The 113,455-nt window shown below is 71.6% G+C and carries 99 protein-coding genes and 4 pseudogenes (1 of these 103 only partly in view); 49 read left to right on the top strand and 54 right to left on the bottom strand.

All coding sequences use genetic code 11. The annotated features are described in order from the left end of the window. On the top strand, nucleotides 1-273 hold the final stretch of the coding sequence (locus IPT68_RS10800) for an aldo/keto reductase (RefSeq protein ID WP_189696864.1). It extends 714 nt beyond the left edge of the window; 273 of the gene's 987 nt are visible here — the last part of the coding sequence; its start codon lies off the left edge, out of view; the stop codon is at nucleotides 271-273. Nucleotides 274-542: 269 nt separating this feature from the next. On the opposite strand, the gene IPT68_RS10795 is transcribed toward IPT68_RS10800, so the two are convergent. Continuing rightward, a complete protein-coding gene (locus IPT68_RS10795; RefSeq protein WP_189697071.1) occupies nucleotides 543-1,298 on the bottom strand; it encodes an SDR family oxidoreductase in 756 nt (251 codons plus the stop codon). Nucleotides 1,299-1,468: 170 nt separating this feature from the next. Between IPT68_RS10795 and IPT68_RS10790 the strand changes: the two genes are divergently transcribed. Further along, nucleotides 1,469-3,109 carry an alkaline phosphatase D family protein gene (locus IPT68_RS10790; RefSeq protein ID WP_189696865.1) on the top strand — a complete coding sequence of 547 codons (1,641 nt, stop codon included), beginning with the start codon at nucleotides 1,469-1,471 and terminating at the stop codon, nucleotides 3,107-3,109. Here the strand turns inward: IPT68_RS10790 and IPT68_RS10785 are convergent. Further along, on the bottom strand, nucleotides 3,096-4,133 hold the full coding sequence (locus tag IPT68_RS10785) for a Gfo/Idh/MocA family protein (protein ID WP_189696866.1): 1,038 nt from the start codon (nucleotides 4,131-4,133) through the stop codon (nucleotides 3,096-3,098). The two genes, IPT68_RS10790 and IPT68_RS10785, sit on opposite strands and share 14 nt — an antisense overlap. Nucleotides 4,134-4,244: 111 nt before the next feature. On the opposite strand from IPT68_RS10785, the gene IPT68_RS10780 reads away from it, so the two are divergent. From IPT68_RS10780 to IPT68_RS10770, 3 genes and pseudogenes are all read left to right on the top strand, one after another. Beyond that, nucleotides 4,245-5,576 carry a multidrug effflux MFS transporter gene (locus IPT68_RS10780; protein WP_189696867.1) on the top strand — a complete coding sequence of 444 codons (1,332 nt, stop codon included), beginning with the start codon at nucleotides 4,245-4,247 and terminating at the stop codon, nucleotides 5,574-5,576. Next, on the top strand, nucleotides 5,489-6,703 hold the full coding sequence (locus tag IPT68_RS10775; RefSeq protein ID WP_373300509.1) for a serine hydrolase domain-containing protein: 1,215 nt from the start codon (nucleotides 5,489-5,491) through the stop codon (nucleotides 6,701-6,703). Before IPT68_RS10780 ends, IPT68_RS10775 begins: the two co-directional genes overlap by 88 nt. Before the next feature lie 29 nt (nucleotides 6,704-6,732). Next, nucleotides 6,733-7,739: pseudogene (locus tag IPT68_RS10770) on the top strand (small ribosomal subunit Rsm22 family protein). Here the strand turns inward: IPT68_RS10770 and IPT68_RS10765 are convergent. Continuing rightward, nucleotides 7,709-7,894 carry a DUF6243 family protein gene (locus tag IPT68_RS10765; RefSeq protein ID WP_407699464.1) on the bottom strand — a complete coding sequence of 62 codons (186 nt, stop codon included), beginning with the start codon at nucleotides 7,892-7,894 and terminating at the stop codon, nucleotides 7,709-7,711. The pseudogene IPT68_RS10770 and the gene IPT68_RS10765 sit on opposite strands and share 31 nt — an antisense overlap. A 173-nt stretch (nucleotides 7,895-8,067) precedes the next feature. Here IPT68_RS10765 and IPT68_RS10760 point away from each other — a divergent pair, with 173 nt between their 5' ends. Continuing rightward, nucleotides 8,068-8,733: a TetR/AcrR family transcriptional regulator gene (locus tag IPT68_RS10760; protein ID WP_189696870.1), complete on the top strand. Its 666-nt coding sequence runs from the start codon at nucleotides 8,068-8,070 to the stop codon at nucleotides 8,731-8,733. Nucleotides 8,734-8,883: 150 nt separating this feature from the next. After that, complete coding sequence (locus IPT68_RS10755) at nucleotides 8,884-9,621, top strand: bifunctional DNA primase/polymerase (RefSeq protein WP_189696871.1); 738 nt, start codon at nucleotides 8,884-8,886, stop codon at nucleotides 9,619-9,621. Between the two features lie 18 nt (nucleotides 9,622-9,639). On the opposite strand, the gene IPT68_RS10750 is transcribed toward IPT68_RS10755, so the two are convergent. Together IPT68_RS10750 and IPT68_RS10745 are read right to left on the bottom strand one after the other, a co-directional pair. Continuing rightward, a complete protein-coding gene (locus IPT68_RS10750; protein WP_189696872.1) occupies nucleotides 9,640-10,641 on the bottom strand; it encodes a hypothetical protein in 1,002 nt (333 codons plus the stop codon). Between the two features lie 100 nt (nucleotides 10,642-10,741). After that, nucleotides 10,742-10,963 (bottom strand): annotated as a pseudogene (locus IPT68_RS10745) (ATP-binding cassette domain-containing protein); the annotation flags it as partial. A 371-nt stretch (nucleotides 10,964-11,334) separates the two neighbouring features. On the opposite strand from IPT68_RS10745, the gene IPT68_RS10740 reads away from it, so the two are divergent. Both IPT68_RS10740 and IPT68_RS10735 read left to right on the top strand, forming a co-directional pair. After that, entirely contained in the window at nucleotides 11,335-12,006 is a 672-nt protein-coding gene (locus tag IPT68_RS10740) for a PhzF family phenazine biosynthesis protein (protein ID WP_189696873.1), read from the top strand. Between the two features lie 97 nt (nucleotides 12,007-12,103). Continuing rightward, nucleotides 12,104-12,316, top strand: a complete 213-nt coding sequence (locus tag IPT68_RS10735; protein WP_189696874.1) for a hypothetical protein — start codon at nucleotides 12,104-12,106, stop codon at nucleotides 12,314-12,316. Nucleotides 12,317-12,404: 88 nt separating this feature from the next. On the opposite strand, the gene IPT68_RS10730 is transcribed toward IPT68_RS10735, so the two are convergent. Both IPT68_RS10730 and map read right to left on the bottom strand, forming a co-directional pair. After that, nucleotides 12,405-13,052, bottom strand: coding sequence for a biliverdin-producing heme oxygenase (locus IPT68_RS10730; RefSeq protein ID WP_189696875.1), 648 nt, complete (start codon nucleotides 13,050-13,052; stop codon nucleotides 12,405-12,407). A 209-nt stretch (nucleotides 13,053-13,261) separates the two neighbouring features. Beyond that, complete coding sequence (map, locus tag IPT68_RS10725) at nucleotides 13,262-14,119, bottom strand: type I methionyl aminopeptidase (protein WP_189696876.1); 858 nt, start codon at nucleotides 14,117-14,119, stop codon at nucleotides 13,262-13,264. 59 nt (nucleotides 14,120-14,178) lie between these two features. Here map and IPT68_RS10720 point away from each other — a divergent pair, with 59 nt between their 5' ends. Next, on the top strand, nucleotides 14,179-14,412 hold the full coding sequence (locus IPT68_RS10720) for a hypothetical protein (RefSeq protein WP_189696877.1): 234 nt from the start codon (nucleotides 14,179-14,181) through the stop codon (nucleotides 14,410-14,412). A 205-nt stretch (nucleotides 14,413-14,617) separates the two neighbouring features. Here the strand turns inward: IPT68_RS10720 and IPT68_RS10715 are convergent, their stop codons facing one another. Both IPT68_RS10715 and IPT68_RS10710 read right to left on the bottom strand, forming a co-directional pair. Continuing rightward, the gene (locus IPT68_RS10715; RefSeq protein WP_189696878.1) at nucleotides 14,618-15,925 is read right to left on the bottom strand and encodes an MFS transporter; all 1,308 of its coding nucleotides are present in this window, start codon (nucleotides 15,923-15,925) and stop codon (nucleotides 14,618-14,620) included. Between the two features lie 438 nt (nucleotides 15,926-16,363). Beyond that, nucleotides 16,364-16,966, bottom strand: a complete 603-nt coding sequence (locus tag IPT68_RS10710; protein WP_189696879.1) for a hypothetical protein — start codon at nucleotides 16,964-16,966, stop codon at nucleotides 16,364-16,366. Nucleotides 16,967-17,264: 298 nt separating this feature from the next. Here IPT68_RS10710 and IPT68_RS10705 point away from each other — a divergent pair, with 298 nt between their 5' ends. From IPT68_RS10705 to IPT68_RS10695, 3 genes are read left to right on the top strand one after another with little or no spacing between them, the layout of a single operon-like run. Further along, a complete protein-coding gene (locus tag IPT68_RS10705) occupies nucleotides 17,265-18,338 on the top strand; it encodes a sialidase family protein (protein ID WP_189696880.1) in 1,074 nt (357 codons plus the stop codon). Between the two features lie 38 nt (nucleotides 18,339-18,376). Beyond that, entirely contained in the window at nucleotides 18,377-19,096 is a 720-nt protein-coding gene (npdG, locus tag IPT68_RS10700; protein WP_189696881.1) for an NADPH-dependent F420 reductase, read from the top strand. Between the two features lie 55 nt (nucleotides 19,097-19,151). Further along, on the top strand, nucleotides 19,152-19,364 hold the full coding sequence (locus IPT68_RS10695; RefSeq protein ID WP_189696882.1) for a hypothetical protein: 213 nt from the start codon (nucleotides 19,152-19,154) through the stop codon (nucleotides 19,362-19,364). Here the strand turns inward: IPT68_RS10695 and IPT68_RS10690 are convergent. Next, nucleotides 19,354-20,154, bottom strand: coding sequence for a site-2 protease family protein (locus IPT68_RS10690; protein ID WP_189696883.1), 801 nt, complete (start codon nucleotides 20,152-20,154; stop codon nucleotides 19,354-19,356). The genes IPT68_RS10695 and IPT68_RS10690 overlap by 11 nt on opposite strands. Nucleotides 20,155-20,317: 163 nt before the next feature. On the opposite strand from IPT68_RS10690, the gene IPT68_RS10685 reads away from it, so the two are divergent. Then, entirely contained in the window at nucleotides 20,318-23,575 is a 3,258-nt protein-coding gene (locus tag IPT68_RS10685; RefSeq protein ID WP_189697073.1) for a BTAD domain-containing putative transcriptional regulator, read from the top strand. Between the two features lie 7 nt (nucleotides 23,576-23,582). Here the strand turns inward: IPT68_RS10685 and IPT68_RS10680 are convergent, their stop codons facing one another. The 3 genes from IPT68_RS10680 to panB all read right to left on the bottom strand — a co-directional run bounded on the left by IPT68_RS10680 (nucleotide 23,583) and on the right by panB (nucleotide 26,409). After that, on the bottom strand, nucleotides 23,583-24,395 hold the full coding sequence (locus IPT68_RS10680; RefSeq protein WP_189696884.1) for an ABC transporter permease: 813 nt from the start codon (nucleotides 24,393-24,395) through the stop codon (nucleotides 23,583-23,585). Then, nucleotides 24,392-25,411: an ATP-binding cassette domain-containing protein gene (locus IPT68_RS10675; RefSeq protein ID WP_189696885.1), complete on the bottom strand. Its 1,020-nt coding sequence runs from the start codon at nucleotides 25,409-25,411 to the stop codon at nucleotides 24,392-24,394. Before IPT68_RS10675 ends, IPT68_RS10680 begins: the two co-directional genes overlap by 4 nt. 122 nt (nucleotides 25,412-25,533) lie before the next feature. Further along, nucleotides 25,534-26,409 (bottom strand): 3-methyl-2-oxobutanoate hydroxymethyltransferase, encoded by an 876-nt coding sequence (gene panB, locus IPT68_RS10670; RefSeq protein ID WP_189696886.1) that lies wholly within the window; start codon nucleotides 26,407-26,409, stop codon nucleotides 25,534-25,536. Between the two features lie 122 nt (nucleotides 26,410-26,531). Here panB and IPT68_RS10665 point away from each other — a divergent pair. From IPT68_RS10665 to IPT68_RS10655, 3 genes and pseudogenes are all read left to right on the top strand, one after another. Next, nucleotides 26,532-26,921: pseudogene (locus IPT68_RS10665) on the top strand (TetR-like C-terminal domain-containing protein); the annotation flags it as partial. A gap of 183 nt (nucleotides 26,922-27,104) precedes the next feature. Continuing rightward, nucleotides 27,105-28,157: an endonuclease/exonuclease/phosphatase family protein gene (locus tag IPT68_RS10660; RefSeq protein ID WP_189696888.1), complete on the top strand. Its 1,053-nt coding sequence runs from the start codon at nucleotides 27,105-27,107 to the stop codon at nucleotides 28,155-28,157. Between the two features lie 132 nt (nucleotides 28,158-28,289). After that, nucleotides 28,290-29,504, top strand: coding sequence for an MFS transporter (locus IPT68_RS10655; RefSeq protein WP_189696889.1), 1,215 nt, complete (start codon nucleotides 28,290-28,292; stop codon nucleotides 29,502-29,504). A 148-nt stretch (nucleotides 29,505-29,652) separates the two neighbouring features. Here IPT68_RS10655 and IPT68_RS10650 read toward each other — a convergent pair whose 3' ends face one another. From IPT68_RS10650 to IPT68_RS10640, 3 genes are all read right to left on the bottom strand, one after another. Next, nucleotides 29,653-31,407, bottom strand: a complete 1,755-nt coding sequence (locus IPT68_RS10650; RefSeq protein ID WP_189696890.1) for an NAD+ synthase — start codon at nucleotides 31,405-31,407, stop codon at nucleotides 29,653-29,655. An 89-nt stretch (nucleotides 31,408-31,496) separates the two neighbouring features. Next, complete coding sequence (locus tag IPT68_RS10645) at nucleotides 31,497-32,123, bottom strand: DUF305 domain-containing protein (protein WP_189696891.1); 627 nt, start codon at nucleotides 32,121-32,123, stop codon at nucleotides 31,497-31,499. Between the two features lie 19 nt (nucleotides 32,124-32,142). Next, a complete protein-coding gene (locus IPT68_RS10640) occupies nucleotides 32,143-32,805 on the bottom strand; it encodes a DUF3105 domain-containing protein (RefSeq protein ID WP_189696892.1) in 663 nt (220 codons plus the stop codon). Nucleotides 32,806-32,977: 172 nt separating this feature from the next. Here IPT68_RS10640 and IPT68_RS10635 point away from each other — a divergent pair, with 172 nt between their 5' ends. After that, nucleotides 32,978-33,430 carry an RrF2 family transcriptional regulator gene (locus IPT68_RS10635; protein WP_189696893.1) on the top strand — a complete coding sequence of 151 codons (453 nt, stop codon included), beginning with the start codon at nucleotides 32,978-32,980 and terminating at the stop codon, nucleotides 33,428-33,430. A gap of 225 nt (nucleotides 33,431-33,655) precedes the next feature. Here the strand turns inward: IPT68_RS10635 and IPT68_RS10630 are convergent, their stop codons facing one another. Continuing rightward, a complete protein-coding gene (locus IPT68_RS10630; RefSeq protein ID WP_189696894.1) occupies nucleotides 33,656-34,852 on the bottom strand; it encodes a globin domain-containing protein in 1,197 nt (398 codons plus the stop codon). A gap of 317 nt (nucleotides 34,853-35,169) precedes the next feature. Between IPT68_RS10630 and IPT68_RS10625 the strand changes: the two genes are divergently transcribed. Beyond that, the gene (locus IPT68_RS10625) at nucleotides 35,170-36,531 is read left to right on the top strand and encodes a glutamine synthetase family protein (protein WP_189696895.1); all 1,362 of its coding nucleotides are present in this window, start codon (nucleotides 35,170-35,172) and stop codon (nucleotides 36,529-36,531) included. A gap of 1,055 nt (nucleotides 36,532-37,586) precedes the next feature. After that, nucleotides 37,587-38,795, top strand: coding sequence for an epoxide hydrolase family protein (locus tag IPT68_RS10620; protein WP_189696896.1), 1,209 nt, complete (start codon nucleotides 37,587-37,589; stop codon nucleotides 38,793-38,795). Nucleotides 38,796-39,328: 533 nt separating this feature from the next. Here IPT68_RS10620 and IPT68_RS10615 read toward each other — a convergent pair. The 3 genes from IPT68_RS10615 to IPT68_RS10605 all read right to left on the bottom strand — a co-directional run bounded on the left by IPT68_RS10615 (nucleotide 39,329) and on the right by IPT68_RS10605 (nucleotide 42,200). After that, the gene (locus tag IPT68_RS10615) at nucleotides 39,329-39,904 is read right to left on the bottom strand and encodes a hypothetical protein (protein ID WP_228040364.1); all 576 of its coding nucleotides are present in this window, start codon (nucleotides 39,902-39,904) and stop codon (nucleotides 39,329-39,331) included. Between the two features lie 11 nt (nucleotides 39,905-39,915). Further along, nucleotides 39,916-41,343, bottom strand: a complete 1,428-nt coding sequence (locus tag IPT68_RS10610) for a sensor histidine kinase (protein ID WP_189696898.1) — start codon at nucleotides 41,341-41,343, stop codon at nucleotides 39,916-39,918. 167 nt (nucleotides 41,344-41,510) lie between these two features. Continuing rightward, entirely contained in the window at nucleotides 41,511-42,200 is a 690-nt protein-coding gene (locus IPT68_RS10605; protein WP_189696899.1) for a response regulator transcription factor, read from the bottom strand. 184 nt (nucleotides 42,201-42,384) lie between these two features. Between IPT68_RS10605 and IPT68_RS10600 the strand changes: the two genes are divergently transcribed. The 5 genes from IPT68_RS10600 (at nucleotide 42,385) to IPT68_RS10580 (ending at nucleotide 48,016) form a co-directional block, all read left to right on the top strand. Continuing rightward, nucleotides 42,385-43,293 (top strand): DUF3152 domain-containing protein, encoded by a 909-nt coding sequence (locus IPT68_RS10600; RefSeq protein ID WP_322734597.1) that lies wholly within the window; start codon nucleotides 42,385-42,387, stop codon nucleotides 43,291-43,293. A 346-nt stretch (nucleotides 43,294-43,639) separates the two neighbouring features. Next, nucleotides 43,640-44,536 carry a hypothetical protein gene (locus IPT68_RS10595; protein WP_228040360.1) on the top strand — a complete coding sequence of 299 codons (897 nt, stop codon included), beginning with the start codon at nucleotides 43,640-43,642 and terminating at the stop codon, nucleotides 44,534-44,536. Continuing rightward, nucleotides 44,533-45,936, top strand: coding sequence for a peptidoglycan-binding protein (locus IPT68_RS10590; protein ID WP_228040358.1), 1,404 nt, complete (start codon nucleotides 44,533-44,535; stop codon nucleotides 45,934-45,936). Before IPT68_RS10595 ends, IPT68_RS10590 begins: the two co-directional genes overlap by 4 nt. Next, nucleotides 45,933-46,673 carry an ABC transporter ATP-binding protein gene (locus IPT68_RS10585; RefSeq protein WP_189696902.1) on the top strand — a complete coding sequence of 247 codons (741 nt, stop codon included), beginning with the start codon at nucleotides 45,933-45,935 and terminating at the stop codon, nucleotides 46,671-46,673. The genes IPT68_RS10590 and IPT68_RS10585 overlap by 4 nt, the downstream gene beginning before the upstream one ends. A 146-nt stretch (nucleotides 46,674-46,819) precedes the next feature. After that, nucleotides 46,820-48,016 carry an ABC transporter permease gene (locus IPT68_RS10580; RefSeq protein ID WP_189696903.1) on the top strand — a complete coding sequence of 399 codons (1,197 nt, stop codon included), beginning with the start codon at nucleotides 46,820-46,822 and terminating at the stop codon, nucleotides 48,014-48,016. A gap of 249 nt (nucleotides 48,017-48,265) precedes the next feature. On the opposite strand, the gene IPT68_RS10575 is transcribed toward IPT68_RS10580, so the two are convergent. Both IPT68_RS10575 and IPT68_RS10570 read right to left on the bottom strand, forming a co-directional pair. Beyond that, on the bottom strand, nucleotides 48,266-48,715 hold the full coding sequence (locus IPT68_RS10575; RefSeq protein WP_189696904.1) for a VOC family protein: 450 nt from the start codon (nucleotides 48,713-48,715) through the stop codon (nucleotides 48,266-48,268). Further along, nucleotides 48,715-49,242, bottom strand: a complete 528-nt coding sequence (locus tag IPT68_RS10570) for a pyridoxamine 5'-phosphate oxidase family protein (protein WP_189696905.1) — start codon at nucleotides 49,240-49,242, stop codon at nucleotides 48,715-48,717. Before IPT68_RS10570 ends, IPT68_RS10575 begins: the two co-directional genes overlap by 1 nt. 401 nt (nucleotides 49,243-49,643) lie before the next feature. On the opposite strand from IPT68_RS10570, the gene IPT68_RS10565 reads away from it, so the two are divergent. Continuing rightward, complete coding sequence (locus tag IPT68_RS10565; RefSeq protein WP_189696906.1) at nucleotides 49,644-52,637, top strand: bifunctional [glutamine synthetase] adenylyltransferase/[glutamine synthetase]-adenylyl-L-tyrosine phosphorylase; 2,994 nt, start codon at nucleotides 49,644-49,646, stop codon at nucleotides 52,635-52,637. 185 nt (nucleotides 52,638-52,822) lie between these two features. Here IPT68_RS10565 and IPT68_RS10560 read toward each other — a convergent pair whose 3' ends face one another. Then, the gene (locus IPT68_RS10560) at nucleotides 52,823-53,674 is read right to left on the bottom strand and encodes a phosphatase PAP2 family protein (protein WP_189696907.1); all 852 of its coding nucleotides are present in this window, start codon (nucleotides 53,672-53,674) and stop codon (nucleotides 52,823-52,825) included. Nucleotides 53,675-53,804: 130 nt separating this feature from the next. Further along, nucleotides 53,805-54,839 (bottom strand): LacI family DNA-binding transcriptional regulator, encoded by a 1,035-nt coding sequence (locus IPT68_RS10555; RefSeq protein WP_189696908.1) that lies wholly within the window; start codon nucleotides 54,837-54,839, stop codon nucleotides 53,805-53,807. Between the two features lie 382 nt (nucleotides 54,840-55,221). On the opposite strand from IPT68_RS10555, the gene IPT68_RS10550 reads away from it, so the two are divergent. The 7 genes from IPT68_RS10550 (at nucleotide 55,222) to IPT68_RS10520 (ending at nucleotide 67,861) form a co-directional block, all read left to right on the top strand. After that, nucleotides 55,222-56,493 (top strand): extracellular solute-binding protein, encoded by a 1,272-nt coding sequence (locus IPT68_RS10550; protein WP_189696909.1) that lies wholly within the window; start codon nucleotides 55,222-55,224, stop codon nucleotides 56,491-56,493. Between the two features lie 107 nt (nucleotides 56,494-56,600). Then, nucleotides 56,601-57,551 carry a carbohydrate ABC transporter permease gene (locus IPT68_RS10545; protein ID WP_228040356.1) on the top strand — a complete coding sequence of 317 codons (951 nt, stop codon included), beginning with the start codon at nucleotides 56,601-56,603 and terminating at the stop codon, nucleotides 57,549-57,551. 13 nt (nucleotides 57,552-57,564) lie between these two features. After that, nucleotides 57,565-58,473, top strand: a complete 909-nt coding sequence (locus IPT68_RS10540) for a sugar ABC transporter permease (protein ID WP_189696910.1) — start codon at nucleotides 57,565-57,567, stop codon at nucleotides 58,471-58,473. A gap of 152 nt (nucleotides 58,474-58,625) precedes the next feature. Next, the gene (locus IPT68_RS10535; protein ID WP_189696911.1) at nucleotides 58,626-60,308 is read left to right on the top strand and encodes a glycoside hydrolase family 13 protein; all 1,683 of its coding nucleotides are present in this window, start codon (nucleotides 58,626-58,628) and stop codon (nucleotides 60,306-60,308) included. A 137-nt stretch (nucleotides 60,309-60,445) separates the two neighbouring features. Continuing rightward, a complete protein-coding gene (locus IPT68_RS10530) occupies nucleotides 60,446-61,831 on the top strand; it encodes an alpha-amylase (protein WP_189696912.1) in 1,386 nt (461 codons plus the stop codon). Between the two features lie 215 nt (nucleotides 61,832-62,046). Continuing rightward, a complete protein-coding gene (gene pulA, locus IPT68_RS10525; protein WP_189696913.1) occupies nucleotides 62,047-67,455 on the top strand; it encodes a pullulanase-type alpha-1,6-glucosidase in 5,409 nt (1,802 codons plus the stop codon). A gap of 49 nt (nucleotides 67,456-67,504) precedes the next feature. Further along, a complete protein-coding gene (locus IPT68_RS10520; RefSeq protein ID WP_189696914.1) occupies nucleotides 67,505-67,861 on the top strand; it encodes a 5-carboxymethyl-2-hydroxymuconate Delta-isomerase in 357 nt (118 codons plus the stop codon). Nucleotides 67,862-67,923: 62 nt separating this feature from the next. Here the strand turns inward: IPT68_RS10520 and IPT68_RS10515 are convergent, their stop codons facing one another. After that, the gene (locus tag IPT68_RS10515; RefSeq protein WP_189696915.1) at nucleotides 67,924-68,613 is read right to left on the bottom strand and encodes a TetR/AcrR family transcriptional regulator; all 690 of its coding nucleotides are present in this window, start codon (nucleotides 68,611-68,613) and stop codon (nucleotides 67,924-67,926) included. A gap of 165 nt (nucleotides 68,614-68,778) precedes the next feature. Beyond that, on the bottom strand, nucleotides 68,779-70,698 hold the full coding sequence (locus IPT68_RS10510) for a hypothetical protein (RefSeq protein WP_189696916.1): 1,920 nt from the start codon (nucleotides 70,696-70,698) through the stop codon (nucleotides 68,779-68,781). Nucleotides 70,699-70,850: 152 nt separating this feature from the next. Between IPT68_RS10510 and IPT68_RS10505 the strand changes: the two genes are divergently transcribed. After that, nucleotides 70,851-71,279, top strand: a complete 429-nt coding sequence (locus IPT68_RS10505; RefSeq protein WP_189696917.1) for a hypothetical protein — start codon at nucleotides 70,851-70,853, stop codon at nucleotides 71,277-71,279. Between the two features lie 67 nt (nucleotides 71,280-71,346). Here IPT68_RS10505 and IPT68_RS10500 read toward each other — a convergent pair whose 3' ends face one another. From IPT68_RS10500 to IPT68_RS10465, 8 genes are all read right to left on the bottom strand, one after another. Next, nucleotides 71,347-72,885, bottom strand: a complete 1,539-nt coding sequence (locus tag IPT68_RS10500) for a DUF1996 domain-containing protein (RefSeq protein WP_189696918.1) — start codon at nucleotides 72,883-72,885, stop codon at nucleotides 71,347-71,349. Nucleotides 72,886-73,088: 203 nt separating this feature from the next. Further along, complete coding sequence (locus IPT68_RS10495; RefSeq protein ID WP_189696919.1) at nucleotides 73,089-73,742, bottom strand: response regulator transcription factor; 654 nt, start codon at nucleotides 73,740-73,742, stop codon at nucleotides 73,089-73,091. Then, on the bottom strand, nucleotides 73,727-74,998 hold the full coding sequence (locus IPT68_RS10490; RefSeq protein WP_189696920.1) for a sensor histidine kinase: 1,272 nt from the start codon (nucleotides 74,996-74,998) through the stop codon (nucleotides 73,727-73,729). The genes IPT68_RS10495 and IPT68_RS10490 overlap by 16 nt, the downstream gene beginning before the upstream one ends. A gap of 236 nt (nucleotides 74,999-75,234) precedes the next feature. Then, nucleotides 75,235-76,266 (bottom strand): NAD-dependent epimerase/dehydratase family protein, encoded by a 1,032-nt coding sequence (locus tag IPT68_RS10485; protein WP_189696921.1) that lies wholly within the window; start codon nucleotides 76,264-76,266, stop codon nucleotides 75,235-75,237. Between the two features lie 123 nt (nucleotides 76,267-76,389). Further along, complete coding sequence (locus tag IPT68_RS10480; RefSeq protein WP_189696922.1) at nucleotides 76,390-77,010, bottom strand: winged helix-turn-helix domain-containing protein; 621 nt, start codon at nucleotides 77,008-77,010, stop codon at nucleotides 76,390-76,392. 344 nt (nucleotides 77,011-77,354) lie between these two features. Further along, the gene (glnII, locus tag IPT68_RS10475) at nucleotides 77,355-78,383 is read right to left on the bottom strand and encodes a glutamine synthetase (RefSeq protein WP_189696923.1); all 1,029 of its coding nucleotides are present in this window, start codon (nucleotides 78,381-78,383) and stop codon (nucleotides 77,355-77,357) included. A 637-nt stretch (nucleotides 78,384-79,020) separates the two neighbouring features. After that, nucleotides 79,021-79,713, bottom strand: a complete 693-nt coding sequence (locus tag IPT68_RS10470) for an RlpA-like double-psi beta-barrel domain-containing protein (RefSeq protein WP_189696924.1) — start codon at nucleotides 79,711-79,713, stop codon at nucleotides 79,021-79,023. A 111-nt stretch (nucleotides 79,714-79,824) separates the two neighbouring features. Beyond that, on the bottom strand, nucleotides 79,825-80,184 hold the full coding sequence (locus tag IPT68_RS10465) for an arsenate reductase family protein (protein ID WP_189696925.1): 360 nt from the start codon (nucleotides 80,182-80,184) through the stop codon (nucleotides 79,825-79,827). A 177-nt stretch (nucleotides 80,185-80,361) separates the two neighbouring features. On the opposite strand from IPT68_RS10465, the gene IPT68_RS10460 reads away from it, so the two are divergent. Beyond that, entirely contained in the window at nucleotides 80,362-80,676 is a 315-nt protein-coding gene (locus IPT68_RS10460) for a hypothetical protein (protein ID WP_189696926.1), read from the top strand. A gap of 201 nt (nucleotides 80,677-80,877) precedes the next feature. On the opposite strand, the pseudogene IPT68_RS10455 reads toward IPT68_RS10460, so the two are convergent. Further along, nucleotides 80,878-81,205: pseudogene (locus IPT68_RS10455) on the bottom strand (DNA glycosylase AlkZ-like family protein); the annotation flags it as partial. Next, complete coding sequence (locus tag IPT68_RS34790) at nucleotides 81,172-81,429, bottom strand: hypothetical protein (RefSeq protein ID WP_189697091.1); 258 nt, start codon at nucleotides 81,427-81,429, stop codon at nucleotides 81,172-81,174. The gene IPT68_RS34790 and the pseudogene IPT68_RS10455, both read right to left, overlap by 34 nt. Nucleotides 81,430-81,574: 145 nt before the next feature. Here IPT68_RS34790 and IPT68_RS10445 point away from each other — a divergent pair, with 145 nt between their 5' ends. Beyond that, complete coding sequence (locus IPT68_RS10445) at nucleotides 81,575-81,850, top strand: hypothetical protein (RefSeq protein ID WP_189696927.1); 276 nt, start codon at nucleotides 81,575-81,577, stop codon at nucleotides 81,848-81,850. A gap of 7 nt (nucleotides 81,851-81,857) precedes the next feature. Here IPT68_RS10445 and pspAB read toward each other — a convergent pair whose 3' ends face one another. The 3 genes from pspAB to IPT68_RS10430 all read right to left on the bottom strand — a co-directional run bounded on the left by pspAB (nucleotide 81,858) and on the right by IPT68_RS10430 (nucleotide 83,998). Then, nucleotides 81,858-82,442 (bottom strand): PspA-associated protein PspAB, encoded by a 585-nt coding sequence (pspAB, locus tag IPT68_RS10440; protein WP_189696928.1) that lies wholly within the window; start codon nucleotides 82,440-82,442, stop codon nucleotides 81,858-81,860. 2 nt (nucleotides 82,443-82,444) lie between these two features. Continuing rightward, on the bottom strand, nucleotides 82,445-83,362 hold the full coding sequence (htpX, locus tag IPT68_RS10435) for a zinc metalloprotease HtpX (protein WP_189697075.1): 918 nt from the start codon (nucleotides 83,360-83,362) through the stop codon (nucleotides 82,445-82,447). A gap of 378 nt (nucleotides 83,363-83,740) precedes the next feature. Beyond that, the gene (locus IPT68_RS10430; protein ID WP_189696929.1) at nucleotides 83,741-83,998 is read right to left on the bottom strand and encodes an SCO2583/SCO2584 N-terminal domain-containing protein; all 258 of its coding nucleotides are present in this window, start codon (nucleotides 83,996-83,998) and stop codon (nucleotides 83,741-83,743) included. 292 nt (nucleotides 83,999-84,290) lie between these two features. Here IPT68_RS10430 and IPT68_RS10425 point away from each other — a divergent pair, with 292 nt between their 5' ends. Beyond that, a complete protein-coding gene (locus IPT68_RS10425; protein ID WP_189696930.1) occupies nucleotides 84,291-84,539 on the top strand; it encodes a hypothetical protein in 249 nt (82 codons plus the stop codon). 129 nt (nucleotides 84,540-84,668) lie between these two features. Here the strand turns inward: IPT68_RS10425 and glnA are convergent, their stop codons facing one another. Then, nucleotides 84,669-86,078, bottom strand: coding sequence for a type I glutamate--ammonia ligase (gene glnA / locus IPT68_RS10420; protein WP_189696931.1), 1,410 nt, complete (start codon nucleotides 86,076-86,078; stop codon nucleotides 84,669-84,671). A gap of 208 nt (nucleotides 86,079-86,286) precedes the next feature. Here glnA and IPT68_RS10415 point away from each other — a divergent pair, with 208 nt between their 5' ends. Continuing rightward, a complete protein-coding gene (locus IPT68_RS10415; RefSeq protein WP_189696932.1) occupies nucleotides 86,287-86,754 on the top strand; it encodes an RDD family protein in 468 nt (155 codons plus the stop codon). Nucleotides 86,755-87,578: 824 nt separating this feature from the next. Here IPT68_RS10415 and IPT68_RS10410 read toward each other — a convergent pair. After that, nucleotides 87,579-89,225: an FAD-dependent oxidoreductase gene (locus IPT68_RS10410; RefSeq protein WP_189696933.1), complete on the bottom strand. Its 1,647-nt coding sequence runs from the start codon at nucleotides 89,223-89,225 to the stop codon at nucleotides 87,579-87,581. 201 nt (nucleotides 89,226-89,426) lie between these two features. Between IPT68_RS10410 and IPT68_RS10405 the strand changes: the two genes are divergently transcribed. From IPT68_RS10405 to IPT68_RS10375, 7 genes are read left to right on the top strand one after another with little or no spacing between them, the layout of a single operon-like run. Further along, complete coding sequence (locus IPT68_RS10405; RefSeq protein ID WP_189696934.1) at nucleotides 89,427-90,506, top strand: SchA/CurD-like domain-containing protein; 1,080 nt, start codon at nucleotides 89,427-89,429, stop codon at nucleotides 90,504-90,506. Between the two features lie 36 nt (nucleotides 90,507-90,542). Then, the gene (locus tag IPT68_RS10400; RefSeq protein WP_228040354.1) at nucleotides 90,543-91,007 is read left to right on the top strand and encodes a cupin domain-containing protein; all 465 of its coding nucleotides are present in this window, start codon (nucleotides 90,543-90,545) and stop codon (nucleotides 91,005-91,007) included. Further along, nucleotides 91,004-92,263, top strand: a complete 1,260-nt coding sequence (locus IPT68_RS10395) for a beta-ketoacyl-[acyl-carrier-protein] synthase family protein (protein WP_189696935.1) — start codon at nucleotides 91,004-91,006, stop codon at nucleotides 92,261-92,263. Before IPT68_RS10400 ends, IPT68_RS10395 begins: the two co-directional genes overlap by 4 nt. A 7-nt stretch (nucleotides 92,264-92,270) precedes the next feature. Next, nucleotides 92,271-93,515 (top strand): ketosynthase chain-length factor, encoded by a 1,245-nt coding sequence (locus tag IPT68_RS10390; RefSeq protein WP_189696936.1) that lies wholly within the window; start codon nucleotides 92,271-92,273, stop codon nucleotides 93,513-93,515. A 22-nt stretch (nucleotides 93,516-93,537) separates the two neighbouring features. Beyond that, a complete protein-coding gene (locus tag IPT68_RS10385) occupies nucleotides 93,538-93,792 on the top strand; it encodes an acyl carrier protein (RefSeq protein ID WP_189696937.1) in 255 nt (84 codons plus the stop codon). A 1-nt stretch (nucleotide 93,793) separates the two neighbouring features. Next, nucleotides 93,794-94,276: an SRPBCC family protein gene (locus tag IPT68_RS10380; RefSeq protein WP_189696938.1), complete on the top strand. Its 483-nt coding sequence runs from the start codon at nucleotides 93,794-93,796 to the stop codon at nucleotides 94,274-94,276. A gap of 21 nt (nucleotides 94,277-94,297) precedes the next feature. Further along, nucleotides 94,298-94,630 carry a TcmI family type II polyketide cyclase gene (locus tag IPT68_RS10375; RefSeq protein ID WP_189696939.1) on the top strand — a complete coding sequence of 111 codons (333 nt, stop codon included), beginning with the start codon at nucleotides 94,298-94,300 and terminating at the stop codon, nucleotides 94,628-94,630. 76 nt (nucleotides 94,631-94,706) lie between these two features. Here IPT68_RS10375 and IPT68_RS10370 read toward each other — a convergent pair whose 3' ends face one another. The 6 genes from IPT68_RS10370 to lipB all read right to left on the bottom strand — a co-directional run bounded on the left by IPT68_RS10370 (nucleotide 94,707) and on the right by lipB (nucleotide 100,223). Continuing rightward, a complete protein-coding gene (locus IPT68_RS10370) occupies nucleotides 94,707-95,702 on the bottom strand; it encodes a methyltransferase (protein ID WP_189697077.1) in 996 nt (331 codons plus the stop codon). Nucleotides 95,703-95,799: 97 nt separating this feature from the next. Further along, nucleotides 95,800-96,882, bottom strand: coding sequence for a right-handed parallel beta-helix repeat-containing protein (locus IPT68_RS10365; protein WP_189696940.1), 1,083 nt, complete (start codon nucleotides 96,880-96,882; stop codon nucleotides 95,800-95,802). Nucleotides 96,883-97,057: 175 nt separating this feature from the next. After that, on the bottom strand, nucleotides 97,058-97,759 hold the full coding sequence (locus tag IPT68_RS10360) for a DUF4191 domain-containing protein (protein ID WP_189696941.1): 702 nt from the start codon (nucleotides 97,757-97,759) through the stop codon (nucleotides 97,058-97,060). A gap of 50 nt (nucleotides 97,760-97,809) precedes the next feature. After that, on the bottom strand, nucleotides 97,810-98,010 hold the full coding sequence (locus tag IPT68_RS10355; protein WP_189696942.1) for an SCO2195 family GlnR-regulated protein: 201 nt from the start codon (nucleotides 98,008-98,010) through the stop codon (nucleotides 97,810-97,812). 278 nt (nucleotides 98,011-98,288) lie between these two features. Further along, a complete protein-coding gene (gene lipA / locus IPT68_RS10350) occupies nucleotides 98,289-99,254 on the bottom strand; it encodes a lipoyl synthase (protein WP_189696943.1) in 966 nt (321 codons plus the stop codon). Between the two features lie 171 nt (nucleotides 99,255-99,425). After that, a complete protein-coding gene (gene lipB / locus IPT68_RS10345; RefSeq protein WP_189696944.1) occupies nucleotides 99,426-100,223 on the bottom strand; it encodes a lipoyl(octanoyl) transferase LipB in 798 nt (265 codons plus the stop codon). Between the two features lie 248 nt (nucleotides 100,224-100,471). Here lipB and IPT68_RS10340 point away from each other — a divergent pair, with 248 nt between their 5' ends. Next, on the top strand, nucleotides 100,472-101,908 hold the full coding sequence (locus IPT68_RS10340) for a regulator (protein ID WP_189696945.1): 1,437 nt from the start codon (nucleotides 100,472-100,474) through the stop codon (nucleotides 101,906-101,908). Nucleotides 101,909-102,218: 310 nt separating this feature from the next. On the opposite strand, the gene IPT68_RS10335 is transcribed toward IPT68_RS10340, so the two are convergent. Further along, a complete protein-coding gene (locus IPT68_RS10335; protein WP_189696946.1) occupies nucleotides 102,219-103,598 on the bottom strand; it encodes an NAD(P)/FAD-dependent oxidoreductase in 1,380 nt (459 codons plus the stop codon). A gap of 227 nt (nucleotides 103,599-103,825) precedes the next feature. Next, on the bottom strand, nucleotides 103,826-104,722 hold the full coding sequence (locus IPT68_RS10330; RefSeq protein WP_189696947.1) for a TIGR01777 family oxidoreductase: 897 nt from the start codon (nucleotides 104,720-104,722) through the stop codon (nucleotides 103,826-103,828). Between the two features lie 71 nt (nucleotides 104,723-104,793). Here IPT68_RS10330 and IPT68_RS10325 point away from each other — a divergent pair, with 71 nt between their 5' ends. Continuing rightward, nucleotides 104,794-105,282 (top strand): GNAT family N-acetyltransferase, encoded by a 489-nt coding sequence (locus IPT68_RS10325; protein WP_189696948.1) that lies wholly within the window; start codon nucleotides 104,794-104,796, stop codon nucleotides 105,280-105,282. Between the two features lie 22 nt (nucleotides 105,283-105,304). Here IPT68_RS10325 and IPT68_RS10320 read toward each other — a convergent pair whose 3' ends face one another. Further along, complete coding sequence (locus IPT68_RS10320; protein ID WP_189696949.1) at nucleotides 105,305-106,486, bottom strand: MarP family serine protease; 1,182 nt, start codon at nucleotides 106,484-106,486, stop codon at nucleotides 105,305-105,307. Nucleotides 106,487-106,708: 222 nt separating this feature from the next. Here IPT68_RS10320 and IPT68_RS10315 point away from each other — a divergent pair, with 222 nt between their 5' ends. Both IPT68_RS10315 and IPT68_RS10310 read left to right on the top strand, forming a co-directional pair. Continuing rightward, nucleotides 106,709-107,539 carry a peptidoglycan recognition protein family protein gene (locus IPT68_RS10315; RefSeq protein ID WP_228040350.1) on the top strand — a complete coding sequence of 277 codons (831 nt, stop codon included), beginning with the start codon at nucleotides 106,709-106,711 and terminating at the stop codon, nucleotides 107,537-107,539. A gap of 89 nt (nucleotides 107,540-107,628) precedes the next feature. Continuing rightward, complete coding sequence (locus IPT68_RS10310) at nucleotides 107,629-107,853, top strand: hypothetical protein (protein WP_189696951.1); 225 nt, start codon at nucleotides 107,629-107,631, stop codon at nucleotides 107,851-107,853. 6 nt (nucleotides 107,854-107,859) lie between these two features. Here IPT68_RS10310 and IPT68_RS10305 read toward each other — a convergent pair whose 3' ends face one another. From IPT68_RS10305 to IPT68_RS10290, 4 genes are all read right to left on the bottom strand, one after another. After that, a complete protein-coding gene (locus IPT68_RS10305) occupies nucleotides 107,860-108,378 on the bottom strand; it encodes a DUF4240 domain-containing protein (protein WP_189697078.1) in 519 nt (172 codons plus the stop codon). Nucleotides 108,379-108,448: 70 nt separating this feature from the next. Further along, nucleotides 108,449-109,429, bottom strand: a complete 981-nt coding sequence (locus IPT68_RS10300) for a helix-turn-helix transcriptional regulator (RefSeq protein ID WP_189696952.1) — start codon at nucleotides 109,427-109,429, stop codon at nucleotides 108,449-108,451. A gap of 68 nt (nucleotides 109,430-109,497) precedes the next feature. After that, nucleotides 109,498-112,200: a pyruvate dehydrogenase (acetyl-transferring), homodimeric type gene (gene aceE, locus IPT68_RS10295; protein ID WP_189696953.1), complete on the bottom strand. Its 2,703-nt coding sequence runs from the start codon at nucleotides 112,198-112,200 to the stop codon at nucleotides 109,498-109,500. A 431-nt stretch (nucleotides 112,201-112,631) separates the two neighbouring features. Further along, nucleotides 112,632-113,255: a GntR family transcriptional regulator gene (locus IPT68_RS10290; RefSeq protein ID WP_189696954.1), complete on the bottom strand. Its 624-nt coding sequence runs from the start codon at nucleotides 113,253-113,255 to the stop codon at nucleotides 112,632-112,634. Between the last annotated feature and the right edge of the window lie 200 nt (nucleotides 113,256-113,455).

Genomic DNA, 113,455 nt, shown 5'->3' with positions numbered 1-113,455 from the left:
GCGCCGCCCGCCTGGCTGCCGGGTTTCGCCGCGGGCACGGGCGCCGACCCGCGGTGGACGCGGCGGGTCGACGCGCTGCGGGACGTCCTGACCTCGGGCGGCCGTACGCTCGCGCAGGGCGCCCTCGCCTGGATCTGGGCGCGCAGTGCCGACACCGTTCCGATCCCCGGCTTCCGTACGGTCGCCCAGGCCGAGGAGAACGCGGGCGCGCTCGCCAAGGGACCGCTGACCGCGGGGCAGATGGCCGATATCGACGCCGTCCTGGTGCGGTGAGCCCGGAAGGGCTGTGAACGCGGCAGCCGTTCCACGGCCGACCGGTCCGTACCTCGCGGTCCCGCGCGCGGTCCCCCCTCCGGTCGCCGTGGAGCGGCTGCCGCCCTCCCCCAGGGTGTGGCCGACGGGAGCTCGACGCTCCAAGTGTGAAGCCCCTGTGTGGAGTTCCTGTGGAGGAGAGTCGAGCATAAGCGCCCCACCGGCGGTGATGGGGCGGACGGTTGAACTCCGCTTGTGCAGGTTGACCGTTCACCCTTTTCGTGGCCGTCTCAGCCGCGCCCGACGTACGGCATCGTCGTCGCCGGCACGGTCGCGAACTGCACGTTCGCCTCCAGCGGCAGCTCCGCCATGTGCCGCACCGTGCGCGCCACGTCCGCGACGTCCATCACCGGCTCCGGCGCCGTCTCGCCGTTCGCCTGCAGGGCGCCGGTCTGCATCGCCCTCGTCATGTCGGTCGCCGCGTTGCCGATGTCGATCTGCCCGACCGCGATCCGGTACGGCCGCCCGTCCAGCGACAGCGACTTGGTCAGGCCGGTCAGCGCGTGCTTGGTGGCGGTGTAGGCGACGGAGTGCGGGCGCGGCGCGTGCGCCGAGATCGATCCGTTGTTGATGATCCGGCCGCCCTGCGGCTTCATCTGCCGGTACGCCGCCCGCGCGCACAGGAACGCCCCGTTGAGGTTGGTGTCCACCACGTGCCGCCAGGCGTCGTAGGCCAGTTCCTCGACCGGCACCCCGCCCGGCCCGAAGGTGCCCGCGTTGTTGAACAGCAGGTCCACCCGCCCGAACCGCTCGACGACCGCCGCGAACAGCGCGCTCACGTCGTGCTCCCGCGACACGTCGGTGCGCACGGCGAGACAGGCGCCCCCGGGCACCAGGGCCGCCGTCTCCTGGAGCGTCTCCACCCGGCGGCCCGCGAGCGCCACCGACCAGCCGGCGCGCAGCAGTTCCACGGCGACCGCGCGGCCGATGCCGGAGCCCGCGCCCGTCACCACCGCGATGTCGGACCGCCGCTCGGAAGTTTCCATGGCATTCATGGCCCAGCAGCGTAGGAGACGGTCCGCCATCCGGAACTCATGAGTGCGCCATGCGAGTGTTGTGTACGCGCCAGCCGTTGGTCGTCCCCGGCAACTCAAATGCCACCTGCATCCAACTGCCGCACATCGGCAGTTCGCCACGAACGCCAAGGGAGACCCGGATGACACCCGCAGCCCGTCAGCCCCAGCACGCCCCCGAACTGCGTGCCGCCGCCCGACACTTCGGCCGGCGCCGCTTCCTCACCGCCACCGGCGCGGCCGCCGCGCTCGCCTTCGCCGTCAACCTGCCCACCGCGGGCGTCGCCGGCGCCGCCGAACTCGACGCCGCGCGGATCGGCGACGACCCCTTCACCCTCGGCGTCGCCTCCGGTGACCCGCAGCCCACCTCGGTGCTGCTGTGGACCCGCCTCACCCCGGCCCCGTTCCAGCCCGACAGCGGACTGCCCGCCGAGCGCGTCACCGTGCACTGGGAGCTGGCCCGCGACGAGGACTTCCGCCGGCCCGTCAGACGCGGCACCGCCACCGCGCACCCCGAGTTCCACCACGCCGTGCACGTCGAGGTGGACCACCTGCAGCCCGGCCGCGTCTACTTCTACCGCTTCCGCGTCGGCCGCTGGATCAGCCCGGCCGGCCGCACCCGCACCGCGCCCGCCCCCTTCGACCAGGTCTCCGGGCTCACCCTGGCCGCCGTCTCCTGCCAGGCCTACCACGACGGCTACTTCACGGCGTACGGCCACCTCGCCCAGGAAGACGTCGACGTGGTCTTCCACCTCGGCGACTACCTGTACGAGTACGCCGTCAACTCCGTCGGCGGCTACCGCAACTACACCGACCGTGTCCTGCCGGCCCTCTTCAACCGCGAGACCGTGACCCTGGAGGACTACCGCCTGCGGTACGCCCTCTACAAGTCCGACCCCGACCTGCGCGCCGCGCACGCCGCGCACCCCTTCGTCGTCACCTGGGACGACCACGAGACCGAGAACAACTACGCGGACGACACCCCCGAGAACTCCGTCCCGCCGGAGGAGTTCCTGCTGCGCCGCGCCTCCGCCTACCGCGCCTACTGGGAGAACCAGCCGCTGCGCCGCCCGCAGCTGCCCGAGGGCCCGGACATGCAGCTCTACCGGCGGCTGCAGTGGGGCCGGCTCGCCCAGTTCGACGTGCTGGACACCCGGCAGTACCGCTCCGACCAGGCGTACGGTGACGGCTCCGACGTGCCCGGCCCCGAGGTCGACGACCCGACGCGCACCATGACCGGCGAGACGCAGGAGCGCTGGCTGCTCGACGGCTGGCGGCGGTCGCGGGCGCTGTGGAACGTCGTACCGCAGCAGGTCACCTTCGCCCAGCGGAAGTTCGACCTGACGGAGCCCTCGCGGGTGTCCATGGACGCCTGGGACGGCTACCGCGCCTCGCGCCGCCGGGTGCTGGACGGCGCGCAGGCGGCCGGCGTCGAGAACCTGATGGTGCTCACCGGTGACGTGCACGTCGGTTACGCCTTCGACATCAAGGACGACTTCGACGACCCGGCGTCGCGCACGCTGGGCACCGAGATCGTCGCCACGTCGATCACCAGCGGCCGGGACGGCTCGGACCGGCCCGCCAACTGGAACACGTACATGACCGCCAACCCGCACATGAAGTTCTACAACGGGCGGCGGGGCTACGTGACGGTCGCCCTGGGCCGGGAGCAGGCCCGCGCCGACTTCCGGACGGTGCCGTACGTGACCACGCCGGGGGCGCCGGTCACGACGGCCGCGTCCTTCGTCACCCAGGTGGGGGAGCAGGGGCTCACGCAGGTGTGAGTTCCGCTGTGGGGTCCTCCTCATGGGCCTCGCCCGGATAGCGGACGCCGACGCGGTCCCGGATCGCGTCGAGCGTCCGCATCACGGCGAGGGTGCCGTCGAGCGGGACCAGCGGGGACTCGGTCTCCCCGGCGCGCAGGGCCCGCATCACCTCGCGGGCCTCGTGCTTGAGGCTGTTGTGCGGGGCGCCGGCGGCCGGGTCGTGGACGAACTCCTCGGGTTCGCGGCCGTCGCGGTGCAGCACGAAACGGTCGGGGTTGAAGAAGCCGTGCGGGATGTCGATCCGGCCCTCGCTGCCGGTGACGGAGGCCACCACGGGCGTACCGCCCACGATGGAGCAGTGCACCGAAGCGAGAGCGCCGCCCTCCCAGGAGAGCAGTGCTCCCGTCTGGAGGTCGACGCCCTCTTCGGAGAGCACCGCTCTCGCGGCGATGTCCGAAGGCTCCCCGAGCAGCAGGTGCGCGAACGACACCGGATACACGCCCAGGTCCAGCAGCGCGCCCCCGCCCTGCAGCGGGTCCCGCAGCCGGTGCGACGGCGGGAACGGCCCCGACAGCCCGAAGTCCGCCTGCACGCTGCGCACCTCACCGACCGCCCCGTCATCGACCAGCGCCTTCAGCCGCCGCATCAGCGGGCTGCAGTACATCCACATCGCCTCCATCAGGAAGCGCCCCCCCTCGCGCGCCAGCGCGACCAGCTCCCCGGCCTCACGCACGTTCAGCGTGAACGGCTTCTCCAGCAGCACGTTGCGCCCCGCCGCCAGGCACAGCCCGGCGGCCGCCCGGTGCGCCACGTGCGGAGTGGCGACGTACACCACGTCCACGTCCTCGTCGTGCGCGAGCGCGTCCCAGTCGCCGTACGCCCGGGGGATGTCGAACCGCTCCGCGAACGCCTTCGCCGAGTCCGGACGCCGCGAGGCCACCGCCACCACGTCCGCGTCCGGCAGATCCACCAGATCCGCCGTGAACGCCGCCGCGATCCCGCCCGTCGCCAGGATTCCCCACCGCACGCTGTCCGCGCCCATTGCCGCCCCGCCCTCTTCTCGTTCGTTCTCGTTCGTTCTCGTTCGATGTCAGCAGGCACCGTGTTCGAACTGAGAGCATAGGTACCGGACTGCTCGGAGAGGGAGGGGCACATGCCCGAAGGGGCGCCGATACCGGATATGTCACAGGCGGCCGCGTCCGACACGCGGCCGCCCGTTCGTGCACAGCGCCGCACCGGCCTGTTCGTCACGCTCGTCCTCGGCGGACTGACCGCCACCCCGCCGCTGGCCATGGACATGTACCTCCCGGCGCTGCCGGAGGTCACCCGGTCGCTGCACGCCCCCGCCCCGACCGTGCAGCTCACCCTCACCGCGTGCCTGGCCGGCATGGCACTCGGCCAGCTGGTGGTCGGCCCGATGAGCGACCGCTGGGGCCGCCGCCGCCCGCTGCTCGCCGGACTCGCCGTGTACGTCGTCGCCACCGCGCTGTGCGCCCTGGCGCCCACCGTTGAGACCCTCGTCGCCTTCCGGCTGGCGCAGGGGCTCGCGGGCGCGGCCGGGATCGTGATCACCCGGGCCGTCGTCCGCGACCTGTACGACGGCATGGCGATGGCCCGCTTCTTCTCCACCCTGATGCTGATCTCCGGCGTCGCCCCGATCGTGGCGCCGCTGATCGGCGGGCAGATCCTGCGCGTGACGGACTGGCGGGGCGTGTTCGTCGTGCTCACCGTGCTCGGCGCGCTGCTCGCGGGCGTCGTGTGGGTCCGGCTCCCGGAGACGCTGCCCGCGAAGGAGCGGCACAGCGGCGGCGTCGGCGAGGCCCTGGGGGCGATGCGCCGCCTGCTGGCCGACCTCCGCTTCACCGGGTACATGCTCGCCGGCGGCTTCGCCTTCGCCGCGCTGTTCGCGTACATCTCGGCGTCGCCGTTCGTCGTGCAGGAGATCTACGGCGCCTCCCCGCAGACGTTCAGCCTGCTGTTCGGCCTGAACTCGATCGGCCTCGTGGTCGCCGGACAGATCAACGGCAAGGTGCTCGTCGGGCGGGTCCGCCTGGACCGTGTCCTGGCCGCCGGCCTGGGCATCGTCGTGCTGGCCGCGACCGCGCTGCTGCTGATGTCGCTCGGCGTCTTCGGCGAGGTCGGGCTCGCGCCCGTGGCCGGCGCGCTGTTCGTGCTGATGAGCGCGATGGGCATCACCCTGCCCAACACCCAGGCGCTCGCGCTGATGCGGGTGAGGCACGCGGCCGGGTCCGCGTCCGCCCTGCTCGGCACGTCGTCCTTCCTCATCGGCGCGATCGCCTCCCCGCTCGTCGGGATCGCCGGGGAACGCACCGCCGTTCCGATGGCCGTCGTCCAACTGGCCGCCGCGCTGGTGGCGACCGCCTGCTTCGTGGGAATGTGCCGTCCTTGGAACACCCGTGCGGGCAGCGAGGGTGGGGGTGCCCGCCGCTTTGGCGCGGCCGAGAGCCTGGGGGAGGAGAGCTGAGCGCGCCCAGACTGCGCACCGGCGCCCCGGAGCGAGCCGGCCTCGACCCCGGCGAGCTCCGCCGGCTGGTCCGCGAGGTCCGGCAGCTCACGACCGGTGAACGTCCGTGGGCGCCGGGCGTCGTCGTGGCCGCGGGCCGGGGCCCGGTGCTCGCGGTGCACGAGGCGGCCGGCCACGCGGTGCGCTACGCGGCCTACGACCCGGAGGCGGACGCGGGCGTGGAGCTGCCCGCCGCCGAACGCGTGCCGGTGACCGTCGACACCCCCTTCGACCTGGCCTCACTCACCAAACTCTTCACGGCCGTCGCCGCGGTGCAGCAGATCGAACGCGGCACGCTGGGCATCGACGGGCAGGTCGGCGCGTACCTCCCCGAGTTCCGGGCCGCCGCCCGGTACGGCATCACGGTCCGCGCCCTGCTCACCCACACGTCGGGCCTGCGCCCCGAACTGCCGCTGTACGACTGCGCGACCGACGCGCATCGCCTGGCCCTGCTGCGCTCGGAGGCCCCGACCGGCCCGCCGGGCGAGTACCGCTACTCGGACCTGAACCTGCTGCTCCTCCAGCACGTCCTCGAACGCGTCACCGGCCGTTCCCTGGACCTGCTGATCCACGACGGCATCACCCGGCCCCTGGGCATGACGTCGACCCGCTTCGGCCCGTGCCCCGACGCGGCCGCGACGGAGGACCAGCGCCGCCCGTGGGCGAAGGCCGACCGGGGCATGGTGCGCGGGGAGGTCCACGACGAGAACGCCTGGGTGCTGGGCGGGGTGGCCGGTCACGCGGGACTGTTCTCGACGGCCCGGGACCTGGCGGTGTTCTGCCGCGCCCTGCTGGCGGGCGGTTCGTACGGCCCGGCGCGCATCCTGGGCCCGGACTTCGTGGACCTGATGCTGACGCCGCCCGGGCTGGGCTTCGCGCTGGACCAGCGGTGGTTCATGGGGGAGCTGGCGGGCAGCGGAGCGGCCGGCCACACGGGCTTCACGGGCACCTCCCTGGTCGTGGACCGGGCGACGGACACCTTCCTGGTCCTGCTGGCGAACACGGTCCACCCCAGGCGCCGCACGCCCGACAGCAGGCCGCGGGCGCAGGCGGCGTCGCGGGTGGCCTGGGCGGTACGGGGCGTATGACCACGCCGGCGACCTGAGAGAATCGCACGGTGAACGCCCTCCTGACCCCCTCCGAGACGCTCCGCGCCGCCCTCGCCGGTCTCCTCGACGGGCTGCCGCCCCGGCAGGCCGCGCAGGCCGTGGAACGGCTGATCGCGAGCTACCGGGGGGCCACTCCGACCGACGCGCCGATCCTGCGGGACCGGGCGGACGTGGTCGCCTACGCCGCGTACCGGATGCCGGCCACCTTCGCGGCGGTCTCGGCGGCGCTGGGCGCGTTCGCGGACGCCGTGCCGGGCTGGGTGCCCGGTGGGCACGTGGACGTCGGGGGCGGCACGGGCGCCGCCACCTGGGCCGTCTCCGCCACCTGGGAAGGGACCCGCCCGGTCACCGTGCTCGACTGGGCCGAGCCCGCGCTGGCGCTGGGCCGGGAGATCGCCGCGGCCAACCCCGCGCTGCGGAACACCCGCTGGCAGCGCTCTCGTATCGGAGCGGCGCTCACCGTCGAGAGCACCGATCTCGTCACGGTGTCGTACGTGCTCAACGAGCTCACCGCCCCGGACCGCGCCGCCCTCGTCGACGCCGCCGCCTCCGCCGGCCAGGCCGTCGTGATCGTCGAACCCGGCACCCCCGACGGCTACGCCCGCGTCATCGAGGCCCGCGACCGCCTCGTCGCCGCCGGGTTCCACGTCGCCGCGCCCTGCCCGCACAGCGGCGCGTGCCCCATCGTCCCCGGCACGGACTGGTGCCACTTCGCGGCCCGGGTCAGCCGTTCCTCGCTGCACCGCCAGGTCAAGGGCGGCTCCCTCGCCTACGAGGACGAGAAGTTCGGCTACGTCGCCGCGACCCGCTTCCGCCCCACCCCGGCCCCTCCCGTGTCGTGCGCAAACCGCAGATCCGCAAGGGCCAGGTCCTGCTGGACCTGTGCGAGTCCGAGCCGCTGCTGCGCCGGACGACCGTCACCAAACGCCACGGCGACCTCTACAAGGCCGCCCGCGACGCCGACTGGGGCGATTCCTGGCCCCCTCAGTCGTTCGGCGGCGGGGCCCCCTCCTGAACCGGTGGCCGCCGTTCGGCGTGCCTCTCCCGGAGCCTGCGCAGCAGCTCCCGCTTCTGCGCCTCGGCGTCGGGGCCGCCGACCCGGCCGCCGCGGGCGCCGCCGCGCAGGGCCTCGCGGCCCAGCTTCCGGCGGGTGCCGCCGACTCCGAGCATGCTGCCTGCTCCGCCTCGGGTCATGGTGTGCCTCCTGACGAGTACGACGAGGTCTCCGCGGTCGGGTTGCCGCGGCACGGATCAGCTACTACACGAGACGTATCGTCTCGTCACAGTCGCCCTGTCAGCGTGCGGCGAGACGCACCGTCTTGTCAACCTGATAGATTCGCCGCATGGTCAAGAAGCCCGCCCCCGACACCACCCGCCGCAGCGAGAGGTCCCGCCGCGCGATCTACGACGCCGCCCTCGCGCTCGTCGGGGAAGTCGGCTACGCCAAGACCACCATCGAGGGCATCGCCGCCCGGGCCGGCGTGGGCAAGCAGACCATCTACCGGTGGTGGCCGTCGAAGGCGGACGTCCTCCTGGAGGCCTTCCTCGACCTCGGCGAGCAGGCCGCCGAACAGGCTGCCGAGGCTGCCGAGCGGGGCGCGGGGCAGGCCGCCGAGCAGGGCGCCCGGCCCGGCGCCGAGTACGGCATCCCCGACACCGGCGACCTCGGCGCCGACCTCAAGTTCGTCCTGCGCGCCACCGTCGACGAACTCCTCGACCCCAAGTTCGAGGCCCCGTCCCGCGCCCTGGCCGCCGAGGGCGTCGTCAACGAGCAACTCGGGCGCGAGTTCGTCGCCAAGCTCCTCGAACCCCAGCTCCAGCTCTACGTCCGGCGGCTGCGCTCGGCGCAGGACGCCGGTCACGTCCGCCCCGACGTCGACCCGCGCATCGCCCTGGAACTGTTCGTCTCCCCGCTCGCCCAGCGCTGGTTGCAGCACACGGGGCCGATCTCCCACGAGTACACCGACACCCTCGTCGACTACGCGCTGCACGGCCTCGCGCCACGATGACGGCATGTGACGCGCCGTCGCTTTGAGTGATCCACGGTGTGGAGTATGTCTCCTGCCCCCGGCCCCGGTTGGGGACTGCGGCCCCCCGGGGCGCAGGATGGTGGGACCATGGGTCATGCTGACCGTTCACCAGGCGAGGCGAGGGGATAGATGAGCGCGGAGTTCGGCGGCCGCTCCGGCCGGCAGGGCAAACTCTCCCAGTGGCTGCGTGGACGCCGCCCGAAGGAGGCCGCCGCCGACGGCGGCGGCAGGGAGGCCCTGCTCCTGGCCACCGCCGCCGCGGGACTGCCCCTGGCGCCCGCCGCGCATCCCGCCCCCGGCTACCGCTGTTCCTGTGACCGCGTCGGCTGTCCCACCCCCGCCCGGCATCCGGTGTCCTTCGCCTGGCAGACGCAGTCCACGACCGACCGCGCGCAGATCGAGCGCTGGGTCCGTCATCAGCCGCAGGCCAACTTCATCACCGCGACCGGCATGGTGCACGACGTGCTCGACGTACCGCTGGAGGCCGGGCGGGAGGCCCTGGACCGGCTGCTCGCCGCCGGCATCGAGGTCGGCCCGGTCGCCGTCAGCGACGACGGCCGGATGCTGTTCTTCACCCTCACCCGCGGCACCCCCGAGGAGGAGGACGAGTGGTGGCCGTGCGAACTCGACTGTCACCCCGAGACGATGGACGAGCATCCGGGCCTGCGCTGGCACTGCCGTGGCTCCTACGTCCTCGTCCCCCCGGCCCGGCTCCCCGGCGACGACCAGAGCGTGCACTGGGTGCGCGGTCCCGAACACCCGCTGCCCGACCCGCTGAGCCTGCTGGAAGTGCTCACGGACGCCTGCGCCCGGCACGCGGGCGCGGAGCCCGACCACGCGAGCGCGGCCTGGCCCCTGCGCCGCTGACGTCCCGCCCCGGCGGGCCTACTCGCCCTTGGCCGACGTCAGCCCCTGAATCCGGCCCAGCACCGTCACCTCCTGGCTGCCGGAGCCCTTCTTCGGGTCCAGTGCCACCTGGTTGGAGACGAACTCCATCGTCAGCGACTGCTTGATCTCGCCGGTCGTCAGCGCTTCCACGTCCGCGTTCGGCGTCGGCACCGACGTCCCCGCCGCGGCGGTCTGCTTCTCGTAGTGGTGTGTGGTGAAGAACACCAGCGCCCCGCCGTCCGCGGTGCGCAGCGCGACCGGGGCGTAGTCGCCGCCGGTCAGTGGCTCGTCGATGTACTGGGTGACCAGACCCGGCCGTTCCTTGTTCTTCTCCCGTTGCTGACGCCACGCGCTGGTGTGCGTGCCGGTCGCGAAACCGTCCCCGCCCTCGGCCAGGTAGGTCACGTAGTTCTTGCTCACATCGGCCACATTCATGGCGAACTCGGCGGATTCGACGGGCAGGGCCTCCGCCCAGCCGTCCTTGTCCTTCTTGAACTGCGGTACCTTTCCGGGCGCGACGAGGGTCAGATAGGACACCTCCCACCTGTCGGCCGACCCGTCCCGGGTGAACACCAGCAGCCAGCGCGCGTCACCGCCCCGGTTGGCCTTGGCGTCCGCGAGGAACCAGCGCGGCCAGCCCGCCTTCTTCGGGATGGTGTAGCGGACGTCGCTGAACTCCAGCGGCGCGTGGTTGGGGTTGCCGCCCGGGTTGTTGACGTGACCCGCCTTCAGCCGCGCCTCGTCGATGGCGGCCAGCGGCCCGGTGACATGGTCGGCGTCGAGCGAACTGTCGTAGGACTTGTCCGCCCTGTTGTACGCGCTCGTGAACTCCGCGAGCGCCTCGGCCGCCTCGTCCTCGGTCGCGCCCGGCAGCACCTCCCGCTCCCCGTGCACCACCACGCACCCGCTCGCCGTCAACGACAAAGCGGTCAACGAAGCGGCCACGAGCGCGCTCCGGTCCAGCCTGCGAAGCCTTCGAGGGCCGCGATCCGTGCTCATCGGGTCCTTTCCCCTTCCCCTTCCGGAGGCGAACCCTACCGGTGGGCCCGGTCGCGCGGACGGCCGGTCCGAGCACAGCGGCCACACCGTGACCCGGACTTCACGGCTCCCGCCGGGGAACGACCAGAACCGCCCCGGTCCGTGGATGGGGCAGCACCTCAACGACGGCGGTCGGTTCGTCGAGCGGCAACAGCGGTGCGCGCTGGGCGAGGACCCGGGCGAGGGCGACACGGGCGCGGTCGGCGCCGCTGAGCGCGGAGAAGGGCCGCAGGGCGAAGCCGGTCACCTCGGTCGCCGCCATGGCCGCGGCCACCGCCGCGTCGCGGGGCCGAGCAGGCCGCGGGCGACGGCGAGTTCACCGTCGCCGCCCCGACCGGCAGCTGCGACACCGGCGCCGGCACCCTCTCCGCCGCCTTCGACGGCGCGGTGAACTTCAGTGGCCCACAAGGAAGGGGACGAGTACGGCCTCGACCTCACCCTCAGCGACACCACCTCGGCGAGACGTCCCAGGACGCCACCCTGGTCGGCCGGGCGGTCTCGCCGCGACCGGCTCCGAGGTCCCCGTGGGCCCGCTGGGCGCGGCTGCCGCCGTGGCCGTCGCGGCGGGCGTGGGCGTGGTGGTGGTGCGCAGGCGGCGTACCGAGGCGTAGTCCGGCGACCGCCGCGCCGCGCCCGTGGTGCTTGAATGCCCGGGTGACTGACTACGACGTGCTGCGTGTCTTCTGCGCGGCCAACGGCGGGTACGGGACCGAACTGGGCGTCGTCCGTGACGGTTCGGTCATGCCCGGGCACGACGAACGGCAGGCGCTCGCGGAGAAGCTCGGCTTCGGCGAGACCGTGTTCGTGGACGACCCCGAGCGCGGCGTCATCGACGTCTACGCGCCGAGCGCGCGCCTGCCGTTCGCGGCGCACTCGTGCGTGGGCGCGGCCTGGCTGCTCGACGTGCCCGAACTGGTCACGCCCGCCGGGGTGGTGGGCGCCCGGCAGGACGGGGAGTTCAGCTGGATCGAGGCGCGGCCGGAGTGGTCCGGGCCGGGCGTCCTGCGCCAGTACGCCACCGCCGCCGAGGTGGACGACCTGCCGGTCCCGCCGCCGGCGGCGCCCGGCGCCTGCTCCGGGCAGCGGGGGAGGGTCTACGCCTGGGCCTGGGAGGACGAGGCGGCCGGGCGGGTACGGGCCCGTGGCTTCCCCGGCCGGGACGACGGCGACGAGGAGGACGAGGCGACCGGCGACGCCGCCCTGCTGCTCACGGCCCGGCTGGGCCGTGCGCTGAACATCGCGCAGGGCGCCGGGGCGCAGATCCTCACCGCTCCGCAGCCCCAGGGGTGGGTGGAGCTCGGCGGGCGGGTGCTGCTGGAGCGCTGACGCGACGAGCGTCCGTAAGGGTGGAACCGCGTGTGCCTGATGTGGGGAGCGGGGACCGATGGGCGTGACCACTCAGCAGCATCGCGAGAGGAGCCCCATGCGCATCCGATCCGCCCTGGCCGCGACCGTTCTGGCCGCCGCCCTGACCGCCACCGGCGCCGCGACGGCCGTCGCCTACGACAGCCACGGCCAGCGGGCCGTGTCCGACGAGCCCATCCCGTGCAGCCCGTACGAGGGCTCCATCGACACGGTGACCGCCGACCTCGAGTGGGCCGGCGCGCTCTGCCACAGGGGAGTCTTCGACTACTGAGCAGGACAAGCCGGCCGGCCGGCCCCGACCTGCCCCGGGTCCCTCTCGTCCGACGCGAGGGGGACCCGTCCCGTCGCCGCCGTCCCACTCACGCCGACAGCGGGAACTCCTCGCCCAGCGCCCGGAACACCGCCGTGTTCAGCGCGAACGCCTTCTTGCACTCCGCGACGATCCGCTGCTGCTCCAGCTCGTCCGCGTCGATGGCGTCCAGCAGCTCGCGGTAACCCCGCTTGAACGCCGCCGGGTTGCCGATGTCCTCGAAGACGTAGAAGCGGACGCCGTCGCCCTTCTTCGCGAAGCCCCATGTCCGCTCGGCCCTGTCGCGGATGATCTGGCCGCCGGAGAGGTCACCGAGGTAGCGGGTGTAGTGGTGGGCGACGTAGCCGGCCGGCCACACGCGCGCGCACTCCGCGACCCGGTCCGCGTACGTCCGGGTGGCCCGGAGGGCGGTGAGGCCCGCCCGCCAGTCCGCGCCGCGCAGGTGCTCCAGGTCCCGCTCCAGGGCGGGCAGCCGGAACAGCTCCGGCCGGACGAAGGGGCCCGCCACGGGGTCCGACGCCAGCCGGTCCGCGCCGGTCTCCAGGGCCTCGTACATGAACCACAGTTGTTCGGTGTAGCGCGCGTACGCCTCAACCCCCAGCCGGCCGCCGAGCAGATCGCTCATGAACGTCGAGGTCTCCGCCTCCATGTGCTGCTCGTGGGAAGCGGTGCGGAGGAGGGTGGAGAAGGAGTCCATGGGCCCAGCTTCTCTGGTTAGGCTAACCTAAGTCAACAGGGTTTCCGACGTGCTGTCGGTATCTTTGTACCCCGCATCCCCGTCCGCCGCACACGCAAGAAGGCCCGCCCTCCGAGGAGAGCGGGCCTTTCACGAGCCAGTGCCCCGGCAGGCAACGTTTGCCCGACGGGGCGAACACTGCCTGTTGGGGCACTGGGGACGAGCGGGGCTCAGGGCAGCGTCAGGATCTCCGCGCCGGTGTCCGTCACCACCAGCGTGTGCTCGAACTGCGCCGTCCGCCGGCGGTCCTTGGTGACGACCGTCCAGCCGTCGTCCCACATGTCGTACTCGTGCGTCCCGAGCGTCAGCATCGGCTCGATGGTGAAGGTCATGCCGGGCTGCATCACGGTGGTGGCGTGCGGGGCGTCGTAGTGCGGGACGATCAGGCCGGAGTGGAACGACGAGTTGATGCCGTGACCGGTGAAGTCACGGACCACGCCGTAGCCGAAACGCTTGGCGTACGACTCGATGACCCGGCCGATCACGTTGATCTGCCGGCCCGGCTTCACCGCCTTGATCGCCCGGTTCAGCGACTCCCGCGTGCGCTCGACCAGCAGCCGGCTCTCCTCGTCCACGTCCCCGACCGGGTAGGTGGCGTTGTTGTCGCCGTGCACCCCGCCGATGTACGCGGTCACGTCAAGGTTGACGATGTCGCCGTCGCGCAGGACCGTCGAGTCGGGGATGCCGTGGCAGATGACCTCGTTGACCGAGGTGCACAGGGACTTCGGAAAGCCCCGGTAGCCGAGCGTGGAAGGATAGGCGCCGTGGTCGCAGAGGAACTCGTGCGCCACCCGGTCCAGCTCGTCCGTCGTCACGCCCGGCGCGATGGCCTTCGCCGCCTCCGCCATCGCCTGCGCGGCGATCCGCCCCGCGATCCGCATCGCCTCGATCGTCTCCGGGGTCTGCACCTCGGGGCCCGTGTACGGGGTCGGCGCGGGCTTGCCGACGTACTCGGGCCGGCGGATGTTTCCGGGCACGGAACGGGTGGGAGACAGCTCCCCTGGTACGAGCAGCGACTGGCCAGACATGTCAGCGAGTCTAACCAGCGGGCATACGAGACCATGTCCCCTGGCGAAAGGAGCCGGTCATGGCCCTGTTCAAGAAGCGCACGGTCGGGAAGCCGGGCGAGTGGTACTACTGCCTGGAGCACAAGAAGGTCGAGGAGGGCCCGGAGTGCCCGGCCAAGGACCGCTTCGGCCCGTACGCCAGCCGCGAGGAGGCCGAACACGCGATGGAGACGGCCCGCGAGCGGAACCTCCAGTGGGAGAACGACCCGCGGTGGCACGACACCGTGGGCCGAGGCGAGCACGAGGACCGCTGATCACTGCGCCCTCCGAAGGACCGGCCCCGCGGGCCCCGACGCCTGACGGCCCGAGGCCCGAAGGAACGACGCCTTGAAGCCCGACGCCTGAAAGCCCGACGCCGACAGCCCGTGCTCGGCGGCTCGGTGCGGGAGGAACTTCCTGGCTGGTGCTCGTGGCCCGCTGCCCGGCGGCTTCGTGCCCGAGGGACCGGTGCGGCCGGTGTCAGGTCGTCGCCGGTGCGGCTGCGCGTTGTTCGCGCAGCCGCACCGCGTGTTCGTTCGTGCGGACGTCGTACGTCATCAGCTTCGGCAGGCACAGCGCCAGCAACCCCACCGCGCCCGCGCACAGCAGCCCGCCGGACCACACCGACGCCCGCACCCCGGCCCACGCGGCCATGCTTCCCGCCCGGACCTGGCCGAGCTGCGGACCGACCGAGTACGACAGCAACTCGATCCCGGCCAGCCGGCCGCGCAGCTCGTCGGGGATCGTCTGGTTCCACATCGCCGCGCGGAAGATCCCGCTGACCATGTCGAACGCGCCGCCCAGGGCGAGGCACAGCAGCACCAGCCACACGTTCGCGGCGACCCCCGCGGCGGCCATGGCCAGACCCCAGCCGGCCGCCGCCAGCACCACCATCCGCCCGTGCCGGTGGACCCGCGACGTCCACCCGCTGGTGAGGCTCACCAGCAGGGAACCCGCCGGGATCGCCGCGTACATCAGCCCCAGCGACCACGCGGCGCCCAGCTCGTCCGCGAGGAACGGCAGCACGGCGAGCGGCATCGCCAGGAACATCGCCGCGAGGTCGATCGCGTAGGTGCCCAGCAGCTCCTTGCGGCTCCACGCGTACCGGGCGCCCTGCGCGATCGACGTCCACGACGGCTTCACCGCCTCGGCGGACGCCGGTGAGGCGGCGAGGCCGAGCGCCAGCGCCACCGAGACGACGAAGGTGGCAAGGTCCAGCGCGTAGGCCCAGCCCAGCCCCGCGTACGCCACCACCACGCCCGCCAGCGCCGGCCCGGCGATACCGCCGACCTGCCAGCGCAGCGCGTTGAGCGAGGCGGCGGCCGGCAGGTGCTCGTGGGCCACGATCCGCGGCGTCAGCGCGTCCAGCGCGGGCCGCTGGACCGCCCCCAGGGCGGAGGACAGGGCGGCGACCATGTACAGCGGCCAGACCGCCGGGGTCGGCAGCAGAGCGTTCACCAGCAGCGCCGCGCACAGCAGCCCGAGGCCGGCCTCCGTCCACACGATCAGCCGCCGCTTGTCCCAGGCGTCGGCGAGGGCACCTCCGTACAGCCCGAACACGACGAGCGGGACCAGCTCCACGGCCCCGATCGCCCCCACGGCCGCGGCGGACCCGGTGAGTTCCTTCACCTGCACCGGTACCGCGACGAAGGTCAGGAAGCTGCCGAAGTTGGTGACCAGTCCCGAGACCCACAGCCGGCGGAAGTCCCGGGAGGCCCGCCAGGGGGCGAGATCGGGGAGGAGGGCGCGGAGGCCGGTGGGGGGCACCGTTCGGGCGTCGTCGGTCACGACAGGCCATGCTCGGCCGGGCCGACGCCCGGGGCAACCGCTTTTCGTGGCAGCCGCCCCGGGTGGTGGGGGCTGTTGTCGGGCGGGGCGGGTACCAGGGAGGGGCTGCCGGCGGGGCGGGTACCCGGAGAGGGCCGGCGGCGGGGCGGCTATCGGCCGGGCGGTGAGCGCTGCCGGCGGAGGCGCCTACCGGCTGGGGCGGTGAGCGCTGCCGGCGGAGGCGCCTACCGGCCGGGGCGGTGAGCGCTGCCGGCGGAGGCGCCTACCGGGGGGGTGAGGGCTGTCGGCGGGGCGGCTACCGGCGGCCGGGGCGGTGCGTGCTGCCGGCGGTCGTACCAGCGGTGTGGGGTTGCCGGCCGGGTCGGGCTACCGGCGGGAAGGCGGTGAGTCCGCTCGTCGGTCGGCCACCAGCGGTGTGGGGCCATCAGCCGTGCGGGGCTACCAGCGGGGAGGCGGTGGGGCCGTCAGTTCGTCCGCCAGGCGGGCCAGGCGGTCCCGGAAGCGGCGGCGGCCCCGTGACGTGGGCAGCGGGTTCTCGCCCGCCGCCGCGCTCACCAGGTGCTGCACGGTGTCCAGGTCCAGCTCCGACTCCGCCCCGACGGCCAGCGCGTCGTGCGCCATCGCCGCGAGCTCCCCCTCGGCGGTGCCCAGCGCCAGCACCGTCGCACCGGCCCGTCGCGCGTCGTGCACCCGCTCCAGCAGCGCGTCGCAGGGCTCCTCCGGCGCCACCGTCAGCAGCGTCTCCCCGCGCCGTGCGGCCTCGATCCGCCCCAGCCCGACCGCGAGGTGCGCCGGGTCCGAGGGGCGCGCGTCATGGCGCACGAGGGTCGGCGCCAGCTCCGGCGTACCCGACCAGGCCGCCTCGTCGACCAGGTGCGCAGCCAGGTGCCACGGCTCGTACTCGCGCGTGCCGACCAGCAGCAGGCCGCCCCCGTGCGACACCACGGACCCGCGCAGCACCCCGGCGAACCTCCGCGTGGCCCCCAACCACTCGGTCCCGGCGAGCACTTCGCGCAGCAACGCGACCCGTACGGCATCCATGCCCCCGCATACTGCCGCAACCGGCCTCCCGGGACCGGGAGTTCCTCGTGAATTCGCCCAAGAGGGGCACAGGGTCGCATGACCGCCGTTCACGGAGATCACCGGCGCGCCGATCGGGGAAGCAGAACGGCGAAGCACGCGTCATCGAGCACGAAGGGCGAAGCACGCATCACCGGCACGAAAGGCGAATCACGAGCACCGAGACCGCAAGCGAACCACGAGCACCGAGCCCGACCCCCCAACCCGACCGCCGAGCGCCACACCGCACCACACGGGTGCAGCATTGAAGGAGCCGCCCATGTCCGCAGCCACCGTCCCCTTCCGCGCCGGCCGCGAAGGGTACGCCAGTTACCGCATCCCGGCCGTCGTCCGCACGCACGAAGGAACTCTCCTCGCCTTCTGCGAGGGCAGGGTCGACTCCGCGAAGGACTGGGGTCACATCGACATCGTGCTGAAGCGCTCCACGGACGGCGGCCGCACCTGGGGCCCGTTGCAGGTCGCCGCCGACAACGGCACCGACCTCGCGGGCAACCCCGCCCCCGTCGTCCTCGACACCGGCCGCATCCTGCTCGTCCACGTCCGCTCCGCCGCGTCCGCCTCCGAGCACCTCATCCTGCGCGGCGAGGTGAGCGAGGCCGACGGCAGAAGGGTGTGGGTGCAGCACAGCGACGACGACGGGCAGAGCTGGTCCGCGCCCCGCGAGATCACCGAGCAGGTCAAGCGGCCCGGCTGGCGCTGGTACGCCACCACGCCCGGCCATGCCATCCAGTTGAAGACCGGCCGGGTCGTCGTGCCCGGCAACCACACCCTCCCGCCCACCGGCTCCGACGTCGGCGACGAGGCGAAGTACAACAGCGGACACTGCCTGCTCAGCGACGACCGCGGCGAGAGCTGGTACCTCGGCTACCTGGACCACAACAGCGACGGCTACATCAACGCCAACGAGACCACCGCCGCCGAACTCGCCGACGGGCGCGTCTACTTCAACACCCGCAACGACTCCCCGTCGCCCGGCAACCGCGCGGACGCCCTCTCCGAGGACGGTGGCGCGACGCTCGTGCAGCCCTTCCGCCCGCAGGCCGGCCTCGCCGGCCCCGTCTGCCAGGCCAGCGTCCTGCACCTCGGCAAGCCCGACGTCCTGCTGTTCTCCGGCCCCGCGTTCCCCACCGGGCGCGGCCTGATGACGCTGCGGGCCTCCACCGACCACGGCACCACCTGGCGCGAGACCCACACCGTCGACGGCCTCCCCGCCGCCTACTCCGACCTGGTCCGCGTCGACGACCGCACGGTCGGGCTGCTGTACGAGACCGGCGACTTCGGGGCGTACGAGCGGATCGCCTTCCGGCGGCTGCCCGTGACGCGCCTCACCTGAGACCGCCGGCCGGCGGGGCCGGCCGTAGAGTCTGGCTCATGACCTCTACGGACAGTGCTGCTGCAGAGAAGCCCGCGAAGGCCCCCGCCAAGGACCCCTGGGACCTGCCCGACGTCTCCGGGCTGGTCGTCGGTGTGCTCGGCGGGACCGGGCCGCAGGGCAAGGGCCTCGCCTACCGGCTCGCGCGGGCCGGCCAGAAGGTGATCATCGGTTCGCGCGCCGCCGAGCGCGCGCAGGCCGCCGCCGGGGAACTCGGGCACGGCGTCGAGGGCGCCGACAACGCCGAGTGCGCCCGGCGCAGCGACATCGTGATCGTCGCCGTGCCGTGGGAGGGGCACGGCAAGACGCTCCAGTCCCTGCGCGCCGAGCTGGCGGGCAAGCTCGTCGTCGACTGCGTCAACCCCCTCGGCTTCGACAAGAAGGGCGCGTACGCGCTGAAGCCCGAGGAGGGCAGCGCCGCCGAGCAGGCCGCCGCCCTGCTGCCGGACGCCCGGGTCACCGCCGCCTTCCACCACCTGTCGGCCGTCCTCCTGCAGGACCCGCAGATCGAGGAGATCGACACCGACGTCATGGTCCTCGGCGAGGAGCGGGCGGACGTGGAGATCGTGCAGGCGCTGGCCGGCCGCATCCCCGGCATGCGCGGCATCTTCGCGGGCCGGCTGCGCAACGCCCACCAGGTCGAGTCGCTGGTCGCCAACCTGATCTCGGTGAACCGCCGGTACAAGGCGCACGCGGGCCTGCGCGTCACGGACGTATGACCCCATGGGGGACACTGGTGTCAGCACCAGTGTCCCCCGACAGGAGCCGACCACCATGCCCGCCCTGCCCCCGCCCAGCCCGGCCCGGCGACTCGCCCTCTACGCCCTCGTCGTCTGCGTCCTCGCGGTCGCCGCGGCCGTCCTGTCCTTCGTGCGGGGCAGCTGGCTGGGTGTCGTGTGGGTGCTGCTGGCGGGCCTGTCGTCCAACATGGCCTGGTACTACCTCAGGCGCGGCAGCGCCGGACGGCGGGACTCGGTCACGGGCTGACCGAGCAGTACTCGTTCGTCCCGAGCCAGAAGCGGTACAGCTCGTACCCGCAGTACGTGTCGGCCTCGCCGACGCCGAGGCCGCGCAGCACGGCGTCGACCACGTCGAAGAACGCGCCGTTCAGCGCCGGGATCCACAGCAGCGCGAACACCAGCAGCAGCCCGAAGGGCGCGATGGGCTCCACCTGCCGCCGGACGTTGTACGACAGCCAGGGCTCGACCACGCCGTAGCCGTCCAGGCCCGGCACCGGCAGGAAGTTCAGGATCGCGGCCGTCACCTGCAGCAGCGCCAGGAACGCCAGCGCGTGACGGAAGTCGCGCGGCACCCCGTCCAGGGCGTCCAGCCAGAACGGCGCCGTGCACACGGCGGCGAACAGCACGTTCGTCAGCGGACCGGCCGCCGAGACCAGGCTGTGCTTCCAGCGTCCTCGGATCCGCCCGCGCTCGATGAACACCGCACCGCCGGGCAGCCCGATCCCGCCCATGATCACGAACAGCACGGGCAGCACGATGCTCAGCAGCGCGTGCGTGTACTTCAGCGGGTTGAGCGTGAGATACCCCTTCGCGCCCACCGTGATGTCCCCGCCGTGCAGCGCGGTCCGGGCGTGCGCGTACTCGTGCAGGCACAGCGACACGACCCACGCACCGGTCACGAACAGGAACACGGCCACCCCGGGCTGCGCCGCGAACCCGGTCCAGGTGGCCCACCCGGTCACCGCCGTGACGGCCAGTATCCCGAGGAAGACGGGACTGATCCGCCGCTCGGCGCGACGGGTGGCGGCGGTGGTCATGGGGAGTTCTCCTGACGTGGCGTGCGGCGTGGGACCGACCGTACCGGTGGCGTGAGGGGAACGTCGGCGTCCGACGGGAAGGTTCCCCGTCGCCCTCGGTTCCCGCCCCCGCGGTTCATGCGGGCGTCAACCCGGAGACGGCGCCCTGGCCGCGGCGGTGACAATGGGTCCCGTGCGCTATCGCATCCTCGGCACCACACAGGCGGTTCGCCCCGACGGTTCGGTTCTCCCGGTCGGTGGGGCGCGCCTGCGTGCGCTGCTCACCGTGCTGGCGCTGCGGGCCGGCCGGGTCGTGCCCGCGGGACTGCTGGTGGACGAGGTGTGGGACGGGGACCCGCCCGCCGACGCGGCCGGGGCACTGCAGGCGCTCGTGGGGCGGCTGCGCCGGGTGCTGGGGGCGCAGGCTATCGCGTCGGCCGAGGGCGGCTACCGGCTGGCCGCCGCGCCCGACGACGTCGACCTGCACCGGTTCGAGCGGCTCGCCGACGAGGGCGCCCTGGCCCTGGCGGACGGCGACCCGGCGAAAGCCGCCGTCCTCCTCGACGACGCCCTCGCCCTGTGGCAGGACCCCGCCCTCGCCGACCTCCCGGACCGCACCGTCGAGGCGGCCCGCTGCGCCGCCCGCCGGCTGGACGCCCGCCGTGCCCGGCTCGCCGCCTCCCTCGCCCTCGGCCGGGCCGAGCAGGCGCTGCCCGAGCTGACCGCCCTGTGCGAGAGCCACCCCCTGGACGAACCCCTCCAGGCGCTGCGCCTGCGCGCCCTGCGCGACGCGGGCCGCACCGCCGAGGCGCTGGCCGCCTACGAGGACGTACGGCGGCTGCTCGCCGACCGGCTGGGGTCCGACCCGGGACCCGAGCTGCGCGCCCTGCACGCCGAGCTGCTCCGGCAGCGGGACACCCGCCCGGCCGAGCCCCACCCGCGCGGCAACCTGCGGGCCCGCCTCACCTCGTTCGTCGGGCGGGCCGACGACATCGAGGCCATCCGCGGCGACCTGGCCACCGCCCGGCTGGTCACGCTGCTCGGCCCCGGTGGGGCGGGCAAGACCCGGCTGTCGCAGGAGGCCGCCGAGACCGTACGGGACGCGGCCCTCGACGGGGTGTGGCTGGCCGAACTGGCGCCCGTCGACGACCCGGCCGCCGTCCCGGAGGCCGTGCTCACCGCGATCGGCGCCCGCGAGACCGTGCTGCACGGCGCCGGCGCCGAGGAGCTGCGGGCCGCCGTCACCGACCGCCACGACGACCCCGTCGCCCGACTCGTCGAGCACTGCGCCCGGCGCCGCATGCTGATCGTCCTCGACAACTGCGAGCACGTCGTCGACGCCGCCGCCCGGCTGACCGAGGAGCTGCTCGCGCGGTGCCCGAACCTCACGGTCCTCGCCACCAGCCGGGAACCCCTCGGCGTACCGGGGGAGGTGCTGCGGCCCGTGGAGCCGCTGCCGGAGCCGTACGCCCTGCGGCTGCTCGCGGATCGCGGGGCCGCCGCCAGGCCCGGGTTCCGGATCGACGACGACCCCGAGGCGTGCGCCGAGATCTGCCGTCGCCTCGACGGCCTGCCCCTCGGCATCGAGCTGGCCGCCGCCCGGCTGCGGATGCTCACGCCCCGCCAGATCGCCGACCGGCTCGACGACCGCTTCCGCCTGCTCACCTCCGGCAGCCGGACCGTGCTGCCCCGCCAGCAGACGCTCCGGGCCGTCGTCGACTGGTCCTGGGACCTGCTGGACGACGACGAGCGGGACGTGCTGCGCCGCCTGTCCGTGTTCGCCGGCGGCTGCGACCTCGCGGCGGCCGAGGCCGTGTGCGGACCCACCGCCCTGGACGCGCTCGGCTCCCTGGTCGACAAGTCGCTCGTCGTCGCCGCCCCGTCCGGCGACGGCGAGATGCGCTACCGGCTGCTGGAGACCGTCGCCGAGTACGCCGGCGAACGGCTCGACGAGGCCGGCCGCCGTGCCGAGACCGCGCGGGCCCATCTGACCTACTACCGGGAACTCGCCCGCACGACCGACCCGTTGCTGCGCGGCTCCGGCCAGCTCGCCGCCGTCGAACGGCTCCAGCAGGAGTACGAGAACCTGCGCACCGCCCTGCGCCACGCCGTCGCCGAACGCGACGAGCAGGAGGCGCTGTGCCTGGTGCTGTCGCTGGCCTGGTACTGGCAGATGCGGGATCTGCGCACGGAGGCCCGCAACTGGTCGCGCGCGGTGATGGAGCTCGGCCCCGACCCGTTCACCGAGCCGGTCCGCAAGGCCGCCCCGGTGTGGCAGCGCTGCACCGACGAACCGCCCCCGCTGACCGGGGAACTCCTCCAGGAGGCCCGGCGCGGCGTCCACCTGGCCCACCTGGCCTGCATGGACACCGAGCTGGACGCCTGGCAGACCCCCGAGGCCCAGCGCAAGCTGCGGGCCATGGCCGACACCTACGAGCCGGGCCTGCCGCAGACCTGCCGCAGCCCCGGCATGCTGTCGTTCTACGCGGTGATGCTCACCGGCGGCATGGACCGGCTGGGCGTGCTCCTCGACGCCGCCGTCGACACCTGCCGCGCGACGCCCGGCTACGACTGGGAACTCGCCACCAGCCTGCAACTGCGCGCCAACATCCGCGCCAACCACGCCGACCGGGCGGCCGACGCCGGCCGGGACGCCGACGAGTCGCTGGCCATCTTCGAACGTCTCGGTGACGCCTGGGGCAGCGCCGAGGCGCTCTCCGCCCGTGCCGAGGCCCACGAGCGCAAGGCGCGTTACGAGGAGGCCGCCGCCGACTACGAGGCGGCCATGGCGCATGCCCGGCGGCTCGGCGCCCGCGCCCAGCACGCCGTCCTCACCGCCCGGCTGGGCAGCGCCCTGCTGGAGGCGGGGGAGGCCGAGCGGGGCGAGCGGCTGCTGCGGGAGGTGATCGGCGCCGCGGAGGGCGCGCACAACGAGGCCATGCCGTTCGGCCGGATCGTCCTCGCCGGATGGCTCAGCTGCACCGGCCGTATCGCCGAGGCGCGCGAGCATCTGCGGGCCCTGCGCGAGGAGTTCACCATCGCCCACTTCGTCGTGTTCGACGCGTTCATCCTCGCCCAGGAGGCCTGGGTGGACGCCGCCGAGGGCCACTGGGCCGAGGCCCGGGCGAAGGTCCGGCGCGGCCTGGAGCAGGCGGCGGACCCGCTGTCGCGGGCCATGGCCCCGCAGCTGGTGTCGGCGTACCTCGTCATCGCGGCGCTCGCGGTGGCCGCCGAGGGCGGGCCCGACGCCCGGGACGCCGCCCGCTGCCTCGGCGCGGCCGACGCCCTGCTGCCCCGTAGCCATGCGATGTCCTCCCTGGAGCGTGAGGCGCACCGGCGCGCCACGGCCGCCGTCCGGGCGGTGCTGTCCGACGAGGAGTACGCGGCGGCGTACGCCGAGGGCGGCGGCCTCACCGAGAAGGAGGCCGCCGCCCTGATCTGACCGGCGGTCAGCTCTTGGTGCGGAACTTGTGGATCGCGACCGGCGCCATCACCGCCGTGATCGCCACCGACCAGCCGAGGGTCACCCACAGGTCCTGCGCCACCGGTCCGCCCACCATCAGGCCGCGGGCCGCGTCCGCGAGCGTGGACAGCGGGTTGTAGTCGGTGAACGCCTGGAGCCAGCCCGGCATCGAGGCCGTCGGCGCGAAGATCGACGAGCCGAACTGGAGCGGGAACAGCACCAGGAAGCCCATCGCCTGCACCGACTGCGCGTTCTTCAGGACCACGCCCAGGGTGAGGAACACCCACATGATCGACGAGGCGAACGCCGTGGACAGGCCCACGGCCGCGAGCACGCCGAGCCAGTCGGTGATCTCGAAGCCGACCAGGACGGCGACGATCATCAGCACGGTCGTCGCGAACAGCATCCGGACCAGCTCGACCGAGATCTTCGCGAACAGCACCGAGCCGCGCCCGATCGGCAGGGACCGGAAGCGGTCCATGACACCGGAGTTGAAGTCCTGGCTGAAGCCGGTGCCGACGCCTTGGGACAGCGTCATGCTCATCATCGCGATCATGCCGGGAATCACGTACTGCACGTAGCCGTCCTGGCCGCCGCCCAGGGCCTGCCCGATGGAGCCGCCGAAGACGTACACGAACAGCAGGGTGAAGACGACCGGCATCAGCAGCGCGTCGAACATCGACTCGGGGTCCTGCCGGATCCACAGCAGGTTGCGGCGGATCAGGGCCCCGGTGTGGCGCAGGTGGGCGCGCAGCGGGATGCGGGTGTCGGCGTCGGCAGTGGTGACGGCGGCGCTCATACGGCGACCTCCTCGCGGTCGTCGGCGGGCACGGCGTCCTGCGGGGCACTGGCGCGGTGGCCGGTGAGGGACAGGAACACCTCGTCCAGGCTGGGCAGTTCGGTGCTGATGGAGGCGAGCGTGACACCGCGCGCGGTGACGGCGCCGACCACGGCGGTCAGCTGCTCGTCGCTGAGGATCGGCACCAGCACGGCGCCGCCCTCGGTGTCCACGGTGGTCGTGGCCAGCCCGGTGATGCCCAGCTCGTCCAGGGCGCGGGCCAGCGGGCGCAGCTGCTCCGGATCGGCCGGCCGCACCCGCAGCGTCCGCCCGCCGACCTTGGCCTTCAGCTCCTCGATCCCGCCGCCCGCGATGACCTTCCCCCGGTCGACGACGGTCAGCTCGGAGGCCAGCTGCTCGGCCTCCTCCATGTACTGCGTGGTCAGCAGGACGGTGACCCCGTCGCCGACCATGGCCTTCACCTCGTCCCACACCTCGTTGCGGGTGCGCGGGTCGAGGCCGGTGGTGGGCTCGTCGAGGAACAGCACGGCCGGCCGTCCGATCATCGAGGCCGCCAGGTCGAGCCGCCGGCGCATACCGCCGGAATAGGTGGCCGCAGGCCGCTTGGCCGCCTCGGTGAGCGAGAACCGCTCCAGCAGCTCGTCGGCCCGCGCGCGGGCCTCCTTGCGGGGCAGGTCCAGCAGCCGCCCGATCATGTACAGGTTCTCCCAGCCGGGGAGCTTCTCGTCGACGGAGGCGTACTGCCCGGTGAGCCCGATCACCCGGCGCAGCTGCCGGGGCTGGCGCACCACGTCGTAGCCGGCCACGGTCGCCCGGCCGGCGTCCGGGGCCAGCAGGGTGGAAAGGATCCGCACGAGCGTGGTCTTACCGGCCCCGTTCGGCCCCAGCACTCCCATCACCGTGCCCTCACGCACGTCCAGGTCGACTCCGTCCAGCGCCCTGGTCTCGCCGTAGTGCTTGACCAGCCCCCGCACGGTCACGGCCGCGCTGCTGGGGTTCTTGTCGATTCGTGTCATGGCGAGGACTGTGCCAGCCGCCACCGACAAACGGCCGACAGGCAGCCGACAGGGGGCCGACGTGAGCAGGACGGCCCGCCGACGGGGGATGATCGGCGGGCCGTCCCTGGTGCGGCTGTGGCTCAGTGGACGGAGTGCTCCTCCTGCGGGAACGTTCCGCCGACGACGTCCTCGGCGAACGCCTTCGCCGCGCTGCCCATCACCTCACGCAGATTCGCGTACTGCTTGACGAACTTCGGCACCCGGCCCCCGGTCAGCCCGAGCATGTCGGTCCACACCAGCACCTGCGCGTCCGTCCGCGCACCCGCGCCGATCCCGACCGTCGGGATGTGCAGCGTGCGCGTCACCTCGGCGGCGAGCTCCGCCGGCACCAGCTCCAGCACCACCGCGAACGCGCCCGCGTCCTGCACGGCCTTGGCGTCCCGCAGCAGCTGCGCCGCCGCCTCCTCGCCGCGCCCCTGCACCCGGTAGCCCATGGCGTTGACGGACTGGGGGGTGAGCCCGACGTGGGCCATGACCGGGATGCCGGAGTCGACCAGCAGCCGGATCTGCTCGTGCGAGCGCTCGCCGCCCTCCAGCTTCACGGCCTGCACCCCGGCCTCCTTCACCAGCCGGGTCGCCGAGCGCAGCGCCTGCACCGGCCCCTCCTGGTAGGAGCCGAACGGCAGGTCGCCGACGATCAGGGAGCGCCTGGTGCCCCGTACGACCGCCGCGGAGAGCATGGTCATCTCGTCGAGTGTGACGGGCACGGTGGTCTCGTACCCGAGGTGGCAGTTGCCCGCCGAGTCGCCGACGAGGATCACCGGGATGCCGGCCTCGTCGAAGACGGACGCGGTCATCGCGTCGTACGCGGTGAGCATGGGCCACTTCTCGCCGCGCTCCTTGGCGGCGGTGATGTCCCGGACCGTGATACGGCGGGTGCCCTTGCCCCCGTACAGCGCCCTGCTGCCGTCGGAGGGCTTCTGCGGTGCGGTGTGGGCAGCCGAAAGCTGCGTCATTGCAACGGCTCCTTACGTCATCTCGAGGCGCCCTGACGGCGTCCCCGGACCAGTCCCATGGTGGCACCTCGTGCCACCGACGGCTAGGGGACCCCGGCACGTGGGGCACCCGTCACGCAAGGAGAGCACCAGAACCGGGTACCGGCACCTCCGTGCGCGACGACCCGGTCGTCCTCCTCGACGCCCTGCGCCGCCGCGGCCTGGCCAACCGCACCTGGGCGATCCTGCGCACCGCGCACGCCCAGATGAAGACCAGCCCCCGCATCTGGGCCGCTTGCCACAGCGCCGTCATCGCGCCCCGCCGCCTCGGCATGGACGTCCTGCGCCGGGGGCAGCTGAACGGCGAACCCCGCGCGGACGTCGACCTCGACGTCGTCCACGGCATCGTCGTCGGACCCATGCTCGTCCGCTCGCTGCTGCACCCCGACGCCGAACTCCCCGAAGGGCTCGCGGAACAGCTCGTGGACACGCTGCTCGAAGGGCTACGCCCCGTCAGCTCACCGATGGAGTAACCCGAATGTGCGGGTTTCGTCACAGAGGACGCTTCCGTCCCGCGAAAGCGGAACCCCGAGCGCGGACTTGTTCGTCCCAAGTGCCCGTACGGCCGTCATGTGACGGCAGGATCGGACCGGACATCCCCTAGGGTCTTGTGCGCGGGGGACGACGGAGTGCACGGCAGGTAGCGAGGCGACGGTATGGCGCAGCAGGCGTACGTGACGGAGACGGCCGGCGGTGGCTCGGGACCCGAGCGCCGCGGATCTCGGCTGCGGCACGTGGCGGCCCGTGTGGCCGACGGCTGGCGAGGCGATCCCCGCATCTGGCGGCGCGGCCTGATCGTGGCCGTGCTCGCGGTGCTGCTGGCCGGCGTGATGGTCGTCCACGCGCACATCCCCAACAGCGTGGGCAACCTGGGCAGTCTGACCGAGACGTTCCTGCCCTGGCTCGGCCTGTTCGTCCCGGTGCTGCTCCTGCTGGCCCTGGTCCGCAGGTCCGCCGTCGCGCTGATCGCGGTGCTGCTCCCGGCGGTCGTCTGGCTCAACGTCTTCGGCGGGCTGCTCACCGACAAGGCCGGCAGCGGCGGCGACCTGACCGTCGTCACGCACAACGTCAACGCCGAAAACGCCGACCCGTCCGGCACGGCCCGGGACGTCGCCGCGTCCGGCGCCGACGTGGTGGCGCTGGAGGAGCTGAGCGACGCGGCCGTCCCGACGTACGAGGCGGCGCTGGCGTCGACGTACGCGTACCACGCGGTGCAGGGCACGGTCGGGGTGTGGAGCAGGTACCCGCTCAGCGACGTCCGGCCCGTCGACATCAAACTCGGCTGGATCCGGGCCATGCGCGCCACGGTGTCCACGCCCGGCGGGGAGCTCGCCGTCTACGTCGCCCACCTGCCCTCCGTGCGGGTCAAGCTGGAGGCCGGGTTCACCGCCCGGCAGCGCGACACCAGCGCCGACGCGCTCGGCGAGGCCATCGCCGACGAGAAGGTGAGCCGGGTCGTCCTGCTCGGCGACCTCAACGGCACCATGAACGACCGCGCCCTGAAGGCGGTGACCGCGCAGATGCGCTCCACGCAGGGCGCGGCGGGCAGCGGCTTCGGCTTCAGCTGGCCGGCGTCGTTCCCGATGGCCCGGATCGACCAGATCATGGTCAAGGGCGTCGAGCCGGTGAGCTCGTGGACGCTGCCGCAGACCGGGAGTGACCATCTGCCGGTGGCGGCGCGGGTGCGGATGGAGACGTCCGCCCCCTGAGCGGTGTGGGCCGGCTCACCTCGTCCGGGAGGTCGCCGCAACCGGGCCTTAACCTGCCGGAATACTCGGCCTGAGAGTCTTTGTTCCGAACATGAACATAGAGGGACGGAACTTCGCTCTGAAAGGCCCTTCATGCCCCTGGCCCTGCTCGCCCTCGCCGTGGGCGCCTTCGGCATAGGTACGACCGAGTTCGTGATGATGGGGCTGCTGCCCGACGTCGCGGACGACCTGCACACCTCCATCCCCACCGCCGGCCATCTGGTCTCCGCCTACGCGCTGGGCGTCGTCATCGGCGCGCCGCTGCTCGCCGCGGTCACCGCCCGGATGTCCCGGCGGACCGTCCTGATCGGCCTGATGGCGCTGTTCGTCGTCGGCAACGCGCTGTCGGCGTTCGCCCCCGACCACCACTGGCTGCTCGCCGCCCGCTTCCTGAGCGGTCTGCCGCACGGCGCCTTCTTCGGCGTCGGCGCCGTCGTCGCGACCGGCATGGTCGCGCCGGAGCGCAAGGCCCGCTCCGTCTCGCTGATGTTCCTCGGCCTGACGGTCGCCAACGTCGCGGGCGTCCCGGTCGCCACCCTCATGGGCCAGCACCTCGGCTGGCGGGCGACCTTCCTCGCCGTCAGCGCGATCGGCGTGGCGGCGATCGCCTCGCTGGCGGTGCTGATCCCGCACGACCGCACGCACGCCTCCGCGAGCGGGCTGCGCGGTGAGCTGGCCGCGCTGAGGTCGCTGCCGGTGTGGCTGGCCCTCGGCACGACGGTCGCGGGCTTCGGCGCGCTCTTCGCCGCGTACAGCTACATCACGCCGATGCTCACCGACTCCGCCGGGTACGCCGAGACCAGCGTGACTCTGCTGCTGGCGCTGTTCGGCGTCGGCGCGACCGTCGGCAACCTGCTGGGCGGCCGGCTGGCCGACCACGCGATGCGGGGCACCCTCTTCGGCGGCCTGGCGTCGCTGGTCGTGGTCCTCGCCCTGTTCCCGGTGCTCATGGCGGACCGGTGGAGCGCCGCGCTGGGCGTGACCCTGCTCGGCACGGCGGCGTTCGTCACCGGCTCGCCGCTGCAGATGATGGTCATGGAGAAGGCGTCGACGGCCCCGTCCCTGGCGTCCTCCGCCAACCAGGCCGCCTTCAACCTGGCCAACGCCGGCGGCGCCTGGATCGGCGGCCTCGCCCTGGCGGCGGGCTTCGGCACGACGTCCCCGGCCACGGCGGGCGCGGCGCTGGCGGTACTGGGCATCGCGGTCGCGCTCACGGCGTACGCGGTGGACCGTCGCGGCACCACGGTGGGACGCGAACGCCTCGTGGCGGCGCACGTCCCGGAGACGTCGAAAGCACTGCACCGCTGAGCGATGGGGTGGAGGGCGTTGCGCGGCCAAGCTCGGCGCAACGCCCTCAAGGAGAGGGCGGGGCCGTATCAACCTGGGGTTCCGCCGCGTGGGCGCGACCAGCCCTCACGCACCGGCACCCGGCGATGGACGGCAACCCGCCCCGGCGTCACGCCGTCTCGCGCCACCCGTTCGTGATCGGCAGCCGCCGGTCCTTCCCGAAGCCCTTCGGCGAGATCTTCGTCCCCGGCGGATACTGCCGCCGCTTGTACTCGGCCGTGTCCACCATCCGCAGCGTCCGCGTCACCAGCTCACGGTCGAACCCGGCAGCCACGATCACGTCCGCCCCCTCGTCCCGGTCCACGTACCGCTCCAGGATCGCGTCCAGGACGGGGTAGTCCGGCAAGGAGTCCGTGTCGACCTGCCCCGGCCGCAGCTCCGCGCTCGGCGGCTTGCTGATGGAGTTCTCCGGGATCGGCGGCGTCTCGCCCCGCTCCTCGGCCGCCCGGTTGCGCCAGCCGGCCAGCCGGAAGACCGACGTCTTGTACACGTCCTTGATCGGCCCGTACGCGCCCACTGAGTCTCCGTACAGCGTCGAGTAGCCCACCGCCAGCTCCGACTTGTTGCCCGGCGCCAGCACGATGTGGCCCTCCTGGTTGGAGATGGCCATCAGGAGCGTGCCGCGCAGCCGGGACTGCAGGTTCTCCTCGGCCAGCCCGGTCAGCCCCAGCGACCCCATGTACGCGTCGAACATCGGCTCGATCGCGACGGTACGGAAGTTCAGCCCCGTCCGCCGCGCCAGCTCCGCCGCGTCCCCCTTGGAGTGCTCGGAGGAGTACTTCGACGGCATGGACACGCCGTACACGTTCTCCGCCCCCACCGCGTCACAGGCGATCGCCGCCACCAGCGCGGAGTCGATACCGCCGGACAGCCCGATGAGCACCGACCGGAAGCCGTTCTTGCGCACATACGCCCGCAGGCCCGTCACCAGCGCCGAGTACACCTCCTCGTCGTCGTCCAGGCGCTCGGCGTACCCGCCCGTCCGCTCCGGCTCGTACGCCGGCACCGGCTCCTCGGACAGCACCAGCCGCTCGATGCGCAGCCCGTCGTCCACCACGCCGTCCGGGGCGTCGGGGGAGGCGGCCGGCAGATCGAGGTCCAGCACCAGGCACTCCTGCGCGAACTGCGGTGCCCGGGCCACGACCCCCCCGTCCCGGTCGACCACGATGGAGTCGCCGTCGAACACCAGCTCGTCCTGCCCGCCGATCATGGCGAGATACGCGGTGGTGCAGCCGGCCTCCTGGGCGCGCTTGCGGACCAGTTCCAGCCGGGTGTCGTCCTTGTCGCGCTCGTAGGGCGAGGCGTTGACGGACAGCAGCAGCCCGGCCTTCGCCGAGCGCGCCGCCGGCACGCGTCCGCCGTCCTGCCAGAGGTCCTCGCAGATCGCCAGCGCCACGTCGACACCGTGCACCCGCACGACCGGCATGGTGTCGCCGGGCACGAAGTAGCGGAACTCGTCGAAGACGCCGTAGTTCGGCAGGTGGTGCTTGGCGAAGGTGAGGGCCACCTCGCCGCCGTACAGCACCGCCGCGGCGTTCTGCGGGGCGCCGGCCGGCTGGCCGAACCTCGGCTGCGCGGTCTCACTGCGGTCGAGGTAGCCGACGACCACGGGCAGCTCCCCGAGGCCCTCCTCGGCGAGCCGCGCCGCCAGCGAGCGCAGGGCCGCTCGGGAAGCCTCGACGAAGGAGGAGCGAAGCGCCAGGTCCTCGACGGGATAGCCGGTCAGCACCATCTCCGGGAACGCCACGAGATGCGCTCCCTGCTCGGCGCAGTGCCGGGTCCGGCTGAGGATGGTCTCGCTGTTCCCGGCGAGGTCGCCGACGCGCGAGTCGATCTGGTTCAGGGCGAGACGTAGTTGAGGCACGCGCCCAGTGTAATCGTCAGAGCGACGCGATGGGGGGTGGCGTGGTGTGGGCCACCCCACGCCGCACACCGGCGCCGTACGGGTTCCGGCTAGGACCGGGCCTTCGCGCCCCGCTCCTTCAGCATGTCCGCCATCAGCCGGATCTCCGACTGCTGCCCCTCGACCATCCCCCGCGCGAGCCGCTTCTCCACCTCGACCGTGCACCTGTCGGCACAGCCCTCGGCCATGTGCATGCCGCCCCGGTGATGGTCCGTCATCAGCTGCAGGTAGAAGACCTCGGCCTGCCTGCCGTTGAGCCTGCCGAGCCGGTCCAGCTCGGTGTCCGTCGCCATCCCCGGCATCAGCGCGCCGTCCTCGCCGGAGACCATGCCGCCCATGCCCATCCAGTCCATCGGCGCCGCCGACACCTTGGGCAGCTCCCACAGGTCCAGCCAGCCCAGCAGCATGCCGCGCTGGTTGGCCTGCGTCTGCGCGATGTCGTAGGCGAGGCGCCGCACCTCCTCGTCGTCGGTGCGGTCGCGCACGATGTACGACATCTCCACGGCCTGCTGGTGGTGCACCGCCATGTCGCGCGCGAAGCCCGCGTCCGCGGAGTCGGCCGAGGGCGCGCCCGTGTCCGAGCCGCCGTCCTCGGCGACCGCGTAGGTGATCCCGCCGACCGCGACGAGCAGCGCCGCCGCGGCCCCGGCGATCCATCCGGCCTGCGCGTGCCTCACTGTTCCCGCCTCGCCGCCGTCACTGCGCCAGTCCGCCGGTGCAGGCGGCGCCCGGCTCGGGCGTCTGCTTGCCCTGGACGTACGTCGCGAGGAACTTGTCGACGTTCGGGTCGTCCGCGCCGGTCACCGTGCGCTGGTGGCCCCACGCCGACAGCATGATCGGGTTCTTCTGCTGCTCGACCGGGCTCATCAGCGTGTACGGCGTCTTCTTCACCTTCTCCGCCAGCGCGTCCACGGCGGCCTGGTCGGCCTTGCTCGTGTACGTCACCCAGACCGCGCCGTGCTCCAGCGAGTGCACGGCGTTCTCGTTCGGGATCTCCTTGGCGTAGACGTCGCCGTTGCAGTTCATCCACACCTGGTTGTGGTCGCCGCCGACCGGCGGCACCATCGGGTAGCTCACGCTCTTGCTGACGTGGTTCTGGGTCAGCTTGCCCTGCCACGTCCTCACGCCGTCCGCGCCCGTGACGAATTTACCGGTGGTCTTCGAGTCACCGGCGCTGTCGGAGTCGTCGGACTGCGACTGGACGAGCACGACACCGCCGACGACCAGACCGGCGACGACCACCGCGCTCGTCACGATGGTGAGGATGCGGTTGCGCCGGTCGCGGGCACGCTCCGCGCGCCGCATCTCCTCTATGCGCGCCGTGCGCGCCGCGGTGCTGCTCTTCTTGGCGGAACCCATCAGACGTGTCCTTCGAGAGAGAGAGGGGGCGAACGGACGGAACGGGTGGGGCTCGCTGATGGTAATGGGCAACGGGCGCCGTGCCGTAGGGAGGTCACGCGAAGAGCAGGAGTCGGCCGGGGGCGGGCCGGCAAATTTGGAATCCGTAATGCGTATTACGTACCCTCATGGTATGCGGCTGCTGCGCTCCACCGACCTCGCCCTGCGCGTCCTGATGCGACTCGCCGTCGCCGCCGCCGCCGACAACCCCACCACCAAGCAGGTCGCGGCGGACATGGACGTCCCCTACACGCATGCCGCGAAGGTCGTCGCCGAGCTGCAGCACCTGGGCCTGGTCGACGCCCGTCGCGGCCGGGGCGGCGGGCTCACCCTCACCGAGCGGGGCCGCGCGGCCTCCGTCGGCGCGGTCGTCCGCACCTTCGAGGGCGACGGCGACGTGGTCGAGTGCGAGGGGGAGAAGCCCTGCCCGCTGCACTCCGGCTGCCGGCTGCGGGGCGCCCTGCGCAGGGCCCAGGAGGCGTTCTTCGCGGCGCTCGACCCGATCACCGTGGCGGACATGGTGACCGCCCCGACGGGCCCGCTGCTGCTGAGCCTGCCCCGGGTACGGGCGGCGACGGACGACTGACCCGGCCGACGGGAGCCGGCCGGGTCGCGGGTCCGCCTGCGCTGTCGTACCCGGGTGCGGGCGGCGACGGACGACTGACCCGGCCGACGGGAGCAGCCGGCCGGGTCGCGGGTCCCCTGCGTTGTCGTCGTACCGGCCGCGAACGGGGCACACGCACGGCGGCCACAACTGCCGGACGGCACCCCGGCGGTCGGTCGCCGAGGTGCCGTCCGGCAGCGACGCGAATCAGCGCGCCGAGGCGGTCTGCGCCAGCCACAGGTCGGGACCGAACACCTCGTAGTGGATGTCGGCCGGCGCCACGCCCTTGTCGATCAGCTGGGTGCGCACCGTGCGCATGAAGGGCAGCGGGCCGCAGAGGTACGCGCGCGTACCGGGCCGTACGTCGACGCCGCCCAGGTCGACCAGGCCGGTGCGGTGGCCGGGCTCGGCGTCGCGCTCGTAGAAGAGGTGCACGCCGGCGTCCGGCAGCTTTTCCGCGTAGGACTCGTGGTCGGCGCGCAGGGCGTGGTCGGCGGGCGAGCGGTCGCCGTGCACGACGGTGACCGGGCCCCGGTGGCCCCCGGCGGCGAGATCGGCCAGCATCGCGATCATCGGCGTCACACCGATGCCCGCCGAGGCCAGCACCAGCGGGGTGTCCGTACCGGCGTCCAGGACGAGGTCGCCGGACGGCTCGGAGAGCTCCAGGACGTCGCCGACGTCCACGCGCGCGTGGAGGTGGTTCGAGACCTCGCCGTCCGGTTCTGCACTGCCGTGCACGCGCTTGACGCTGAACTGGCGCACGCTCTCGTCCGGGGCGCCGGACAGGCTGTACTGCCGTATCTGCCGGGCGCCGTCGGGCAGGGTGACGCGGACGGAGACGTACTGCCCGGCGCGGAAGGCGGCCACCGGCCCGCCGTCGACCGGGCGCAGCCGGAAGGTGACGACGTCCCGGGTCTCCACGACCCGCTCCACGACCTGCCACTCCCGTGTGCGAGCGCCGCCGCGCTCCTCGTACAGCCGCTTCTCGATGGCGATCAGCGCGTTCGCCATCAGCCAGTAGACCTCGTCCCAGGCGGCGGCCACCTCGGGCGTGACGGCGTCGCCGAGGACCTCGCCGATGGCGGCGAAGAGGTGCTCGTGCACCACGGGGTACTGCTCGGGGGTGATGCCGAGGGAGGCGTGCTTGTGCGCGATGCGGCCGAGCATCGCGTCGGGCCGCTGGTCCGGGTGCTCGATCAGGAACGCGGCGAAGGCGGCGATGGAGCCGGCCAGGGCCTGCTTCTGGGTGCCGGACGCCTGGTTGCCGCGGTTGAACAGATCGCGGAGCAGTTCGGGGTGGGCGGCGAAGAGCCGGGCGTAGAAGCGCTCGGCGATCTGGCCGATGGCGGCGCCGACGGCGGGGAGGGTGGCGCGGACGGTGGCTGCGGACGGTTCGGACAGCATCTCGACTCCTTCGGGCTCGACTAATGGCACGCTATGAAAACTTGCATCCGAGATGCAAATTAAACGGACGTGGTGTCGATCACTCCGCGCCGCCGTGGCCGGGGTGCGTCCCATGGGCATTACGGATGCGGGCGTCAGCAGGCAAGATGGGCGACAGCGCAGTACACCTGCCGTACGAGAGCCGTTCAGGCCGTGGACGCTCGGGCGATCGGGACGCGCAACGCGCATGAAATGGTGTTGTGGTGGGATGCTCAGGTGCCCGACCGTCCCGTGCGCGGGAATCAGGCGCCTGACCAGCAAGGATGGGGAATCGGAAGATGGACAAGCAGCAGGAGTTCGTGCTCCGGACCTTGGAGGAGCGCGACATCCGGTTCGTACGCCTGTGGTTCACGGACGTGCTGGGCTTCCTGAAGTCCGTGGCCGTGGCCCCGGCCGAGCTGGAGCAGGCCTTCGACGAGGGAATCGGCTTCGACGGCTCCGCGATCGAGGGCTTCGCCCGGGTCTACGAGTCCGACATGATCGCCAAGCCCGACCCGTCCACCTTCCAGGTCCTGCCGTGGCGTGCGGAGACGCCGGGCACGGCCCGCATGTTCTGCGACATCCTCATGCCGGACGGCTCCCCGTCCTTCGCCGATCCCCGTTACGTCCTCAAGCGCGCCCTTGCCCGCGCCTCCGACCTGGGGTTCACCTTCTACACCCACCCGGAGATCGAGTTCTTCCTGCTGAAGAACAAACCGGTCGACGGCACCGTGCCCACCCCCGCCGACAACTCCGGCTACTTCGACCACACCCCGACCAACGTCGGCATGGACTTCCGCCGCCAGGCGATCACCATGCTGGAGTCGATGGGCATCTCGGTGGAGTTCTCCCACCACGAGGGTGCCCCGGGCCAGCAGGAGATCGACCTGCGGTACGCCGACGCGCTGTCCACCGCCGACAACGTCATGACGTTCCGCCTGGTCATGAAGCAGGTGGCGCTGGAGCAGAACCTCCAGGCGACGTTCATGCCGAAGCCTTTCTCGGAGCACCCCGGTTCGGGCATGCACACGCACCTGTCGCTGTTCGAGGGTGACCGGAACGCGTTCTACGAGTCCGGCGCCGAGTACCAGCTGTCGAAGGTCGGCCGCTCCTTCATCGCGGGCCTGCTGCGGCACGCGGCGGAGATCTCGGCGGTCACCAACCAGTGGGTGAACTCGTACAAGCGCATCTGGGGCGGTTCCGAGCGGACCGCCGGCGCGGGTGGTGAGGCGCCGTCGTACATCTGCTGGGGGCACAACAACCGGTCCGCGCTGGTCCGCGTCCCGATGTACAAGCCGGGCAAGACGGGGTCCGCCCGCGTCGAGGTGCGCTCGCTGGACTCCGGGGCGAATCCTTACCTCTCCTACGCCGTGCTGCTGGCCGCGGGCCTCAAGGGCATCGAGGAGGGCTACGAGCTGCCGCCGGGGGCCGAGGACGACGTCTGGGCGCTGTCGGACGCGGAGCGGCGGGCGATGGGGATCGAGCCGCTGCCGCAGAACCTGGGGGAGGCGCTGTCGCTCATGGAGCGCAGCGACCTCGTCGCCGAGACGCTGGGCGAGCACGTGTTCGACTTCTTCCTGCGCAACAAGCGGCAGGAGTGGTACGAGTACCGGTCCGAGGTGACGGCGTTCGAGCTGCGGAAGAACCTGCCGGTGCTGTGAGCGCAGGTGAGGGCGGGTACCTCGCTGAACCGACGCACAGGGCCGATGGTGTGGGCCGTCGACCCTGCCGCGTCTCACTGCTCCTGGGCCGTCCCTGGGTCGTTGGAGGCAGGGCGGCGGAGGGTTTGTCGGTGAGCGGAAGCAGGGCGCTGCCTCAAGTTTCTCCCCGTGGACAAAGCCCCGGCTGCGCTCCTGCCTTCGGCCCGCTCCGGGCGCGCTGCGCCGACGCGCGCCCACAGTGGACAGGGCCGGAGGCCACGAGGTGATCACCGGAGAACGGCAGCACGTCACAGCAGTGCCTCCGGCGGGGGCGCTCAGCCCGGGATCGGCCGGGGAACCGTACGCGAGTGCAGGCCTGTGGAGGGCGTGTGCCGTGGGCCCCCCATTCCGTCCGCCGTCGGCGCCGGCACAGCGGAGCAGGCGCGGCCCTGAAGGAGGGGGTCGTTCGTACAGGGGCGCTCCACCTGGACGCCAGGAACCACGCCTGCTCCACGGCCGGGATGGCAGCCTCCGTTCGCGCGGAGGACTCCTACGCTGCACGCCGCACAGCGACGCAGGCAGCGGGTCCGATCGCAGACCTGCCCGCCTGGTTCGTGCTGTCGTGTACGCCGTCACGAGCCGGGCGGCTTGTGCCCAGTGTCGTCATCGCCCGTATCACTCTGACCGTTGGCAGGTTCCCAATTGCTTGAGAATGGCAAGTGAGTGATGTGGGAGGCCGAGATGCCAAGCGTCGCCGGATCCTCGAAGTCTTCTTCGGTGGCCCGCCTCGTCGAGTAGGGGAAGTTCGGCCTGCTGTGCGACTGCTACGGACGCATTTCCCTTGCCGCGACCAGACCGTACGTCCATGACTGGCCGGCAGTTCGCCAGGTATCGACCAGCCGGTTCTTCCGACATGCACGCAATGCTCCCTTTGCCTAAACTTGCGTAGCGTAAGTGTCGCTCGTCGCCGCTAAGCGCCTCCCACCGACGTATGCAGCCAGGGGACTCCTTCCTTCCCGCGCGGGGCGCGGTACGCCATGGCGCACCGCGTGGGCTACTGCGCAAAGGAGAGTCAGATGTCCGACTCCTCTGAACCAACGGCAGTCCGCCCCTTCACCTTTGAGTTCTCCGACGAGGAGCTCGAGGAACTGCGCCGGCGTGTCCGGGAGACACGTTGGCCGGAGAAGGAGACTGTCGACGATCAGTCGCAGGGCACGCCCTTGGCCACGCTGAAGGAACTGGCGCGGTATTGGGCTGAGGAGTACGACTGGCGCAAGGTGGAGGCGAAGCTGAAGGCTCTTCCGCACTATGTCACCGAGATCGACGGACTGGACATCCACTTCATCCACGTCCGCTCCGAGCACGAGGACGCCCTGCCACTACTGGTGACACACGGCTGGCCGGGCTCGGTCATCGAGCAGTTGAAGATCATCGACCCGCTCGTCGACCCCACGTCCCACGGCGGGGAGGCGTCCGACGCGTTCCACCTCGTAGTGCCCTCGATGCCTGGCTACGGCTTCTCCCAGAAACCGACAGCGCCAGGTTGGAACCCCAAGCGGATGGCGGCGGCCTGGGCAGAGCTCATGAAACGCCTGGGGTACACAAGGTACGCGGCGCAGGGCGGCGACTGGGGTGCGATCGTCACTGAACAGATGGGGCTCCAGGAGCCTGAAGGCCTGATCGGCTTCCACACCAACATGGCCAACGCGGTACCGCCCGACATCATGACTGCAATCGAAGGCGGTGCCCCCCTGCCCGCCGATGTGTCCCTCAGCCCAGAAGAGAATGAGGCCGTCGAGCAGCTGCGATCGGCCTACGCGGATGTCCCCTACGCCTACGAGATGGGCACGGCCCCCCAGTCACTCGCCGGTCTGGTCGACTCGCCCGTCGGCCTTGCCGCCTTCATGCTCGACCATGACTGGCAGAGTCTGGAGATGATCTCCCGGTCCGTCGCCGGAGAGCCCGAAGGGCTGACGCGCGACGACGTCCTGGACAACATCACCCTGTTCTGGCTCACGAGGTCGGCGGTCTCCGCAGCGCGCCTGTACTGGGAGAACGCCAGGGCCGGTATCTCGTTCTTCGGCGCCAAGGGAGTCAAGCTGCCCGTCGCCGTCAGCGTCTTCCCCACCGAGATGTACCGCCCTCCGCGGAGTTGGGCCGAGAAGGCTTACCCGAACCTGATCCACTACAACAAGCTTCCCAAGGGCGGACATTTCGCTGCATGGGAGCAGCCGGAGTACTTCGTCGATGACGTCCGCACAGGCCTTCGACCGCTCCGCCATTGACTGGGTACGGCCTTGACGTTCGGCATTCGGTGGGGGCAGTGGGAATGCCACCCCCGCTGCTCCCGTCGAATGCCGAGGGCCTCGCCTCGGTGGGGGTGAGTACTTCCTCAGGGGGAGTGGAACTGCCGCTCACTGGCAAACGGTTCGGGGTACAGCGAAGCTCCCGGCGGACAAGGTTGCTCCAGGGCGAACAACCCATCTACCAGGAGCTTCGCTGCTCGGTCACCTCAAACCACTGCTTCGCCCGCCGTTTCACGGCTGAAGTTCGAGTTGCTGCCGGACCATGCGGGCGAGTTCGGCTGTTTGCGACAGCTGCACCGACTCGCCAGCAGCTACGCACCGCTTCCGCCTTGGCTCGATCGTCCCGGTGAGGCGCCGGCCGCGACTACCCCGTCTGCACCGCAGGACGACTGGATATCGGTTCTCGTCCAAGACAACCACTGCAGACCGTGACGGATCCGAGAGCATGAAAGAGGGTGCAGATGAGTCGAACAAGTATCTCTGCCAGTACCGGGACCATGCCCGGGCTCCTCCTACGGCTGCGGAGGGTCGGGACACGAGTCGTCCGACTGCCTCATCGTCCATCCGTCCCCGAGCACACTGACGCTCGTGTGTGTGGGGGAGCGTTGCGCATCGAGGGGTGGAGCCGTATGGGCGGCGTCCTGATGCGTGGCCGCGGGCAGTGGGACAAAGGACCCACGCGCGTGAGCCACCGTGCACGCCAGCTGCAGCATGGCCGGCTGGCTGAAGGGAGCGACATCGTTGGGGAGCTTGATGGAGACGTCCTTCCCGCCGCCGACCGTCACGGCCGGTGTATCCGCCAGGCGGGGCAGCTCCGTGGTGGCGGTGACGGCCTCGCTTCTCGTCGGTCCGCCGAACAACTGGTCCACGACGTTCCCGAGGTCCGCGGTATCGCCGATCTTGCGGGGATAAGCCGTCGGATCACCGTCGTCCAGGAAATAGAGGAAGACAACGCCCGGCTCGGAGGGCTTCGGGCGGGGGGAGTACATACCGCTCGCCGGTTCACCGGCCTGGATGACGTCGGACGGGGGAACTCCACACGCCGTCAGCGTCAGTGCGGCCGCGAGGCCGACCAGCAACGCCGTCACGCGCCGGCCCTTCACCGGGCACCCGCGGTGAAGTCGTGGTCGGCGGCTGCGATGTCGGTCTGCAGGGGGAGTTCGACCGTGAACGCCGCTCCGCCGCCGGGACGGTTGGCGGCGCTTATGCGTCCTCCGTGCAGGTGCACGTTCTCCGCCGCAATGGCCAGGCCGAGTCCGCTGCTCTCGCTTCTGGTTCGTGTGGTGCTCGCCTTGTAGAAGCGCTCGAAGATGTGCGGCATGGCTTCCTCGGTGATGCCCGGTCCGTTGTCGGTCACCTCGATGACGGCCCACGCCATGTCCGCTCGCTCCTGTCTCACGCCGATGGCCAGCCGCACCGGCGGGGCCCCGTGCCGCAGCGCGTTGCCGAGCAGATTGGCCATCACCACGTCGAGCCGGCGCGGGTCCACGCGCGTGCGAAGTGTGCCCGGTCGGGGCAGGTGGGTCTCCACTCGGCCGCGCCACCCCCTGGCGGCGAGGGTGCGCTGTACGAACTCGGCCAGGTCGATCTCGTCCAGACTGAGTTCGGCCGCGCCGGCGTCGAAGCGGGAGATCTCCATCAGGTCGTTCACCAGCACACTCAGCCGACTGGTTCCCTCGCTGATCAGCCGCAACGCTTCCCCGGCATCCCGGTTCAGATGCGGCGCGCTCGCGTCCAGCACGTCGGTGACCGCCGACATCGCCGCCAACGGCGTCCGCAGTTCGTGGGAGACGTCCGCGACGAAGCGACGGGCCTGGGCCTCCAGGCGGCGCAACTCCGCGACCGAAAGATCCAAGGCCGCCGCCATGTGGTTGAAGGACCGCGAGAGGTCTGCCAGTTCGTCGGAACCGTTGACGACCAGCCGGACGTCGAGGTGTCCTTCGGCCATCCGACGTGTCGCCCGGCGCAACGCCCGTACCGGACGCAGTACGCCGCTCGCGGCCAGCAACGCCAGGACGACGGCAAGGCCGAGCGCCACCAGGGTGGCGTGCTCGATGGCGCTGACCATCGCTTCGACATAGGCCTGTTCGGTGGCCTGCGGCACCACCAGGTACATCACCATCCCCGAGAGCCTGGACTCCGTGCCTTCGCCGCTGTTGTACGTGACCGGCATTCCGACGACGAGGTAGGGACGCCCGTCGGCGTTCACCCGCTGGAACACCGCGGCGCGTGTGGTGTCCACGGACCGGCGCAGTTCCGGGCTGAGCATGTCGAAGTCGGCGTGCGGCGCGTAGGCGCGAAGACTGCCGTACGTGGCCAGGACCCGCCACCCTTGTGACTGGTTGGCCCGGAGTACCTGGTGCACCGCCTTCTGCAGGTGGCTCCGGCTCGGCGCCGGGGGAATGTCCACCACCACGGCGTCGACGCTGGTGCGGAACTGACGTATGACGGAGTCCTGGCTCTGCTGGAGCACCCCCGTGCGTGCCTCCCGGAAGGCGACGGCTCCGGCACTCAGGGCACTGGCCATGGCCACCAGGACGAAGGCCACCACCAGGCGGGGGCGAAGGCCGCGCAGCGGAAGCGGGACCTTGGCCAGGACCGACCGACAGGATCTAGCCGGCCTGGGGACCGGCTCGGCTGCGACGGACTCGCGCTTGCCTACGTGCCTGCGTGCCCGCAGGGATCTCTGGCCGCTCACGGGGAACCGAAGCGGTAACCGAAGCCGCGTACGGTCTGTATGTACCGGGGATCCCCGCCGAGCTCGCCGAGCTTGCCGCGCAATCGCTTCACGCAGGCGTCCACGAGCCGGACGTCGCCGTAGTAGCTGTGCTCCCAGACGGCTTCCAGCAACTGCTGGCGACTGAAGACCTGGCCGGGCGAGGCCGACAGGGTCAGCAGCAGCCGAAGCTCGGAGGGGGCGAGCGCGACGGGTTCTCCACGGTAGGTCACCACGAGCCCGGCCCGGTCGATCACCAGCTGACCGTGTGACTCCGCCCTGGGCCGGACGGCGCCGGAGACCGACGCGTCCTGCCGGCGCAGTACAGCCCGTATTCGGGCGTCGAGCACCCGGGCCTGCACAGGCTTGACCACGTAGTCGTCAGCGCCCGCCTCGAGCCCCACGACCACGTCGATGTCGTCGCCCTTGGCAGTCACCATGATGATCGGCACCTGGTCGCGATGCCTGATCCGCCGGCATACGTCGAGACCGGACATGCCGGGCAGCATGAGGTCGAGTACGACGACGTCCGGACGGAAGGGACCGAGCTGCTCCAATCCCTCTTCACCCGTTTCGGCGGCGAGAACGTCATGCCCTTGGTGTCGCAGTCCCAGCTGGACGGCTTTACGGACATCTGGGTCGTCTTCGACAATAAGGACTCGTGGCACTTCGCCAGTGTAGGCAGATCGCGTTGGGCCGCCCGCCTGCGAAGGAGCCCTCTCGGGAGCTGTGACAGAAGGGTCACATCGGCGTGCCGCCGACAGGCAACGCCACCCGACCGACCGCGCGACTGCTCGTTACCGGTTCGTGATGGTTCGAACTCGTGGCGATCATCTGAAATCCCCAGTTTGAATGGCCATGCACTCGGCACGACAGCGGGAATACGCACCAACCACTGGCAGCGCCGTGGCCTCCCACCGCGGTGGCCGTCACCGGGCCTCGCGCCGCCGGGGCCGGAAGTACCTGGGCGGCACCCTGGTGGCCGCGGGCCTGCTCGGCTCCGGCGCGCTCTTCCTTGACCAGGGGCGAAGCGACCCGTCGAGCGGTGCGCCGCACCCACGGAGCGTGCCACCCGTCACCCCCACGCCGGCTTCCACGACCACGCCGGCTTCCACGACCACGCCCGCTCCCACGACGACGCCCGCTCCGACGCCCAGCCCCACCCCGACGCCCAGCGAGATCGACGTTCCCTCGACGGGCGTCGGCACGTTCGTCCCGGCGCAGGCCGGCGGTGCGAAGGTGGGCCAAGGTCCGCGTCCACTCCGGTACGTGGTGAAGGTCGAGACCGGCCTCGACATCTCGCCGACCCAAGCGGCGGACGAGATCGCCGACATACTCGCCGCCCCCCGGGGCTGGACCCACAACCCGGCCTACTCGTTCCAGTTGGTGAGCGCGGGACAGCCTCATGACCTCACCGTCACGATCGCGACACCGGGGACGGCGGACGCCCTGTGCTGGGCGGGCATCCAGCAGGACACCGGAGGCGAATACAACTGCGAGGTCCCCGGTGGGGTGGTGGTGAACCTCAAGCGGTGGGTCAAGGGCTCGCCCACGTTCGACGGTCCGATTCATGATTACCGGGCGCTGATCATCAACCACGAGATGGGGCACTTCCTGGGCTACACGCACAGGACCTGCGCGGGCCCCGGCCAACTGGCCCCCGTGATGATGCAGCAGATCAAGGGCCTCCACGGATGCATCGCCAACGCCTGGCCCTACGACGAGAACGACCACTTCGTCACTGGGCCGCGAGTGCCGTGAATCGGCGACAACCAGGCTGCCCAGTGGTCCGCGGGAGGCAGCTTGAACGAGCCGCGTTGACTTGGTGGTACACGCAGGGCTCAGAACCGGCTGTTACCACTTGGTCATCGTCCGAACCTGTGGCCATCACCTGCGGACGCCAATCTCGAACTCAGGTGACACCCCGAGGTCGTGAAGGCCGGGCCGCCCATGGTGCCGTGCTCCGCCGCTCTGATGCCGTCGACATGGGCACAGGCCGCGACGCCCGCGATGGGTGGTTTCCCCGGGCCCATACGCAACACCCATCCTCTCGATCGAACGGAAGAGCATGTCCACATCCCGCCCTGTTCGGAAACTGGCCGTTGCGGTGAGTCTGCTCCCGCTGCTGGCGGCCTGCAGCGGCACGGCATCTCACTCGGCGGACGGGGGTCAGCCCTTGGCCGGGTCGTCGGGGCAACTCGACGTTCCGGCGAACGCAAGCGCGGACCTCAAGAAGCAGTACCTCTTGGAGAACGCGAAGGCAGCCTGCATGAAGGAGCAGGGGTTCATCTACACCCCCGTGGCCCCCGAGGACCCCATGGCCTCCTGGGCGACCGACGGGGCGGACTACGAGCTGACCAAGAAGTATCGGCAGAAGTACGGTTTCGGCGTCTACGCCGGCATCGTTTACCCCAACGATCCCCAGGCCCTGGGCAGCCGGGCGTCCCTGGAGAACTCGGCCGAAACAGCCAACGCCGACTACGTCTCCGCACTCACTCCCGCGCAGAAGGCCGCCTACGACAAAGCGATGGGTGTCCCAGGACGGGAGGCGAAGGTCAGCGGTCAGCTGCCGGACGGTTGCCTGACGTCGGCTTACAAGAGTGTCTACGGCTCCGCTTCTACCAAGGAGCAAAGTGCCAAAGCCGCGGCAGAGGATCAGACGAACGCGCAGGCGCTCAACGGGGACCCCGAACTCGTCGCTCTGGCGCAGTCTTACGCCTCGTGCCTGAAGGACCACGGCATACCCGTCACGACCACGCAACCGACCGGCATCGGCGACATGGTGAAGCTCCGGGCGGGCACCTCCGCTCCCCCCGGGTCCAGCGCGGGCGACGTGAACGCCGATGGGACCCCCGTGAAGTCCATGAGCAAGGACGAGGCCCTGCCGTTGCTCACCAGGGACATCGAGCAGGCGATGCAGGACCTGGAGTGCGGCAGGGAATTCCGGGCCGCCTACTTCCCGAAGTTCTTCAAGGCCCCGACCAGCGGTGACGGTGTCGGGTGAGGCGCCGCAAACGGGCACGCAGCCGCCCCGAGCAGTTGGGGATCATCGTCGGCGGGGTGGCACTGGTGGGAGCGTGCGGATGGTTCGCCGGAGCCCGGATGCAGTCGCCGGCGGACGCAGCTGCCGCGCACCGACCACCGAAGGCGGGACCGGTCACCGTCGCGGTCGAGCGGCGGTCGCTGACCGCGACCGTGGTCGCCCAGGGCTCGGTGGAGTACGCCTCACCGCAACGGCTGGACCTGGCCGGGCCCGTCGGCTCCCCGGATTCCGGCTCCGGCGACTCCGGGGCAGGTGATGCCATCGTCCAGCGGGTCACCAAGGCACCGGTCGCGGGGACGGAGGTGAAGGAGGGCGACGTACTGATGCAGGTGAGCGGCCGACCCGTGATGGTGCTGCGGGGAACCGTTCCGATGTACCGCACGCTCGGGCCCGGCGCGTCCGGAGACGACGTCAAGCAACTCGAGCAGGCCCTGGCCCGGCTCGGCTTCGCCCCCGGTGGGCCCACCGGGACGTACGGGCAGGAGGACGCCGCGGCCGTGAGCCGCTGGTACGGGAGCAAGGGCTACCGCGCGCAGGAGCCCTCTTTCGCCGACAGGCAACGGCTGGGGACGCTGGAAGCGGATGTGACCACCGCACAGCAGGCCCTCCTCGCGGCACAGAATCCCGGCAGCGACTCCGAGGGCCCTGGCGACGACGCCGGCACCGGAGGCGAAGAGGGAAGGCTCCGGCTCAGGGCAGCACAGCAGCAGCTGAACACGGCCAACGCCGCACTCTCGGCCTTCCGGGCCGGCTACGGAACCAAGGTCCCTGCGGGCGAGATCGTCTTCCTGTCGGACCTTCCGGCCCGGTTGGACGAGGTGTCCATAAAGATCGGTGACACCCCCTCGGGACCAGTCGGCACGGTGACAAGCTCCGAGGTGGTGGTGCAGGCCGTGGTGCCGGGCAACGACGCATCGTTGCTCCACAAGGGCATGACGGCGCGGGTGGAGACCCCCGACGGCAAGGAGGTGGAGGGGAAACTGGTCGCACTCGGCGACGATGTGCCGAAGAACGACGCGGGGGACGACACGAACGCACCGCAGACATCGGGCGGCGGTAGCGGTGACGCCTCGGCCCCGGTACCGGTGCAGATCTCCATCCCGGCGGGGAAGCTGACAAAGAACGCCAACGGGTCCGCGAAGGTGACCATCGAGGTGGGTTCCTCGACCGGTGACGTGTTGACGGTGCCCATCGCCGCGCTCCACACGTCGGCCGACGGGCATGCCATGGTTCGGGTCCGGCGTGGCACCACTGTCGTGGAGGTCTCCGTCAAGCCGGGTCTTTCCGCTGAGGGGCAGGTGGAGGTCACGCCGTCCGGTGACGCCCTGAAGGCGGGCGATCAGGTTGTGGTCGGCCAATGACCGGCCTGCCGACGTCCGTCGCGGCGGCGTCCCCCGCGTCCGACCCGGACACCGTCGTCATCCGACTGGTCTCCGTCAACCGGACCTTCGACTCCGAACCGCCGGTGCATGCCCTGCGCGACGTCAACCTGACCGTCCGGCGCGGCGAGCACCTGTCGATAGTCGGACCGTCCGGTTCCGGAAAGTCGACGCTACTCAACACCCTGGGACTGCTGGACCGCCCCACCTCGGGTTCCTACTGGCTCGACGGGGTGGAAACCAACACGCTCGGCGACCTGGAGCGCACCTCGCTGCGCGGCAGCCGGATCGGATTCGTCTTCCAGTCCTTCCATCTGCTGCCCTACCGGACGGTGGACGAGAACGTCATGCTGGCCGAGGCCTACCGACGACCGCTCCCCGGACGCGGCCGCGCCGGCCGCCGCACAAGAGCCGAAGAGGCGCTGGAGCGGGTCGGCATGGGGCACCGGGTCGGCTTCCGGCCGGACAAGCTCTCCGGTGGTGAAAGACAGCGTGTCGCGATCGCCCGGGCGCTGATGAGCGAGCCTGCTCTGCTGCTCTGCGACGAGCCCACCGGCAACCTCGACAGTGAGAACACCAAGTCGGTGCTGGACCTTTTCGACCGGCTGAGCGAGCAGGGCATGACCCTGGTCGTCATCACCCATGAGGAGGCGGTCAGCGTGCGGGCCGACAGGCGGGTAAGGATAAGTGACGGACGGCTCATCGAGGAGAGCCGATGAGGGCCCGAACGCGCGTCCTGAAGTCGGCGGCCCCGACGCATCCGGCAGGCCCACTGATCGACGACCGGCGCGCCGGCGGACGGAACACCGTTCGCCGGGGACGTGTACGGCGTCGCGGCGACGCGAGGGTCATCGAGCGTCCCCGGATGGACCTCAGGGACCTGTGGACCGAGGCCCTGGCAGGGGTGCTCGCCCGTCCAACGCGCTCCGCCCTGACCACTTTGGGCACGGTTCTGGGCATCACGACCCTGGTCATCACCATCGGAGTGTCGGCCACGGCGGGCAACCAGATCGTCGGTCGCTTCGATTCCCTCACCGCCACCTCGGTCACCGTGGTGGTACCCCCGCCACCCGTGTCGGCCGACCCTGTCCCGCTCGTGGACTGGTCGGGCGTCGACGCGGTCCGGCGGCTGGCTGGGGTCGTTTCGGTGGCCGCGATCGCCGACTCCCGGGAAACCGCGAGCGTTCAGGTACGTGCGAACGACGTGGTCGCTCCCGGAGACATCACCGGCCAGACCATGGCCGTCCTCGCGGCCTCCCCCACGCTTCCCGCCGCGGTGCGCGGCAGGATGGCCGCCGGGCGTTTCTTCGACGACGGGGACATCGCCAGGCACGACCGGGTGGCGGTGCTTGGCGACCAGGCCGCACGGCTCCTCGGCATCAGCTCGGTTCAGGACTCCCCAGCGGTCTTCCTGAAGGGCCAGGCCTATACCGTGATCGGAATTCTCGGCGGAGCCGAACGGGAACAGCACGTCTCCACCGCAGTGATCCTGCCGCCCACGACAGCCAAGGATCAGCTGGGGCTCGGAGTGGTGACCCGGGTACTGATCAACACCGCGCTCGGCGCGGCGAAGCAGGTCGCCCACCAGGCACCGATCGCGCTGGCTCCCGGAGCCGAGGACGCCCTCACCGTCACGGCACCGCCCGACCTGACCAAGGCACGCAAGGGAGTACAGGGCGACGTCAACGGCCTGTTCCTGGTACTCGGACTGGTCTCGTTGGTGGTTGGGGCCATCGGCATCGCCAACGTCACGCTGGTGACGGTCATGGATCGGATCGGAGAGATCGGGCTGCGCCGTGCCCTCGGGGCCTCGCGACGACAGGTCGCCGGCCAGTTCCTGGTCGAGTCGACGACCATCGGACTCCTCGGCGGCGTCATCGGCGCCGTCCTTGGCATGGTTGTCGTGGTAACCGTCTCCGCCATCAGGGACTGGACTCCGGTTCTGGACGTCCGTCTCGCCTGCGGAGCCCCGGTCGCCGGAGCCCTTGTCGGACTACTGGCCGGTCTCTACCCGTCATTGCGGGCCTCCCGCATGGAGCCCGTCGACGCGTTGCGCTCCTGAGCTGATCTTCATGGTCTGACCTGGGCACGGAACTACGGGGCGCGGGCGCCCCTGATCGTTGACCTTCGACGAACCCCAGTGGAAAAGCCCAGGTCAGACACCCATGCATATGCGCAGGGCGCGGGGGTGCAGCTTCCGCACCCCTTCATCATCATCATCATCCTTCTTCTTCTGCTGCTCCGACGTCAATTGCGCGGAGCGGCTTCCGGCCGACGCCACTTCCTGAACAGGCGGCAGGAGTGGTACGAGTCACCGCCGGCGGTCCGCCGAGTCCCGCACCACCTGGTGCAGGGGCTCCGTGGCCCGGCGGCGGTACTCCTGGATCGACCAGCCGTTGCCGTCGGGGTCCTTGAAGTACATGAAGGTGGCGCCGTCGTCGGGGGCGTACTGGACGGGCTCGGAGATCTCCAGGCCCCGCTCGACCAGTTCCGCGCGGGCCGCCTTGATGTCGGCGACGCACAGCTGCAGGCCCTGGTAGGAGCCGGGCTCGGGCTTGGTCTGGCCCTGCGCCATGTCCCAGATGCTGTCGCCGAGGGCGATCGAACAGCCCGAGCCGGGAGGCGTCAGCTGGACGATCCGCATGCCCGGCATGACCTCCTGGTCGATGTCGACGTGGAACCCGACCTTGTCCCGGTAGAAGTCGCGGGCCCGGTCGATGTCGCTCACGGGCAGCGGGATCACTTCGAGCGTGAAGTCCATCAGTGTTCCTCCGGATCGTCGAAACGCCAGCGGGTCTGGCTGAACGGCTCGCCCTTACCGAAGCCGAAAACCGTGCGGGGCGCCACCGAATAGACGTACGCGTGTCCCGGGCCGTGGTGGAAGCAGCCGTCCCGCACCTCGAACCGCCAGAAGTCGCCGTACTTCGCCTCCCAGGCCGCCGCCAGTTCGCGCAGCCGGCCGTCGTCGGTCACGCGGACCGCCTCACCCTCGACGACCAGGTCGTAGCCGCTGTTCCAGAGGTTGGTGCCCGTGGTCAGGACGACGTGCGGATTCCCGGCGAGGTTGCGTGCCTTGCGCTCCTCGGGGCCGGTGCAGAAGTGCAGTGCCGCGTCCGACCAGACGGCGGGCAGCGGCGTCACGTGCGGCCGCCCGTCCGGACGTACCGTCGAGATCCAGAACAGCTCGGCCTCCTTGAGCAGCGCCTCGGCCACGGGCCAGGGGGTCGCGGTGGCCGTCGCGTCGCTGTAGCGCGCGTCGAGCAGCGTCTGTGGTGGTGTGCCGTTCATCGGGGCTCTCCTTTGTGGATACCCCGGCCTTCAGGCCGGGGAGGAAACGAAGTTCCTGCGGAGCAGGGCAGGGGATGCCGGTTCGCCGCCAGGGCGGACCGGCGTGCACCAGCAGGGTGGGCTGGGCGGGACTCGTCGGCAGCTTTCGCATGCGGGGCGGGGAGGTCTTCGGCGGCTGTCGTGGGCGGGTCGGCGTAACTGGTCGGGGCCTGTCGCGGGTGGACTGGGCGCGACTCATCGGCACCTTTGCCGGGGGGAGGACAGCGGCGCTTGTCGCGGGCGGGCCGGCGTAACCGGTCGGGGCCTGTCGCGGGCCGGCCCGGTCGAACTTGTCGGCGCCTGTCGGGGGCGGGCCGGTTAGGCTCGGCTCGTACCACGTTGATCCGGACGGGAGGGCGAGGATGACGCCGGGGCGCAGAAGCAGTACCTTCACCCGGCTGCTGCGGCACGGCTTCACCGACGCGTCCGCCGCCGAGCGGCTGCTGGAGACCGCCGGGCTGGGCGCCGTACGCGACGATCCCGTCCTGCTGGACGCGCTGGGCGCCACCGCCGACCCCGATCTCGCCCTGCACGGCCTGGCCCGCCTGCTGGAGGCGCAGCCCGACCCCACCGCACGCCGTGAACTGCTCGACACCCTGACCGGCTCCAAGCCCCTGCGCGACCGGCTCCTCGGTGTGCTCGGCGCCTCCACCGCCCTCGCCGACCACCTCGCCCGGCACGCCGGCGACTGGCAGGCGCTGGTCACCTATGAGCCGCGCGACCTGCATCCGGGGGTCGAGGAGTTCGAGCGGGGACTGGCCGAGGCCCCCGACCCGGTCTCCCTGCGCGTCGCCTACCGGCGCTGTCTGCTGTCCATCGCCGCCCGCGACGTCTGCGGCACGATCGACCTCGCCGAGACCGCCGCCGAACTCGCCGACCTGGCCACCGCCACGCTGCGCCGCGCCCTCGCCCTGGCGTCCGACGCCGCGCCCGACGACGCCGCGCTGTGCCGGCTCGCGGTGATCGCGATGGGCAAGTGCGGCGGGAACGAACTGAACTACGTCTCCGACGTGGACGTGATCTTCGTCGGGGAGGCCGTCGAGGGCGCCGACGAGGCCAAGGCACTGCGGGCGGCCGGCCGGCTCGCCTCGCACATGATGCGGATCTGCTCCGAGACGACCGTCGAGGGCTCCATCTGGCCCGTCGACGCCAACCTGCGCCCCGAGGGCAGAAACGGTCCGCTGGTCCGCACGCTCAGCAGCCACCTCGCCTACTACCAGCGCTGGGCCAAGACCTGGGAGTTCCAGGCCCTGCTCAAGGCCCGCCCGGTCGCCGGCGACCTGGAACTCGGCGCGGACTACGTCGACGCCGTCGGCCCCCTGGTGTGGCAGGCCGCCGAGCGCGAGAACTTCGTCGCCGACGTGCAGAAGATGCGGCGCCGGGTGGTCGAGAACATCCCGGTCGCCGAGGTCGAGCGGGAACTGAAGCTCGGCCCGGGCGGCCTGCGGGACGTCGAGTTCGCCGTGCAGCTGCTGCAGCTGGTGCACGGGCGGACGGACGCCTCGCTGCGCAGCGGGTCCACCCTGGGCGCCCTGCGGGAGCTGGCCGCGGGCGGATACGTCGGCCGGGCCGACGCCACGCAGCTGGCGGACGCGTACCGCTTCCTGCGCTCCATGGAGCACCGCATCCAGCTCTACCGGCTGCGCCGCACCCACCTCGTGCCCGAGGACGAGGCCGACCAGCGGCGCCTCGGCCGCTCCCTGGGCCTGCGCGCCGACCCGGTCGCCGAGCTGAACCGCGAGTGGAAACGGCACGCCGCCGTCGTGCGCCGCCTGCACGAGAAGCTCTTCTACCGGCCCCTGCTCGACGCGGTCGCCCAACTCGCGCCCGGCGAGGTCAGGTTGAGCCCCGAGGCGGCCCGCGAGCGGCTCGTCGCCCTCGGCTACGCCGATCCCGCGGCGGCCCTGCGGCACCTGGAGGCGCTGGCGTCCGGGGTCACGCGCAAGGCCGCGATCCAGCGGACCCTGCTACCCGTGCTGCTGGGCTGGTTCGCGGACTCCGCCGATCCCGACGCCGGCCTGCTCAACTTCCGCAAGGTCTCGGACGCGCTGGGCAAGACGCCCTGGTATCTGCGGCTGCTGCGGGACGAGGGCGCGGCGGCGGAGAACCTCGCCCGCGTCCTGTCCGCCGGGCGGCTCGCGCCCGACCTGCTCATGCGCGCCCCGGAGGCCGTGGCCCTGCTCGGGGACGGGGACGGCGGGGGACTGGAGCCACGGCTCCGGCCCCACCTGGAGCAGGAGATCCTCGCGGCGGTAGGCCGTGCCGACGACGGCGAGCAGGCGGTCGCCGCGGCCCGTGGCGTACGACGCCGGGAACTGTTCCGTACGGCCGCCGCGGACATCGTCGGCTCCTACGGCACCGAGGCCCAGACCGTCGAGGCGAACCAGGGCGCGTTGGTCGACCTGGTCGGCGGGGCCGTGTCCGACCTGACGGCGGCGACGCTGGCGGGGACGCTGCGGGCCGTGGTGCGGGACGGCTGGGGGGACACCCTGCCGACGCGGTTCGCCATGATCGGGATGGGGCGGTTCGGCGGGCACGAGCTGGGTTACGGCTCCGACGCGGACGTGCTGTTCGTGCACGAACCGCAGGACGGGGCCGACGAGCGGGAGGCCTCCGACGCCGCGAACCGGGTCGTCAGCGAGATGCGCCGGCTGCTCCAGCTGCCGAGCGCCGACCCACCGCTGCTGATCGACGCCGACCTGCGGCCGGAAGGCAAGTCCGGACCGCTGGTGCGGACCCTCAAGTCGTACGAGGCGTACTACCGCCGCTGGTCCCTCGTCTGGGAGTCGCAGGCCCTGCTGCGTGCCGAACCGGTCGCCGGCGACGAGGAGCTGGGCCGCCGCTTCGTCGAGCTGATCGATCCGCTGCGCTACCCGGAGCGGGGCCTGGGGGACGAGGCCGTACGGGAGATCCGGCGGCTGAAGGCCCGGATGGAGTCGGAACGGCTGCCCCGGGGCGCCGACCCCAAGCTGCACACCAAGATCGGGCCGGGTGGACTGTCCGACGTCGAGTGGACCGTGCAGCTGCTGCAGCTGCGGCACGGCTGGGAGGTGCCGGGACTGCGCACCACCCGGACCCGTGCGGCCCTGAGGGCGGCGCGGGAGGCCGGGCTGATCTCCGCGGAGGACACCGCGACCCTGGACGAGGCATGGGTGCTCGCGACCCGCGTGCGCAACGCCGTGATGCTGGTGCGCGGGCGGGCCGGGGACACCTTCCCGTCGCACTCCCGGGAACTGGCGGCGGTGGGGCGCTATCTGGGGTACGGACCGGGGCACGCGGGCGACATGCTCGATGCCTACCGGCGCACGGCCCGGCGGGCCCGGGCCGTGGTGGAGTCGCTGTTCTACCAGGACTGACCCGCCGTGCTGCCGGGGACCGGGCGGACGGCCCGCGACGGCCGTCCACGCGGGCGGGGGCGGGCTGCGACGGCGGGTTGCGTGCGTTCGGGTGGGGGCGGGCTGCGACGGCGGGTTGCGTGCGCCCGGGCGGGCGGGCCGCGAAGGACAGCCGTCGGGCGCCCCCGGGCCGGGGCGGCGCCCGGCTACGCCTGTGTCGGGACCAGCGGCTGTGGCCTGTGGACCACGCGCGGCATCGCGTGCGGCAGCGATCCGTACCACGCGCGCGCCACCCCGTAGCCGAAGGCGAGGCAGAGCAGACCGCCGACCGCGTCCAGCCAGAAGTGGTTGGCCGTCGCGACGATGACGACGAGGGTGAGCGTCGGGTAGAGCAGGCCGAGCAGCCTCACCCACGGAACGCTCGCCAGCGCGAAGATCGTCAAGCCGCACCACAGCGACCAGCCGATGTGCATGGACGGCATCGCGGCGTACTGGTTGGACATGTTCTTCAGGTCGCCGGAGGCCATCGAGCCCCACGTCTGGTGCACCATGACCGTGTCGACGAAGCGGCCGCCGTTCATCAACCGGGGCGGGGCGAGGGGATACAGGTAGTAACCGACCAGCGCCACGCCCGTCGTCGCGAACAGCACCGTGCGGGTCGCCGCGTAGCGGCCGGGATGGCCGCGGTAGAGCCACACCAGCACACCCAGCGTCACCACGAAGTGCAGGGTCGCGTAGTAGTAGTTCATGCCGACGATGAGCCAAGTCACCGAGTTGACGGCATGGTTGACGGACTGCTCCACGGCGATGCCCAGGTGCTGCTCGGCCTTCCAGATCCAGTCCGCGTTGCGCAGCGCCTCGGCCTTCTGCTCCGGGACCGCGTTGCGGATCAGTGAGTACGTCCAGTAACTCACCGCGATCAGCAGGATCTCGAACCAGAGCCGTGGCCGGCGCGGAGCGCGCAGCCGATGCAGAAAACCCACCCCCGTGTCGTCCGCGACGGGGTGCGGAACGGCCTCTTCGCGGCCTTCCAGTGTCGTCACGGTCGTCTCACCCATGAGCACAGAGTCTGCCAGATAAGACGTGCCGCTCCGATCATCCCCGGGTGGGGTTCAGCACGCATGTTCTACAGCCGTGGGAGACGCCCGCCTCGTACCCGCGTATCAGCCCGGGCGCTGATGCTCCCCCTCAGGGACGATTTCGGTCCCCGGGGGCCGAAGCGGTCGAACCGCGCACCACCAGCTCCGGCATGAACACGAACTCGCTGTGCGGCGCGGGCGTCCCGCCGATCTCCTCCAGCAACGTCCGCACCGCCGCCTGTCCCATCGCCGGGACCGGCTTGCGGATGGTGGTCAGGGGCGGGTCGGTGAAGGCGATCAGCGGGGAGTCGTCGAAGCCCACGACCGAGATGTCCGTCGGCACCCGCAGACCCCGCTGCCGGGCCGCCCGTATGGCACCCAGGGCCATCATGTCGCTGGCGCACACCACCGCGGTGCAGTCCCGGTCGATGAGGGCGTTGGCGGCGGCCTGGCCGCCCTCCAGGGTGTAGAGCGAGTGCTGGACGAGCTCCGACTCGACGGTCTCCCGGCTCAGGCCCAGCTGGTCCTGCACGGCCCGCACGAAGCCCTCGATCTTGCGCTGCACGGGGACGAACCGTTTCGGGCCGAGGGCCAGGCCGATCCGGGTGTGGCCCAGGGAGACGAGGTGGGTGACCGCCAGGGTCGTCGCCGCCCGGTCGTCGGGGGAGATGAAGGGCGCCTGCACCTTCGGGGAGAAGCCGTCGACCAGCACGAACGGCACGCCCTGCGCGCGCAGCTGCTCGTAGCGCTGCATGTCGGCGGTGGTGTCGGCGTGCAGTCCGGAGACGTAGATGATGCCGGCCACGCCGCGGTCGACCAGCATCTCGGTCAGTTCGTCCTCGGTGGAGCCGCCCGGGGTCTGGGTGGCCAGCACGGGGGTGTAGCCCTGCCGGGTCAGCGCCTGGCCGATGACCTGCGCCAGGGCGGGGAATATCGGGTTCTCCAGCTCCGGGGTGATCAGCCCCACCAGACCGGCGCTGCGCTGCCGCAGCCGCACCGGGCGCTCGTAGCCGAGCACGTCGAGTGCGGCCAGCACGGACTGGCGGGTGGTGGCGGCGACGCCAGGCTTCCCGTTGAGGACGCGGCTGACGGTCGCTTCGCTCACCCCCGCCTGAGCGGCGATGTCGGCAAGCCGTGTGGTCACGGCACCGGACTGTACCGGCCGTATGTCGCCTTGCACACCAATCGGACGCCGGGTGCGGGCGGTTGACCGGCGCGCTGCGGGTTGCTGCGGCATGGCGTCCCTTCGTGAAACGGATGGCAAGAGCTTTCAGAGTCTTGCACAACACGGTCCGTGCCCGCTCAACCCCGCAGAACAACGGTCTCACGGCGATCGACGGGAGGTCACGCGTGGATAACTTCAGTGATGCCTTGCACTTTTTTTCTGCAAGGTCTTTCGCAGCGCTTACATCGCTGTTACGTTCACGGTCGCCCGGCGGCCGCAACGGCGCAGTCGGCAAGTCGACAGGGGCGGTAGACGGGACCACCCCCTGGCTCACACGGGCTTTTACCCTCAAGGAGAACTCATGCGGCGTGGCATAGCGGCCACCGCGCTGGTGGCGTCCCTCGCCCTCGCGGCGACGGCCTGCGGTGGCGGGGACGACAGCGGCAGCGACTCGAGCGGTCCGGTCACCATCACCTGGTGGGACACCTCCAACGCCACCAACGAGGCGCCGACGTACCAGGCCTTGGTCAAGCAGTTCGAGGCCGCCAACAAGGACATCAAGGTCAAGTACGTCAACGTCCCCTTCGACCAGGCGCAGAACAAGTTCGACACGGCCGCCGGCTCGAAGGGCGCCCCGGACGTGCTGCGCTCCGAGGTCGGCTGGACCCCCGCGTTCGCCAAGAAGGGCTACTTCCTGCCGCTGGACGGCACCGAGGCCCTCGCCGAGCAGGACAAGTTCCAGTCCAGCCTGATCGAGCAGGCCAAGTACGAGGGCAAGACCTACGGCGTCCCCTTCACCACGGACACCCTCGCGCTCGTCTACAACAAGGAACTGTTCGAGCAGGCCGGCGTCGAGGCCCCCAAGACCTGGGACGACCTGAAGAAGGCCGCCGCCACCATCAAGGCCAAGACCGGCGTCGACGGCTACTGGGGCTCCACCCAGGCCTACTACGCCCAGTCCTTCCTCTACGGCGAGGGCGCCGACACCGTCGACGCCGAGGCCAAGAAGGTCACCGTCGCCTCGCCCGAGGCCAAGAAGGCCTACGGCACCTGGCTGAGCCTCTTCGAGGGCAAGGGCCTGCACAAGGCCGACACCACCGCCGACGCCTACGCCCACATCCAGGACGCGTTCGTCAACGGCAAGGTCGCCGCGATCATCCAGGGTCCCTGGGAGATCACCAACTTCTACAAGGGCTCCGCGTTCGCGGACAAGGAGAACCTGGGCATCACCACCGTCCCGGCCGGCTCCACCGGCAAGGCGGGCGCCCCGACCGGCGGCCACAACCTCTCCGTGTACGCCGGCTCCGACGAGGCCCACCAGAAGGCCGCGCTGAAGTTCGTCAACTTCATGACCTCGGCGAAGGCCCAGGAGACCATCGCCCTGAAGAACTCCACGCTGCCCACCCGCGACGACGCCTACACCGCCGAGGTGAAGGCCGACCCGGGCATCGCCGGCTACCAGGGCGTCCTCGCCGCCGCCCAGCCGCGCCCGGCCCTGCCCGAGTACAGCTCCCTGTGGGGCCCGCTCGACAAGGAGCTGCCCAAGATCGCCGGTGGCAAGGTGTCCCTGGACGAGGGGCTGAGCAACGCCGAGACCGACATCGCCAAGCTGGTGCCGGACTTCAGCAAGTGACCCCGACCGGCCGCTGGATCCCTGACCCGAGGGGGAAAGGATCCAGCGGCCGTCGGCCTGTGCGTCATGCCCCTTGATCCGCAGACCCACACGAAGGTTGTCGAACCATGACAGTCGCCGTCCAGCGCCTGAGGCGCAGCTACCAGAAGTACTGGTACGCCTACGCGATGATCGCCCCCGTGATCGTCGTGCTGGGCGTCCTGGTGCTGTATCCGCTGGCGTACGGGTTCTACCTGACGCTCACGGACGCCAACAGCCTCAACACGGCCCGCACGATCGGCGTCAACGAGATCGAGGCCACCTACAAGTTCATCGGCTTCGACAACTACGCCGACATCCTGTGGGGTGAGACCGCCTACGACCGGTTCTGGTCCCACTTCATCTGGACGATCGCCTGGACGGCCGGCTGTGTCGCCCTGCACTACTGCATCGGGCTGGGCCTCGCCCTGCTGCTCAACCAGAAGCTGCGCGGCCGGACCTTCTACCGGCTGATCATGGTTCTGCCGTGGGCCGTGCCCACCTTCGTCACCGTCTTCGGCTGGCGTTTCATGCTCGCCGACGGCGGCATCATCAACTCCGCCCTGGAGACCTTGCACCTGCCGGCCCCGCAGTGGCTGGAGGACACTTTCTGGCAGCGGTTCGCCGCGATCATGGTCAACACCTGGTGCGGTGTGCCGTTCATGATGGTCTCGCTGCTCGGCGGCCTGCAGTCCATCGACTCCACGCTCTACGAGGCCGCGGAGATGGACGGCGCGAACGCCTGGCAGCGCTTCCGGTACGTCACCCTGCCCGGCCTGCGGTCGGTCAGCTCCACCGTCGTCCTGCTCGGCGTGATCTGGACCTTCAACCAGTTCGCGGTGATCTTCCTGTTGTTCGGCACCACTGCGCCGGATGCGCAGATTCTCGTCACCTGGGCGTACTACCTCGGCTTCGGACAGCAGCCGCGCGACTTCGCACAGTCCGCCGCCTACGGCATCCTGCTGCTGGCCATCCTGATCGTCTTCACCTCCGTCTACCGCCGCTGGCTGAACCGCAATGACCAGCAGCTCGCGATCTGAGGCAGGAGTCCCCATGAGCACCACGACCGTTCAGAAGTCCGCCACCGCGGACCAGGCCCCCGCCTCCGCCGCGCCACGCAAGGTGCGCCGGCGCAGCGAGCGCAGCCTCGTCGGGACCCTCGCCTCGCACGGCATCCTGACCGTCGCCAGCCTGATCGCGCTGTTCCCGATCGCCTGGCTGGTCTTCCTCTCCCTCGGCCCGGACAAGGACGACTACCTGCACCCCGGACGCATCTGGGGGAAGATGACGTTCGACAACTACTCCTTCGTCCTGACGGAGACGAACTTCTTCGACTGGCTGAAGAGTTCGCTGGTCGTCTCGCTGGGCACCACGTTCATCGGCGTGATCATCGCCGCAACCACCGGCTACGCCGTCTCCCGCATGCGCTTCCCCGGCTACAAGAAGTTCATGTGGGTGCTGCTGGTCACCCAGATGTTCCCGATCGCCGTGCTGATCGTGCCGATGTACCAGATCCTGTCGGAGCTGCAGCTCATCGACACCTACCTCGGCCTGATCCTCGTCTACTGCTCGACGGCCGTGCCGTACTGCGCCTGGCTGCTCAAGGGGTACTTCGACACCATCCCCTTCGAGATCGACGAGGCGGGCCGGGTCGACGGACTGTCCCCGTTCGGCACCTTCCTGCGGCTGATCCTGCCGCTCGCCCGGCCGGGCCTCGCGGTGGCGGCCTTCTACAGCTTCATCACCGCCTTCGGTGAGGTCGCCTTCGCCACCACGTTCCTGCTGGACGACGAGAAGTACACGTTCGCCGTCGGTCTGCAGAGCTTCGTCAGCGAGCACGACGCCCAGCGCAACCTGATGGCCGCGACCGCGGTGCTCATCGCGATACCCGTCTCCGCGTTCTTCTACCTCGTGCAGAAGAACCTGGTGACCGGACTCACCTCGGGCGGCACCAAGGGCTGACGCCCGTCGATCGAGACTCCCGCGCCCTGTCCGCGCGGGTGGCGGCCGCGGTGCCCATCCGACCCCGCTGTCACCGCGGCCGCCTCGTCACCCCGCCCCGCCGCCGTACCCACGCCTCCATGACCTCGACTCGGTTACACATCAAGGACGCCATGAGCCAGCACACTGCCGACCCGGCACCGAACTCCGCCGTCGCCACCGTCGCCAAGCGCCGAGACTGGTGGCGGGACGCGGTGATCTACCAGGTCTATCCGCGCAGCTTCGCCGACAGCAACGGCGACGGCATGGGCGACCTGGAGGGCGTACGCTCCCGCCTCCCGTACCTGCGCGACCTCGGCGTGGACGCCGTGTGGCTCAGCCCCTTCTACGCCTCCCCGCAGGCCGACGCCGGATACGACGTCGCCGACTACCGGGCCGTCGACCCCATGTTCGGCAACCTCCTGGACGCCGACGCGCTGATCCGCGACGCCCACGAGCTGGGCCTGAGGATCATCGTCGACCTGGTGCCCAACCACTCCTCCGACCAGCACGAGTGGTTCAAGCGGGCCGTCGCCGAGGGCCCGGGCTCCCCGCTCCGGGAGCGTTACCACTTCCGCCCCGGCAAGGGGAAGAACGGCGAACTGCCGCCCAACGACTGGGAGTCCATCTTCGGCGGACCCGCGTGGACGCGCGTCACCGAGCCCGACGGCACCCCGGGTGAGTGGTATTTGCACCTGTTCGCCTCCGAGCAGCCCGACTTCAACTGGGAGCACCCGGCGGTCGGCGACGAGTTCCGCTCCATCCTGCGCTTCTGGCTCGACATGGGCGTCGACGGCTTCCGCATCGACGTCGCCCACGGCCTGGTGAAGGCCGAGGGCCTGCCCGACCTCGGCTCCCACGACCAGCTGAAACTGCTGGGCAACGATGTCATGCCGTTCTTCGACCAGGACGGCGTGCACGAGATCTACCGCCAGTGGCGACTGGTCCTGGACGAGTACGCGGGCGAGCGCATCTTCGTCGCCGAGGCCTGGACGCCGACCGTCGAGCGCACCGCCAACTACGTCCGCCCGGACGAGCTGCACCAGGCCTTCAACTTCCAGTACCTGGGCACCTACTGGGACGCCGAGGAGCTGCGCACGGTCATCGACCGCACGCTGGAGGCGATGCGCCCGGTGAACGCGCCCGCCACCTGGGTGCTGTCCAACCACGACGTCACCCGGCACGCCACCCGGTTCGCCAACCCACCCGGCCTCGGCACGCAGATCCGCGAGGCCGGCGACCGCGAGCTCGGCCTGAAGCGGGCGCGGGCGGCCACGCTGCTGATGCTGGCGCTGCCCGGCTCGGCGTACATCTACCAGGGTGAGGAGCTGGGCCTGCCGGACGTCGTCGACCTGCCCGACGAGGTGCGCCAGGACCCGGCGTACTTCCGCGGAGCGGGGCAGGACGGTTTCCGCGACGGTTGCCGGGTGCCGATCCCGTGGACGCGCACGGGGTCGTCGTACGGCTTCGGCAGCGGGGGCAGCTGGCTGCCGCAGCCGGAGGCGTGGGGCGCGCTGAGCGTGGAGGCGCAGCAGGGGGTGGCCGGTTCGACGCTGGAGCTGTACCGGTCCGCGCTCGCCCTGCGCCGGACACAGCCGGACCTCGGCGCGGGGGAGTCGGTCGAGTGGCTGAAGGCCCCCGAGGGCGTCCTGGCGTTCCGGCGCGGGGAGTTCGTCTGCGTCGCGAACACCGGCGGGGAGTCGGTGACGACTCCGTCGCACGGCCGTCTGCTGCTGACCAGCGGTGAGGTGAGCGAGGCGGACGGCGAGGTCAAGGTGCCGGCCGACACCACGGTGTGGTGGTCGACGGCTTCCTGAAAGCCCTCTCGCAAGATTTTGCATTGAACTTCGTACGGCCCGCTGCCCTTTCGGGCGGCGGGCCTTTAGCATCTCCGTCACCGCAAGGTAGTTGAAAGTTTTCAGCAAGAACCTTCAACGGTGAAGGAACCCCACACATGGCACGCAGAACCCTTCCCTGGGTGGCAGCCCTCGCAGCCGCCGCCACCGCATCCGCCCTTGTCATGCACCCGACTGAAGCGCAGGCCTCCCCGCCCGGCACCAAGGACGTCACGGCCGTCCTGTTCGAGTGGAACTTCGCCTCGGTCGCCCGCGAGTGCACCACCACCCTCGGCCCCGCCGGCTACGGCTACGTGCAGGTCTCCCCGCCCGCCGAGCACATCCAGGGCGCCCAGTGGTGGACGTCGTACCAGCCGGTCAGCTACCGGATCGCCGGCCGACTGGGCGACCGCACGGCCTTCCAGAACATGGTCAACACCTGCCACGCGGCTGGCGTGAAGGTGGTCGTCGACACCGTCATCAACCACATGTCGGCCGGCAGCGGCACCGGCACCGGCGGCTCGTCGTACACGAAGTACAACTACCCCGGCCTGTACTCGTCCTTCGACTTCGACAACTGCACGGCGCAGATCACCAACTACCAGGACCGCTGGAACGTCCAGAACTGCGAACTGGTCGGCCTGGCGGACCTGGACACGGGCGAGGAGTACGTCCGCTCCGCCATCGCCCGCTACATGAACGACCTGCTCTCCCTCGGCGTCGACGGCTTCCGCGTCGACGCGGCCAAGCACATGCCGGCGGGTGACCTGGCCAACATCAAGTCCCGTCTGAGCAACCCGTCCGTCTACTGGAAGCAGGAGGTCATCTTCGGCAGCGGAGAGGCCGTCCAGCCGACGGAGTACACCGGCAACGGGGACGTCCAGGAGTTCCGCTACGCCTACGACCTCAAGCGCGTCTTCAACAACGAGAACCTCGCCTATCTCAAGAACTACGGCGAGGGCTGGGGTTACATGAGCAGCGGCGTGTCCGGCGTCTTCGTCGACAACCACGACACCGAGCGCAACGGCTCCACGCTGAGCTACAAGGACAACGCCAACTACACCCTGGCCAACGTCTTCATGCTCGCCTGGCCCTACGGGGCGCCCGACATCAACTCCGGCTACGAGTTCACCGACCACGACGCCGGACCGCCCAACGGTGGCCGGGTCGACGCCTGCTGGCAGAACGGGTGGAAGTGCCAGCACGCCTGGCCGGAGATCCAGCGCATGGTCGCCTTCCGCAACGCCACCCGGGGCCAGGCGGTGACCAACTGGTGGGACAACGGCGGCGACGCGATCGCCTTCGGCCGGGGCGCCAAGGGCTTCGTGGCGATCAACCACGAGTCCGGTTCGCTCACCCGCACCTACCAGACGTCACTGCCGGCGGGGACGTACTGCAACGTCCAGAACAACACCACGGTGACGGTGAACGGTTCCGGCCAGCTCACCGCGAGTCTGGGCAGCAACACGGCGCTGGCGGTGTACGCGGGCAAGTCCGCCTGCTGAGTCACGAGGTGACGAACGGTGAGGGCCGGCCGACCCGGCCGTCCCTCACCGTGACGACCGGCGCCGACTCCTTGAAACCTCTTGCTCAGTGTTTCAACACTCTTGCTGTAAAGCTTTCGTCAGCGATACGGTCGCGCCGGGCGCCCGGCGAAGGAGCCGTGCCGCGGCGCAGGGGTCGGACCCAACAGAGCCGCAATCGCAAGGAGTTCACGCACGTGATACCGAGATGGCCGGCGCCCCGCACGCGCCGTACCGCCCATGTCAGACGGGTCGCGGCCGTCACCGTGGCCGCGCTCGCCGCAGCGCTCGTCCAGCCCCTCGCCGCCCGGGCCGCCACCCCGCCCCCGCCGCCGTCCGACGCGCGGCTGGCCGCCGAGCCCGCTCGGCACGACCTCACCCGCGAGCAGTTCTACTTCGTGCTGCCGGACCGCTTCGCCAACGGGGACAAGGGCAACGACCGCGGCGGGCTGACCGGTTCGCGGCTCGCCACCGGTTACGACCCCACCGACAAGGGCTTCTACCAGGGCGGCGACCTCAAGGGCCTGACCCAGAGGCTCGACTACATCAAGGGCCTCGGCACCACCGCCATCTGGCTCGCCCCGATCTTCAAGAACCGGCCGGTGCAGGGCGAGGGCAGCAACGCCTCCGCCGGCTACCACGGTTACTGGATCACCGACTTCACCCAGGTCGACCCGCACTTCGGCAGCAACGAGGACCTCGAGACCCTCATCGACAAGGCCCACGCCAAGGGCATGAAGGTCTTCTTCGACGTCATCACCAACCACACCGCCGACGTCGTCGACTACGAGGAGAAGTCCTACGACTACCTCTCGAAGGGCGCCTTCCCGTACCTCACCGAGGACGGCGAGTCCTTCGACGACGCCGACTACGCGGCCGGGAAGCGGGACTTCCCCGAGGTGGACGAGGACTCCTTCCCCCGCACGCCCGTCGTCGCCCCCGCCGAGCGCGACGTCAAGGTTCCCTCCTGGCTCAACGATCCCGCGATGTACCACAACCGCGGCGACTCCACCTGGGCCGGCGAGTCCGCCACCTACGGCGACTTCGTGGGCCTGGACGACCTGTGGACCGAGCGTCCCGAGGTCGTGCGGGGCATGGAGCGGATCTACCAGCGGTGGGTCAGGGACTTCGACATCGACGGCTTCCGGATCGACACCGTGAAGCACGTCAACATGGAGTTCTGGACCCAGTGGGCCACCGCCCTCGACGCCTACGCGGCGAAGAAGGGCCGGGACGACTTCTTCATGTTCGGCGAGGTCTACTCCGCCGACACCTCCGTCACCGCCCCGTACGTCACCCGGGGCCGCCTCGACTCCACGCTGGACTTCCCGTTCCAGGACGCGGCCCGCGCGTACGCCTCCCAGGGCGGCAGCGCCGAGCGGCTGGCCTCGGTCTTCGGCGACGACTACAAGTACACGACCGGCAAGGCCAACGCCTACGAGCAGGTCACCTTCCTCGGCAACCACGACATGGGCCGCATCGGGACCTTCCTGAAGCAGGACAACCCGGGCGCGACCGACGCCGAGCTGGTCAGGAAGGCCGGGCTCGCCAACGAGCTGATGTTCCTCAGCCGCGGCAACCCGGTGATCTACTACGGCGACGAGCAGGGCTTCACCGGCGCGGGCGGCGACAAGGACGCCCGCCAGACGATGTTCGCCTCCGCCACCGCCGACTACCTCGACGACGACCAGCTCGGCACGGACCGAACGCACGCCCGCGACGCCTACGACACCGGAGCACCGCTCTACCGGCAGATCAGTGCTCTCGCCAAGCTGCGCACGGCCCACCCGGCCCTCGCCGACGGAGTCCAGACCGAGCGGTACGCGGCCGACGGCCCCGGCGTCTACGCCGTGACCCGCACCGACGCGAAGACCGGTGCCGAGTACGTCGTCGCGTTCAACAACGCCGACGGGGCGAGGACGGCAACCTTCCCGACCGACTCCCCGGACACCGCCTTCCGCGCCCTGTACGGCACCGAGGCCTCCGCGAGGACCGCCGCCGACGGCAGGCTCACCGTCACCGTCCCGGCCGGCTCGGCGATCGTCCTGAAGGCGGCCGGCACGCCCGCCGGCCCCGCCACCGCGCCGACGATCTCCCTGGCCGCCCCCGCCCCGGGCGCCACCGGCACGGTCGAGGTCACCGCCGACGTCGACGGCGGCGCCCGCAACCGCGTCGTCTTCGCCGCCCAGACCGGCACCGGCCCGTGGCGCACCCTCGGCTCCGCCGACCACGCGCCCTACAAGGTCACCCACACCATCGGCGAGGACGTCGAGCCCGGCACCGCCCTGCGCTACAAGGCGGTCGTGATCGACTCGGCGGGCCGCACGGCGAGCGCCCTGGCGCAGAGCAGCACCGGGACCCCGCCCGCCGCGGAGACGCCCACCGCCTCCTCCCGGGACCACGCGATCGTCCACTACAAGCGTGCGGACGGCGACTACGCCGACTGGGGCCTGTACGCCTGGGGCGACCTCGCCGACGGCGAGTCCACGAACTGGCCCGACAGCCACCCCTTCGTCGGCCGCGACGCCTACGGCGCCTTCGCCTACGTCAAGCTCAAGCCCGGCGCCTCGAACGTCGGCTTCCTGGTCATCGACAAGGACGGCAACAAGGACGTCTCCGCCGACCGCACGATCGACGTCACCAAGACCGGCGAGGTCTGGATCGAGCAGGGCAAGGAGACCGTACGGACCGAGCGGCCCGCGGCCGACTACCCTGAGCAGGACAAGACCAAGGCGGTCCTGCACTACCACCGCGCCGACGGCGCCTACGACGGCTGGGGCCTGCACGTCTGGACGGGTGCCGCGAACCCCACCGAGTGGTCGAACCCGCTGAAGCCGGTGAAGACTGACAGCTATGGTGCGGTCTTCGAGGTACCGCTCACCGACGGTGCCACCAGCCTCAGCTACATCATCCACAAGGGCGACGAGAAGGACCTCTCCGCCGACCAGTCGCTGGACCTCAAGGCGAACGGCCACGAGGTGTGGCTGTTGAACGGCCAGGAGAAGTACCTGTTGCCGCAGCCGGCGGGCAGCGCCGCCGCGCTCGACCTGACGACCTCCAAGGCGATCTGGATCGACCGGGACACGGTGGCCTGGAACGGCTCGGACGCGGCCGCCTCCACCCAGCTGCTGTACTCGCGCACCGGCTCGATCGCCGTCGAGGACGGCACGCTGACCGGCGACGACCAGCGGTGGCTGCGCCTGTCGAAGACGTCGCTCACCGACGCCCAGAAGGCGAAGTTCCCGCACCTGGAGGCGTACACCGCCTGGACCGTCGACCCCCGGGACCGCGACCGGGTGCGCGAAGCCCTGCGCGGCCAGGTCGTCGCCTCCCAGCGTGCGGCCAACGGCGCGGTCCTCGCGGCCACCGGCGTGCAGATCGCGGGCGTGCTGGACGATCTGTACGACGGGACGAAGGCCGACCTGGGGCCGACGTTCCGCCACGGCCGTCCGACGCTCTCCGTCTGGGCGCCCACCGCGCAGAACGTGTCCCTGGAGCTCGACGGCTCCACCGTCCGGATGCAGCGGGACGCCGCGACCGGTGTCTGGTCCGTCACAGGCCCGAAGTCCTGGAAGGGCAAGCCCTACCGGTACGTCGTGACGGTGTGGGCGCCCAGCGTCCGCCAGGTCGTCACCAACAAGGTCACCGACCCCTACTCCCTCGCCCTGACCGCCGACTCCGCGCGGAGCCTGGTCGTCGACCTCGGCGACAAGGCCCTGGCGCCCGCGGGCTGGTCGACGTACACCAAGCCGAGGGCGGTGCCGCTGAAGGACGCGCAGATCCAGGAGCTGCACGTCCGGGACTTCTCGGTCGAGGACCGCACGGCCGCCCACAAGGGCACCTACCTGGCCTTCACCGACAAGCTCAGCGACGGCTCGAAGCACCTGCGCAGGCTGGCCGAGGCGGGCACGTCGTACGTCCATCTGCTGCCCGCGTTCGACATTGCCACCATCCCCGAGAAGAAGTCCGACCAGGCGACCGTCGACTGCGACCTCGCCTCCTTCCCGGCGGACTCCGAGCGGCAGCAGGAGTGCGTCACGGCGATCGCCGCCAAGGACGCCTACAACTGGGGCTACGACCCGTACCACTACACGGTCCCCGAGGGCTCCTACGCCACCGACCCCGAGGGCACCGCCCGTAACGTCGAGTTCCGGAAGATGGTCAAGGCGCTCAACGAGGACGGCCTGCGGGTCGTCATGGACGTCGTGTACAACCACACGGCGGCGAGCGGGCAGGCCGCGACGAGCGTCCTGGACCGGATCGTGCCCGGCTACTACCAGCGGCTCCTCGCCGACGGCTCCGTCGCGAACAGCACCTGCTGCGCCAACACCGCCACCGAGAACGCCATGATGGGCAAGCTCGTCGTGGACTCGGTCGTCACCTGGGCCAAGGAGTACAAGGTCGACGGCTTCCGCTTCGACCTGATGGGCCACCACCCGAAGGCCAACATCCTCGCGGTCCGCAAGGCCCTCGACGCGCTGACCCCGGAGAAGGACGGCGTCGACGGCAAGAAGATCATCCTGTACGGCGAGGGCTGGAACTTCGGCGAGGTCGCCGACGACGCCCGCTTCACCCAGGCCACGCAGGAGAACATGGCCGGCACCGGCGTCGCCACCTTCTCCGACCGCGCCCGTGACGCGGTGCGCGGCGGCGGCCCCTTCGACGAGGACCCCGGCGTCCAGGGCTTCGCGTCCGGCCTGTACAACGAGCCCAACTCCTCGCCCGGCAACGGCTCCACGGCCGAGCAGAAGGCCCGTCTCCTGCACTACCAGGACCTGATCAAGGTGGGCCTGTCCGGCAACCTCGCGGCCTACCGGTTCACCGACACCGGCGGCAGGGAGGTCACCGGCGCCCAGGTCGACTACAACGGCCGGCCCGCCGGGTACGCGGACGCGCCCGGCGACGCCCTCGCCTACGCCGACGCGCACGACAACGAGTCCCTGTTCGACGCCCTCGCCTACAAGCTGCCCGCCACGGCGAGCGCGGACGACCGGGCCCGGATGCAGGTCCTCGCCATGGCGACCGCCACCCTCTCGCAGGGCCCGGCGCTCTCCCAGGCCGGCACCGACCTGCTGCGCTCCAAGTCCCTGGACCGCAACTCCTACGACAGCGGCGACTGGTTCAACGCCATCCACTGGAACTGCGCCGACGGCAACGGCTTCGGACGCGGACTGCCGATGGCGGCCGACAACCGGTCCAAGTGGCCGTACGCCAAGCCGCTGCTGGGCTCGGTCGGCGTGGGATGCGCCCAGATCGAGGGGGCCTCGGCCGCGTACCGCGACCTGCTGAGGATCCGTACGACGGAGGGCGCCTTCTCCCTCGGCACCGCCCAGCAGGTCCAGGAACAGCTCTCCTTCCCGCTGTCCGGCACGGACGAGACGCCCGGTGTGATCACCATGCGGCTCGGTGAGCTGGTCGTCGTGTTCAACGCGACGCCGCAGCGCCAGGAGCAGCGGGTGGCCGATCTCGCCGGGAGCGGCCACCGGCTGCACCCCGTGCAGGCGCGGGGCGCCGACGCGGTGGTCAAGGAGGCGTCGTACGAGGCCGGCAGCGGCACGTTCGCCGTGCCGGGGCGGACGGTCGCCGTGTTCACCCGGGCCGGCTGACCGGGCACTGCGGTTAGGGTGCTCCTGTCCTCGCAGAACAGGAGCACCCATGCCGCAGATCACCGTCGACTACTCGGCGTCCCTGGCGGACGACTTCGAGCGGCCCGCGTTCGCGCGGGCCCTGCACAGCACGGTGGTCGAGATCGCCGCCGCGAAGCCGCCGGCGTGCAAGACGCAGTTCCGTCCGACCGAGGACACCATGGTCGGGGACGAGACCGAGGGGCACGCGGTCGTGCACGTCACGCTCGGACTGCTGGCCGGCCGCACCGACGACACCAAGGCCCGGCTGACCGAGGCCGTACTGGACCTCCTGCGGCAGCACGTGAAGCCCCACGAGGGCCGCACCCTGCACGCCTCCGCCGAGGTCCGCGACCTCGACCCGTCGTACCGCAAGTTCGACAGCTGAGACCCGGCGTCCGCGGCGTGGGCCGACCGGCAGGTCCTGGAACCTGAGCCGCCGGACGAGTCCTACGACGCCAGGGCGATCAGCCGGACCGCGAGGTCGCTGAACGGGCCCGTCGGCGGTTCGTCCTTCAGGGCCCGGCGGATCAGGGCGGCCGTCTCCTCGTCGTACGCCGCGCTCACCGCGGCCAGCGCGGCGAAGTCGTGGACGAGCTGTGTCTCCAGCTCGCCGCGCGGGATGCGCCGGCCGTCCAGCCAGATCAGGGCGGTGGACTCGGCCAGTGAGATCCAGGAGCGGACGACCAGTTCGAGCCGCGCGGGCGCCCGCGTGACGCCGAGATGCGCCATGATCTGGTCGTACGCGGCCTGCCGTACCGAGTCGATGAGCGCGTTGGTCGTCGAGGAACCGACCGCCGGGCCGCCGCGCATCAACGCCGCGAATCCGGGGCCGTGGTCGTCCACGAAGTCGAAGAAACGGCGCATCACGCGCAGCAGCCGGGCGCCGAGAGGGCCCTCGTGGGGTTCCACGAACCGGCCCGCCAGATCGTCCGCGGCCCGCTGCAATGCGGCCTCGTACAGGCTGAGTTTGCCGGGGAAGTAGTGGTACACCAGCGGACGCGAGATGCCCGCTGCGGACGCTATCTCGTCGACGGAGACCTCGTCGGGAGAACGGCGGCTGAACAGTTCGAGGGCGACGCCGATCAGCTGCTGCCGCCGCTCCTCGACACCCATCCTGCGGCGAACCCCGGTAGACATACGAACACCTTACCGATCGAATCCAGCCTCGAACGGACCGGACTGATCAGTGATGTTCAGCGGACTGATCACATGTCCGGGACGAGTCGTTCGCTTCGCGGTGTTCGGCGACCCGGCCCGCACGGCGGCGAGTACGGATACGGGAGTCCGGCCGCACGGCATCCGCTAGCGCAGGCTGTCGATCGTCCGTCCGTCCGTCAGGGTCCCCTTCAGCTCCGCCCGCGCGCCCTGCTTCGCCTTCGCGGCCAGCAGGTTGCCCTGCGCGGTCTGCGCCACCCCGCCCGTCGCGCTGACCGACGTGGTGTCCCGGCTGCCCGCCGCCAGCAGATACCAGGAGCCCGCCCCGGACTTCCAGAGCACCCCGGCCAGCACGTGCGGATCGCGAGCCCCGCACGCCGCCACGTTCTCGGCCTTCGCCGCGACCGCCCCGTACTTCCCGCCCGGCGTGTGGAACTGGGCCAGCACCCGCTCGCCGCCGCCGCGCCAGGTCTCCCCGCGCGTGCACACCCATGCCGCCGTGCCGCCGTCGTCGGGCAGCGGCTGCTCGGCGTACTGCCAGGCGTTCACCGACCGTACGCCGTGCCCGCGCTGGTCGGCCAGCGAGCAGCCGAACGGCGCCCAGGTGCGCAGCGCCTCCGCGCCGGACGCGTCGTGCGTCCCGCCCGGGCGGCCGGTGGTGAGGCGCGCGGGGACCAGCTCGCCGAGGTCGCTCATCAGCCGCGTGCCGGAGTCGTCGGTGATCTGCAGGACGTTCCAGGAGGTGCAGGTGCCGGTCTGGGTGACGGGGCTGGCCAGCGGTGCGGTGACGCCGTCGCGGAGGGTGAGGTCCATCGCGCCGGAGGCCGGCTTCAGCAGGTCCCGCTCGGCCGTCTTCCTCACCCAGGGCGCGGTCAGGTAGCGGACGTTGCCGTCGGTCCGGTTCAGCACCACCGCGTTCGCCTCGACGCGGCTCGCGCCGTCGGCACGGGCGAAGTCGAGGGCGGCGCCGGCCGTGCCGTCCTTCGGTTCGGCGTAGCGGGCGATGCGCCAGCCGTCGTGGAGGATCACCACGCGCGCGTTGTCGACGTTCCCGGCGTAGAGCAGCTGGGGCGGGCCCGCCGGGCCGCCGGACGGCGTGCCGGGGGTCGCCGAGACCTGGACCGTCTCGCCGGGGCGGGCCCACACGGCGAGCGCGCGGCGCAGCAGCGCGCGGTCCGTGGTGAGGTCGCCGCGGGCGGGCCAGACGGAGAAGTCGGTGCGCGAGGCGGACTGCCAGGCGGTGGGGGAGACCTTCACCAGCCTGCTCGGGTCGAGGGCCGCCTGGGCCGCCGGGTTCTGCGCGTACGGCGGAGCGGCGGCGCCGTCGGGTCCCCAGCCGTCGCCCGGGAGGCCGAGCAGCGCCCCGCACACGCCGAGGGCCGCGGCGGCGGCGAGCGCGGCCTTCAGGTGCTGGCGGCGGCGCATCAGGTCGGTGGGCCTGGCCTGCAGCGAGCAGGGGTCGAACTCGGGGGAGTCGAGCAGCGTGTACTGCACCGGGACGCCGTCGGCCTCCTGGAGCGCGGCGTCCGGGTCGGCGACGCCGGCGGTGCGCAGCACCTGGTGCACGTCGCTGTCGGGGAGCCGTTCCAGGCCGCGCAGGACGTAGGCGGCGCGGGCGGGGGCGGACAGTGCGGACAGGCGCTGGTCCAGGGCGAGCTCGTCGGCGCCGCCCGAGCGCGGGAACAGGCGCAGGCCCCACACCTGGGGGAGCAGCGGCGGCAGCTGGGACCGCTTGGGCCACGCCTTGCGCCTGAGCGGCAGTCCCGCCTCCAGCGACGTTCGCAGCACGTGGAGGCGCACGAAGGCGTAGCCCGGGTCGCCGTCGCGGCCGGTGGACTGGGCCGGGATGACGGACGCCGTGGCGCGGCCGCGGGGCAGAGCGCGCTGGGTGAGGGCGTGCGCGGTCAGGACGCGGCGGTTGCGGCCCAGGCCGGGCGGCAGCACCAGGTAGGCGAGGCGGACCAGCCGCGGATAGTGCTCGACGAGCGCGGCCTCGGCCTGCTCGACGTCGACGACCGGGGCGGAAGCGGAAGACGTGGGGCGCGGGGCGACATCCTGTGACTGCACGTTCAGCAGAACGAGCGAATGGGCGATTGGTCACCGCCGCACGGGTGGATCGGCTCGGCGGGTTGACGAACGCGCATTGAGCACGGCGCCGGCCGGAGCCGTATCGAACTGAGGCGCAAGGGCGCCGGCTCCATGACCGACCGGAGGAACTGATGAGGTGGACCCGACCGATGCTCGCCGTGAGCGGTGCCGTGACGGTGCTGGCACTGGCGGGCTGCGGCTCCGACGGCGACCGGGCGGCCGTGCCGGAGACGGCGACCGGGAGTCTGGAGCACCTGGCCGCCGAGGTCAGGTGCGAGCCGGACATGCAGACGGACGAGGACGAGATCCGGCAGGCCCTGTGCGAGAACACCGACGGCAGGTTCGTCCTCGCCACCTTCGCCACCGACCGGGGGCAGCGGGAGTGGATCAACGGGGCGAAGGACTACGGCGGTCACTACCTGGTCGGCCGCAAGTGGGTCGCCGTCGGCGACACCCCGGTGGTGCGGGCGTTGCAGACCACGCTCGGCGGGGACATCGAGGAGGGCGTCGACCACTCCGGGCACGAGAAGTCCGGCGGGGCGACGCACTCCGCCCACTGAGCCCCGCACACACGGAACCGGCGGTGGGAGCAGTCCCACCGCCGGTTCGGTCAGCCCGGTGCCGCGTCTACGCGCACCGGCGACCGGTGTTGATGCAGTTGACCATCTTGTTCATCAGCCGCTCGGAGAAGAAGTTGATGAAGTCGTTGTGGTCGGTGATCGGCTTGTGCAGCTGCTCCGGGAAGGTGTCCACCGCGAACGGGTTCTGCACGACCCCGTTCTCGATCGTCGGGGTCGGCACCTCGTAGACCAGCCGGACCTGGAGCTGCGGGATGGCCTGGAAGCCGCTGGGGCAGGTGCCGTCGGGCTGGACGAACGCCACGTGGGTGCGGTGGTTGGCGCTGTCGATGTTCTGGCCGTCCCAGCAGCTCTGGAACTTCGACAGCCGCACCACGTCGCTGCCCTCGGGGCACAGCGGGTACTTGTCCGTCAGCTGGCGGTCCTCGAAGCCGGTGCACGTCCACGCGGTGTTGGCGTTCGCGAGGCCGTTGACGAAGGCCTTGGCGTCACCGGTGATGATGCGCAGCGCCCGCGGCATCGCGACGACGGGGCCCGTCCTGTTGCCGACGAACTTCAGCTGGGCCACCTTGGGCTCCAGGATCCGCCCCACGTTGCCCTCGGTGCCGCCGCCGGCGTTGTTCTGGTCGAAGTCCTGGGAGCCGTCCTGCAGCCGCAGCACCGGCCAGAAGTACGACGACTTGTCGCCCTGGTTCTGGCAGGTGGTCTGGGCCGCCGCCAGGTCGTCGTCACTGGCGAACGCGTCGTTGCTCTGGTTGCCGACGTAGTCGTGCAGGTGGTGGGCGCCGTTGGTGACACCCGGGGCGACGATCACGTTGTCCGTGTTGTGGTTGTCGTTCGAGTTCGTGCCGCACTTCGTGGTGAAGCTGCCCCGCGAACCGCCGCGGCCGTTGGCGGCGAGCCCGTTCGGCAGGTTGCGGGAGTTCGGCTGGACGGTGGTGATGTCCTGGAAGTCCGCGGCCACCGGGCCGTTGCCGGCCTGGCCGCCGTTGCCGTCCTGCTGGCCGTCGCCGTTCTGGCCGTCACCGGCATCTCCGCCGTCCTGCTGGCCGTCACCGGCCTGGTCTCCGCCGTCCTGCTGGCCGTCACCGGCCTGGTCCTGCTCGCCGTCGGTGGTCTCGGCGGGCTTGCCGGTGCAGGGGGAGAGGCTGTCCAGCTGCTCGGGGGCGCTGCCGCCGGCCCGGTTGATCTCCAGCTGGATCCGGTCGATGATCACCTGCCGCCGGTCCTCGAGCGGCCCGAGGATGGTGTTCTGGACGTAACTGCCGTCCCCGGCCTGCGCGTCGCGCGTGGTCGCGAGCCGCTGGTAGGCCTCGGTGATCTGCTGGTCCAGCGTCGCCAGTTCGCCGTCCACCTCCCCACGGGCCTGGTCCGGCACCTGGGAGAGCTGCTGGCCGACGTCGGGGCAGTCGATCGTGGCCACCTGGGCCGCGGTCGCCGTCGTCCGGTTCGACCCGTCGCTCTCCTCGTGCGCCGAGGCATAGAAGTTGGCCCAGATCAGCCCGCCCCCACCGAGCGCTAGGGCCGCCGATGCGGCAATGGCCTTCGTGGCCAGCGGCGTACGGCGTTTTCGTGTGTTGCGTCCCATGGAACTCCTCTGACTTCCTTGCGGGGCAGCATCGAGGCGCCCGACAGGAGTGAAGCGGCTCCCTCAAGTACGCGGGCCGTCCCACGGGTGTTCAGCCGTCCCGGAAATCGATGCGGAATTCGTGCGGGGTCTGTGGACTCAACCGCCCCTGAAATACCGGTAGTTGCTATTCCCCCACGGCCGGTGAGCGAGCGGGTCCGTTTTCAGCGACCGTGGTCGAGATACGCGAGAACCGCCAGGACGCGACGGTTGTCGTCGTCGGACACCTCCAGGCCCAGTTTGGCGAAGATGTTGGAGGTGTGCTTGGCGATCGCCCGTTCCGTCACCACCAGGTGCGTCGCGATCGCCGCGTTGGACCGCCCCTGCGCCATCAGCTCCAGCACCTCCAGCTCACGCGGTGTGAGCCGGGCCAGCGGCCGGTCGTCGGCCGCCCGCCGGGCCAGCAGCTGCTGGATGACCTGCGGATCCATCGCCGTACCGCCCGCCGCGACCCGTCGTACGGCGTCCACGAAATGGTCCGCGTCGAACACCCGGTCCTTCAGCAGGTACCCCACCCCGCCGCTGCCGTCGGCGAGCAGCTCACGCGCGTACAGCTGCTCCACGTGCTGCGAGAGCACCAGCACCGGCAGCCCCGGCCTGTCCCGGCGGGCCCGCAGCGCGCACTGCAGGCCCTCGTCGGTGTGCGTGGGCGGCAGCCGTACGTCCACCACCGCCACGTCCGGCTTCAGCTCGGTCAGCGCCCGGTCCAGCTCGGGCCCGCTCTCCACGGCCGCGGCGATCTCGAAGTCGTAGGCCCGGAGCAGCCGGACCAGCCCGTCGCGCAGCAGGAACAGGTCTTCGGCTAGGACAACGCGCACGGGATCTCCAGGGTGACCATGGTGGGGCCGCCCGCCGGAGAGCTGACGGCCAGGACGCCGTCGAATGTACCGAGCCGCCGCTCCACCCCGGCCAGCCCCGAACCCGCGCCGATGACCGCGCCGCCCCTGCCGTTGTCGGTCACCGCGATCCGCAGCATTCCGTCGGTGTGGTGCAGGTCGACCCAGATCCGGTCGGCGTCCGCGTGCTTGACGGCGTTGGTGAGCACCTCGCTGACCGCGAAGTACGCCGCCGACTCCACCGGCGGCTGCGCCCGCCCGTCCAGCTCCACCGTCACCTCGGTGGCGACCGGCAGCCGAAGCGCCAGCGCCCTTACGGCGTCACCGAGACCGCGTTCGGCGAGCACCGGAGGGTGGATGCCGCGCACCAGGTCGCGCAGCTCGGCCAGGGCGTCGGCGGAGGACCGGCGGGCCTGGGCGAGCAGCTCCTTCGCCTTCGCCGGGTCCTTGTCCAGCAGCATCTCGACGGTGCCCAGGTCCATGCCCATCGCGACCAGCCGGGCCTGTGCCCCGTCGTGCAGGTCCCGTTCGATGCGGCGCAGTTCGGCGGCCGATGCGTCCACGGCGACCTGCCGGGTCTCGGTCAGCACCCGCACCCGCTCGGCCAGCTCCCCCTGCGAGGAGCCCAGCACGGCCCGGGTGAGCGCGAAGTGCGCGGCCAGCAGACGGGGCGCGAAATGGTGCCCGAACAGCAGCAGGACGGCGGCCAGGGCCGCGGCGCCGAACGCGGAGGCCTGCCCGGTCACCGGCACGAACCCGTACCAGTAGCCGTCCGGAAACACCCGCCACAGCCCGATCGCCAGCGCGAACCCCTCCACCGGGTAGAGCAGCAGCACGGTCGGCAGCAGCGCGGTGAGGAAGCCGGCCGTCATGTCCACCGGCAGCCACCGCAGATCGCGCCAGGTCGCCGGATCCGCCAGCATCCCGAAGGTGCGCGCCCAGGGATTGGCGTCCTTCGGCAGCGGCCGGTACGACGGAGGGATCCGCACGCCGCCCCACTGCGCCGCCAGCAGCCGCCGCCAATCCGCGAACACCCTTACGCCCCGGAGGACCCACGGGGTGGTGACGATGCCGACGCCGATCGGTATCAACGCGATGGACACGGCGGAGAGGGTCAGGCAGAGCACCGCGCCCGGGAGGGACACCAGTGCCAGCGCGAGCCCCCGCACCGCGGCCCGCGCGATCCCGCGCGTCCGCCCCGTGCCGCCGCCTGTGATGCCGCTGGTCTCGATGGTCATGGCGTCAGTCTGGTGCAGCGGGAGTGCGGGGGTCACGGGGCCGGGGCCCCGGTCAGGGGTGTCGCCAGGTACACCCCCGCCGCCCGGTACGCCTCCGCCGGTTGGTGTGCCTGCGCCGTTCGGTATGTCTCCGCCGGTTGGTGTGCCTGCGCCGTTCGGTATGTCTCCGCCGCTCGGTGCGCCTTCACCGCTCGGTACGTCTCCGTGGCTGGGTACGCCTCAACCCCCGGTACTTCTCATCCACCCGGTGCGCCTTCACCCTCCAGTACGTCTCCGTCGCCCGCGAGCAGCCTCGCCTCCAGTTCCGCCTCCAGGCCCACCGGGGGCCGGTCCGGCCGCTGCGGGGCCGTTCCGCCGATGTCTCGCAGCCACCGCCAGGTGTCGGCCACGGTCTCGTCGGCCGGCCGGCAGCGCAGTCCCGCGGCGAGCGCCCGGGACACGTCCGCGCCGTGCAGGGCGTCGTGCAGCTCGCTGCCCGGCGGCACCCACACCGGCAACTGGCTCCACGGCTCGATCCCCGCCTCCAGCACACGCTCGGGCTCGGTCCAGCGCAGCCGCGCCGCGCCGCCGGTCACCCGCACGCAGGCCCGCAGCAGCTCGCCCATGGTGGTGTGCCCGCGGGGACCGTTCAGGTTGTACGGTCCGCCGCGCTCCCGCTCCACCGCGTCCAGAATCCATTCGGCGAGATCGCGGACGTCGAGGAACTGAACCGGCAGCTCCCGCGGACCCGGCGCCGGCACCGGCCCGCCACGGGCGACGCGGTTCAGCCACCAGGGCAGGCGGCCGACGTTCTCGTAGGGCCCGAGCAGCAGCCCGGACCGCACCAGCAGCGAGCGCTCCGCGCCGAAGGCCTCGACGGCGGCCAGCTCGCCGCCCCGCTTGTCGCGGGCGTAGTCGGTGTGGTCCGCGCCGGCCTCGGCGCCGTCGACCAGGGGCGCGTCCTCGGTGTAACCGGCGGGCGGGGCCCAGGCGTACACGGAGCAGCTCGACACGTACGCGTACCGGCCGGCGCGGCCCCGCAGCAGCCGCGCCGCGTCCCGCACCGCCCGGGGCGCTGCCGACCAGGTGTCGACGACGGCGTCCCAGTCGCCGGCCTCCAGCCCGACCAGTCCGCCGGGCGCGGTGCGGTCGCCCAGCACCTCCCGCACGCCGGGCGGGGCGGCGTGCTTCCCCCGGTGGAAGACGGTGACGTCCCAGCCCCGCCCGAGGGCGGCCTCCACGACGGCCCGGCCCGCGAACTCCGTACCACCCAGCATCAGCAGTCTCATGCGGCTGACTGTGCCCGCGGCGGGGCGCCGGGGGAAGCGGGATCTGCCGAGGGCAGACGCGGGCGGCGGGTGGAGCCGTGCGCGTCGGCGTCGGCAGGCGGCCGAACCGGTGCCGACAGGTGGTCAGACCCGCGTCGGCGGAACGTACTTGTAGCCGACCCGGCGGACGGTGAGGATCACCTGCCGGTGTTCCGCGCCCAGCTTGCGGCGCAGGCGGGCGATGTGGACGTCGACGGTGCGGCCGTCGCCCACGTGCCCGTAGCCCCACACCGTGGTGACCAGCTGGTCACGGGTGTGCACCCGGTGCGGGTGCGCGACCAGGTGGGCGAGCAGCTCGAACTCCAGGTAGGTGAGGTCGAGTTCCCGCCCCGCCACCTCGGCGGTACGGCGCAGGGCGTCGATGCGGATGAGCGGGTCCGAACCGGTGCCGGTGTCGGTGTCCGCGTCGGCGTGGGTTTCCGCCGCCGTCGGCCGGTCGGCCACCGCCACCTGGAGGAAGGGCGGCTGCTGGTCGGCGGGGACGAGCACCAGGTATCCGACCATCGGCGGCCGGCCGGGGAGCGAGGGCAGGGTGTCCTGCGGTGCCGGCAGCCAGGTCGCGCCCGGCGGAAGGAGGTCCGTCACCCCTCTTACGTCGTCCGGTTCGACGGCTCGCAGCCGGTGCCGGGAGGGATGGGGAACGGCGGCGGGGGCGGGGGGCAAGGGACGGGAGGCGGAACGGGACAGGGAACCAGGGGTCGCCATGGGAGGTCAGCTCTTTCGCGCGAGGGGTCCGTCGGGGGACGTGCTGCCGTGTCGCGCTGGCCGAGGGCCGGTGTGTACGGCGTCAGAGGGCCGGCGCGGTCGTCGCGCGGCAACACACCCGGTCGAAGTCGTGGTGCTGACGGGAAGGCCAGAAGGGCTCGAGGTCATGGCGACCCGTCGCGGAGTACTTCTGGAAGCCGACCATGGCCCCATTGAAGCAGACCCCCGCCCGGAACCAGACCCCTCTCTCACCCCTCGGACTCGCCCTTGGCCGAAAAAGGTCGTCCCGCACGCGGGAGGGCGCCCACCGAGTCGGTGGGCGCCCTCCGATCGAGTCGCGCGGATCAGACCTGGCCGGCCTTCTCCAGGGCGGAGCAGCAGGTGTCGACCAGCAGGCGGGTCACCACGTAGGGGTCGACGTTGGCGTTCGGGCGACGGTCCTCGATGTAGCCCTTGCCGTCCTTCTCGACCTGCCACGGGATACGGACCGAGGCGCCGCGGTTGGAGACGCCGTAGGAGAACTTGTCCCACGGGGCGGTCTCGTGCAGACCCGTCAGACGGTCGTCGATGCCGGCGCCGTAGTTCTTGACGTGGTCGAGCGGCTTGGAGCCCTCGCCGAGTGCCTCGCAGGCGGTGATGATCGCGTCGTAGCCCTCGCGCATCGCCTTCGTCGAGAAGTTGGTGTGCGCACCGGCGCCGTTCCAGTCGCCCTTGACCGGCTTGGGGTCGAGGGTGGCGGAGACGCCGAAGTCCTCGGCGGTGCGGTAGAGCAGCCAGCGGGCCACCCACAGCTGGTCGGAGACCTCCAGCGGGGCGAGCGGGCCGACCTGGAACTCCCACTGGCCGGGCATGACCTCGGCGTTGATGCCGGACAGGCCCAGGCCCGCCTTCAGGCAGTTCTCCAGGTGGGCCTCGACGATCTCGCGGCCGAAGATCTCGTCGGCGCCGACACCGCAGTAGTAGCCGCCCTGCGGGGCCGGGAAGCCGCCCTCGGGGAAGCCGAGCGGGCGGGAGCCGTCGAAGAAGGTGTACTCCTGCTCGATGCCGAAGATCGGCTCCTGCGCGGCGAACTTCTCGGCGACCTCGGCCAGCGCGGCACGCGTGTTGGACGGGTGCGGGGTCATGTCCGTGTTGAGGACCTCGCACAGGACCAGGACGTCGTCACCGCCGCGGATCGGGTCCGGGCAGGAGAAGACCGGCTTCAGCACACAGTCCGACGCGTGGCCCTCGGCCTGGTTGGTGGAGGACCCGTCGAAGCCCCAGATCGGCAGCTCGGCGCCCTTGGCCGCGTCGGCCAGGATCTTCGTCTTGGAACGAAGCTTGGCCGTCGGCTCGGTGCCGTCGATCCAGATGTACTCAGCCTTGAAGGTCACGGGCCACATCCTTCGGGGGTGGGTCTGGGCGCGCTTGCGGGTGCTGCGGCGCTGCGGCACCGGGCGCCGCGTTCTGCCTGCCCGGCAGCCTGTCAACAGGCGATTTCCCGATCATTGCCCGTTTGTGAACCCCGTGTTACCTGGTCGTACTGTGGCCCGCCTCACGCTGTGAGGCCGCGCCGCGTGCGCAGAACCGACGCGATCGCGCGTTCGTGCACGCGGCGGCGGGGGGTGGTGGGGCGACTCGTATGCGATGGGGTTGGGGGGGATGGTGACCGGTCCGCTGCGACGGGGCAGGTAGTGACGGTTGCCGGTCCGCCTGGGTACGGAGCTGCGGGGGCGTCCCGTCGGACCCCGACCGGCGGCTACGCCTGCAGGAGGCGGCCGCCTGCCTCGGCGCGGTCCGGACGTGCCGGTCCTGCTGCTCGTGGCCGCGAACAGCAGGACCCTTCCCCAGGGGCCGGGTCTCGCCCGGCCGAGGGGGACGCGCGTCGCGGACGAGGTGGCTGCCGGGGCCGGTGCGCTGCTGCCGTGGGTCGCGACCGCCGTGCTGCCGGACGTCTCGCACCACGCCTTGCCGCATGCCGCACCGCCCGAACCGGGCCGCCGCCTCATCCGTTTCCCGGACTGCCGAGCCTCACCCCACCTTCTCGATCACGGCCCGGCGGATCAGGAACTTGCCGGGCTCCCGGACCTGTTCGAAGGCCGCGTTGTTGAGCAGGACACAGCTGCCGGAGACCGACGTGACCTCCACCGTCGTGGACTTGTTGTTGTCCAGGTTGGTGACCTTCAGCTTCGTCCCCGCCGGGAACTGGTTGCTCGACGCGGCCGGGGCACCGCCCTCGCCGGAGAGGGTCACGGTGGAGCCGTTGCAGACCTGCTCCCCGGTGGCGGCGCCACCGCCGTCGCCCGGGGCGGCGGGCGCGGAGGGCGGTGCGGACTGCCCGGCGCCGCCGCCTCCGGCCTGCTGGTCGGCGCCCTGCTGTCCCGCGCCCGCGCCCTGTCCGGGCTGCGCCGTCTGGGAGCCCTGAGCCGACTCCCCGACCTCGCATCCGGACGCTTCCTGCTGACGCTGGATCTGGGCGATGACGGCCTCGCGGTTGGCGATCCGGGCCGCGGACTGCGCGTCCGGGTTGGCCCGCTGGCCCTCGATGAACCGCTGGTTGTTGCCGAGGGCGGTGGCGAGCCCCTGGCAGACCGTCGAGTCCGCCGCGGACTGCGCGGCGTTCGACGTGCTCGCCATGACGAAGGCGCCACCGCCCGCCACCGACGCCGCGCTGACCAGCAGGGCCAGCTTCTTCCTCGTGCTGAGAGTTCTCCTGCGCGACATGCGCGCCTCCTGGGAGGTAGGGGAGCGTACGCCGCTATGTACGAGATCCCGAACGGGGTTACTCAGTGGTTACGGAAGTATCGGCAAGTAACCTGCGTCACACGGAAGGTGCTAGCGGGACAGCGCGTCCCGCACGGCCTCGTCGGTGCGGGCGACGACCGCCGTGCCGTCGTCCGCGGTGATGATGGGCCGCTGGATGAGCCTGGGGTGTTCGGCGAGGGCCGTCACCCAGCGGTCGCGCGTGGTGGCGTCGCGCGGCCACTCCTTCAGGCCGAGCTCCTTGGCGACGGCCTCCTGGGTCCGTGTGATGTCCCAGGGTTCCAGGCCCAGTCGGTCGAGCACGGCGCGGATCTCGTCCTCGGTCGGTACGTCCTCCAGATAGCGGCGGACGGTGTAGTCGGCACCCTCGGCGTCGAGCAGTTTCACGGCGCTGCGGCACTTCGAGCAGGCGGGGTTGATCCAGATCTCCATGCCGCCACGGTACGCCGGGAGGGCCCCGGAAAACTCGTCTTCCACGTGTGTCACTGCACCCCCGAAAGCCCTTGTGGCCAGGGGCTTTTGTCAGTGGGGGCCAGTAGAATAGAAGCAGTGTTCGAGGGTGTCGCCGGGGTGTCCGGCCGACGCCCCGACCGCGACAGGAGGATGCCCGTGCCCGCTGCCGCACTGAAGCCGAAGCCGCTGCCGACCCAGTCCACCGCGAAGCGCCCCGTCCTGCTCGACCTTCCCTACGCACCCGTGGAGAAGCGGCCGTTGCCGCCGGGGCGTCCGCGTGAGTGGTACATCTCGCACAACCGCCGGCTCAAGGCCCTGCGCCTTGCGATCGCGCTGCTCGACTCGGGGGTGTACGTGCCGAACCAGGCGCGCAACAAGACGATCCGCAGCACCGCGGAGCTCATCGGCGTCCACCCGCCGTCCGACACGACGTGTCACATGGTGCGGGCGCTGCTGCGGTACACCCGCTGATCCGTGGCGCCGGGCGCCGTCCGTCCACGACGACGCCCGGCGCCGGCCTCGCCACCCCGTCCGCACGCCGCCCGTCCTCGCCCGGCGTGTACGCGCGGCGTGTTCGCGCGGCGGCCGACGCCGACCCTCACCGTCCTGACCAGGCATGACGGCCGGTCCGCTGGACGCCCGAGGCCCGACGTCCCGAAGCGCCGCGCCCCCTCACCCCGCCGCCAACTCCCGCTCCGGCGGCGTCCGGAAGCGTGGTGTGATCCGTATGGCCCTCACCCACTGGCGCAGTCGTGCCGCCTCCACTCGATCGCCGCCGGCGCCTCCCGCCCCACGCCCTCCTCCTCCAGCGCCCGCCAGACGATCTCCCCGTCGGCCCGACGTCGCCGCTGCGGTCGAACAGGGCGGGCCGCAGCTCGGGGGAGAGGAACCAGTCGCGCTGCTGCCGGCCCACCGCCGTGGGGTCGAGAGCGGGCAGCAGCGCGGCCCACGGCTCGACGGGCCCGGTCACCGACTCGGCGTCGCCCTCGACGACGTACCCCTCCACAGGCCCGGTGAGTGGTCGGCCGGCAGTTCGAAACGGGTGTACCGGGCGCGGGTGGCCAGGGCGTCCTGGACCGCCTCCCTCACCGCCGACGGGACGACCGCGTCCGTGCCCGGCACGGCGAGCACCGCACGCCCTCGTAGGCCCAGGTCGTGGGAGCCGGTGGAATCGGTCGCGTCGGTGAAGTCGTCGAACTCGGAGGAGGGCGGGAGGTCGCTCATGACGTCATTCACTCACGGTGCGCCGCCCTCGGCCGCAACAATTGGCGTCGCGGGAGCGTCCGGCCGCAGAAAATGAGATGCGGCCCCCGACACCCCCGGCGCTACGCTCGTCGCACCGCACATCCACCTCCCAGGGAGTCCCGTCATGGGCACCATCGTCATCTCCGGGACGGTCGTCCTGGTCGTCCTGGGATTCGGAAACCACCTCTACTGGCTCGCCGCCGTCGCCCTGCTCTTCCTCTACGCGCAGTACGGGCGCGACGCGTCCTCCACCCCCTCGACCCCTACTCCGCCCCCGCCCCCGCCCGCGTCCTACCAGGCATACCGGGAGCGCCGCGACCAGCAGGCCAAGTGGGAGCGCCGCTACCGTCGGGAGCGTCCGCTGGAGGCCCGCCGTCAGCAGCGGGAGCGGGCCAAGTAGGACGGGATCACAGCCCCGGTGCGCCCCACACCGGGAACCACCGCCCCAGGTCCTGCTCGATCCGCAGATCACCGGCCAGCGCGGCCTTGACCTGGAGTTCCAGCGCGTTGTCGCGCCGCTGCCCCGCACCGGGCAGCGGCGCGAACGGGTAGAACGTGCCGCGCTTGTACAGATAGACCAGCGCCAGACGTCGTCCCGAGGGATCCCGGAAGCCCGCCAGCGAGCACAGCAGTTGCGGGCCGAAACCGTTGATCTCCATGGAGTCGTTCACCGCGTGCAGGTCGTTGACCAGCAGCGGCAGCTCGTCCGGGGCGCGGCGGGACACCAGCCAGGAGTACCCGTACGCGTCCTGCTCCAGCTCCACCGGCGGCCCGGTCCGCTCGGTGTCCGCGTCCAGCAGCGCCCGCACCTCCCGGTGCGTCTGGTCGAACGCGGCCCCCTCGACCGTCGCGAAGCACACCGCGCCGTGCCCGGTCGGTGTGAAGGACGCCGCCGCCTGCAGCGTCACCGCCGCCGAGGGCAGCGCGAACAACTGGTCGAGGTCGGGCGTCACCGCCTTCGTACGACCGAGCAGGATGTCCAGCAGTCCCATGCTCACGCCTTCCGGGGAGCCGTCGCCTCGCCCAGTTCGGCGGAGATCCGCCCCAGCTGTTCGATCCGCTCCTCCAGGCTCGGGTGGGTGGAGAACAGCCGCGCGACATCCGGTCCACGGCCGAGCGCCGGGGTGAAGTAGAAGGCGTTGAAGGCCTGCGCGGTCCGCAGGTCCTTCGTCGGGATGCGCGCGATGTCCCCGGTCACCTTGGTGAGCGCGGACGCCAGCGCCGAGGGCCGCCCCGTCAGCAGCGCCGCCGCCCGGTCGGCGGCCAGCTCCCGGTACCGCGACAGCGCCCTGATGAGCAGGAAGCTGATCGCGTACACGGCGGCGGAGACAGCCATGATCCCCAGGAAGACCACGGCGGTGTTCTGGTCGCGCCGCCCTCCGCCGAACAGCTGCGAGTAGAAGGCGAATCGCACGATCAGCCCCGCGATCACGCCCAGGAACGACGCGACCGTGATCACGGCGACGTCCTTGTGCGCCACGTGGGACAGCTCGTGCGCGAGCACCCCTTCCAGCTCCGCCGGCTCCAGCCGCCGCAGCAGCCCGGTGGTCACGCAGATCACCGCGTTGTCGGGGTTCCGCCCGGTCGCGAACGCGTTCGGCATCTCCATGTCGGACACGGCGACCACCGGCTTGGGCATGTCCGCGACCGCGCACAGCCGGTCGACGACGCCGTGCAGCTGCGGGTACTCGTCCCGCTCCACGACCCGCCCCCGCATCGCGTAGAGCGCGATCCGGTCGGAGAACCAGTACTGCGCCCCCAGCAGCGCCGCCGCGATCACCACGACCAGCACCCAGGACTTCAGCAGGGCGATCAACGCGGCGACGAACGCCACGTACAACAACCCGAGGAGGAACAACGTGACCGTCATCCGCACGGTCAGCCGCCGGTCGCTCCGGAAGCGGCTGTGCATCTGCATCACCCCGCACCACCCGCGGTCAAGCCCTTGCCCACTGCCAGTGTGCACCCGCACACCCCAACAGCCGGTAGCGATCACCCCTCAACCGTGCAAAGCCCACACCGGCCCCTCAGGCCGACGGCGGCCCGCAGCGGCGCGACGGGCCCGCAGCGGCGCGACGCGGTCGCACGCGTCGGGCAGCCGCAGAGCGGCGACCGGCCGTGCCGGGACCGCTCAGGCCCGAGGCGGCCCGTCAACCGCCCGGCGGGCGCGATCACGACCCACGGCACAGCGGTCCGCCACAGCTCCGACCTGCACTTTTCGGGTGGACCCCCGAGGAACCGCACCCGCCGGACGCGCGACACGTACGGCGCCGCGGACTGGGGCCGCGGACTAGTACGGCGCCCGGAAGTTGATGTATCCGAGGAGGAGGATCACCGCCGCCACGCAGCCCAGCACCACGACCGTCGACAGCCATGGCGACCTGGGCCGGGTCACGTGGTCGGGGTCGGCGCGGAACGGTACCGGTCCGGGCGGGTCGTGCTTCCAGCGCGCGGCGAGCATCCGGGCCCGCGCCGAGGGCTCCTTGTGCCGCGCGTCGTCCGCCCACCTCAGGTCGAACTCCCGCTCCGCGTCGTCCTGTTCGGACATCCCCGTCTGCCTCTCTCGAACAACCGTCTCCAAGGCCATGGTCCCGCATGGTTCGGGATGCCGAGTGATCGGTGGGGGGTTTAGCCTTTTAGAGGGAGCTGTACTCCGGGATACGCCCTCCGCAGGAGGGATGCCCCCTCACAACCGACAGCCCACATGCCACACGGACCGCGGCTGATACGCACGCCTCCACAGGCGGCGACACCGACGACCGCGCCGTACGCTCTCCCCGGCGGCTGCGGCCATCCGTCCGGCTCGTGCTTCGCGCGATGGGATGGAAGGAAGGTTCTCGATGAAAGCACCACGCGCCCGACGCCTCCTCGCAGTGTCCGCCATCGGCGTGCTGATGGCCGGGGGCGCCGCGATCGGCACAGCCGGCACGGCCTCGGCAGCCACCCCGACCAGCGTCCCCTCGAACTGGGGCGACGACGACTGGTGGGACAACGACTACTACGACCGGTACGGCTTCTTCGACCACTACGGCTACTACGACCACTTCAACCGCTTCGGCGGTGGCCCCGTAGTGATCGTGGTCCGCTGACGGCGGTAGCGGCGGCAGCGGCGCCGCGGGTCCGGAGGCGAACGCCGGAGGGCCGCCACCTGAACTGCTCAGGTGGCGGCCCTCCGGGCATCCGGCCTCACGGCATCGGATCGATCACGCGTCGAACTGTCACACGTCGAAGTACAGCTCGAACTCGTGCGGGTGCGGACGCAGCTGCAGCGGGGCGATCTCGTTGGTGCGCTTGTAGTCGATCCACGTCTCGATCAGGTCGGACGTGAAGACGTCGCCCTGGAGGAGGAACTCGTGGTCGGCCTCCAGGCGGTCGAGGACGGCGCCGAGCGAGGTCGGGACCTGCGCGACGTTCGCGTGCTCCTCGGGAGCCAGCTCGTACAGGTCCTTGTCGATCGGCTCGGCCGGCTCGATCTTGTTCTTGATGCCGTCCAGGCCCGCGAGGAGCAGGGCGGAGAAGGCGAGGTAGGGGTTGCCGGAGGAGTCCGGGGCGCGGAACTCGACGCGCTTGGCCTTCGGGTTGGAGCCCGTGATCGGGATGCGCATCGCGGCGGAACGGTTGCGCTGCGAGTACACCAGGTTGACCGGCGCCTCGAAGCCCGGGACCAGACGGTGGTAGGAGTTCACCGTCGGGTTGGTGAAGGCGAGCAGCGACGGGGCGTGCTTGAGGATGCCGCCGATGTAGTAGCGGGCGGTGTCCGACAGGCCGGCGTAGCCCTGCTCGTCGTAGAACAGCGGGTCGCCGTTGCTCCACAGCGACTGGTGGACGTGCATGCCCGAGCCGTTGTCACCGAAGATCGGCTTCGGCATGAAGGTCGCGGTCTTGCCGTTGCGCCAGGCGACGTTCTTCACGATGTACTTGAAGAGCTGGAGGTCGTCGGCGGCGGCGAGCAGCGTGTTGAACTTGTAGTTGATCTCGGCCTGGCCGGCGGTGCCGACCTCGTGGTGCTGGCGCTCGACCTTCAGGCCGGCCCGGTCCAGCTCCAGGGAGATCTCGGCGCGCAGGTCGGCGAAGTGGTCGACCGGCGGGGTCGGGAAGTAGCCGCCCTTGTAGCGGACCTTGTACCCGCGGTTGTCCTCCAGCGCGCCGGTGTTCCAGGCGCCCGCCTCGGAGTCGATGTGGTAGAAGGACTCGTTCTCGGACGTCTTGAAGCGGACGCTGTCGAAGACGTAGAACTCGGCCTCCGGACCGAAGTACGCGGTGTCGGCGATCCCGGTCGACGCCAGGTACGCCTCGGCCTTCTTCGCCACGTTGCGCGGGTCACGGGAGTACTGCTCGCCCGTGATCGGGTCGTGGATGAAGAAGTTGATGTTGAGCGTCTTGTCGCGGCGGAACGGGTCCACGCGGGCGGTCGACAGGTCGGCGCGCAGGGCCATGTCGGACTCGTGAATGGCCTGGAAGCCGCGGATCGAGGATCCGTCGAAGGCGAGCTCGTCGTCCGGGTCGAACGCCTCGACGGGCACTGTGAAGTGCTGCATGACGCCCGGCAGGTCGCAGAAGCGGACGTCGACGAACTTGACGTCCTCGTCCGCGATGAACTTCTTGGCCTCGTCGGCGTTCTGGAACATCCAGCTCCTCCTACTCCCGACCGTCCCGCCGGGGTGGTAGTTCGTTCGTGCGGCCAGTGCGGTGGCACACGCTGACGACGACCCTAGGGACGCGTCATTTCTCGGGCGTGACCCATTTGTTTCGCAGAAGTTAACCGGCTCCGTTCCACCGTAACGCGGACCGACCCCGGCATACCCCGGTCAATCCCGGGCGCAGTACCGTTGTCGGGTGGACAAGAGGCAAGCAATCGGATCATGGCTGTCCGGCCCCCGTGCGGCCATGGAGGACGCCGGTGCGGACTTCGGCTACCGGGGCGAGCAGCTCGGTCTGCCGGAGAGCGGGCCGGGCTCGATCGCCCGCCCGGGCCGGCGGCTCGGTGCGCTGGCCGTCGACTGGGGTCTGTGCCTCTTGATCGCATACAGCTTGATCACGGGCGGCTACGGCCAGACGACCGGCAACTGGGCGCTGCTGATCTTCTTCGTCATGAGCGTGCTGACCGTCGGCACGATCGGTTTGACCCCGGGCAAGCGCCTCTTCGGGCTGCGGGTGGTCGCCGTCGACACCGGCACCGTCCACCCGGGCCGCGCCCTGCTGCGCACGGTCCTGCTCTGCCTCGCCGTACCCGCGCTGATCTGGGACCGCGACGGCCGGGGCCTGCACGACCGGCTCGCCAGGACGGTCGAAGTACGCATCTGACACCACGCATCCACCCGCTCGCGGCCGAGGCCGTCCCGGCGGGGAGCCGCCCACTCGAACGCCGAGGCCGATCACGGCGGGCGTCCGACTGCTCGACGCCGAGGCCGATCACGGCGGGCGTCCGACTGCTCGACGCCGAGGCCGATCACGGCGGGCGTCCGACTGCTCGACGCCGAGGCCGACCACGGCGGGCGTCCGACTGCTCGACGCCGAGGCCGACCACGACGGACGTCCGACTGCTCGATGCCGAGGCCGATCACGACGGACGTCCGACTGCTCGATGCCGACGGCCGCCCCGACAGGGATCCGAGGGCTCGACGCCGACGGTCATCCGGTGGGCGTCCGGTGCTCAAGGGCCGACGGCCGTCCCGGCGGGCATCCGGCTGATCGAGGCTCGACGGCCCTCCCGGTCGGGGCCCGATCACCCGACGCCGACGGCCCCCAGCGGGACCCGGTCGCTCATTGTCGGCGACCGACCCGGCGGGGATCCCGTCGCTCCACGGCGACGACTCCCGGCGAGGCTCCGGCCCCCCGGCGCGCAGCCGCCCGGCGAGGACGAGCCCTCCCGACGCTCAGGCCGCCTGGTGGGGATCCCGTCGCTCTACGCCGACGACTCCCCGCGGGGATCCGGCCGCTCGGCGCGCAGCCTCCCCCGGCGGGGGTTCCGCCGCTCGGCGCGCAGCCTCCCGGCGGGGATCCGGCCGCTCGACGCACAGCCCCCGGCAGGGACCCGCACTCGCCGCCCCCAGAGATCACCCCCTCCACACGCCGAAGGCCACCCGCACTCCCCGGTGCCGGTGGCCTTCGGCTCGTTCACGCCAGGATCAGCGTCGGTGCAGCACCGTCGTCAGGACCTGGCGCAGCTCGGCCTCCGGGTCCGTCGCGGCGCCCGTCGAGCGCCAGGCCACGAACCCGTCGGGCCGCACCAGCACCGCCCCGTCGGCCGTCGTGCCGTGGACCGCCGTCCAGTCGTCGCCCTCCGCGTCGTACGCCAACTCGGCCTCCGGGCCCGCGCCGATGCGGTAGGCGTCCAGCCGGACACCGTCCGTGCCGGCGACGCGCACGGCGGCGGCGTGCCAGGCCGCGCCCGCGCTCGACCCGGCGTCGCACAGCAGCACCAGTGAACGCTCGTAGAGATCGAGCGTGGAGACCTGTTCGCCCGCGCGGCGCAGCCACATGTGCGGCGCCCTGCTGCCCGGCTCCGCGGACATGTTCATCCCGTCGGGCACGATCGGCTGCGACGGGTCGGCCCCCACGACGGCGCCCTGCGGGTAGCGGTAGCCGAGGACGACGTTGAGGATGCCGCCGCGCTTGCCGCCGCCGATGCCGGGAGGCGGGGCGAAACCGGGGTGGCTGTGCTCCACGGAGCGCGACGAGGCACGTTCGCTGGTCGCCAGCGCGACCGGCCGGCGCTCGGCGTCGTACGTCTGCAGCAGCCCGGGACCGGCCCAGTCGTCGAGGACGGCGGCCAGCTTCCAGGCCAGGTTGTGGGCGTCCTGGATGCCGGTGTTGGAGCCGAAGGCGCCGGTGGGGGACATCTCGTGGGCGGAGTCGCCGGCGAGGAAGACCCGTTCGGCGGCGTACTGTTCGGCGACCCGTTCGGCGGCGCGCCAGGACGCCCGTCCGGTGATCTCGACGTCGAGGTCGGGTGCGCCGACGGCCAGACGGATGTGCCGCTGGAGCCGCTCCTCGGTGAACTCCTCCAGCGTCTCGCCGTTTTCCGGGTGCCAAGGGGCGTGGAAGACCCAGTTCTCCTTGTTGTCGACGGGCAGCAGCGCGCCGTCGGCCTCCGGGTTGGTGAGGTAGCAGCAGATGAACCGCCGGTCACCGACGACGTCGGCGAGCAGCTTGGACCGGAAGGTGACGCTCACGTTGGCGAAGAGGTCGCCGGGGCCGGTCTGCCCGATGCCCAGCCGGTTGCGCACGGGGCTGCGCGGGCCGTCGGCCGCGACCAGGTAGTCCGCGCGGACCGTGTACAGCTCGTCGCTGTCGCGGTTCCGGACGAACGCCGTCACTCCTTCGGGGTCCTGCTCGAAGGACTCCAGCTCGTGGAAGTACCGCAGGTCGCCGCCGAGTGCGCGGGCGCTCTTCACGAGTACCGGCTCCAGGTCGTTCTGGCTGCACAGGCACCAGCCCGAAGGGCTGAACCGCGCGAGGCCGCCGCCCGGGTCGATCTCCTTGAACAGCCATTCGCCGGCGTCGCCGACGAGGGTCGGGGCCTGCATGATGCCGTGGTTGCCGGCGAGGAGGGCGGCCGCCGTCTTGATGTCCGGCTCGACGCCGGCCACCCGGAACAGCTCCATCGTCCGCACGTTGTTGCCGCGGCCACGCGGGTGGATCGAGGTCCCGGCGTGCCGCTCGACGAGCATGTGGTCGACGCCGAGACGGCCCAGGAAGAGGGAGAGGGACAAGCCCACCAGAGAGCCGCCCACGACGAGGACGGGAACCTGGTGATCGGCTTTCTGCTGCATCAAGGACTCCTGAGGCAGTGGTGGGGGGTGGGGGTGTTGGTGTTTTTCATGCCCTCTCGAAGGGCTTCCGCGTGATCTATCACCCGCGTGGTTCACGCGAGTCGCGCACTCCGGGGGACCGGCAGAGGATCAAGAAGCGCTGACGTCGCGTCATCGGCGACCGGCGTTCGCCTCTGCCTCCAGAGAAGGAGATAGCGCAGCATGACCACCACGTCGGAAAAGGTTTCGCAGCTGACGCGACAGGTGACGGCACGGGTCTCCCAGTCCGTGTTCGACGGCTCCCGCCTCCGGGTCATCCTGCTGGTCGACGTATACGACGGTGCCCAGCAGCAGTTCCTGGAGGCATACGAGCAACTGTGCAGCCAGGTGGCCTCGGTGCCCGGCCACGTCAGCGACCAGCTGTGCCAGTCCATCGAGAATCCCTCCCAATGGCTCATCACCAGTGAGTGGGAGAGCGCCCCGCCGTTCCTCGCCTGGGTGAACAGCGAGGAGCACGTGCAGATGGTGCGGCCGCTGCACCACTGCGTGCGGGACACCCGCTCGCTGCGCTTCCACATCGTCCGCGAGTGGGGCGCCGCGGAGGCCAGGGCCGGCGAGGAGCGCCGGCTGCAGGTGGCCCCCAGGATCGGCGACGGCGTGATCCGCCACGCCCTCACCTTCATGGTCAAGCCGGGCAGCGAGCCGGAGGTCGCGAAGATCCTCGCGAACTACGTTCCGCCGGAGACGCGGGTCGACGAGAACACCCATCTGGTCCGCACCTCTCTGTTCATGCACGGCAACCGGGTCGTACGGGCCATCGAGGTCCGCGGCGACCTGCTCGCGGCACTGCGCCACGTCGCCCGGCAGCCCGAGGTGAGGGCGATCGAGGAGGCCATCAACCCGCATCTGGATCAGGACCGGGACCTCAGCGACGACGACTCCGCGCGCGCGTTCTTCACCCGGGCGGCGCTGCCCGCCGTGCACCACGTCAACGTGGAGGACCTGCCCGAGGGCGAGCGGCACGCCCTGTACTACCCCGCCCGCCCGGGCGAGGGCATGCAGCTGGCCGAGGCGCTCGCCCGTCAGGACGAGAAGGCGGCGCAGGACCCGGCGAGCCCGGTACTGCGCAGCACGATCTTCCAGCGGGACGACGTCGTCGTACGGCTGATCGACGTGCGCCCCGGTGTGGACGCCGACACCGCCCTGTCGAAGTTCGGGGCCCTGTCCCCGCCGAAGCCCCTGCTGGACGGCGCCGCCGCCCGCATGGAACTCGTCACCGACCGCCGCTCGCCGGACGCCTGAGTGCGCCCGACGCAGCACACCCCACGGAGGAACGCCGTGATCAAACCCCTTCCGAAGATCGTGAACCTCGACGAGGTCGAGCCCAACACCCGGCGCGGCGGCGATCTGCGCGCCATGCTCACCCCGACGACGGTGGGCGCCACCAGCGGTTTCATGGGCGTGGCGCTCGTGCAGCCCGGTGACCGCATCGGTGAGCACTACCACCCGTACTCCGAGGAGTTCGTGTACGTCGTGTGCGGGCAGCTGGAGGTGGACCTGGACGGCGAGCCGCACCCGTTGCGGCCGGAGCAGGGCCTGATGATCCCCGCCCACATGCGTCACCGCTTCCGCAACGTCGGCGACGTGGAGGCCCGCATCGTCTTCCACCTGGGCCCGCTGGCGCCGCGCCCGAGCCTCGGGCACGTCGACACGGAGGAGACGGACGTCATCGGGGCCGCCGCGGTGGTCACGGAGGGCGCCCCGGCCGGTGCCGCCCGCGACCGGGGCCAGGTTCGGTCATGACCCGGCGCGTGGCGGTCACCGGCATAGGCATCGTCGCCCCCGGCGGCATCGGCGTACCGGCTTTCTGGGACCTGCTGGCCAACGGCCGGACCGCGACGCGGGGCATCACCTTCTTCGACCCCGCGGGTCTGCGGTCGCGGATAGCGGCCGAGTGCGACTTCGACCCGGCGGCGCACGGCCTGGACGAGGAGCAGATCGTCCGCGGGGACCGGTACATACAGTTCGCCCTGGTCGCCGGGGAGGAAGCGGTCCGGGACTCGGGCCTCGATCTGGCCCGGGAGAACCCGTGGCGGGTCGGGGTGTCCGTGGGCACCGCCGTCGGCGGCACCACCCGGCTGGAGCACGACTACGTCCTGGTCAGTCACCGAGGGCAGCGCTGGGACGTCGACCACCGGGAGGCGGAGCCGCACCTGCACCGGGCGTTCTCGCCCAGCACGGTCGCGTCCGCGGTGGCGGAACGGTTCGGGGCCCAAGGTCCGGTGCAGACCGTCTCCACCGGCTGCACCTCCGGCCTGGACGCCGTCGGATACGCCTTCCACACCGTCGAGGAGGGTCGGGCCGACATCTGCATAGCGGGTGCCTCGGACTCCCCGATCTCCCCGATCACCATGGCCTGCTTCGACGCGATCAAGGCCACCTCCCCGAACAACGACGACCCCGCCCACGCCTCCCGACCCTTCGACAACGACCGTGACGGGTTCGTCATGGGCGAGGGCGGCGCCGTCCTCGTCCTGGAGGAGCTGGAACACGCCCGGGCGCGCGGTGCCCACGTGTACTGCGAACTGGGCGGCTACGCCACCTACGGCAACGCCTACCACATGACCGGCCTGACCAGCGAGGGCCTGGAGATGGCACGGGCGATCGACCGGGCACTGGACCACGCCCGGCTGGACCCCACGGCCATCGACTACGTCAACGCGCACGGATCCGGCACCCGGCAGAACGACCGCCACGAGACGGCGGCCGTGAAGCGGGCGCTCGGCCACCACGCCTACGACACCCCCATGAGCTCCATCAAGTCGATGGTGGGGCACTCGCTCGGGGCGATCGGGGCGATCGAGGTGGTCGCCTGCGTGCTGGCCCTCGCCAAGCAGGTCGTACCGCCGACCGCGAACTACGAGACCCCTGACCCCGAGTGCGACCTGGACTACGTCCCGCGCGTCGCCCGCGAACGGAAGCTGAGCAGCGTCCTGTCCGTGGGCAGCGGGTTCGGGGGTTTCCAGTCGGCGGTGGTCCTGACCCGAACCAGGGAGTGAGGACACGATGAGCGAACCGCACGATCGGCGCGCGGCCGTCACCGGCATCGGGGTGGTCGCGCCCAACGGCACCAGCACCGACACGTTCTGGAAGGCCACCCAGGAAGGACTCAGCGTCCTCGACCGGCTCACCCGCGAGGGCTGTGAGCACCTTCCGCTGAAAGTGGCCGGCGAGGTCCGCGGCTTCGATCCGGCGGCGACGATCGAGGAGCGGTTCCTCGTCCAGACCGACCGGTTCACGCACTTCGCCATGGCCGCGGCGGACTTCGCGCTGGACGACGCACGGCTCGGGCCGGCCGACACCTCCAAGGAGCCGTACTCCGTCGGCGTCGTGACCGCGGCAGGGTCCGGCGGCGGCGAGTTCGGCCAGCGCGAGCTCCAGCAGCTGTGGGGCAAGGGCAGCCGGTTCGTCGGCCCGTACCAGTCCATCGCCTGGTTCTACGCCGCCAGCACCGGCCAGATCTCCATCCGCCGCAAGTTCAAGGGCCCCTGCTCGGTCGTCGCCTCCGACGAGGCCGGCGGTCTGGACGCCCTGGCGCACGCGGCACGGGCGGTCCGGCGCGGCACCGACATGATCGTGGCCGGCTCCACCGAGGCGCCGCTGGCGCCGTACTCGGTGGTGTGCCAGGTCGGCTACGAGGAGCTGAGCACGGTCGCCGACCCGTCCCGCGCGTACCGCCCGTTCACGGACGGCGCCTGCGGGTTCGTGCCGGCCGAGGGCGGCGCGATGCTCGTGGTGGAGGCGGAGACGGCGGCCCGCGAGCGTGGCGCCGACGTCCGGGCCTTGGTCGCCGGGCACGGGGCGACCTTCACCGGCGCCTCCCGCTGGGAGGAGTCCCGGGCCGGTCTCGCCCAGGCGATCCGGCAGGCCCTGCAGGAGGCCGACTGCGCGCCCGAGGAGATCGACGTCGTCTTCGCCGACGCCCTCGGGGTGCCGGAGGCGGACCGCGCCGAGGCGCTGGCGCTCGCCGACGCCCTCGGCGAACACGGCACCCGGGTACCGGTCACCGCACCGAAGACCGGAACCGGCCGGGGGTACTGCGCGGCCCCCGTGCTGGACACCGCGGCGGCCGTGCTCGCGATGGAGCACGGCCTGATCCCGCCGACGCCGAACGTCATCGACGTCTGCCACGACCTCGACCTCGTGACCGGCCGCGCCCGGGTCGCCGAACTGCGGACGGCACTGGTCCTCAGCCGGGGACTCATGGGATCGAACTCGGCGCTGGTGCTGCGGCACGGCGTCGCGCAGTGAGCACAGCAAAGGAGGAAGGCACATGTCCCAGATCACCGTGGAAGAACTCGCCGCGCTCATGAAGAAGGCCGCCGGGGTCACCGTCAGCCCGCAGCAGCTCCAGGAGAAGCCGGACACCGGCTTCGACGTCCTCGGCGTCGACTCGCTGGGCCTGCTCGGCATCGTCGGCGAGCTGGAGAACCTGCACGGCACCCCGATGCCGGTCGACGCGGAGCGCTGCAAGACGCCCCAGCAGTTCCTCAACCTCGTCAACAGCACCCTCATGGCAGGAGCCTGAGATGGCAGGACACACACAGAACGAGATCACCATCGCCGCCCCACTGGACCTGGTCTGGGACATGACCAACGACCTGGAGCGGTGGCCGCAGCTGTTCAGCGAGTACGCGTCCGTCGAGGTCCTCTCCCGGGAGGGCAACAGGACGACGTTCCGGCTGACCATGCACCCGGACGACAACGGCACCGTCTGGAGCTGGGTCTCCGAGCGGGAGCCGGACCGCGACACCCTCACCGTCAAGGCCCGCCGCGTGGAGACCGGGCCGTTCGCCCACATGAACATCCACTGGCGCTACGAGGAGGTTCCCTCCGGCACCCGGATGATCTGGACGCAGGACTTCGCGATGAAGCCGGACGCGCCGGTCGACGACGACTGGATGACCGACAACATCAACAAGAACTCGAAGATCCAGATGGCGCTGATCCGGGACAAGATCGAGAAGGCGGCCGCCGACGGCCACCGGCCCGCCCCGGCCCTGGCCGACTGACCCGGACGACGGGAGAAACACGTGCACCAGGCCCTGATCGTCGCCAAGATGGCTCCCGGTTCCGCCCCCGACATCGCCAAGGTGTTCGCGGAGTCCGACCGTGGTGAGCTGCCGCACCTCATCGGAGTCGTCCGGCGCAGCCTCTTCCAGTTCGGCGACGTGTACATGCACCTCGTCGAGTCGGAACGCGAGCCGGGACCGGCCATCGCCAAGGTCGCCTCGCACCCCGAGTTCGTGGGAATCAGCGAACGCCTCTCGGCGTACGTCAGCGCGTACGACCCGGAGACCTGGCGGTCCCCGAAGGACGCGATGGCGCAGCGCTTCTACCTGTGGGAGCGCGACGCCCGCGACTGAACCGCCGTTCCGCCCACCGGTGCCCGGGCCCGCGTCCGACGCGGGCCCGGCACCGGTGTTCTCCGGGGGAGTCGGCTCACGCGGGGACCGTGCAGTCGAACGCGTGCAGGTGCGGGTTGACCGGCCGGATGTCGCCGACGGTGAGGCCCGCGGCCCGGAGCCGGCCGACCATGCTGTCGGTGGTGTGCTTGGCGCCTCCGACGTTCACGAGCAGCAGCAGGTCCATGGCGGTGCTGAAGCGCATCGACGGGGTGTCGTCGACAAGGTTCTCGATGACGACGACCCGCGTGCCGGGACCGCCCGCCTCGACGACGTTGCCCAGCAGCCTGGCCGTGGACTCGTCGTCCCACTCCAGGATGTTCTTGATGATGTAGACGTCGGCCCGGACCGGGACGGACTCCCGGATGTCTCCTGGCACGATGTGCGCCCGGCCGGCGAGATCACCGCCCTGGCGCAGTCGCGGTACGGCGTTCTCCACCACCCGCGGCAGGTCGAGCAGATAGCCCTCCATCGCGGGGTACTTGTCCAGCAGGCTCGCCACCACGTGCCCCTGTCCGCCGCCGAGGTCCGCGACGGACGAGGCGCCGGACAGGTCCAGCAGCGCGGCGACATCGCGCGCCGACTGCTCGCTGGAGGTCGTCATCGCCCGGTTGAAGACGTCGGCCGACTCCGGGGCGTCCTCGTTCAGGTAGACGAAGAACTCCTTGCCGTAGAGGTCCTCGACGACGTTCCGGCCGGTGCGCACCGCCTCGTCCAGTTTCGGCCAGGCGTCCCAGGTCCACGGCTCGGTGCACCACAGGGAGATCCAGCGCAGGCTGTTCGGGTCGTCCTCGCGCAGCAGCCTGGACATCTCGGTGTGGCCGAACGTTCCGTCGGGGTGTTCGGCGAAGACGCCGTAGCAGGACAGGGCGCGCAGCAGCCGGCGCAGCGGCTTCGGCTCGGCCTTCACCGCGGCTGTAAGGTCCTCCACGGTCATCGGGGTGTCGGCGAGCGCGTCGGCGACGCCCAGCCGGGCGGCCGCGCGGACGGCGGCGGCACACGCCGCCCCGAACACGAGCTCCCTCAGCCGCATCGACGGCGGCGGCGTTGGGGGAGGAGCCGAGAGCCCGGGGGATGGTGCGGTCATGTGCCGCCTTCCTTCCTTGCGAGGGTGGGGGTTGGCTGTCCGCTCAGCACAGACCCGCGGGCTTGGAGGCACCGCAGGTGTTGGCGTCGAAGGCGTTGGCGCTCGTCGTGGCTTCCTGGTTGACGAGGTCCGCCGGCGAGTTGTTCGCCAGGTGGTTGCCGGTGATCCGGTTCCGCTCGCTCGTGACGCCCACCATGCTCTTGAACAGGACGATGCCGCCCGACAGCGGGGACCTGCCCGAGTGGTCGGTGACGACGTTCCGGGTGACCAGGGTGTTCTCGGCGCCGGTCAGCACGATGCCGGAGCCCTGCAGGAAGGGCAGCCGGGCCGTCTTCACGCAGTGCTTGTTGTTCCGCTCGACGCGGTTGTCGCGGACGGTCAGGGCGCCCGCCCTCGGCTTGTTCTCGTCGCCGACGACGAACATGCCGGCGCAGTTGCCGGTGACGTAGTTGTGCGCCACGGTGAGGTTCCGCAGCCGGCGGACGGTGAGGCCGATCCGGTTGTTCTCCAGGTGGTTACGCTCGATCACCGTGCCCTTGGTGTCCGAGGCGCCCACCTCGGCCTTCACGTTGTTGGCGAGGAACAGGCCCGCGTCGCCGTTGCCCTGGGCGGTGTTCCCACGGAAGACGCCGCGGGTGGAGTGCTCCTGGGCGATGCCCCACTGCCCGTTGGCGTCGGCGGTCACCCGCTGCACGGTCAGGCGATCGGTCCCGAGCGCGAACACGCCGACCTTGGGGAAGCCCTCCACCTTCAGGTCGGCGACGGTGACGTCCTTGAGGGGCTTGTTCTTCTCCCCGATCACGCAGATGCCGTTGCCGGCCGTGAGGCAGTTGACGACGGCCTTGCCCAGGTCCGGCGCGGCCTTCGCACGGACCGGCTTGATCACCGTGCCGCGGCCCATGCCGCGCAGGGTCAGTTCCGGTGTCCGCACCGTGACGCTCTCGTGGTAGGTGCCGGGCAGCACGAGCACCGTGTCGCCGGCGTGGGCGGCGTCGACGGCCTTCTGGATCGACTCGCCCGGCGCGACGACGTGGATGCGGTGGTTGGCCGACGCCGGGGAGGCACCGACGAGCGCGCCGAGGAGCGCCGTGGTGCATGCGAGGTACGTGATATGGCGTTTTGTCACATTCCGAAGGCTAGGAGCGGATCAGCCGATTACCGGTTGGATGCTCCGTTCGACGGCGTGTCATCCCAGCGTGCGGGAAACGCGCTGGGCCCGGGCGCACAGGACGCCCGGGCCCAACCCGTTTCCGGCATGCCGGCGTACTCGATCGGTTGTGATATACGTCACCCCGCCGCGGTCAGCGGGCCCTCGGCCCGCCCTTCGGCATCCGCATGCCCTTGGGCATGGGGCCCTTCGGCAGCGGCATGTTGCTCATCAGGTCGCCCATCGCCCGCAGTCGGTCGTTGGTGGCGGTCACCTGCGGCCCGGTCAGCACGCGCGGCAGCTTGAGCATGGTCGTGCGCAGCTTCTTCAGCTCGACCGTGCCCTCGCCGGTGCCGACGATCAGGTCGTGCACCGGCACGTCCGCGACGACCCGGTTCATCTTCTTCTTCTCGGCGGCCAGCAGGGACTTCACCCGGTTCGGGTTGCCCTCGGCGACCAGCACGATGCCGGCCTTGCCGACCGCCCGGTGCACCACGTCCTGGCTGCGGTTCATCGCCACCGCGGGCGTCGTCGTCCAGCCCCGGCCGATGTTGTCCAGCACGGCCGCGGCGGCGCCCGGCTGGCCCTCCATCTGCCCGAATGCGGCCCGCTCGGCGCGGCGGCCGAACACGATCGCCGTCGCGAGGAAGGCGAGCAGCAGGCCCAGGATGCCGAGATAGATGGGGTGACCGATCAAGAAACCGATCGCGAGGAAGACACCGAAGGTGACGATTCCGACTGCCGCGAGTACAAGACCGATCTTCTTGTCGGCCTTGCGGGTCATCTTGTAGGTCAGAGCGATCTGCTTCAGTCGCCCGGGGTTCGCAGCGTCCGCTGCGGTTTCCTTCCTCGCCATGCCACGAAGTCTACGTGGCTCGCGAACCGCCTTCGACGGCAGTGCGCATCTCAGGAGCGACGGGCGAGGGCCTGCTCCACGATCTGCTGCGCCTCGACCCGGTCCTTGGCCCGGCGGCGGTCCTCCAGCACGGAGGTCCAGGCGTTGCGGCGGGCCGTGCGCTGACCGCTGCTCATCAGCAGCGACTCCACGGCGCGCAGGGCGGTGGTGAAGGACGGGATGGCGGTGGCGCGGACGGGCGCGGCCTGCATGGCGGAGGTCCCCCCTCGGGTACGGATGCGAGTCTGTGCGGGTGTACGTGGCGTGAGTCCAGCGTCACTGTTTGGTGTTACCAGGGCGTGTCCGACCGGTCAAACACCCATGAAGCCTTGATACGGCGGGGCTGAACGCCGACGCGGCCCTGACGTACGCCCTCATCTGCGAGGACGGTCAGGACCGCGTCGTATCGGTCAGTACCCGTCGGTAGTCGCTTGTGCGTGAATTCACACGCTTGCCACGCCCCGCACGGGCGGGGCGGGGTGACTCCGTGTCAGACGGCCTGGGCGGCGATGTAGGCGCCGCGCTTCTCGACAGCCATCTGGTACAGCCGCCCGGCGCGGTACGAGGAGCGCACCAGCGGGCCGGACATCACACCGGAGAAGCCGATCTGCTCGGCCTCGTCCTTCAGCTCCACGAACTCCTGCGGCTTCACCCAGCGCTCCACGGGGTGGTGGCGCACGGACGGTCGCAGGTACTGGGTGATGGTGACCAGCTCGCACCCGGCGTCGTGCAGCTGCTTCAGCGCGTCGCTGACCTCCTCGCGGGTCTCGCCCATGCCGAGGATCAGGTTGGACTTGGTGACCAGACCGTAGTCGCGGGCCGCGGTGATGACCTTCAGGGAGCGGTCGTAGCGGAAGCCCGGGCGGATCCGCTTGAAGATCCGGGGCACCGTCTCGACGTTGTGCGCGAAGACCTCGGGGCGGGAGGAGAAGACCTCTTCCAGCTGCTCCGGGACCGCGTTGAAGTCGGGGGCGAGCAGCTCCACCTTGGTGCGGCCGGCCTCGCGGGCGGCGGTCTGCTGGTGGATCTGGCGCACGGTCTCGGCGTACAGCCAGGCGCCGCCGTCCTCCAGGTCGTCGCGGGCGACGCCGGTGATGGTGGCGTAGTTCAGGTCCATGGTGACCACGGACTCGCCCACGCGCCGCGGTTCGTCGCGGTCCAGCGCCTCGGGCTTGCCGGTGTCGATCTGGCAGAAGTCGCAGCGCCGGGTGCACTGGTCGCCGCCGATGAGGAAGGTCGCCTCGCGGTCCTCCCAGCACTCGTAGATGTTGGGGCAGCCGGCTTCCTGGCAGACCGTGTGCAGGCCCTCGCTCTTCACGAGGTTCTGCATCTTCGTGTACTCGGGGCCCATTTTCGCCCGGGTCTTGATCCACTCGGGCTTGCGCTCGATGGGGGTCTGGCTGTTGCGGACCTCCAGGCGCAGCATCTTGCGTCCGTCGGGTGCGACTGCGGACACGACCGGCTCCCTAGCGATTGATTCTTCGGCGTTCCCCAGGGTACGCCCGTTGATTTGGTGGCCGGCGTGGCTGCCGGCCTTGCCGGAGGCTGGCGCCCCCGGGCCCCGCTCGGGCCCTGACGGGCCCCGATGTGAAACGCCGGACAGGCTGCGTTTATGCCGCCGGGGCGGTCACGCCGGCGTCTTCTCGATCTCCCGCGGCTTCAGTTCCGCGTTCTCCAGGACGTCCCGCAGGTGGCGCTCCACGACCGGGGTGACCTCCTCGACCGTGACGTCACGGCCGAGTTCGTTCGCCAGGGACGTGACGCCCGCGTCGCGGATGCCGCACGGGATGATGCGGTCGAACCAGGCGTTGTCCGGGTTCACGTTCAGGGCGAAGCCGTGCATGGTGACGCCCTTGGCGACGCGGATGCCGATCGCGGCGACCTTGCGGTCCTCGCGGCGCTGGCCCGCGTTGGAGGGGGCGTACTCCGGGCCGTTCAGGCGCGGGTCGAACTCCTCGTCGTGCAGGCGCGGGTCGAAGTCGAGGGAGAGGCCGCCCAGGGACGGGCGCCGCTCGACCGGGTCGCCGAGGACCCAGACGCCGCTGCGGCCCTCGATCCGGGTGGTCTCCAGGCCGAACTCGGCGCAGGTGCGGATCAGCGCCTCCTCCAGCCGCCGGACGTGCGCCACCACGTCCACCGGGCGCGGGAGCTTCTGGATCGGGTAGCCCACCAGCTGGCCGGGGCCGTGCCAGGTGATCTTGCCGCCGCGGTCCACGTCCACGACCGGCGTGCCGTCCAGGGGGCGCTCGTTCTCCGCCGTGCGCCGGCCCGCGGTGTAGACCGGCGGGTGCTCCAGCAGCAGCACCGTGTCGGGGATCTCGTCGGCGAACCGCGCCGCGTGCACCCGGCGCTGCTCGTCCCACGCCTCCCGGTACTCGACGGCGTCCGCGCCGAATCCCAAACGGACGAACCGCAACTCACTCACGGCAAACGCCTCCCTCGAAGGTCGTAAGGCATGAAACGCGCCCACGCCACTGTACGACTGCTCTGTGCGCGTCAGCCCTGGGGGCAATCCTCACACGATCGGATGAATGAACGTCGAAGTGTGCGATCAGCTGCTCACTCTCCGCTACATTCGCGCCGTTCACGAGGCCATAAGGGCTGCTCACAGGCAATCCGGGCAGCACGGGGCGAGAGCCGCCGAATGTCCGAAGGCAGGAGACCGCACCGCAGATGACGGAACGACCCGCGCAGCGCACCCCCAACCGCCAGCTCGCCGCGCTCATCGCAGAAGCGGGGTTCTCCAACGCCGGTCTCGCCCGTCGCGTGGACCAGCTCGGCCTCGAACACGGACTCGACCTCAGATACGACAAGACCTCCGTCACCCGCTGGCTGCGCGGACAGCAGCCGCGAGGTACGACCCCGGCGCTGATCGCCGAGGTGTTCACCCGCCGGCTCGGCCGCCGGCTCACCGCCCAGGACCTGGGCCTGGACGCCTGCGCCCCGGTCTACGCGGGCCTGGAGTTCGCGGCCGGGCCGGAAGAGGCCGTCGACATCGTCAGCGGACTGTGGCGCAAGGACTCCGGCAGCCACGCCGAGCTCCGCAAGATCGCCTTCACGCCGGCCGGGCTGGTCGTCCCCAGCCGGGACTGGCTGATCGGCCGGGCCGACGAGCGGGTCGCCCGGGGCGAGTCCCCGGCCCGGGTGCCCGCACAGGGCCGCCCGGTGGTGCCCCAGCAGCGCGGCCGGGGCGAGCGGGGAGGCGGCCACCGGGTCACCTCCGGCGACATCGCCGCGCTCCGGTCGGTCGCCGAGCTGTTCCGCACCCTCGACAACGCCTATGGCGGCGGCCACGCCCGGCAGGCCCTGGTGCGGTACCTGGAACACGAGCTCGAACCCATGCTGCGCGGCACCTACGGCGAGCAGACCGGCCGACGGCTGTTCGCCGCCGCGGCCGACCTCACCCGGCTCGCCGGCTGGACGTCGTTCGACATCGCCGCCCACGGCCTCGCGCAGCGGTACTTCGTGCAGGCGCTGCGGCTGTCGCAGGCGGCCGGGGACCGGGCCCACGGGGCGTACGTCCTCGTCACGATGAGCCGGCAGGCCGTCTATCTGAGCCACGGGCGCGAGGCCGTGCAGCTCGCGCGGGTGGCCCAGCAGGGGGTGGGCGGCTCCGCGCCGCCCGTCGTGCAGGCGCTGCTGCACGCCGCCGAGGCGCGGGGGCACGCGGTGCTCGGGGAGGTGCGGGCGTGCACCGCGTCCCTGGTGCGCGCCGAGCGTGCCCTGGAGGCGGCCGGGCCCGCGGACGACGTCCCCCACTGGGCGCGCTCCTTCGACGAGGCGCAGCTCGCCGACGAACTCGGGCACTGCCACCGGGACCTGCAGCAGTTCCGGGCCGCCGCGCAGCACGCGGAGCGCTCGCTGCAACTGCGCGCCCCCGGGTTCGCCCGCAGCCGCCTGTTCTGCCGCGTCGTCCTCGCCACCGCCCGCCTCGGCCTCGGCGAACTCGACCAGGCCTGCCAGCTGGCCGCCGAGGCGGCCGGGCAGGCGGCGGAGATGCGGTCGGTGCGGGCGGTCGAGTACGTCAGGGACTTCGAACGCCGACTGGAGCCGTACAGGGACGCGGCACCGGCACGGACGTACCGCGACAAGGTGGCGGCACTGAACTGACCCGCCGGGACTTGGTCGGAGGGCTTCGGGCTGTGCCGAGCGGGGGCTTGGTCGGGTGCGGCTCCTTCGGTCGGCGGCCTGATCGGCGGCGTTGCGTCGACCGGCGGCTCGATCCGCCGGGGCAGCTCGATCCGGCGTCGTCGAGCCGCCGACCTCCCGGCGGCGGGCCGGCGGTGGTCGTTGCTTTGCGGTCCGGTCTGCGCCGGTCGCCCGATCTCGCGGTTCCGTCACCGGAGGTGTCAGCCGCCGCGGCGGTTCCCCGAGGCAGCGAGCCGCCCGCGGTGCGCGCGTGGGGGAGGCGGGCCGTTCCTCATGCCGCCCGTGCCGTGGGAGCCGGGTCGGACGAGTGCATCGAGCCCGCGGCTCCCAGGTCCGCCAGGATCGCCGCGGACGCCCGGCGGCCCGAGTGCAGCGCGCCCTGGACCGTGCTGGTGTCCCGGTGGTCGCCGCACACGTACAGGCCCGCCAGCAGCCGCACCGGCCGTCGCAGGTCGTGCGGCGGACGCATCGCCGGCACGGCCTCCGCGGTGTGCTGCACGGCGAGCGTCTCCCAGCGCGCCGTCGACGTGCCGTACAGCCGGGCCAGATGCATCCGCACCGCCGTGTCGACATCGCTCGGCGGAGCCCCCAGCACCGTCGAGGACACCAGCGCCCGCCCCTGCGGCGCCCGCGTCGGATCCACCGCGCTGACCACCGCCGTGTGCGCCACCGGCCCGCCCCGGTCGGCGTCCAGCAGGAGTGACGCCCCGGTCCGCGGCGGCTCGTCGGTCGCGTGGTGCAGCACCGTCACCGGATGGAAGTCCGGTACCCGCAGCCCCGGCAGCAACTCGGCCGCCGTCCGCGGGTCCGTCGCCACCAGCACCGCCCGGCACCGGAACTCCCCGTGCTCGGCCGTGCCCACGGACGTCGTGGACACCCCGGTGACCCGCACCCCGGTGCGCACCGTCCCCGGCGGCAGGCCGCGCGCGAGAAGCAGGGGCAGCACCTCGGCGCCGCCCTCCGGCACACACATCCGCCCCGCCGCGAAGGCCCGCAGCGCCAGGTCCGCGCACCGGCTGGACGTGGTCAGCCCGGGATCGCACAACAGCGCGGCGAGCAGCGGCCGCAGGAAGCCGTCGATCGTCCGCGCGGGCAGCCCGCGCGCGGCGAGCGCCTGCCCGGCCGGCAACTCCGGGCGGGCCAGCACCCGTTCGACCGGCATCCCGCCGATCCGGGCGAGCGCGGCCCCGAGCCGCGCCTGGTCCACGGCGCCGCCCAGCGGAGCACCCGCACGCGGCGCCCCCGCCAGGGCGCGGCCCCCGGCGGCCGGCCTCGGCGTCGCACGGGGGGCGCTCGCAAGGGCGCGTACAGCATGGAGTGCGCCCCTTGCGCTCCCACCGACCGCCGGGGCGCCCGCGAGCTGCCGGCGCCCGTCGCTGTGCAGCAGGACACCTGGGGCGAACGCGCGCAGGGCGAGCGCCTCCAGCCCCGGTGTCAGGCTCAGTTCCGGATAGGACGTGAACAGGAGCTGCCCGATGCGGTCGAGCCGGAAGCCGTCGACCTTCTCCGTCACCATGCGCCCGCCCACGGACGGGGCGGCCTCCAGGACGACGGTCGCGATTCCTGCACCGGTCAGCCGATGCGCCGCGGCGAGACCGGCGACCCCGGCTCCCACGACGACGACGTCCGCCTGATACGCGGGCTCAAGCACGTTGCCCCTCCTCGACGTTGCGCGGCCGGTGGAGAGCTCATGCCCTCAACCGCCTTGGGGGATACCCGAGTTCGGGTCGAGGCTAAAGCCGCGTCCGGTCAGGAGCAGTCGCGCATGAGCAGGGCACGGTCGCACGGCGGTCGCATACGGTCATGCAGGGCCACGTGCAGGGCGTCACGTTCTCAACGCCCCGGACGACGACCGGCCCCGTCCCGCCGCACCACCTCTCACGCGGCGGCCCGGATCGCCGCCTCGATCCCCGGGAACGCGAAGCCGAACCCCGACTCCAGCAGCCGCTTGGGCACCACCCGCTGACTGCCCAGCACATCCCCGGCCATCTCGCCCAGCGCGGCCCGCAGCACCGGCGCCGGCACCGCGAGGACCGTGGGCCGGCGCAGCACCCGCCCCATCGCCTCGGTGATCTCACGATTCGTCAGCGGCTGCGGGGCGGTCAGGTTGAACGGCCCGGACAGGTCGTCACGGTCGAGCAAGTGCCGGATCGCGGCGACCTCGTCGTGCAGCGCGATGAACGACCAGTACTGCCGCCCGTCCCCGATCCGCCCCCCGAGGCCCGCCAGGAACAAGGGGAACAGCCGCCCCCAGGCACCGCCCCGGCGGGACACCACCAGCCCGGTCCGCGTGAACACCGTCCGCACCCCCGCCTCCCGCGCGGGTGCCGCCGCCGACTCCCACTCCACGCACAGCTCCGGCAGGAAGCCCGTCCCCGGCGGCGCGTCCTCGTCGACGGCCCGCTCCCCGGTGTCCCCGTAGTAGCCGATCGCGCTGCCGCTGACGAACACCCGTGGCCGTCGCTCCGCCGGCAGGTCGGCGACGGCCCTGGCCAGTGCCGCCGTACCCTTCACCCGGCTGTCGCGGATCCGCGCCTTGTACGCCTCCGTCCAGCGGCGGTCGCCCACACCGGCACCCGCGAGGTTCACCACCGCGTCGCACCCGGCGAGTCCGGCCGCGTCGACGTACCCGTCCTCGGGTTGCCAGCGGACCTCGTCCGCCGCCTCGGGCTCCCGGCGCACCAGGCGCACCACTGCGTGCCCCTCGGCGGTCAGGGACCGCACCAGGGCGCTGCCGATGAGACCGGACGCGCCGGCCACCGCGATTCGTTCCATGAGCCCATCCTGCCCGCCGACCGGGCACAAAGGCCGGACTGGCGCTCGCACGGCCGCCGTACAGTGACGTCATGCCGGTTCCGTACATACGCCACGCCAGGTACGCCGACGAGGAGGCCCTGGGGCGGCTCGACCGGCGCTGCTGGTCCGTGTTGCACTCCGTCCAGCCGCGCCCCGGGCCGCCGTACGAGCCCTTCTTCAACGACCGCTTCGGGCCGCTGGACCATCTCGTCGCCGACCTCGCCGGAGAGGTCGTCGGCTACATACGGCTCGGGTTCCCCACGTCCCTGGTGAGCAACGCGCACGTCCGCCAGATCCAGGGCCTGGCCGTCAGCGAGGAGGCGCGCGGCGCCGGGGTCGGCCGGGCGCTGCTGCGGGCCGTGCAGGACGAGGCACGGCGGCAGGGGGCCCGCCGGGTCACCCTGCGGGTCCTCGGGCACAACACCCCGGCCCGCGAGCTCTACGAGTCCGAGGGGTTCGTGGTGGAGGGCGTACTGCCGGAGGAGTTCCTCCTCGACGGGGAGTACGTCGACGACGTGCTGATGGGCCGGTTCCTGTGAGGGCCCCGGTGGCAGCCGGGCGTCACGACGTCACCAGCTCGCCCGTGTCCACCGGCGCCGTCGCGTCCGCCGCCCGTGCCGCGTCACCCGCGATCTCGGCGGCCGTCAGGACGTAGCCCGTCTCGGCGTCGGAGGTGGAGCGGGCGAAGACCATGCCGTACACCTTGCCGTCGGTGGTGAGCAGCGGGCCCCCGGAGTTGCCGGGGCGGACCGTGGAGCGGACCGAGTAGATCTCGCGCGTGACGTTCTTGTCGCTGTAGATGTTCTGGCCGGTCGCCCGGACCCGGTTCGCGACCGTCGCCGCCTGCAGGTCCAGCCCGCCGTCGTGCGGATAGCCGGCGACCACGGCCGCATCGCCGCGCTCGGCGTCGTCGAACTCCAGGACCGGGGCACGCAGGTCGGGAACGTGGAGCACGGCCACGTCCCGGTCCGGGTCGAACAGCACCACCCGCGCCGGGTACGCCGGGCCGACCCCGCCGATCCGCACGGTCGGCGCGTCGATGCCCGCCACCACGTGCGCGTTGGTCATCACGTGCTCGGCCGCGTACACGAACCCGCTGCCCTCGCGCCCCTGGCCGCCCGCGACGCCCTCGACCTTCACCGTGCTGCGCTGGGCGGCGTTGGTCGCGCTCGCCGTGACGTTGTCGCCGGAGGGTTCGGCCACCTGTGCGGTCGACTCGTTCTCGAAGGGGTTGAACACCTGCGGGAAGCCCGCCTCGGTGAGCGCGGACGTGGCCCGCGAGAACCACGCCGGTGTGGTCTGCGGCATCACGCCGTGCACCGCGCCGAGCAGCCGCGAGTCCCGGATCGCGCCCGTCAGCAGCGGCGACGAGGACGCGGCCAGCACACTGGCGGCCACCCACCCCACGATCAGCACGGCGACCGCGTTGGCCGCCGCCCCGCCGATCCCGTCGGCCACGCGCAGCGGCCCCCGGTCCAGCTCCCGCCGCAGCCGCAAGGCCAGCCGCCCCGCCAGCTCGTGGCCCACCACGGCCGGGACCAGCACCGTCAGCACCGCGGTCACCGTCGCCGCCGTCGCGCCCGGCGCCACCAGATCCATCACCCAGGGCAGGAGCCACACGCCGATCGCCGCACCGCCCACGAACCCGGCGAGCGAGACGCAGCCGGCCACCAGCCCGCGCCGGTAGCCGGAACCGGCGTAGACCAGGAGCACCAGGAGCAGCAGGATGTCGAGCAGGTCCACGAAGCCGCCTTTCTCTCGGACCCGGCGGTGCGTGCGGGTACGCGCCCCGGCACTCGGGATACGCGCCGCACGGGCCCAGTGATCAGCCGCGCCCCGCGGCACCGGCCGGGAACCGGCCACGTCATGCGTGTATCCCGAAAAACGTCACCGACCCGGACGATGGTTCCACCAGGTGGCACAGCACACATCGCGGACGGACCGGCTCGCGCCCACAGTGGACCCATGCGTGCCCTCAGACGTGCCAAGAGAAGCAGACGGGGAGCACGGCGGCCCGCCGTGCACATACCCGGCGCGGCCGTGACCGTGGCGGGATGCCTGCCCGGTCTGGCCGCGATGACCGCCCTGGCGCTGTGCGCCCACGCGGTGGACCGGTCGGTGACGGCCGCCCGGACCGGCGGCCATCAGCTCGCCGCCCGGGTGGCCGCCCCGCCGCTCACCGCCCCCATGCCGCCCGTCGTCCCCCGGACGGTCTGGGCCGGCACCGGTCAGGCCCCCGGCGAGCAGCCGCCGCCGCGCTACGACGACCAGGTCGTGGCCGTGTTCGTGCACCACACCGACTCGCCCAACGCCTACCGCTGCGCCGACTCCCCGCGCATCATCCGCGACCTCTACGCGGGCCAGACCGGCGTCCGCGACTGGGACGACATCGGCTACAACTTCCTCGTCGACCGCTGCGGCACCATCTACGAGGGCCGCGCGGGCGGGGTCGACCGCCCCGTCACCGGCGCCCACACCCTGGGCTTCAACCACCGCACCACCGGCATCGCCGCCATCGGCACGTTCACCGCGGGCGCCGAGGTGCCCCGCGTGATGACCGAGGCGATCGCCGCGCTGGCCGCCTGGAAACTCGGTCTGTCGGGCACCGACCCGCGCGCGAAGGTGCGTCTGGTCTCCAGCAACAGCCACAGCCGCTACGCCGCCGGCACCCCCGTCGCGCTGCCCGCGCTGGCCGGCCACAACGACGGCTACATGACCAGCTGCCCCGGCGCCGCCCTCACCGCGCGGCTGCCGCAGATCAGGGACCTGGCCGCCCGGTTGCAGGGGCGGCCATGAACCCCACAGGAAGGCCACAGCCGCCGCGCAGGGCACGGAGAGGCCCGCGCCCCACCGTTTCGGCGATCAGCCGACTGGAGGTGGGGAACATGAGCGGCAGCAGTCATACGGAACAGCGGGCGGGCACGTGGAACGGGGCCCTGCGCGGACCCTGGACGGTGCTCGGCGCGGTCGTGACGGTCGTCCTCGGCCCGGCCGCGGTCACCGCCTCCGCACTCGACCGGGCGAACGCGGCGCCGTTGCTCCACGCGATGAAGGCCGACCGGACGCAGGCGTACGTCCCCTCGGACCCGAGTCGCCGCCGGACCGGCTGAGCGGCCTCACTCCTTGAAGCGGTCCCACAGCCGCGGATACCGCTGCGCGAGCGCCGACTCGTTCTCGAAGTCGACCGGCGTGCCCTCCGGTTCCGCGGCCGCGGGCGCGATGCCGAGGTCGGGGGCGACGGTGCCGGTCAGCTGCTCGTAGGCCTCGTCGGCCGCGTAGCCCAGCTCCTCGCCGTCGCCGTCGATCTCCTCGTCGAAGTCGTCCAGCAGGTCGGCGAGCGAGTCGGGCTCGTGCACGCCGCCCTCGTACACCTCGCGGCCCTGGCCGATCAGCCAGCACCGGAAGAAGTCGAAGGCGTCGTCGCTGGCCCCGTCGAGCAGCACCCAGGCGGCGCCCCACAGGTCCCAGGTGTAGGCGCGGTTGTAGCGGGCCTCGAAGTGACGGGCGAAGTCGAGGACCGCCTCGGGGTCCAGCTGCAGGAGCCGTTCCACGAGAAGGTCGGCCTGCTCCTCGGGATCGCCCTCGGCGGCGTCGCGCGTGGCGTCGATCAGCTCCCAGAACTCCGTCTCGTCCATCACGGGTCAAGCATCGGGCTTCGACGGGTGGGGCGCACGCGGAATGCGCCGGTTTTCCGGGCGGCCCGCCTCACGTTCCGTACAGCCCGGCGAGCCGCCGCGCGGCCTGCGCGAAACGCTCCCGCAGCTCCGTCGGCGCCAGCACCTCGACCTCCGGCCCGAGCCCCATGAGCTGGGTGTGGGCGACCTCCTCGGACTCCACCGGGAGCGTCACCGTGACCCAGCCGTCGGCCTCGGGGGCGTCCGCACCGGCCAGCGCCCGACCGGCGGACAGTGAGCCGACGACGTGCGGCAGCACGCGCGCGCCCTGCGGGGACAGCCGCACCACGACCTCGGCACGCAGGATCGACCGCGCGAACTGCTCGGCCCGCTCCGCCCAGAACCCGGGCAGGTCGAACTCCTCGTCGCGCGCGAACCGCTCCTCACCCGCCTCCACCGACGTGAACCGGTCGATCCGGTAGACCCGGAAGGACCCGCCGCCCGTCCGCACCGTCCGCGCGCACAGGTACCAGACCCCCGCCTTGAGCACGAGCCCGTACGGCTCCAGCTCCCGGGCCACCTCACCGTCCCCGCGCCGGTAGCGCGCGGTGACGAGCCGGTCGTCCCACACCGCCTCCGCGATCCGGGGCAGCAGCGCGGGCGTCTCGGGCTCCCGGAACCAGTTCGGCGCGTCCAGATGGAACCGCTGAGCGGCCGTGCGGGAGGCGTCCCGCAGCGACGGCAGCAGCGCCGCCGACACCTTCAGCCGCGCCGCCGACGCCGCGTCCTGCAGACCCATCTCGCGCAGCGCGCCCGGCACCCCGGACAGGAACAACGCCTCGGCCTCGCTGCGGTGCAGGCCCGTCAGCCGCGTCCGGTACCCGCCGATCAGCCGGTACCCGCCGGCCCGGCCCCGGTCCGCGTACACCGGCACGCCCGCCTCCGACAGCGCCTGCGCGTCCCGTGTGACGGTCCGCTCCGACACCTCCAGTTCCCGGGCGAGCTCGGCGGCGGTCATCGAGGGCCGGGACTGGAGCAGGAGCACCATCTTGATCAGGCGGGCAGCGCGCATGGCCCCATCATGCAGGAGGCCCCCGCCGTGGCGGGGGCCTCCCGGAACCGTCCGGTGCCGGCCGGGGTCTACAGGCCGTACTGCTCGCGCGCTTCCTTCACGGCCGTCGCCTTGACCTCGCCGCGCCTGGCGAGCTGGGCCAGGGCGGCGACCACGATGGACTCCGCGTCGACGCCGAAGTGGCGGCGGGCGGCGTCACGGGTGTCCGACAGGCCGAAGCCGTCGGCGCCCAGCGAGGACCAGTCCTGCTCCACCCACTGCGCGATCTGGTCCGGAACCTGGCGCATGTAGTCGGAGACCGCGAGTACCGGGCCCTCGGCGCCCTGGAGCGCCTGGCGGACGTACGGCACCCGCTCCTCGCCGCGCAGCAGCGCCGCGTCGGCCTCCAGCGCGTCCCGGCGCAGCTCGCTCCAGGAGGTCGCGGACCACACGTCGGCGGCCACGCCCCACTCCTCGGCGAGCAGCCGCTGCGCCTTCAGCGCCCAGTGGATTGCCGTACCGGAGCCGAGCAGCTGGATGCGCGGGGCGTTCGCCGGCACGGTCACGCCCGCCGACTCCGCCGTGTTGAAGCGGTACAGCCCCTTGACGATGCCCTCGTCGATGCCCAGGCCCTGCGGCTTCGCGGGCTGCGGCAGCGGCTCGTTGTAGACGGTGAGGTAGTAGAAGACGTCCGGGTCCTCGCCCGGCGCGGCCTCGCCGTACATCCGGCGCAGACCGTCCTTGACGATCGTGGCGATCTCGTAGGCGAACGCCGGGTCGTACGTCAGCGCCGCCGGGTTGGTCGCGGCGATGACGGGCGAGTGACCGTCGGCGTGCTGCAGGCCCTCACCGGTCAGCGTCGTGCGGCCGGCCGTGGCGCCGATCAGGAAGCCGCGGCCGAGCTGGTCGCCCAGCTGCCACATCTGGTCGGCCGTGCGCTGCCAGCCGAACATCGAGTAGAAGATGTAGAACGGGATCATCGCCTCGCCGTGCGTCGCGTACGACGTCGAAGCGGCGATGAAGTCGGCCATCGAACCGGCCTCGGTGATCCCCTCGTTGAGGATCTGGCCGTTCTTGGCCTCCTTGTAGTACATCAGCTGGTCGCGGTCGACCGGCTCGTACGTCTGGCCCTTGGGCGAGTAGATGCCGAGCGACGGGAACAGCGACTCCATGCCGAAGGTGCGCGCCTCGTCGGGGACGATCGGCACCCAGCGCTTGCCCGTCTCCTTGTCGCGGACCAGGTCCTTGACGAGCCGCACGAAGGCCATGGTGGTGGCCACGTTCTGCGAGCCGGAGCCCTTGTCGAAGGAGGCGAAGGCCTTGTCGGCGGGCGCGGGCAGCGGGGCGAGGGGGTGGACGCGGCGGGCCGGGGCCGGACCGCCGAGGGCGGCGCGGCGCTCCTGGAGGTAGCGGACCTCGGGGGAGTCGGCGCCCGGGTGGGCGTAGGGCACCACGCCGTCCACGAACGCGCTGTCGGCGATGGGCAGGCCGAGCAGGTCGCGCATCGTCTTGAACTCGTCCACCGTCAGCTTCTTCATCTGGTGGTTGGCGTTCTTCGACGCGAAGCCCTCGCCGAGCGTGTGGCCCTTGACCGTCTGGGCCAGGATCACGGTCGGCGCGCCCTTGTGCGCGACGGCGGCCTGGTACGCGGCGTAGACCTTGCGCGGCTCGTGACCGCCGCGGGAGAAGTGGAAGATCTCCAGGATCTTGTCGTCGCTGAGCAGCTTCGCCATCTCGGCGAGCGCGGGGTCGGCGCCGAAGAAGTCCTGGCGGATGTAGGCGGCGTCGCGGGTCTGGTACGTCTGCACCTGCGCGTCCGGCACCTGGCGCAGGCGGCGTACCAGCGCGCCCGTGGTGTCGAGCCGGAACAGCTCGTCCCAGGCGGAGCCCCACAGCGTCTTGATCACGTTCCAGCCGGCACCGCGGAACTGGGCCTCCAGCTCCTGCACGATCTTGAAGTTGGCGCGGACCGGGCCGTCGAGGCGCTGCAGGTTGCAGTTGATGACGAAGGTGAGGTTGTCCAGCTCCTCGCGCGCGGCCAGCGCGAGCGCGGCCGTCGACTCCGGCTCGTCCATCTCGCCGTCGCCGAGGAAGGCCCACACGTGCGAGGACGAGACGTCCTTGATGCCGCGGTTGGTCAGGTAGCGGTTGAACCGCGCCTGGTAGATCGCGGAGAGCGGGCCGAGGCCCATGGACACCGTCGGGAACTCCCACAGCCAGGGCAGGCGGCGGGGGTGCGGGTACGACGGGAGGCCGTTGCCGCCGGACTCGCGGCGGAAGTTGTCCAGGTGGTGCTCGCCGAGCCGGCCGTCGAGGAAGGCGCGGGCGTAGATGCCGGGAGAGGCGTGGCCCTGGATGTAGAGCTGGTCGCCCGACCCGTCGGCCTCCTTGCCCTTGAAGAAGTGGTTGAAGCCGGTCTCGTACAGCCAGGCCGCGGAGGCGAAGGTGGCGATGTGGCCGCCGACGCCGTACTTCGAGCCGCGGGTCACCATCGCGGCCGCGTTCCAGCGGTTCCACGCGGTGATCCGGGCCTCCATCTCCTCGTCACCGGGCACGGCGGGCTCGGCGGCGGTGGGGATGGTGTTGACGTAGTCCGTCTCGAGGAGCTTGGGCAGCGCGATGCCGGTGCCCTCGGCGCGTTCCAGTGTGCGGCGCATCAGGTACGCGGCACGGTGCGGCCCGGCCGCCTGGGCGACGGCGTCCAGGGAGGCCCGCCACTCGGCGGTCTCCTCCGGGTCACGGTCCGGGAGCTGGTCGAGCTCGCTCGGCTGGATGGCGTGGGGGTCGGTCATGTCGCCGCCTTCCTCAGTCGAAGGGGGTTCCCTCATCGGTAAGGGTTCGGGTGTGCCCTTGGTCTTTGGCAGGACAGGGCGTGAGGCTTGGTACGGAGTCGTTTGTGCGGCTCCGCGCGCGGCCCGTCGGTGACTGTAACTCGCTGATCGATGATCGATCAAAGGTTTGAGGGGCAAAACCTCTCGATCGCGAGAAAGTCGGCACGCGGTGCCTCCGGCTCGTGCACCGGGTGCCGTGTTTTTGCCTGGTTTTCGCAGGTGAGGCGCGTTTGAGTGCACCGCTGCTCGCTTGTCGCCCGGCCGTCACGCGACAGCGTGGGCGGGGGGCGACTCCTTGAACCGGGCCCACTTCTCCTCGCGTGTGGGCGGTCTGCCGTGAACACCGTGTGCCGCGTCGGACATGCCGCCACGTTATGGGCGTGTCGAAGGGCTCACGCCCGCGGCGCGCACCCCAGGACGTGGGACTTGACGATCTCCGCGATGCGGGGGTCCCGGCGCCGGAAGGCCGCGACCAGCTCCTCGTGCTCCTCGGCGTACGACTGCTGCACCGTGCCCAGCCAGCGGATCGACAGCGCGGTGAACACCTCGATGCCGAGTCCCTCCCAGGTGTGCAGCAGCACCGAGTTGCCCGCGGCGCGGACCAGTTCGCGGTGGAAGGCGACCGTGTGCCGGACCTGGGCCGTGCCGTCCGCCTTGCTGTCGGCCTCGTACAGCGCGGCGACGTGCGGCTCCAGGGCCGAGCAGTCGTCGGCCAGCCGATCCGCCGCCAGTTCCGCCGCGATGGCCTCCAGGCCGGCGCGGACGGGGTAACTCTCCTCCAGATCGGCGGCGGTCAGACTGCGCACCCGTACGCCCTTGTTGGGCGCCGACTCGATCAGGCGCAGCGACTCCAGCTCGCGCAGCGCCTCGCGGACCGGCGTCTGGCTGACCTCCAGCTCGGTGGCGATACGGCGCTCCACGATCCGCTCGCCCGGCTTCCAGCGTCCGCTGATGATCCCCTCGAGGATGTGCTCGCGGATCTGTTCGCGCAGCGAGTGGACGACGGGCGCGGTCATGGGAGCTCCTTAGGGCGCGTTGACGTTTAGACAATACGGCCGTCTACGCGCGGGGGAGGGGCGCATGGGGGCGCTTTGGTGCAGGTGAGACGAGACTTACATGCCGGCATCGGATCGGCGGCGCCGGTGCCGGGTCCGGCGCCGGGGAACCGCGGGCGGTGTCGGCGCGGGTGCGCGCCGCCGCGTCGCTCTGCGCCGGA

This window comes from Streptomyces chromofuscus, assembly GCF_015160875.1.
Taxonomy (GTDB): Bacteria; Actinomycetota; Actinomycetes; order Streptomycetales; family Streptomycetaceae; genus Streptomyces; species Streptomyces chromofuscus.
The sequence above is the reverse complement of the archived record's forward strand: the minus strand, read 5'-3'. Positions and strand labels throughout refer to the sequence as shown.

Coding starts and splice junctions, on each gene's coding strand:
- IPT68_RS10635 (WP_189696893.1), top strand. CDS start 32,978: ATGCGGCTGCTGCGCTCCACCGACCTCGCCCTGCGCGTCCTGATGCGA.
- IPT68_RS10530 (WP_189696912.1), top strand. CDS start 60,446: ATGGCACGCAGAACCCTTCCCTGGGTGGCAGCCCTCGCAGCCGCCGCC.
- IPT68_RS10390 (WP_189696936.1), top strand. CDS start 92,271: ATGAGCGAACCGCACGATCGGCGCGCGGCCGTCACCGGCATCGGGGTG.
- IPT68_RS10710 (WP_189696879.1), bottom strand. CDS start 16,966: ATGGATGCCGTACGGGTCGCGTTGCTGCGCGAAGTGCTCGCCGGGACC.
- glnA (WP_189696931.1), bottom strand. CDS start 86,078: ATGTTCCAGAACGCCGACGAGGCCAAGAAGTTCATCGCGGACGAGGAC.
- IPT68_RS10485 (WP_189696921.1), bottom strand. CDS start 76,266: ATGAGACTGCTGATGCTGGGTGGTACGGAGTTCGCGGGCCGGGCCGTC.
- IPT68_RS10580 (WP_189696903.1), top strand. CDS start 46,820: ATGGACCTCAGGGACCTGTGGACCGAGGCCCTGGCAGGGGTGCTCGCC.
- IPT68_RS10620 (WP_189696896.1), top strand. CDS start 37,587: ATGTCCGACTCCTCTGAACCAACGGCAGTCCGCCCCTTCACCTTTGAG.
- IPT68_RS10505 (WP_189696917.1), top strand. CDS start 70,851: ATGAGGTGGACCCGACCGATGCTCGCCGTGAGCGGTGCCGTGACGGTG.
- IPT68_RS10515 (WP_189696915.1), bottom strand. CDS start 68,613: ATGTCTACCGGGGTTCGCCGCAGGATGGGTGTCGAGGAGCGGCGGCAG.
- IPT68_RS10430 (WP_189696929.1), bottom strand. CDS start 83,998: ATGTCCGAACAGGACGACGCGGAGCGGGAGTTCGACCTGAGGTGGGCG.
- IPT68_RS10565 (WP_189696906.1), top strand. CDS start 49,644: ATGACGCCGGGGCGCAGAAGCAGTACCTTCACCCGGCTGCTGCGGCAC.
- IPT68_RS10520 (WP_189696914.1), top strand. CDS start 67,505: ATGCCGCAGATCACCGTCGACTACTCGGCGTCCCTGGCGGACGACTTC.
- IPT68_RS10765 (WP_407699464.1), bottom strand. CDS start 7,894: ATGCTCGGAGTCGGCGGCACCCGCCGGAAGCTGGGCCGCGAGGCCCTG.
- aceE (WP_189696953.1), bottom strand. CDS start 112,200: ATGACCGACCCCCACGCCATCCAGCCGAGCGAGCTCGACCAGCTCCCG.
- IPT68_RS10760 (WP_189696870.1), top strand. CDS start 8,068: ATGGTCAAGAAGCCCGCCCCCGACACCACCCGCCGCAGCGAGAGGTCC.
- IPT68_RS34790 (WP_189697091.1), bottom strand. CDS start 81,429: ATGAGCGACCTCCCGCCCTCCTCCGAGTTCGACGACTTCACCGACGCG.
- IPT68_RS10470 (WP_189696924.1), bottom strand. CDS start 79,713: ATGTCGCGCAGGAGAACTCTCAGCACGAGGAAGAAGCTGGCCCTGCTG.
- IPT68_RS10500 (WP_189696918.1), bottom strand. CDS start 72,885: ATGGGACGCAACACACGAAAACGCCGTACGCCGCTGGCCACGAAGGCC.
- IPT68_RS10695 (WP_189696882.1), top strand. CDS start 19,152: ATGCCCGCCCTGCCCCCGCCCAGCCCGGCCCGGCGACTCGCCCTCTAC.
- IPT68_RS10380 (WP_189696938.1), top strand. CDS start 93,794: ATGGCAGGACACACACAGAACGAGATCACCATCGCCGCCCCACTGGAC.
- IPT68_RS10705 (WP_189696880.1), top strand. CDS start 17,265: ATGTCCGCAGCCACCGTCCCCTTCCGCGCCGGCCGCGAAGGGTACGCC.
- IPT68_RS10395 (WP_189696935.1), top strand. CDS start 91,004: ATGACCCGGCGCGTGGCGGTCACCGGCATAGGCATCGTCGCCCCCGGC.
- IPT68_RS10750 (WP_189696872.1), bottom strand. CDS start 10,641: ATGAGCACGGATCGCGGCCCTCGAAGGCTTCGCAGGCTGGACCGGAGC.
- IPT68_RS10445 (WP_189696927.1), top strand. CDS start 81,575: ATGGGCACCATCGTCATCTCCGGGACGGTCGTCCTGGTCGTCCTGGGA.
- IPT68_RS10340 (WP_189696945.1), top strand. CDS start 100,472: ATGACGGAACGACCCGCGCAGCGCACCCCCAACCGCCAGCTCGCCGCG.
- IPT68_RS10355 (WP_189696942.1), bottom strand. CDS start 98,010: ATGCAGGCCGCGCCCGTCCGCGCCACCGCCATCCCGTCCTTCACCACC.
- IPT68_RS10575 (WP_189696904.1), bottom strand. CDS start 48,715: ATGGACTTCACGCTCGAAGTGATCCCGCTGCCCGTGAGCGACATCGAC.
- IPT68_RS10685 (WP_189697073.1), top strand. CDS start 20,318: ATGGGTCCCGTGCGCTATCGCATCCTCGGCACCACACAGGCGGTTCGC.
- IPT68_RS10305 (WP_189697078.1), bottom strand. CDS start 108,378: ATGGACGAGACGGAGTTCTGGGAGCTGATCGACGCCACGCGCGACGCC.
- IPT68_RS10290 (WP_189696954.1), bottom strand. CDS start 113,255: ATGACCGCGCCCGTCGTCCACTCGCTGCGCGAACAGATCCGCGAGCAC.
- IPT68_RS10570 (WP_189696905.1), bottom strand. CDS start 49,242: ATGAACGGCACACCACCACAGACGCTGCTCGACGCGCGCTACAGCGAC.
- IPT68_RS10465 (WP_189696925.1), bottom strand. CDS start 80,184: ATGGAGATCTGGATCAACCCCGCCTGCTCGAAGTGCCGCAGCGCCGTG.
- IPT68_RS10735 (WP_189696874.1), top strand. CDS start 12,104: ATGCGCATCCGATCCGCCCTGGCCGCGACCGTTCTGGCCGCCGCCCTG.
- IPT68_RS10360 (WP_189696941.1), bottom strand. CDS start 97,759: ATGGCGAGGAAGGAAACCGCAGCGGACGCTGCGAACCCCGGGCGACTG.
- IPT68_RS10550 (WP_189696909.1), top strand. CDS start 55,222: ATGCGGCGTGGCATAGCGGCCACCGCGCTGGTGGCGTCCCTCGCCCTC.
- htpX (WP_189697075.1), bottom strand. CDS start 83,362: ATGCACAGCCGCTTCCGGAGCGACCGGCGGCTGACCGTGCGGATGACG.
- IPT68_RS10540 (WP_189696910.1), top strand. CDS start 57,565: ATGAGCACCACGACCGTTCAGAAGTCCGCCACCGCGGACCAGGCCCCC.
- IPT68_RS10300 (WP_189696952.1), bottom strand. CDS start 109,429: ATGCGCGCTGCCCGCCTGATCAAGATGGTGCTCCTGCTCCAGTCCCGG.
- IPT68_RS10370 (WP_189697077.1), bottom strand. CDS start 95,702: ATGCGGCTGAGGGAGCTCGTGTTCGGGGCGGCGTGTGCCGCCGCCGTC.
- IPT68_RS10655 (WP_189696889.1), top strand. CDS start 28,290: ATGCCCCTGGCCCTGCTCGCCCTCGCCGTGGGCGCCTTCGGCATAGGT.
- IPT68_RS10315 (WP_228040350.1), top strand. CDS start 106,709: ATGCGTGCCCTCAGACGTGCCAAGAGAAGCAGACGGGGAGCACGGCGG.
- map (WP_189696876.1), bottom strand. CDS start 14,119: ATGTCTGGCCAGTCGCTGCTCGTACCAGGGGAGCTGTCTCCCACCCGT.
- IPT68_RS10585 (WP_189696902.1), top strand. CDS start 45,933: ATGACCGGCCTGCCGACGTCCGTCGCGGCGGCGTCCCCCGCGTCCGAC.
- IPT68_RS10625 (WP_189696895.1), top strand. CDS start 35,170: ATGGACAAGCAGCAGGAGTTCGTGCTCCGGACCTTGGAGGAGCGCGAC.
- IPT68_RS10690 (WP_189696883.1), bottom strand. CDS start 20,154: ATGACCACCGCCGCCACCCGTCGCGCCGAGCGGCGGATCAGTCCCGTC.
- IPT68_RS10385 (WP_189696937.1), top strand. CDS start 93,538: ATGTCCCAGATCACCGTGGAAGAACTCGCCGCGCTCATGAAGAAGGCC.
- IPT68_RS10660 (WP_189696888.1), top strand. CDS start 27,105: ATGGCGCAGCAGGCGTACGTGACGGAGACGGCCGGCGGTGGCTCGGGA.
- IPT68_RS10560 (WP_189696907.1), bottom strand. CDS start 53,674: ATGGGTGAGACGACCGTGACGACACTGGAAGGCCGCGAAGAGGCCGTT.
- IPT68_RS10310 (WP_189696951.1), top strand. CDS start 107,629: ATGAGCGGCAGCAGTCATACGGAACAGCGGGCGGGCACGTGGAACGGG.
- IPT68_RS10675 (WP_189696885.1), bottom strand. CDS start 25,411: ATGACACGAATCGACAAGAACCCCAGCAGCGCGGCCGTGACCGTGCGG.
- pspAB (WP_189696928.1), bottom strand. CDS start 82,442: ATGGGACTGCTGGACATCCTGCTCGGTCGTACGAAGGCGGTGACGCCC.
- IPT68_RS10600 (WP_322734597.1), top strand. CDS start 42,385: ATGGCCATGCACTCGGCACGACAGCGGGAATACGCACCAACCACTGGC.
- npdG (WP_189696881.1), top strand. CDS start 18,377: ATGACCTCTACGGACAGTGCTGCTGCAGAGAAGCCCGCGAAGGCCCCC.
- IPT68_RS10640 (WP_189696892.1), bottom strand. CDS start 32,805: ATGGGTTCCGCCAAGAAGAGCAGCACCGCGGCGCGCACGGCGCGCATA.
- IPT68_RS10410 (WP_189696933.1), bottom strand. CDS start 89,225: ATGCAGCAGAAAGCCGATCACCAGGTTCCCGTCCTCGTCGTGGGCGGC.
- IPT68_RS10785 (WP_189696866.1), bottom strand. CDS start 4,133: ATGGGCGCGGACAGCGTGCGGTGGGGAATCCTGGCGACGGGCGGGATC.
- IPT68_RS10480 (WP_189696922.1), bottom strand. CDS start 77,010: ATGGCGACCCCTGGTTCCCTGTCCCGTTCCGCCTCCCGTCCCTTGCCC.
- IPT68_RS10325 (WP_189696948.1), top strand. CDS start 104,794: ATGCCGGTTCCGTACATACGCCACGCCAGGTACGCCGACGAGGAGGCC.
- IPT68_RS10780 (WP_189696867.1), top strand. CDS start 4,245: ATGCCCGAAGGGGCGCCGATACCGGATATGTCACAGGCGGCCGCGTCC.
- IPT68_RS10610 (WP_189696898.1), bottom strand. CDS start 41,343: ATGGCCAGTGCCCTGAGTGCCGGAGCCGTCGCCTTCCGGGAGGCACGC.
- panB (WP_189696886.1), bottom strand. CDS start 26,409: ATGACGCAGCTTTCGGCTGCCCACACCGCACCGCAGAAGCCCTCCGAC.
- IPT68_RS10535 (WP_189696911.1), top strand. CDS start 58,626: ATGAGCCAGCACACTGCCGACCCGGCACCGAACTCCGCCGTCGCCACC.
- IPT68_RS10545 (WP_228040356.1), top strand. CDS start 56,601: ATGACAGTCGCCGTCCAGCGCCTGAGGCGCAGCTACCAGAAGTACTGG.
- IPT68_RS10405 (WP_189696934.1), top strand. CDS start 89,427: ATGACCACCACGTCGGAAAAGGTTTCGCAGCTGACGCGACAGGTGACG.
- IPT68_RS10425 (WP_189696930.1), top strand. CDS start 84,291: ATGAAAGCACCACGCGCCCGACGCCTCCTCGCAGTGTCCGCCATCGGC.
- IPT68_RS10630 (WP_189696894.1), bottom strand. CDS start 34,852: ATGCTGTCCGAACCGTCCGCAGCCACCGTCCGCGCCACCCTCCCCGCC.
- IPT68_RS10680 (WP_189696884.1), bottom strand. CDS start 24,395: ATGAGCGCCGCCGTCACCACTGCCGACGCCGACACCCGCATCCCGCTG.
- IPT68_RS10730 (WP_189696875.1), bottom strand. CDS start 13,052: ATGGACTCCTTCTCCACCCTCCTCCGCACCGCTTCCCACGAGCAGCAC.
- IPT68_RS10795 (WP_189697071.1), bottom strand. CDS start 1,298: ATGGAAACTTCCGAGCGGCGGTCCGACATCGCGGTGGTGACGGGCGCG.
- IPT68_RS10490 (WP_189696920.1), bottom strand. CDS start 74,998: ATGACCATCGAGACCAGCGGCATCACAGGCGGCGGCACGGGGCGGACG.
- IPT68_RS10790 (WP_189696865.1), top strand. CDS start 1,469: ATGACACCCGCAGCCCGTCAGCCCCAGCACGCCCCCGAACTGCGTGCC.
- IPT68_RS10720 (WP_189696877.1), top strand. CDS start 14,179: ATGGCCCTGTTCAAGAAGCGCACGGTCGGGAAGCCGGGCGAGTGGTAC.
- IPT68_RS10330 (WP_189696947.1), bottom strand. CDS start 104,722: ATGGAACGAATCGCGGTGGCCGGCGCGTCCGGTCTCATCGGCAGCGCC.
- IPT68_RS10755 (WP_189696871.1), top strand. CDS start 8,884: ATGAGCGCGGAGTTCGGCGGCCGCTCCGGCCGGCAGGGCAAACTCTCC.